General features: G+C 61.3%; 94 protein-coding genes and 3 pseudogenes (1 of these 97 cut by a window edge). 44 read left to right on the forward strand and 53 right to left on the reverse strand.

From position 1 onward, the window contains the following. Window positions 1-575, forward strand: partial view of a LuxR C-terminal-related transcriptional regulator gene (locus AC07UR_RS24655; RefSeq protein WP_173422115.1) — the 3' portion only. Its footprint begins 82 nt before the window's first position; the window shows 575 of its 657 coding nt (coding positions 83-657); its start codon lies beyond the left edge, outside the window; it ends in the stop codon at window positions 573-575. Here the strand turns inward: AC07UR_RS24655 and AC07UR_RS24660 are convergent. Beyond that, entirely contained in the window at window positions 565-1,041 is a 477-nt protein-coding gene (locus tag AC07UR_RS24660) for a hypothetical protein (RefSeq protein ID WP_173422116.1), read from the reverse strand. The two genes, AC07UR_RS24655 and AC07UR_RS24660, sit on opposite strands and share 11 nt — an antisense overlap. Before the next feature lie 139 nt (window positions 1,042-1,180). Next, a complete protein-coding gene (locus AC07UR_RS24665) occupies window positions 1,181-1,483 on the reverse strand; it encodes a hypothetical protein (RefSeq protein WP_173422117.1) in 303 nt (100 codons plus the stop codon). Window positions 1,484-1,722: 239 nt separating this feature from the next. Here AC07UR_RS24665 and AC07UR_RS24670 point away from each other — a divergent pair. Beyond that, window positions 1,723-2,504, forward strand: a pseudogene (locus tag AC07UR_RS24670) (IS5 family transposase). Window positions 2,505-2,837: 333 nt separating this feature from the next. Beyond that, window positions 2,838-3,041, forward strand: coding sequence for a cold-shock protein (locus AC07UR_RS24675; RefSeq protein WP_173422118.1), 204 nt, complete (start codon window positions 2,838-2,840; stop codon window positions 3,039-3,041). A gap of 356 nt (window positions 3,042-3,397) precedes the next feature. On the opposite strand, the gene AC07UR_RS24680 is transcribed toward AC07UR_RS24675, so the two are convergent. After that, a complete protein-coding gene (locus AC07UR_RS24680; RefSeq protein WP_210264543.1) occupies window positions 3,398-4,507 on the reverse strand; it encodes a sulfite oxidase in 1,110 nt (369 codons plus the stop codon). A 210-nt stretch (window positions 4,508-4,717) separates the two neighbouring features. Beyond that, the gene (locus AC07UR_RS24685; protein WP_173422119.1) at window positions 4,718-5,389 is read right to left on the reverse strand and encodes a DUF938 domain-containing protein; all 672 of its coding nucleotides are present in this window, start codon (window positions 5,387-5,389) and stop codon (window positions 4,718-4,720) included. A gap of 272 nt (window positions 5,390-5,661) precedes the next feature. Between AC07UR_RS24685 and AC07UR_RS24690 the strand changes: the two genes are divergently transcribed. The 7 genes from AC07UR_RS24690 to AC07UR_RS24720 all read left to right on the forward strand — a co-directional run bounded on the left by AC07UR_RS24690 (window position 5,662) and on the right by AC07UR_RS24720 (window position 19,344). Beyond that, entirely contained in the window at window positions 5,662-6,327 is a 666-nt protein-coding gene (locus AC07UR_RS24690) for a CBS domain-containing protein (RefSeq protein ID WP_173422120.1), read from the forward strand. Between the two features lie 65 nt (window positions 6,328-6,392). Continuing rightward, window positions 6,393-7,421, forward strand: a complete 1,029-nt coding sequence (gene adhP, locus AC07UR_RS24695) for an alcohol dehydrogenase AdhP (protein WP_173422121.1) — start codon at window positions 6,393-6,395, stop codon at window positions 7,419-7,421. A gap of 54 nt (window positions 7,422-7,475) precedes the next feature. Continuing rightward, window positions 7,476-9,932: a phosphoketolase family protein gene (locus AC07UR_RS24700; protein ID WP_209792532.1), complete on the forward strand. Its 2,457-nt coding sequence runs from the start codon at window positions 7,476-7,478 to the stop codon at window positions 9,930-9,932. Between the two features lie 22 nt (window positions 9,933-9,954). Beyond that, window positions 9,955-13,803 carry a GH36-type glycosyl hydrolase domain-containing protein gene (locus AC07UR_RS24705; protein WP_209792529.1) on the forward strand — a complete coding sequence of 1,283 codons (3,849 nt, stop codon included), beginning with the start codon at window positions 9,955-9,957 and terminating at the stop codon, window positions 13,801-13,803. 2 nt (window positions 13,804-13,805) lie between these two features. Continuing rightward, window positions 13,806-15,125 (forward strand): glucoamylase family protein, encoded by a 1,320-nt coding sequence (locus tag AC07UR_RS24710; protein ID WP_173422124.1) that lies wholly within the window; start codon window positions 13,806-13,808, stop codon window positions 15,123-15,125. A gap of 58 nt (window positions 15,126-15,183) precedes the next feature. Then, entirely contained in the window at window positions 15,184-17,535 is a 2,352-nt protein-coding gene (locus AC07UR_RS24715; protein WP_209792527.1) for an ethanolamine ammonia-lyase, read from the forward strand. Window positions 17,536-17,664: 129 nt separating this feature from the next. Next, a complete protein-coding gene (locus AC07UR_RS24720) occupies window positions 17,665-19,344 on the forward strand; it encodes an ABC transporter ATP-binding protein/permease (protein WP_173422126.1) in 1,680 nt (559 codons plus the stop codon). A gap of 128 nt (window positions 19,345-19,472) precedes the next feature. Here the strand turns inward: AC07UR_RS24720 and AC07UR_RS24725 are convergent, their stop codons facing one another. Beyond that, window positions 19,473-22,070, reverse strand: a complete 2,598-nt coding sequence (locus AC07UR_RS24725; protein ID WP_210264581.1) for an SH3 domain-containing protein — start codon at window positions 22,068-22,070, stop codon at window positions 19,473-19,475. A 384-nt stretch (window positions 22,071-22,454) separates the two neighbouring features. Here AC07UR_RS24725 and AC07UR_RS24730 point away from each other — a divergent pair. From AC07UR_RS24730 to AC07UR_RS24740, 3 genes and pseudogenes are all read left to right on the forward strand, one after another. After that, a pseudogene (locus tag AC07UR_RS24730) lies at window positions 22,455-22,619 on the forward strand (ornithine cyclodeaminase); the annotation flags it as partial. Window positions 22,620-23,389: 770 nt separating this feature from the next. Then, window positions 23,390-23,599, forward strand: coding sequence for a hypothetical protein (locus tag AC07UR_RS24735; RefSeq protein ID WP_173422127.1), 210 nt, complete (start codon window positions 23,390-23,392; stop codon window positions 23,597-23,599). A 161-nt stretch (window positions 23,600-23,760) separates the two neighbouring features. After that, window positions 23,761-24,078 (forward strand): FliM/FliN family flagellar motor switch protein, encoded by a 318-nt coding sequence (locus tag AC07UR_RS24740; RefSeq protein ID WP_173422128.1) that lies wholly within the window; start codon window positions 23,761-23,763, stop codon window positions 24,076-24,078. 284 nt (window positions 24,079-24,362) lie between these two features. Here the strand turns inward: AC07UR_RS24740 and AC07UR_RS24745 are convergent, their stop codons facing one another. Then, a complete protein-coding gene (locus AC07UR_RS24745; RefSeq protein WP_209792526.1) occupies window positions 24,363-25,349 on the reverse strand; it encodes a cyclase family protein in 987 nt (328 codons plus the stop codon). Window positions 25,350-25,464: 115 nt separating this feature from the next. Here AC07UR_RS24745 and AC07UR_RS24750 point away from each other — a divergent pair, with 115 nt between their 5' ends. Both AC07UR_RS24750 and AC07UR_RS24755 read left to right on the forward strand, forming a co-directional pair. After that, the gene (locus AC07UR_RS24750; protein WP_173422129.1) at window positions 25,465-26,361 is read left to right on the forward strand and encodes a LysR family transcriptional regulator; all 897 of its coding nucleotides are present in this window, start codon (window positions 25,465-25,467) and stop codon (window positions 26,359-26,361) included. Window positions 26,362-26,547: 186 nt separating this feature from the next. Further along, window positions 26,548-27,846, forward strand: a complete 1,299-nt coding sequence (locus AC07UR_RS24755) for a S41 family peptidase (RefSeq protein ID WP_173422130.1) — start codon at window positions 26,548-26,550, stop codon at window positions 27,844-27,846. Between the two features lie 34 nt (window positions 27,847-27,880). Here AC07UR_RS24755 and AC07UR_RS24760 read toward each other — a convergent pair whose 3' ends face one another. Next, window positions 27,881-29,368, reverse strand: a complete 1,488-nt coding sequence (locus AC07UR_RS24760) for a pyridoxal phosphate-dependent decarboxylase family protein (protein WP_173422131.1) — start codon at window positions 29,366-29,368, stop codon at window positions 27,881-27,883. A 50-nt stretch (window positions 29,369-29,418) separates the two neighbouring features. Further along, a complete protein-coding gene (locus AC07UR_RS24765) occupies window positions 29,419-30,267 on the reverse strand; it encodes a class I SAM-dependent methyltransferase (RefSeq protein WP_173422132.1) in 849 nt (282 codons plus the stop codon). A gap of 278 nt (window positions 30,268-30,545) precedes the next feature. Between AC07UR_RS24765 and AC07UR_RS24770 the strand changes: the two genes are divergently transcribed. Next, window positions 30,546-32,354 carry an ABC transporter ATP-binding protein/permease gene (locus tag AC07UR_RS24770; RefSeq protein ID WP_173422133.1) on the forward strand — a complete coding sequence of 603 codons (1,809 nt, stop codon included), beginning with the start codon at window positions 30,546-30,548 and terminating at the stop codon, window positions 32,352-32,354. Between the two features lie 109 nt (window positions 32,355-32,463). On the opposite strand, the gene AC07UR_RS24775 is transcribed toward AC07UR_RS24770, so the two are convergent. Continuing rightward, complete coding sequence (locus tag AC07UR_RS24775) at window positions 32,464-33,291, reverse strand: bifunctional allantoicase/(S)-ureidoglycine aminohydrolase (RefSeq protein WP_173422134.1); 828 nt, start codon at window positions 33,289-33,291, stop codon at window positions 32,464-32,466. A 75-nt stretch (window positions 33,292-33,366) separates the two neighbouring features. Then, entirely contained in the window at window positions 33,367-34,053 is a 687-nt protein-coding gene (locus AC07UR_RS24780; RefSeq protein ID WP_173422135.1) for a GntR family transcriptional regulator, read from the reverse strand. Window positions 34,054-34,246: 193 nt separating this feature from the next. Between AC07UR_RS24780 and AC07UR_RS24785 the strand changes: the two genes are divergently transcribed. Together AC07UR_RS24785 and AC07UR_RS24790 are read left to right on the forward strand one after the other, a co-directional pair. Beyond that, window positions 34,247-34,882: a flavin reductase family protein gene (locus AC07UR_RS24785; RefSeq protein WP_173422136.1), complete on the forward strand. Its 636-nt coding sequence runs from the start codon at window positions 34,247-34,249 to the stop codon at window positions 34,880-34,882. 3 nt (window positions 34,883-34,885) lie between these two features. Next, on the forward strand, window positions 34,886-35,620 hold the full coding sequence (locus AC07UR_RS24790) for an aspartate/glutamate racemase family protein (RefSeq protein WP_173422137.1): 735 nt from the start codon (window positions 34,886-34,888) through the stop codon (window positions 35,618-35,620). 84 nt (window positions 35,621-35,704) lie between these two features. On the opposite strand, the gene AC07UR_RS24795 is transcribed toward AC07UR_RS24790, so the two are convergent. The 10 genes from AC07UR_RS24795 to AC07UR_RS24840 form a co-directional block, all read right to left on the reverse strand. Next, entirely contained in the window at window positions 35,705-36,697 is a 993-nt protein-coding gene (locus AC07UR_RS24795) for an ABC transporter ATP-binding protein (protein ID WP_173422138.1), read from the reverse strand. After that, entirely contained in the window at window positions 36,694-37,680 is a 987-nt protein-coding gene (locus AC07UR_RS24800; protein ID WP_112811596.1) for an ABC transporter ATP-binding protein, read from the reverse strand. The genes AC07UR_RS24795 and AC07UR_RS24800 overlap by 4 nt, the downstream gene beginning before the upstream one ends. Beyond that, a complete protein-coding gene (locus tag AC07UR_RS24805; RefSeq protein WP_209792519.1) occupies window positions 37,673-39,163 on the reverse strand; it encodes an amidohydrolase family protein in 1,491 nt (496 codons plus the stop codon). The genes AC07UR_RS24800 and AC07UR_RS24805 overlap by 8 nt, the downstream gene beginning before the upstream one ends. Beyond that, entirely contained in the window at window positions 39,160-40,353 is a 1,194-nt protein-coding gene (locus tag AC07UR_RS24810; RefSeq protein ID WP_209792518.1) for an amidohydrolase family protein, read from the reverse strand. Before AC07UR_RS24810 ends, AC07UR_RS24805 begins: the two co-directional genes overlap by 4 nt. Before the next feature lie 3 nt (window positions 40,354-40,356). Continuing rightward, window positions 40,357-41,307, reverse strand: a complete 951-nt coding sequence (locus AC07UR_RS24815; protein ID WP_209792517.1) for an ABC transporter permease — start codon at window positions 41,305-41,307, stop codon at window positions 40,357-40,359. A gap of 9 nt (window positions 41,308-41,316) precedes the next feature. Beyond that, window positions 41,317-42,288, reverse strand: coding sequence for an ABC transporter permease (locus AC07UR_RS24820; RefSeq protein WP_209792515.1), 972 nt, complete (start codon window positions 42,286-42,288; stop codon window positions 41,317-41,319). A gap of 59 nt (window positions 42,289-42,347) precedes the next feature. Continuing rightward, complete coding sequence (locus tag AC07UR_RS24825) at window positions 42,348-43,910, reverse strand: ABC transporter substrate-binding protein (protein ID WP_209792513.1); 1,563 nt, start codon at window positions 43,908-43,910, stop codon at window positions 42,348-42,350. A gap of 451 nt (window positions 43,911-44,361) precedes the next feature. After that, the gene (locus tag AC07UR_RS24830) at window positions 44,362-45,666 is read right to left on the reverse strand and encodes an HlyD family type I secretion periplasmic adaptor subunit (RefSeq protein ID WP_209792569.1); all 1,305 of its coding nucleotides are present in this window, start codon (window positions 45,664-45,666) and stop codon (window positions 44,362-44,364) included. Between the two features lie 2 nt (window positions 45,667-45,668). Continuing rightward, window positions 45,669-47,420, reverse strand: coding sequence for a type I secretion system permease/ATPase (locus tag AC07UR_RS24835; protein WP_209792510.1), 1,752 nt, complete (start codon window positions 47,418-47,420; stop codon window positions 45,669-45,671). 126 nt (window positions 47,421-47,546) lie between these two features. After that, window positions 47,547-53,486, reverse strand: coding sequence for an Ig-like domain-containing protein (locus AC07UR_RS24840; RefSeq protein ID WP_209792501.1), 5,940 nt, complete (start codon window positions 53,484-53,486; stop codon window positions 47,547-47,549). Between the two features lie 122 nt (window positions 53,487-53,608). On the opposite strand from AC07UR_RS24840, the gene AC07UR_RS24845 reads away from it, so the two are divergent. Further along, the gene (locus AC07UR_RS24845; RefSeq protein WP_234942041.1) at window positions 53,609-54,697 is read left to right on the forward strand and encodes a LysR substrate-binding domain-containing protein; all 1,089 of its coding nucleotides are present in this window, start codon (window positions 53,609-53,611) and stop codon (window positions 54,695-54,697) included. Window positions 54,698-54,733: 36 nt separating this feature from the next. On the opposite strand, the gene AC07UR_RS24850 is transcribed toward AC07UR_RS24845, so the two are convergent. From AC07UR_RS24850 to AC07UR_RS24890, 9 genes are all read right to left on the reverse strand, one after another. Further along, the gene (locus AC07UR_RS24850; protein ID WP_209792499.1) at window positions 54,734-55,765 is read right to left on the reverse strand and encodes a histone deacetylase family protein; all 1,032 of its coding nucleotides are present in this window, start codon (window positions 55,763-55,765) and stop codon (window positions 54,734-54,736) included. 30 nt (window positions 55,766-55,795) lie between these two features. Further along, window positions 55,796-56,209, reverse strand: a complete 414-nt coding sequence (locus AC07UR_RS24855) for a GNAT family N-acetyltransferase (RefSeq protein WP_209792566.1) — start codon at window positions 56,207-56,209, stop codon at window positions 55,796-55,798. Window positions 56,210-56,359: 150 nt separating this feature from the next. Further along, entirely contained in the window at window positions 56,360-57,307 is a 948-nt protein-coding gene (kce, locus tag AC07UR_RS24860) for a 3,5-dioxohexanoate:acetyl-CoA acetone transferase (RefSeq protein ID WP_209792497.1), read from the reverse strand. A gap of 10 nt (window positions 57,308-57,317) precedes the next feature. Then, window positions 57,318-58,685, reverse strand: a complete 1,368-nt coding sequence (locus tag AC07UR_RS24865) for an aminotransferase family protein (protein ID WP_209792495.1) — start codon at window positions 58,683-58,685, stop codon at window positions 57,318-57,320. Window positions 58,686-58,697: 12 nt separating this feature from the next. Next, a complete protein-coding gene (locus AC07UR_RS24870; protein ID WP_209792493.1) occupies window positions 58,698-60,335 on the reverse strand; it encodes a N,N-dimethylformamidase beta subunit family domain-containing protein in 1,638 nt (545 codons plus the stop codon). A gap of 8 nt (window positions 60,336-60,343) precedes the next feature. After that, entirely contained in the window at window positions 60,344-61,108 is a 765-nt protein-coding gene (locus AC07UR_RS24875) for an amino acid ABC transporter ATP-binding protein (protein ID WP_327795892.1), read from the reverse strand. After that, the gene (locus AC07UR_RS24880) at window positions 61,105-61,764 is read right to left on the reverse strand and encodes an amino acid ABC transporter permease (RefSeq protein WP_209792491.1); all 660 of its coding nucleotides are present in this window, start codon (window positions 61,762-61,764) and stop codon (window positions 61,105-61,107) included. The genes AC07UR_RS24875 and AC07UR_RS24880 overlap by 4 nt, the downstream gene beginning before the upstream one ends. A gap of 12 nt (window positions 61,765-61,776) precedes the next feature. Further along, window positions 61,777-62,424, reverse strand: coding sequence for an amino acid ABC transporter permease (locus AC07UR_RS24885; protein ID WP_209792489.1), 648 nt, complete (start codon window positions 62,422-62,424; stop codon window positions 61,777-61,779). Window positions 62,425-62,503: 79 nt separating this feature from the next. Continuing rightward, complete coding sequence (locus AC07UR_RS24890) at window positions 62,504-63,286, reverse strand: ABC transporter substrate-binding protein (RefSeq protein WP_209792487.1); 783 nt, start codon at window positions 63,284-63,286, stop codon at window positions 62,504-62,506. Between the two features lie 141 nt (window positions 63,287-63,427). Here AC07UR_RS24890 and AC07UR_RS24895 point away from each other — a divergent pair, with 141 nt between their 5' ends. Beyond that, window positions 63,428-64,387 (forward strand): LysR family transcriptional regulator, encoded by a 960-nt coding sequence (locus AC07UR_RS24895; RefSeq protein WP_209792484.1) that lies wholly within the window; start codon window positions 63,428-63,430, stop codon window positions 64,385-64,387. A 22-nt stretch (window positions 64,388-64,409) separates the two neighbouring features. Here AC07UR_RS24895 and AC07UR_RS24900 read toward each other — a convergent pair whose 3' ends face one another. Continuing rightward, window positions 64,410-64,829, reverse strand: a complete 420-nt coding sequence (locus tag AC07UR_RS24900) for an acyl-CoA thioesterase (RefSeq protein WP_173422154.1) — start codon at window positions 64,827-64,829, stop codon at window positions 64,410-64,412. 208 nt (window positions 64,830-65,037) lie between these two features. On the opposite strand from AC07UR_RS24900, the gene AC07UR_RS24905 reads away from it, so the two are divergent. Continuing rightward, window positions 65,038-65,613, forward strand: a complete 576-nt coding sequence (locus AC07UR_RS24905) for a nucleoside 2-deoxyribosyltransferase (RefSeq protein WP_209792482.1) — start codon at window positions 65,038-65,040, stop codon at window positions 65,611-65,613. 13 nt (window positions 65,614-65,626) lie between these two features. On the opposite strand, the gene AC07UR_RS24910 is transcribed toward AC07UR_RS24905, so the two are convergent. Next, the gene (locus AC07UR_RS24910) at window positions 65,627-66,415 is read right to left on the reverse strand and encodes a pentapeptide repeat-containing protein (RefSeq protein ID WP_209792480.1); all 789 of its coding nucleotides are present in this window, start codon (window positions 66,413-66,415) and stop codon (window positions 65,627-65,629) included. A gap of 246 nt (window positions 66,416-66,661) precedes the next feature. Further along, on the reverse strand, window positions 66,662-67,048 hold the full coding sequence (locus AC07UR_RS24915; RefSeq protein ID WP_209792478.1) for a hypothetical protein: 387 nt from the start codon (window positions 67,046-67,048) through the stop codon (window positions 66,662-66,664). A 225-nt stretch (window positions 67,049-67,273) separates the two neighbouring features. On the opposite strand from AC07UR_RS24915, the gene AC07UR_RS24920 reads away from it, so the two are divergent. Both AC07UR_RS24920 and AC07UR_RS24925 read left to right on the forward strand, forming a co-directional pair. Then, on the forward strand, window positions 67,274-68,671 hold the full coding sequence (locus AC07UR_RS24920; protein ID WP_209792476.1) for an aminotransferase-like domain-containing protein: 1,398 nt from the start codon (window positions 67,274-67,276) through the stop codon (window positions 68,669-68,671). A 187-nt stretch (window positions 68,672-68,858) separates the two neighbouring features. Further along, window positions 68,859-69,269: a DUF983 domain-containing protein gene (locus AC07UR_RS24925; RefSeq protein ID WP_053252046.1), complete on the forward strand. Its 411-nt coding sequence runs from the start codon at window positions 68,859-68,861 to the stop codon at window positions 69,267-69,269. A gap of 233 nt (window positions 69,270-69,502) precedes the next feature. Here the strand turns inward: AC07UR_RS24925 and AC07UR_RS24930 are convergent, their stop codons facing one another. From AC07UR_RS24930 to AC07UR_RS24960, 7 genes are all read right to left on the reverse strand, one after another. Next, window positions 69,503-70,108: an alkylhydroperoxidase domain protein gene (locus tag AC07UR_RS24930; RefSeq protein WP_209792474.1), complete on the reverse strand. Its 606-nt coding sequence runs from the start codon at window positions 70,106-70,108 to the stop codon at window positions 69,503-69,505. A gap of 19 nt (window positions 70,109-70,127) precedes the next feature. Then, on the reverse strand, window positions 70,128-70,745 hold the full coding sequence (locus AC07UR_RS24935; RefSeq protein ID WP_173422160.1) for a CMD domain protein: 618 nt from the start codon (window positions 70,743-70,745) through the stop codon (window positions 70,128-70,130). Between the two features lie 48 nt (window positions 70,746-70,793). Further along, complete coding sequence (locus tag AC07UR_RS24940; protein ID WP_173422161.1) at window positions 70,794-71,840, reverse strand: putative FMN-dependent luciferase-like monooxygenase; 1,047 nt, start codon at window positions 71,838-71,840, stop codon at window positions 70,794-70,796. 29 nt (window positions 71,841-71,869) lie between these two features. Then, window positions 71,870-73,519: a dipeptide ABC transporter ATP-binding protein gene (locus AC07UR_RS24945; protein ID WP_173422162.1), complete on the reverse strand. Its 1,650-nt coding sequence runs from the start codon at window positions 73,517-73,519 to the stop codon at window positions 71,870-71,872. After that, window positions 73,516-74,400, reverse strand: a complete 885-nt coding sequence (locus tag AC07UR_RS24950) for an ABC transporter permease (protein ID WP_209792472.1) — start codon at window positions 74,398-74,400, stop codon at window positions 73,516-73,518. The genes AC07UR_RS24945 and AC07UR_RS24950 overlap by 4 nt, the downstream gene beginning before the upstream one ends. Beyond that, a complete protein-coding gene (locus tag AC07UR_RS24955; RefSeq protein ID WP_209792470.1) occupies window positions 74,397-75,341 on the reverse strand; it encodes an ABC transporter permease in 945 nt (314 codons plus the stop codon). The genes AC07UR_RS24950 and AC07UR_RS24955 overlap by 4 nt, the downstream gene beginning before the upstream one ends. Window positions 75,342-75,410: 69 nt before the next feature. Next, entirely contained in the window at window positions 75,411-77,042 is a 1,632-nt protein-coding gene (locus tag AC07UR_RS24960) for a TIGR04028 family ABC transporter substrate-binding protein (protein WP_209792469.1), read from the reverse strand. Between the two features lie 309 nt (window positions 77,043-77,351). On the opposite strand from AC07UR_RS24960, the gene galE reads away from it, so the two are divergent. Further along, entirely contained in the window at window positions 77,352-78,338 is a 987-nt protein-coding gene (gene galE, locus AC07UR_RS24965; RefSeq protein WP_209792467.1) for a UDP-glucose 4-epimerase GalE, read from the forward strand. 39 nt (window positions 78,339-78,377) lie between these two features. Here galE and AC07UR_RS24970 read toward each other — a convergent pair whose 3' ends face one another. From AC07UR_RS24970 to AC07UR_RS24985, 4 genes are all read right to left on the reverse strand, one after another. Continuing rightward, entirely contained in the window at window positions 78,378-79,379 is a 1,002-nt protein-coding gene (locus AC07UR_RS24970; protein ID WP_173422298.1) for an acyltransferase family protein, read from the reverse strand. A gap of 14 nt (window positions 79,380-79,393) precedes the next feature. After that, on the reverse strand, window positions 79,394-80,677 hold the full coding sequence (locus AC07UR_RS24975; RefSeq protein WP_173422167.1) for an O-antigen ligase family protein: 1,284 nt from the start codon (window positions 80,675-80,677) through the stop codon (window positions 79,394-79,396). A 108-nt stretch (window positions 80,678-80,785) separates the two neighbouring features. Then, window positions 80,786-81,988 carry a polysaccharide biosynthesis/export family protein gene (locus AC07UR_RS24980; RefSeq protein WP_282438150.1) on the reverse strand — a complete coding sequence of 401 codons (1,203 nt, stop codon included), beginning with the start codon at window positions 81,986-81,988 and terminating at the stop codon, window positions 80,786-80,788. A 145-nt stretch (window positions 81,989-82,133) separates the two neighbouring features. Continuing rightward, window positions 82,134-82,814: a sugar transferase gene (locus AC07UR_RS24985; RefSeq protein WP_173422169.1), complete on the reverse strand. Its 681-nt coding sequence runs from the start codon at window positions 82,812-82,814 to the stop codon at window positions 82,134-82,136. 781 nt (window positions 82,815-83,595) lie between these two features. Here AC07UR_RS24985 and AC07UR_RS24990 point away from each other — a divergent pair. Together AC07UR_RS24990 and AC07UR_RS24995 are read left to right on the forward strand one after the other, a co-directional pair. Then, window positions 83,596-83,880, forward strand: coding sequence for an exopolysaccharide production repressor protein (locus tag AC07UR_RS24990; RefSeq protein ID WP_173422170.1), 285 nt, complete (start codon window positions 83,596-83,598; stop codon window positions 83,878-83,880). A gap of 154 nt (window positions 83,881-84,034) precedes the next feature. Continuing rightward, window positions 84,035-85,048: a glycosyltransferase family 2 protein gene (locus tag AC07UR_RS24995; protein WP_173422171.1), complete on the forward strand. Its 1,014-nt coding sequence runs from the start codon at window positions 84,035-84,037 to the stop codon at window positions 85,046-85,048. 45 nt (window positions 85,049-85,093) lie between these two features. Here AC07UR_RS24995 and AC07UR_RS25000 read toward each other — a convergent pair whose 3' ends face one another. Both AC07UR_RS25000 and AC07UR_RS25005 read right to left on the reverse strand, forming a co-directional pair. Continuing rightward, complete coding sequence (locus tag AC07UR_RS25000; protein WP_209792465.1) at window positions 85,094-86,044, reverse strand: polysaccharide pyruvyl transferase family protein; 951 nt, start codon at window positions 86,042-86,044, stop codon at window positions 85,094-85,096. 83 nt (window positions 86,045-86,127) lie between these two features. After that, window positions 86,128-87,093: a glycosyltransferase family 2 protein gene (locus AC07UR_RS25005; RefSeq protein ID WP_209792464.1), complete on the reverse strand. Its 966-nt coding sequence runs from the start codon at window positions 87,091-87,093 to the stop codon at window positions 86,128-86,130. Window positions 87,094-87,217: 124 nt separating this feature from the next. Between AC07UR_RS25005 and AC07UR_RS25010 the strand changes: the two genes are divergently transcribed. From AC07UR_RS25010 to AC07UR_RS25050, 9 genes are all read left to right on the forward strand, one after another. Beyond that, window positions 87,218-88,702, forward strand: coding sequence for a lipopolysaccharide biosynthesis protein (locus AC07UR_RS25010; protein WP_209792462.1), 1,485 nt, complete (start codon window positions 87,218-87,220; stop codon window positions 88,700-88,702). Window positions 88,703-89,112: 410 nt separating this feature from the next. After that, on the forward strand, window positions 89,113-90,228 hold the full coding sequence (locus AC07UR_RS25015) for an acyltransferase family protein (RefSeq protein WP_209792460.1): 1,116 nt from the start codon (window positions 89,113-89,115) through the stop codon (window positions 90,226-90,228). A 2-nt stretch (window positions 90,229-90,230) separates the two neighbouring features. Beyond that, entirely contained in the window at window positions 90,231-91,013 is a 783-nt protein-coding gene (gene exoK, locus AC07UR_RS25020) for an endo-1,3-1,4-beta-glycanase ExoK (protein WP_412728411.1), read from the forward strand. Window positions 91,014-91,118: 105 nt separating this feature from the next. Next, the gene (locus tag AC07UR_RS25025) at window positions 91,119-92,321 is read left to right on the forward strand and encodes a glycosyltransferase family protein (RefSeq protein WP_209792458.1); all 1,203 of its coding nucleotides are present in this window, start codon (window positions 91,119-91,121) and stop codon (window positions 92,319-92,321) included. Continuing rightward, complete coding sequence (locus AC07UR_RS25030; RefSeq protein WP_209792456.1) at window positions 92,318-93,316, forward strand: glycosyltransferase family 2 protein; 999 nt, start codon at window positions 92,318-92,320, stop codon at window positions 93,314-93,316. Before AC07UR_RS25025 ends, AC07UR_RS25030 begins: the two co-directional genes overlap by 4 nt. After that, window positions 93,313-94,260, forward strand: coding sequence for a glycosyltransferase family 2 protein (locus AC07UR_RS25035; protein WP_234942040.1), 948 nt, complete (start codon window positions 93,313-93,315; stop codon window positions 94,258-94,260). Before AC07UR_RS25030 ends, AC07UR_RS25035 begins: the two co-directional genes overlap by 4 nt. Then, window positions 94,257-95,273 (forward strand): glycosyltransferase family 2 protein, encoded by a 1,017-nt coding sequence (locus AC07UR_RS25040; RefSeq protein ID WP_412728410.1) that lies wholly within the window; start codon window positions 94,257-94,259, stop codon window positions 95,271-95,273. Before AC07UR_RS25035 ends, AC07UR_RS25040 begins: the two co-directional genes overlap by 4 nt. Window positions 95,274-95,277: 4 nt before the next feature. Further along, window positions 95,278-96,183, forward strand: a complete 906-nt coding sequence (locus tag AC07UR_RS25045) for a UTP--glucose-1-phosphate uridylyltransferase (protein WP_209792454.1) — start codon at window positions 95,278-95,280, stop codon at window positions 96,181-96,183. Window positions 96,184-96,251: 68 nt separating this feature from the next. Further along, window positions 96,252-98,609 (forward strand): Wzz/FepE/Etk N-terminal domain-containing protein, encoded by a 2,358-nt coding sequence (locus AC07UR_RS25050; RefSeq protein ID WP_209792452.1) that lies wholly within the window; start codon window positions 96,252-96,254, stop codon window positions 98,607-98,609. Window positions 98,610-98,644: 35 nt separating this feature from the next. Here the strand turns inward: AC07UR_RS25050 and AC07UR_RS25055 are convergent, their stop codons facing one another. Next, window positions 98,645-100,099: a TrkH family potassium uptake protein gene (locus AC07UR_RS25055; RefSeq protein WP_173422180.1), complete on the reverse strand. Its 1,455-nt coding sequence runs from the start codon at window positions 100,097-100,099 to the stop codon at window positions 98,645-98,647. A gap of 270 nt (window positions 100,100-100,369) precedes the next feature. Between AC07UR_RS25055 and AC07UR_RS25060 the strand changes: the two genes are divergently transcribed. Further along, the gene (locus AC07UR_RS25060; RefSeq protein ID WP_173422181.1) at window positions 100,370-100,612 is read left to right on the forward strand and encodes a hypothetical protein; all 243 of its coding nucleotides are present in this window, start codon (window positions 100,370-100,372) and stop codon (window positions 100,610-100,612) included. Window positions 100,613-101,054: 442 nt separating this feature from the next. Here the strand turns inward: AC07UR_RS25060 and AC07UR_RS25065 are convergent, their stop codons facing one another. After that, a complete protein-coding gene (locus tag AC07UR_RS25065) occupies window positions 101,055-101,717 on the reverse strand; it encodes an adenylate/guanylate cyclase domain-containing protein (RefSeq protein ID WP_173422182.1) in 663 nt (220 codons plus the stop codon). Window positions 101,718-102,218: 501 nt separating this feature from the next. Between AC07UR_RS25065 and AC07UR_RS25070 the strand changes: the two genes are divergently transcribed. Beyond that, a complete protein-coding gene (locus AC07UR_RS25070) occupies window positions 102,219-102,446 on the forward strand; it encodes a BrnA antitoxin family protein (RefSeq protein WP_173422183.1) in 228 nt (75 codons plus the stop codon). A 126-nt stretch (window positions 102,447-102,572) separates the two neighbouring features. Here AC07UR_RS25070 and AC07UR_RS25075 read toward each other — a convergent pair whose 3' ends face one another. After that, complete coding sequence (locus AC07UR_RS25075; protein ID WP_173422184.1) at window positions 102,573-103,010, reverse strand: ArsR/SmtB family transcription factor; 438 nt, start codon at window positions 103,008-103,010, stop codon at window positions 102,573-102,575. After that, window positions 103,007-103,645 carry a peroxiredoxin gene (locus AC07UR_RS25080; protein WP_173422185.1) on the reverse strand — a complete coding sequence of 213 codons (639 nt, stop codon included), beginning with the start codon at window positions 103,643-103,645 and terminating at the stop codon, window positions 103,007-103,009. Before AC07UR_RS25080 ends, AC07UR_RS25075 begins: the two co-directional genes overlap by 4 nt. Before the next feature lie 129 nt (window positions 103,646-103,774). On the opposite strand from AC07UR_RS25080, the gene AC07UR_RS25085 reads away from it, so the two are divergent. From AC07UR_RS25085 to AC07UR_RS25115, 7 genes and pseudogenes are all read left to right on the forward strand, one after another. Further along, window positions 103,775-104,713, forward strand: a complete 939-nt coding sequence (locus AC07UR_RS25085; RefSeq protein ID WP_209792450.1) for an MBL fold metallo-hydrolase — start codon at window positions 103,775-103,777, stop codon at window positions 104,711-104,713. A 5-nt stretch (window positions 104,714-104,718) separates the two neighbouring features. Further along, entirely contained in the window at window positions 104,719-105,150 is a 432-nt protein-coding gene (locus AC07UR_RS25090; RefSeq protein ID WP_173422187.1) for a YeeE/YedE family protein, read from the forward strand. Next, the gene (locus AC07UR_RS25095) at window positions 105,150-105,584 is read left to right on the forward strand and encodes a YeeE/YedE family protein (protein ID WP_173422188.1); all 435 of its coding nucleotides are present in this window, start codon (window positions 105,150-105,152) and stop codon (window positions 105,582-105,584) included. The genes AC07UR_RS25090 and AC07UR_RS25095 overlap by 1 nt, the downstream gene beginning before the upstream one ends. A gap of 56 nt (window positions 105,585-105,640) precedes the next feature. Continuing rightward, window positions 105,641-106,426: a sulfite exporter TauE/SafE family protein gene (locus AC07UR_RS25100; RefSeq protein ID WP_209792448.1), complete on the forward strand. Its 786-nt coding sequence runs from the start codon at window positions 105,641-105,643 to the stop codon at window positions 106,424-106,426. 22 nt (window positions 106,427-106,448) lie between these two features. Further along, a pseudogene (locus AC07UR_RS25105) lies at window positions 106,449-106,721 on the forward strand (universal stress protein); the annotation flags it as partial. 381 nt (window positions 106,722-107,102) lie between these two features. Further along, window positions 107,103-107,798, forward strand: coding sequence for a BON domain-containing protein (locus tag AC07UR_RS25110; RefSeq protein WP_234902962.1), 696 nt, complete (start codon window positions 107,103-107,105; stop codon window positions 107,796-107,798). Beyond that, window positions 107,795-109,132: a GAF domain-containing protein gene (locus AC07UR_RS25115; RefSeq protein ID WP_173422190.1), complete on the forward strand. Its 1,338-nt coding sequence runs from the start codon at window positions 107,795-107,797 to the stop codon at window positions 109,130-109,132. The genes AC07UR_RS25110 and AC07UR_RS25115 overlap by 4 nt, the downstream gene beginning before the upstream one ends. Window positions 109,133-109,209: 77 nt before the next feature. On the opposite strand, the gene copM is transcribed toward AC07UR_RS25115, so the two are convergent. From copM to AC07UR_RS25135, 4 genes are all read right to left on the reverse strand, one after another. Continuing rightward, window positions 109,210-109,635: a CopM family metallochaperone gene (gene copM, locus AC07UR_RS25120; protein WP_173422191.1), complete on the reverse strand. Its 426-nt coding sequence runs from the start codon at window positions 109,633-109,635 to the stop codon at window positions 109,210-109,212. Window positions 109,636-110,182: 547 nt separating this feature from the next. Continuing rightward, the gene (locus AC07UR_RS25125) at window positions 110,183-110,605 is read right to left on the reverse strand and encodes a type II TA system antitoxin MqsA family protein (RefSeq protein WP_173422304.1); all 423 of its coding nucleotides are present in this window, start codon (window positions 110,603-110,605) and stop codon (window positions 110,183-110,185) included. Window positions 110,606-110,858: 253 nt separating this feature from the next. Beyond that, a complete protein-coding gene (locus tag AC07UR_RS25130) occupies window positions 110,859-112,184 on the reverse strand; it encodes an HlyD family type I secretion periplasmic adaptor subunit (RefSeq protein WP_209788587.1) in 1,326 nt (441 codons plus the stop codon). Between the two features lie 46 nt (window positions 112,185-112,230). Continuing rightward, window positions 112,231-114,397 (reverse strand): calcium-binding protein (locus AC07UR_RS25135; RefSeq protein ID WP_494700208.1); only part of this gene is annotated, 2,167 nt, incomplete at its 5' end.

Here is a 114,397-nt window from a genome sequence, read left to right on the forward strand (position 1 = left end):
GTGGCTTCGAGATCGTTGCTGAGGGGAGTTCCAGGGACGAAGCCCTGCTTATTGCCGAGAACCTACGTCCGGACGTCTTGCTACTGGACATCTCGATGCCCGGGGGCGGTTTGAACGCAATCCTCCCGATCCTCGAGTTGTCGCCATCACAGAAAATTATCATGCTGACCGTTTCCGAGACCAGCGACGATGTCACCGCGGCCCTTGACCGAGGCGCGCTCGGATATGTCCTTAAGGGGGTCGGCGGTCGAGCGCTTGCGGAAATCATTCGCGGCGTCGCGACGGGCGAAAGCTACGTCACTCCCGCACTCTCGGCCAAACTCCTTTCCAACCGGGCACGCGCGACAACAAACCTGACGGCCCTGGTCGCCAGCCTGACCCCGCGCGAACACGAAGTGCTGCAGTTTGTCGCCGCAGGCATGAGCAACAAGCACGTCGCCCGGAAGCTCGACCTTCAGGAAAAAACAGTAAAGCACCATATGACGCAGATCATGGCCAAACTCGGTGTCACCAACCGGACTGAGGCCGCCATGCTACTGCGCGACGCGGCCGATTGGCGTCCTCTCACGGAGTGAGGGACTTAATTCGTTTCATGTCGGCCAGCGTCGCCCTTCGGTTGATGATCATGCGCCCACGTGCATCCTTCATGATGTAGCGGCCGTCACTGATCTCCTCGCTCATGCCATCGGCATGACGCACGCCGATCCTGGCAGCACCGCCGCCGAGAGCGGCTCCCCCACCCCTGGCGCCCGTCGAACTGCCACGAGCATTGCCCCCGCTCGATTTTTCATTTCCGGATCTGCCCCCTCCGTTACCTCCGCCATTTCCTCCGCTATTGCCTCCACCGTTTCCACCACCGTTGCCCCCACCGTTACCGTTGCCACCGCCGTTGCCGTTGTTGTCCCCGCTCTTGGCGAAGGCCTCCTGGGGAACAAGCTGAAGAAGCGAACCAGCGGGCTGGAGCTTATAAGGAAACGCAAGGGTAGACAGACAAACAACCGTCGAACAGGCTGCGGCAAGTAACTTCCGACGCGTAGACATGGCATTTCCTCAGATCAGAATTTCACCCGGCCTTCGACAGGTTGTCGCGATTGTGCGATCTCCGCTATCTGACCAACCCCCGAATATGCCCGTCCCAAATACCCGCCTCGATAAACCAGGGCAATGAAGGCACGACGTTTCAAGGCTCCCCCGACCAATGCAATCCAGCAGGCAGTTGCCCCGATCCATCCGTGCTTCCGGCCCGATCCTTCATGTCGAGGGCTGACATCAACCGTTCTTCAATAAGGCGGCAAAGGATTTCAAACTCGCGGATCGTTTCTTGCCGCGGCGGTTTTTCGGCATGCAGTCTGTGCAGTTCCATCACTGCCACGCTATAGGCTTGCCATACGTCGAGAAAGGTCTCCAGATCATGGATTTTGCTTGCTGGCGCTTGTCGAACCGGCAGACAAAGAAATTGGCGCAGTGATTTCTTGATCGACATGTTCGCGACACCAGCCCGGCAGTGTACTCAGCGTGCGTAAGAAGCGGGTTGCTGTCAAAGCGGACTGAAGTCGGATGATAGATAGGACCAAAGTCCGCCAGCGCGGCACGCCCGACATTTTCGCAATATGGGTTGCGCGTCGACACCAGATTGTCTGGACGGCGTCATCGTCTGGGTTCCCTAGGGTCGATCGACATTCAGGATTCCCAAATCACTTGAATGCTGATTCATAGGACACCGTGTTGGAACACGGAGGTCTTTGGATAGCTGCCAGTCGGTATGAGTTGAGCGATGTTCAGTGGGCGAAGATTGCGCCTCTGTTGCCCGGCAAAGCTGGTGATCCAGGGCGCACCGGCTCCGACAACCGTCTGTTCATCAATGGCTGCCTATGGGTTTTGCGCTCTGGCGCACATTGGCGCGACCTGCCGGCACGCTATGGAAAATGGAAGACAGTGCATAAGCGCTTCAGCCGCTGGTGCCATGCCGGCATCTGGGAGCAGGTGTTCGAGACGCTGACGGCCGATCGGGACAATCAATATCTGATGATCGACAGCACAATCGTGCGTGCTCATCAGCAGGCAGCATCGGGAAAAGGGGGGCCAAAGATCAGGCGCTGGGGCGTTCCCGAGGCGGGCTGACCAGCAAAATCCACATGCTGGCCGATGCCTTGGGCAGGCCGCTGCGTCTTATCGTTACCGCTGGCCAGGTCGGCGACATCACCCAAGCACCGGCACTTCTGGTGGGACAGAGCGGTGATGCCGTGCTGGCCGACAAAGCCTATGACAGCAACGCTTTGCGGCAAATCATTGCCAGCATCGGAGCCGAAGCGGTCATCCCGTCAAACCGCTCGCGCAAGATCATCATCCCCCACGACGAAGCCGCCTATACACATCGCAACCGCATCGAGCGGTGCCTCAACCGAATGAAGCACTTCCGCCGCTTTGCCACCCGATACGACCGCAGAACAATCCACTTCGAAGGTTTCCTCTATCGCCTCGCCGCTATGTTTTGGCTGAGGTGAATGTCGATTCGTCCTAGCATTTCCGATTGTGCCCTGCCGCCCACACGAGATTGGGAGCTCAGGCCATCCGCCGCCTGCTTTACGAAGATGCTGAACGGCGCCGGCCGGCCTGTTATGAGCGCTCGCATTTTTTGCAACGAAACGCCCATTCGCGCGGATTCGCATCAACCACCAGACCGAGCCGAGCCCATGCCTACCCATCCCGAGCCGCTTCCGCTCGCCTCCCTCGAGTCCGAAATTGTCAGTGCTGGTGCATGCGTGATTGCCGCCAGGGCCGTCGCTGGATAAGGTTCTGCGGTAAAACGCAGAACACTCAAGCTGACAAGGATGACTATGGCAACCGGTACTGTTAAATTCTTCAACCAGGACAAGGGTTTTGGTTTCATCACGCCCGATAACGGTGGACAGGACGTTTTTGTCCATGTGTCGGCGCTTGATGGCGCAACCTCACTGCGCGACGGCCAAAAGGTCAGCTACGAGCTTGGCCAGGACCGCAAGACCGGAAAATCGAAGGCCGAGAACGTCCGGTCAGCCTGAACGTCGTATCCTACACCTCGGGAATTCGCTTCTTTACGTTCCCTACCTGCCCGGCCGCGCGAGCGGCCGGGCATTGGGACACCTCTTCGCAGGTTCTCAATCTCGTAAGTGAAGGTTGGGCGGGCCTGACACGTCCCAGCCAACCGCATCAGTCTAGTGGCTGCGATGAATCGAAGTCGGGGACTAGGAAGCGTCCGTGCCTGGTGCTCCGGCGCGGTCGGTCCCGTTGCCTCCAGGGCTGAAAGCGGACATTGTTTCCGCTTCGCGCCCTTATAATGGTCGTCGCGCCGCCGGCCGCCGTTGTGGCAACGCGGTTCGCAGGTGCGCCAAGCCGCCATTCCGCACCGTGCGGGTGATTAGATCACGAACTCCTCCTCATACGTCTGTGGCTCGGGAACGACCGTAACCTCCACCGGAACGATCCAATTGGCCGCGTAGCTCTCGCAGTCGGAACGCTGCAGGTCGGGCTGCACGCACCCCGCCCCATCGATCGCGCGGCATCGCAGTTTATATGGCCCCACTTCTTGAGGGGTCCACATGTACTCCCACAAGCGCCATGCAAAGGGATGTTCTGTTTCGAGGAGCCTTGCCTCGCGCCAACCCCTACCATCTCCGGTGCAGACCTCCACCTGCCGGATAGCAGCCTCGCCGCTCCAGGCGGCTCCGAAAATCCGATACGGTTGGCCGGCGATGAGACGCGCCCCCTGCACGGGTCGCGCGATCTGCGCTTTGACCTCCATCTCCGCGAGAGGGACCAGCCTGGGTTCCCCGAGGTTGCGCTCCCAACGGAAGTAGTCCCGCGCCTGCCAGTAGCCAAGGAACGGTTGTTCCAGAACCGTGATATGCGTGATCCACTTGACCCAAGCCATGCCGTACCAGCCACCCACGACCGCGCGTAGCGGGTAGCCGTGATCGCGCGTAAGCGGCTCCTCGTTCATCGAATAGGCAAGGATCGTGCTGTCCGCGATGGCCTTCTCAAGCGGTAAACTGCGGGCAAAAGCGATGGGGCCGGGAGAAGCCGTCTTCCTGTTCGTGTCGACGACGCCGCTGTCTGCGCCTACGAGCAGAACCTCACGTGCGGTTCGCTTAACGCCCGCCATTTCCAAAATCTCGCGCAGAAGAACACCTGTCCACGCAGCGTTGCCGACGGCTCCGTTCTGCCATTGGAGCCCCTCCTTCGGGGGCACATAGTAGACGCGGCCGTTCCCGGCGCACTCGACGACGGCGGTGAGCGTCGTGCTCCGCATCGCCTTGATGCTGTCGAGGTCAAGTTCGATCGGCCGCTCCACCGCCCCGCCAACGTGCAACCTCCAGTCTCGCGCATCGAGGTCCGGCGCGGGGAAATGGTTTCGCACGAAGAACAGCCCGGTTGGGATCAGCCAATCGGAGAGCGACGCAAACGGAAACTCGGTGTTCTGTGGGGATTTCTGTCGAACGATCAGACTGGGTTGCTCTTGTGTCGGCATAGTCCTGGTCTCCCCTTCCAAGAGCACACACAACGCGGCACTCGCTCGCGCGAATTCCGCTTCGATGACACCGCCCCTCGCAGTGCGTCTCGCGTTCCGCCTTCGGCCGCACTCTAGCACATACCGCGCGGTCCTCGGATCGACCTCGAACGGAACCAAAGGGCGCGAATGCTGCTATAGGCCCACGTCTCTTTTGCGCCCACTTGTCGTTCAAGCACTACCGCTGGCGAAGACCAGCAACCGATTGTTGGTAGGCATCTCGATCGTCTCGCGGAGAGTAAGTCCAACGGCCTCACCAACTTGTTCAAGATCAGCGATATCACGCACACCCCAGGATGGGTTGCGCTCCTTTAGAGCCGCATCGAAAGCAGCGTTCGAGGGGGCGTTGTGTGCCCCCTTGCACATGAATGGGCCGTAGAGAAGAAGAAGCCCACCAGCGTGAAGCAAACGGCCAGCTCCTGCGAACAGTCCTAAGCTTGCCGCCCATGGCGCGATATGGATCATATTGATCGACACGATGGCGTCAAAATGCCCCGCTTGTTCGACGCCCCATTGTCCTGAGCACACATCAATATCCCGCGGTGCCAGCACATTCTTCAGCCCTGCGTATCTGATCCAGCTAGACGTGCTGGTGCGGGCGTCGGCATCCGGATCGCTCGGCTGCCAGGTGAGGTTGGGCATTGCTTTCGCAAAACACACGGCGTGCTCGCCGGTCCCGCATCCAATCTCCAGCACGGCGCCACCTGCTGGAAAGACACGTTTCAGGACCGCTAGGATCGGCACCGAATTCCGCGCAGCGGAAGGTGAGAACATGCGCTTGTCGGCGCTTACGTCGCGCTGTTCCAGCGCAACAGGCGAACGGTCCTTCTGCTCTGGGGGCATTGGCCTTGAATCCCCTTTGGGCGATGTCCCCCATCTTATAGCTGAAATGATGGGACTGAAACCAAGGAGTTCGGGCTAAAGAATGGTGTCGTCAGTACGCGCGTACACCTCGGAGAATGTGACATTCTCGTGAAAGATGCATTCTGCATCGCCTGCTCCGGTCAACAAGGAATAACCGGTCCTAAGCGAACAGGTTGTCGAACGACTGGGATGGGTTTACGTTACCCGTCCTGATGACGGTGCCAACAAGTCCTATCGGGGGTTGGATCGACATGCTCGCCCAGGATGTGATGACGACAGTTGTCGTCAAGCTTTCACCAGACAACAGTGTCAGGCAAGCAGCGCAGATCATGCTCGACAATCACGTTAGCGGCCTCCCGGTCGTTGACGATGACGGGCATTTGGTGGGCCTGATCACGGAAGGCGACCTGATCCGCCGGATTGAGCTTGGCGGCGGTGTGCCTGTTATAGATGCCTCCCTAACGACCGAAGTCAGGGCTAACGCCTATCTGCGGCGGTCGTCGTGGAGGGTTGGCGACGCGATGACCGCTGATCCCGTAACGGTCAATGAAGACGCGTCCGTTTCGCGGGTGGCGGCGCTGATGCAGGAACGCGGCATCAAGCGCATTCCCGTCCTTCGAAACGACGTTCTTGTCGGCATCATCAGCCGCGCCGATCTGTTGCAGGCAATCCTGTCGGCAAGACATGACGAGACCGCATTGGGCGACGATGCGATCCGCCGCAGCATTCTGGTTCGACTTGGAGAGAACACGGGCCTTGAAGGGCTGGATGTCACAGTCGCGGTCAGCGATGGCGTCGTGCACCTGTGGGGCAACGTCGAAGCACCCGAATGCCGAAGGGCCGCACGCATACTCGCAGAAAACGTTCGCGGCGTCAGAGGCGTGGTCGAGCACTTCCCGGAACCGTATCCGCACTAGCACGGTACCTTCCCTTCCTATCCTCAATGCATCTTCTGGGTCTACCAAGCTGGAGGAACATGGAAATGGCAAAGACAATGAAGGCGGCTGTCGTACGGCAGTTTCGCGCTCCGCTCGTTATTGAGGAGATGACAGTTCCAACGCCCGCACCGGGGCAGATACTGGTCAAGTACGAAGCGACTGGCGTGTGCCATACGGATCTGCATGCGGCAAACGGCGACTGGCCGGTAAAGCCGTCGCCACCCTTCGTACCCGGACACGAAGGTGTCGGCTTCGTCGCGGCCGCAGGCACCGGCGTGAAGAGGGTGAAGGAGGGTGACAGGGTCGGCGTCCCCTGGCTGCACTCCGCGTGTGGCTATTGTCCCTATTGCAGAACCGGCTGGGAGACCCTTTGTGGCTCGCAGACCAACACCGGATACTCCGTCAACGGCACGTTTGCAGAGTTTGGATTGGCCGACCCTGATTTTGTCGGCAGCCTTCCCAGGAGCCTGGAATTCGGCGCTGCCGCGCCCGTCCTCTGCGCGGGGGTGACCGTCTACAAGGGGCTGAAAGAGACGGAAGTTCGCCCGGGCGAATGGGTGGCCGTCTCAGGCATCGGAGGACTTGGTCACATGGCGGTGCAGTATGCCAAGGCCATGGGCATGAACGTTGTCGCCGCCGATATTTTTGAAGAGAAACTGGCCCTGGCCAAGCAGCTTGGCGCTGACATCACCGTCAACGGCAAGGCAAAAGACGCCATCGAGCAGGTAACGCGCGCCACAAATGGCGGCGTTCATGGGGTCCTTGTGACCGCCGTGTCTCCCATCGCCATGGAACAGGCCTTCGGCTTCCTGCGGTCGAAGGGGACGATGGCACTTGTCGGCCTGCCTCCAGGAATGATGTCGCTGCCTGTGTTCGAGACGGTCCTCAAGCGCATCACCGTGCGCGGATCGATCGTCGGCACCCGCCAGGACCTGGAGGAATCCCTGCTGTTTGCGGCGGAAGGAAAGGTGAAACCTCACTTTTCGTGGGAGAGCCTCGAGAACATCAACGACATCTTCCATCGGATGGAAGCAGGCAAGATCGACGGTCGCATCGTTCTGCGACTGCACTAACGCGTCACAGTCAGCCGAAAGTCCAAGCAAAGTCTTGTCGACCGGGAGGGTCAGATGGTCACGCCAGACACAGCATCGATGAACGAGGCAGCATCCGCAAAACCGGCAAAGCCACTAACGGCAGACGAACTTCGCCTGATGGATGCCTATTGGCGGGCCTCGAACTATCTTTCGGTCGGCCAGATCTATCTGCTCGACAATCCGCTCCTGAGGAAGCCCCTGAAGCGAGAAGACATAAAACCACGCCTGCTCGGCCACTGGGGGACTTCGCCCGGCCTCAACATGCTCTACGTGCATCTCAACCGGATCATCAAGCGCGACGACCTCAACATGATCTACGTGATCGGTCCGGGACATGGCGGGCCATCGCTTGTGGCCCATGCCTATCTCGAGGGGACGTACAGCGAGTTCTATCCCAACGTCAGCCAGGATAGCGAAGGCCTGCAGCGGCTGTTCAAGCAGTTCAGCTTTCCCGGCGGCATTCCGAGCCATGTGGCGCCGGAAACGCCGGGCAGCCTCCATGAGGGCGGCGAGCTCGGCTACGCGCTCAGCCATGCCTATGGCGCAGCTTTCGACAATCCCGACCTCATCGTTGCCTGTGTCGTCGGTGACGGCGAGGCCGAGACCGGTCCACTGGCGACGGGATGGCAAAGCAACAAGTTCCTGAACCCCGCTCGCGACGGCTGCGTCCTGCCGATCCTGCATCTGAATGGCTACAAGATCGCCAACCCGTGCTTCCTCGCCCGCATCCCGCATGACGAGCTCCGCAAATTCTTCGAAGGCATGGGCTACAAGCCATATTTCGTCGAAGGCGATGACCCGGCAAGCGTTCACCAGCAGCTGGCAGGCGTGCTCGACACGGCCATGGCCGAGATCCGGCAGATCTGGGATGACGCCCGAAAAAGGGGGAATGTGAAACGACCGGCCTGGCCGATGATCGTCTTCCGCACACCGAAGGGGTGGACCTGCCCGGACGAAATCGACGGCAAGAAATGCGAGGGCTACTGGCGAGCGCATCAGGTACCGATGGGCGAGATGAGCAAGCCGGAGCACATTCGCATCCTGGAACAATGGATGAAAAGCTATCGCCCGGAGGAACTCTTCACCGACGAAGGGCGACTGAGACCGGAACTTGCCGCGCTTGCACCTACGGGCCACCGCCGGATGAGCGATAACCCGCATGCCAACGGTGGCTTGCTGCTGCGCGATCTGAAGATGCCGGCCTTCCGCGACTATGGCGTGGATGTCCCGCAACCCGGCGCGACCACGGTGGAGGCCGCCCGCGTCATGGGCACGTTCCTAAGAGACGTGATGAAGGCCAACATGAACAGCCGCAACTTCCGCCTGTTCAGCCCCGACGAAAACAACTCCAACCGCTGGCAGGACGTGCTCGAGGTCACCAACCGCTGCTACATGGCGGAGATCTACCCCGAGGATGATCATCTATCCCCGGATGGCCGCATCATGGAAGTGCTCAGCGAGCACCAGTGCCAGGGCTGGCTCGAAGGCTACCTGCTCACCGGCCGCCACGGGTTCTTTTCCTGCTACGAGGCCTTCATCCACATCATCGATTCGATGTTCAACCAGCATGCCAAGTGGCTGAAGGTCTGCAACGAGATCCCGTGGCGCCGGCCGGTGGCGTCGCTGAACTATTTCCTGAGCTCGCACGTGTGGCGCCAGGATCACAACGGCTTCAGCCATCAGGACCCCGGCTTCATCGATCACGTCGTCAACAAGAAGGCAGAAGTCGTGCGCGTCTATCTGCCGCCGGATGCCAATACGCTGCTTTCCGTCACGGATCATTGCCTGCGCAGCCGCAATTACATCAACGTCGTCGTGGCGGGCAAGCAACCAGGGCCGCAATGGCTGACGATGGAACAGGCCGTGCGCCATTGCGCCATGGGCGTCAGCATCTGGGATTGGGCAAGCAACGACGAAGGCAGCGAGCCGGATGTCGTCATGGCCTGCTGCGGCGACGTCCCGACGCTCGAGACCTTGGCGGCGGTGCAATTGCTGCGCGAGCACCTGCCGGAAGTGAAGGTGCGTGTCGTCAATGTCGTCAACCTGATGAAGCTGCAGCCTGCCGAAGAGCACCCCCATGGCCTTTCAGACCGGGATTTCGATGGCATCTTCACCCGGAACAAGCCGATCATCTTTGCCTTCCACGGTTACCCATGGCTGATCCATCGCCTCACCTATCGCAGGACCAACCACGGCAACCTGCATGTGCGCGGCTACAAGGAGGAAGGCACGACAACGACGCCGTTCGACATGGTCGTCCTCAACGAGCTCGATCGTTTCCACCTGGTCAGCGATGTCATCGACCGCCTGCCGCAGCTCGGCGCTCGCGCCGCCTATTTCAAGCAGGCCATTCAGGCCAAGCTGTTCGAGCACCGCGACTACATCGAGAAACATGGCGACGACATGCCGTCGATCACCGGCTGGAAATGGGGCGTCAAAGCTTCGGGACAAACAAAGGCATCGACGTCGACGGAAGGTGACAATGTCTAGTTTTGATTGAAGGGTCGGTTTGATGGTTCATCCGGTTGGCAAGAGTGGTGTCAGCGCAAGCCGCGAGGCAGGTGCGCTGCCGAATGTCTCCCTCCTGTCGAACGGTCGATACAGCGTCCTTCTTACGGAGGCCGGCTCTGGATATGGATCTTGGCGCGGCCTCGACATCACCCGTTGGCGAGAAGACGGTACGCGCGACTGTTGGGGCCAGTTTTGCTACATCCGAGACCTTGACAGCAACGAAGTCTGGACAATCGGGCGACAACCGATCCGTCATCCAGCGGCTGCCTACCAACATTCTTTTCACGTCGATCGCGCCGAATACCACTGTCATTACGGGGACATAGACATCCGGTGGGAGGTTTGCGTCGCGCCCGATTGCGATGCGGAGGTTCGCGTGCTCTTCCTGCGCAACACCGGAAGCAAAACGAAAAGGATCGAGCTGACAAGCTACTCCGAAATATGCCTCAACAGCCGACGCGCCGACAGCGCACACCCGGCATTTGCCAAGCTTTTCATTGAAACCCGCTTCGACGCCGAAACAGGAGCACTGTTCGCGCGGCGTCGACCGCGCAGCGCGGCGGAGAAGCCAATCTGGGCGGTACATGTGTCGGCCTCCAGCGACGAAACCCATCATTCGGTGGAGCATGACACCGATCGCCACAGATTTCTCGGCCGGCACAGGACACCAACAGACCCGCGCGCCCTGGGGCCGGGAAGAAGCCTCTCATGCACGACCGGCCCTGTCCTCGATCCCATTTTCAGCTTGCGCCGAGTGGTCGTTCTCGGCCCGGCCGAGACGCAACAGGTTGCGTTTGCAACTGGGGCTGCGGAGGATGAGGAAACGGCAGCAACGATAGCAAAGCGGTTCGCCGACATCGGTGCCGCTCGTCGCGCCTTGTCTGACGCCACTGCCAGCCGCGCCGATGACGGCTGCCTTCCATCCCCCTCCCCCGAAGAGGCAACCCTTTACAATCGGCTGGCGGGGCAATTGTTGTTTTCGCACTCGGGCCCTCATGACATGACCGCTCAGGTGCATACCGATGACAGCAGCTTCCAGTTATCGGGCATCTCGGGACACTTCCCTATTCTGCTCCTGCGCATGGACAAACAGGGTGAAGCCTCCCTGCTAGATACCGCCGTCAACGCCCACGCGTTCATCACCGGTCGCGGATTTCCCTTCGATCTTGCCATCCTCGACGAGACGGGGGCGAGTGCAATATTGCCACTGAGCACGAAGGCATCTGTCCATATGAAAGCGACGCTGGGCAAAGCCGGAGGTATCCATGTGCTGGACACGAACAACGTGGGGGATGCCATCGCGGCCAGGGCTCGTGCGGTACTATGTTGTGGTCGCGGGTCGCTTGCTGAGCAACTCGCTCCAGCGCCCGCTATCGCTTTGCCGATCTGGAAACCGACGAAAGCGCCCCTTGCCGGCGTGGGTGCAAAACGTCGAGCGGGGCGAGACGGCCTGCACTTTTGGAATGGTCGCGGAGGTTTCTCGAAAGACGGGCGCGAATATGTCATCGCGACTGAAGGTGATCGCGCGACACCGATGCCGTGGTGCAACGTCATTGCCAACCCCGTGTTCGGCTGCATGACGAGTGACAGTTGTCTTGGCTACACCTGGGCAGGCAACAGTCAGTTGAACAGACTGACGCCCTGGTCAAACGATCCGGTTTCAGATCAGCCCGGCGAAATTGTCTACTTGCGCGACGAGTCGACAGCGACGTTGTGGACGCCGACGACTTTGCCTCTCGGGCAGGCCTCAGCGACGACAGTGCGGCATGGGCAGGGTTACACGCGATACGAGAGCGATCTGGGGCTCCTTCATCATGAACTGACCGTCCATGTGCCCGTTGCAGCCACGGTCAAGATCGTCCGCCTCTCCTTGCGCAACGATGGAAGATATGCACGCAATCTCACCGCCACCTATTTCGTTGAATGGGTGCTCGGCATCTTGCGGGAAGACGGGCACGCTCTGATCGAATGTGAATTCGACATCGAAAGCAGTGCCATCGTCGCTGCGCGCCGCGGGACGGGAGAATTTTCCGGAGACCTGGCATTTGTGGCATCGAGTGCGCCGGTGCGATCCTTCACATGCGACCGGCTCGGGTTTCTTGGCAGAGAGGGGTCAATTTCTCAGCCGGCGGGATTGGTAGGCCTGGAGCTCGACGGGCGCCTCGGATCCCCGCTCGACCCGTGCGCCGCCCTCATGGTCGACGTTTCAATCTCACCGGCATCAACCGTCGAACTGGTCTTCGTGCTGGGACAGGCAAAGGATCACGAAGAGATCCGCAGGCTCGTCCGTGAACACGCCGAACCGGGGAGTGCAAAGCGTTCGCTGGCAGAGGCTTCCCGCCAATGGGACCAGTTGCTGAACTCCGTCACGGTTCGTACGCCCGACAAGGCCTTTGACCTCATGATGAACCGCTGGCTGCTCTATCAGGTGCTGTCTTGCCGCATCTGGGCTCGAACAGGGTTCTACCAGTCCGGCGGCGCCTACGGATTTCGCGACCAACTCCAGGATGTCGCCGCCCTCGTCCATAGCGCGCCTGAAGAAACGCGCGCTCACATCCTTCGCGCGGCCGCCCGCCAGTTCACCGAAGGAGACGTTCAGCATTGGTGGCATCCACCATCGGGCGCGGGCGTGCGCACCCGCATGACCGACGATCTGTATTTTCTGCCATACGTCGTCCATCGTTACGTGACGATCTCTGGCGATTACAAGCTCCTGAACGAGCTGGTTCCTTTCATCGTATCCCCAACCCTTAATAACCAAGAGGAGGAACGCTTCGAGGTCCCCGGGGTCAGCCAAGAGCGCGGCACCGTCTATGATCACTGCTGCCGGGCGCTCGATCAAGGTTTGAGACTGGGCCGCCACGGGCTTCCACTCATGGGAACGGGCGACTGGAACGACGGCATGAACCGGGTCGGCGCCGAGGGCAAAGGTGAGAGTGTGTGGAACGGGTGGTTCTTCCTGACCGTGCTCGGATCATTTGCCGCGATCGCGAAAGTCATGGGAGACAAAGATCGGGTCGCCTGGTGTACTGGCGCAGCCGAGGCATTGCGCGTGTCGTTGGAGCGCCATGCCTGGGACGGATCCTGGTACCGCCGTGCCTACTTCGACGACGGCACTCCCCTTGGTTCATCCCTCAACGACGAATGCCAGATTGACGCCATACCTCAGGCGTGGGCGGTCATCTCGGGCGCCGCCGATACTGAACGCGCCTCTACGGCAATGCGAGCGGTTTGGGAAAGGCTCGTTCGCACCGAGAGCAAGCTAATTCAGCTTTTCGATCCGCCGTTTGACAAGGGCGCGCTGCAGCCTGGATACATAAAAGGTTATGTGCCCGGCATTCGGGAGAATGGCGGCCAATATACCCACGCAGCCACTTGGGTGGCCCTTGCAACCGCGTTGCTTGGGGACGGCGATCGAGCATTTCAGCTCTGGAGCATGCTCAATCCCATCAACCATTCCCTTTCACCTGAAGACGCCGAGCGCTACATGGTCGAACCCTATGTTGTCAGCGCCGACGTGTACGGTGCACCGCCTCATACCGGCCGCGGCGGCTGGACCTGGTACACCGGATCGGCCGCCTGGATGTATCGTGTAGGGCTGGAAGCTATTCTCGGCATTCGCCGTCAGGGGAATCGGCTTTTCGTGAAACCGTGCATACCGACGGAATGGTCGACATACGAAGTCGACTTCCGACACGGGAGGTCGATTTACCGGATCAAGGTACGCAATGATGCCAAATCAGGAGAGGGCTCCTATGCGCTGACCCTCGACGGCAAGAGTGTCGGTGATCTGAGTGTTCCACTCGTGGACGACGGACGAGATCACAACATACATCTCGTGGTTGGCTGACCATGTCGCAAGCGCTGTCGACAGATGAAGAACTGAGCCGGATACCGACCGAGCAGGATCTCGCCCGGCTGCAATTCACGACACTGCTGTATTATCTGCACTGCACCAACCCCGACAACGGGCTCGTTCGCGACAAGACGGAAGAAGACGCACCCGCAAGCATTGCCGCTATCGGCATGGCGCTTGCCACAATCCCCGTGCTTGTCGAGCGGGGCATTGTCATCCGCAAATTCGCGGCAAAAATTGCCCGCAGGCGACTGCAATTTCTCCTGGAATGTCCGCAGGGGCCGGAGCCTGACGCCACCGGCTACAAGGGTTTCTTCTATCATTTCCTCGATATCGATACTGGCCGGCGCGTTTGGGAATGCGAACTGTCGACGATCGACTCAGCGTTTCTTTTCGCAGGGGCACTGACGGTGGCCGCCTACTTCGACGCCGATGCGCCGGAAGAGGCGGAAATTCGTCGGCTGGGAAACGAACTTTATGAACGCGCGGACTGGAATTGGGCCCGCGATCACGGACTCACGCTGACCCATGGCTGGCGACCGGAAAACGGCTTTATTCCCTATCGCTGGCGCGGGTATGACGAAGGCCTGTTGCTCTACATCCTAGGCCTTGGATCGCCCACTCATCCGCTGCCACCGGAATCCTACTCCGCCTATACCGAGAGCTACGACTGGCGGAACCTCTATGGGCGGGAACTACTCTATTCGGGACCGCTGTTCACCCACCAGCTTTCGCATATGTGGATCGACTTCCGCGGCATCCGTGACGAATTCATGCGCGAACGTGACAGCGACTATTTCCAAAACAGCCGGCACGCGACCTACGTCCAACAGCAATATGCCATCCACAACCCGCTGAACTTCGCCGGATACGGCGAATTCTGCTGGGGCTTCACGGCTAGCGACGGACCAGGATGGGTCAAGCGCACCGTCGACGGCGTCGAAAGGGAATTCTTCGACTACCTTGCCCGCGGTGCACCCTTCGGACCGGACGACGGAACTGTGTCTCCATGGGCCGTCGTCGCATCGTTACCGTTTGCTCCGGAGATCGTCATCCCAACGGTTTGGAACTTTGCCCGCATGAATCTCGGCATGACGCGCCTCTACGGATTCAAACCGTCGTTCAACCGGAGCTATGCCGTGGAAGGTGCCGAGGCGGGATGGTGGGTCAGCCCCCACCACTTCGGCATCGACCAGGGGCCCGTGGTGCTGATGATCGAAAACTACAGGACCGGGCTGTTGTGGAATATCATGCGCCGATCAGAGCCCCTGGTGAGGGGGCTGCGCCGCGCCGGCTTTTCCGGCGGTTGGCTGTAAGCGCTCCGCGTCGTTCAATCCAGGGCCGGGAGCGGCCTTCTGATGAAAGGAAATCGCCATGCGGAAGGGCTTGTTCTCCAATCAAAGTGCCGGATTGTACAGACGGGATCTCCTGATTATTGCCGGAACTGCCGCTGCTGCGCTGTCCAATTCCAGTCATGCAGCGCAAGCGGCGGCGAGCGAACATGCCGTCAGGATCGTGGAGATCAAGCCGGACGAGGACGTCTTTGCCTATGTCAGCAGGACCAAGGGCAGCTTCGATCAGAAGACCTATCAGCAGGTCATCGGCGCTGCGAACGATTTCAAGGAAGGCGACCAGACAATTGGAGTTGGCGCCGAAGACGACGCGACACGGCGCTATGCGCGCAGCCTTCTGACAAGGACGACAATCAGCAATCTCCATCAGCACCCATTGTTCGAGGACGATCTGCAGCGTTTGATTTGGGAGACGACCGACAAGGCCCAGTTCGAGCAGATCAAAGAGTGGACTTTGGGTGACCTGAAGGAATTTCTCCTCAAAGAGCCGGAGGAAAGCATCAAAGCCATCATGAACGGCCTCACCAGCGACGCGATCGGATGCGTGCCGAAACTGATGAGTAACGAAGAACTGATCACCGTCAGTCAGAAGATTTTCAACGTCATGCCGGGCACCAAGCTGGGGGCCAAGGGCTACATGGGTGCGCGTATCCAGCCGAATTCGCCAACCGACCACCCAGACGACATTATGTGGCAGGTCTTCGACGCATTTTCCTATGCTACGGGCGACATCGTCATCGGCACCAACCCGGTGGACAGCACTGTTGACAGCGTCGTCACGGTGGAGCGTGCGCTCAAGGACATCGTGGACACCTTCAAACTGGGCGATGTCATCCCGTGGTGCGTGCTTGCCCACATCGACGTCCAGAGCGAGGTGAGCGAAAGGTTCCCGGGAACGGTTTCCACGATGTTCCAGAGCCTCGCCGGCACGGATGACTGCAACAAGATCTTCGATATTACCAATGAGAAGATCCTCAAATACGCACAGGCGAAGGCCGGAGAGCGTTACGGTCTTTATTTTGAAACAGGGCAAGGTTCGGAATTCACCAACAGTGTCGCCAACGGTGTCGACATGGTGGTGCTTGAGTCTCGAAAGTATGGTTTCAGCCGAGCGGTCGGCATCGAACTCGCAAAGGTCCAACCCGAAGGTGCCTGGCTCCATGTCAATGATGTTGCCGGCTTTATTGGACCGGAGGTCTTCAAGAGCCGCGAACAACTCGTGCGGTGCTGTCTGGAGGACATGGTCATGGGCAAGCTCCATGGGCTGACCATCGGCCTCGATGTTTGCACCACGCTGCACATGACGGTGAGCCTGGACGATCTCGATTGGTGCCAGGACCAGATCATGCCCGCCAACCCCGCCTATCTGATTGCTTTGCCGACCAAGAACGACCCCATGCTGAGCTATCTCACGACTGCATTCCAGGATCATGTGCGCGTGAGGGACAAATTTGGCTTCAAGGTCAACGACGCGATGTGGGATTTCTACAAGCGCATCGGGGTCGTTGGCGAGGACGGGCGTTTCACCAGGTATTACGGAGATCCTCTGTGGGTCTATTACCAATATCGCCTCGCCAAGGGTGATGGCAGGCCCCAGGACGCGATCTACGATGAAGGTCGTGAGAAGGTCCGGGAAGTCGAAGCGAGGGGCGTCGACCTGGCCATGGGGCATGGGGAGAAGATCTGGGACCTCAATCCGGCCCTCGCCGCAAAAGTCAGGGGCCTTTATGACGACGCCAAAGTCTCTCTTTGGGCCGAACTTACACCGGGGTTTATCGCGGCCGTCCCCAACGTCGTTCCCGTTCGCACCCTGTCCAAGGATCGGAACGACTACATCGCGCACCCGACCACCGGTGAGACGCTGAGCCCGGAGTCGATTGGGGAGATTGAACGGATAAGGGCCTCCTGGGGAAACGATATGCCCAAGGGCCAGATCGTCATTTCCGACGGCCTTAACGCCAAGGCCATCATGGACGACGGGCATCTTGCACCTTACCTGGAGGAAGTGCGCAAGCTGCTTTCGGACGCCGGTGTCACCATGAGCGAAGACAACATCCTCGTCACCAGTGGAAGAGTGCGGGCCGGATATCGCATCGGCGAAACGCTCTTTGAGAAGTCGGACCCAGACAGTCTGAGGGGGATTCTCCATATTATCGGTGAGCGACCGGGCACAACGCACCACGCATACTCGGTCTACATCACGGTCGCCAAGGGCAAGCGATGGTCGCAGAAGGGTATCGACCACGATGCCACAAGACTTGTGAGCAATGTGGCTGACACCGCGCTGCACCCGCGAGACGCTGCCAGGGAAACCCTGACGATCATCAGGGAGATCGTTGGTAAACAGGTTAACAATAGCAGGAGATATGGGTAGGCAGCCGCCATCGCACGGCGCGCCGTGCGATCCGCAAAAGGTTGACGGGCAGTGGTCCTGATTGGAGGTTTGGTGCCCGCTTTCTAGGGCTCCATCTTCGCAGCCGGCGTTTTCGCGAAGGAAAACGGCATGGAGACCCAGCAAGCGTCACTCAAAGTGACGGCGGCTCGCTTCTTGCGATCCGTGCGAATTCTATTGCGCTCCGAGGTAGGTGGGAGGGCGAAGCTGACGTTCGCCGGGCTCGTGGCATTGTTGTTCGGCTTGAACGGTCTCAATGTCGTCAACAACTATGTCGGCCGAAACTTCATGACCGCCATCGCGGAGCGCCAGACCGATGAGTTCGTCCGACAGGCGGTCTATTACATCTGCGTTTTCGCTATCCTTACCATTGTCGGGGTCATCGCCCGCTTCACCGAAGAGCGACTGGCCTTGCTTTGGCGTGAATTCCTCACGCGCCGCGCCGTGAACCTCTATCTTGAAGAGGGGACGTATTATCGCCTCGACATATCCGGGCAACTCGCTCATCCGGACCAGCGCATTGCCGAGGATATCCGCGCCTTCACCGTCACGACGCTTTCCTACGTCATCATGCTGTTCAGCAGCGCTTTGACGGTGGTGAGCTTCTCCGGCGTGCTCTGGTCCATAAGTCCCTTGCTGTTTGGCGTGGCCGTCCTCTACGCGGCATCCGGTTCCTACATGACGATCGTCCTGGGTCGACCGCTCATTGATCTGAACTACGACCGGCTCGACAAGGAGGCCAACTTCCGCTCCAGCCTCATTCACGTTCGTGAAAACGCCGAATCCGTTCTTGTGACGCGCGGCGAGGATCGGCAGAGAACCCGCTTGCTGCACCGCATTGACGATCTGGTCGCCAACATTCGCAGTATCATCGCCGTCAACCGGAACCTGGGCTTCTTCACCAACGGCTACAACTGGATGATCCAGATTATTCCGGACCTCATCATAGCCCCGGCCTTCATGCGAGGCGAAATCGAGTTTGGCGTCATCACCCAGCCGGGCGCAGCCTTTGCGATGCTCGTCGGCGCATTTTCATTGATCATTCGCCAGTTCAACTCGATCTCGAACTTTGCCGCAGTCGTTTCTCGTCTGAGTTCATTGCTGGAAGCGATTGAACGAACCCATACAAGCGATGAATCGCGCATTGAACTCGAAGAACAGAAGGGACAATTCGCATTTGAGCGGGTGACACTGCGGTTGCCGGATGGATCGCCTCTTCTGAACGACCTTTCGATAAGCATACCTGCTGGTAGCCGGGTGCTGGTTACGGGAGCCAGCCCGGCCGTCGGGGTAGCCTTGTTCAGGGCGGCTGCGGGGATCCCGGTGGCGGGAGCCGGTCGGATCATTCGACCGGGCTCGGAAGACCTCATGTTTCTCCCGCAGCGACCCTACCTGACGCCTGGCTCGCTGCGACAAATTCTGCTTCCTCCGGGCGAAGTCAGCGCGACCTCCGATGCCCGGCTCCGGCAGGTCCTGCGAGAACTTGGCTTGGAGGAACTCGCCGGCGATGTCGAAGGGCTGGGCAAAGAACAAAATAGAGAAATCTCGCTGGGCGACCAACAGCTCCTGGCCATCGCCAAGGTCCTCCTGTCGAAACCACAGTTCGTCTTTATGGATCGCGTCGAGTCAATGCTGCGGCAAGACCAGTTCGACAGGGTGCTGCATCTCTTTTCCGCAAAGTCGATCACGTGCGTCAACAACGGTGAGCGATCCAATAAACGCGACCTCTACGACGCCGTGCTGGAATGCCACGAGGACGGTCAGTGGGCTTGGAAAGCCATCCGCTTGTGACCACCGGCAGTCCCAGCAAGGGGCAGCTACTGCGCATACGCCAACCGCGCCGACTATCGACGGAGCGGCCGACAGCAGTTACCGAGACAGATGGATCGGCCGGCTCTTACCTGACTTGACCCGGTTTCTTAGCGCCCCCGACCGCCTCCGCCACGCCCGCCGCCGCCACCCCGGAAGGCTGCCCCACCACCACGCCCACCACCGCCACCACTGAAGGCTGGTCCGCCTCCGCGACCGCCGCCCCCTTGGAAACCTCCGCGGTTGCCGCCCTGAAAACCGCCGCCGCGATAGCTGCCGCGGTCAAAGTTCTGGAAGTTGCCGCCAGGCTGCTGATAGAGACGGCCATAGTTGCGGCTCAGCTCGTTCTGGTTGCCAAATTGTCGTCCGGCCCGATCAAATGAAAGATGATCCGGTGCCCGTTGCCGAACCTGCTGATTGCGGCGTGGCGCGGGCCTCGTCTCAGCCCGGTTCTGGATGCGTTGCGCGGCTTGCGGCCGGTTGGATGCTGCGCGCTGAGCGGCGTTGCGAACGCTTTCTGCGTCAGGCCGCTGAACGGGCTGCCAACCGTCCGGTGAGTGCTTCTGCCACTGCCCGTCCTGGCGGCGATAGACGTTGCCGTCGCGGCCGGCATAGACGTCACCACCCTTGCTACCGACGATGAAGCCTTTTTCGCCTTCGGTGTTGCGCCAGCGCAGACCGCCAGCACTCCCGGTCGTTCCTCCGCTTATGCGCGCGAATTCGCCGCCGTGCTTGACGGACACACTGCCCCACGAACCGTAGACATTCTGTCCGCCACGCGCGACCATGGCGTTGCCGGTGCTTGGATTGTAGGCGGAGATAAAGCCTCGTTCGCCACCAGGTCCTGCCACCGCGCCGGCACGGAACCGGGTTCCAGTCACTGGATTATAAGCCGCACCAAACGCCAAACCTCTTTCGGGGCCGTAGGCGTAACCGTAGCGTCCAAAGGTTCCGTAAGCCGGATTGTAGGAAGCGCCGAAGCCGTAGCTTATCGGAGGCGGATAATAGGGCCAATCGTCGTCGTAGTAGTCCCAATAGGGCGGATAATACCATCCCGACCCCCAAACGACCGTGTCCCAGGCGAGATAAGTATAGAGATAGCCGAGAGTGTACCCGTACCAGATGGCGTCGGGCTCGGTGTCATAGACCCGGACATAGGTCGCGTTATAGAACGGAGACGATGATGGGATCGTATAGATCTCGTCCGCAACGGAGCGCGCAACGGCAAACGGACCGGTCGGTGTGTCACCGACGAACCAGATGCCATCCTTGAGGACGAAGTATTTATCCGCAACCTTGATGACCTGCTCATTCGCATTGACGGCATAAAACAAGGACGTGCCTTCAATCGCTTCGAATTTCGGCTCGCCATTATAGCGTACATCGACCTTCAATGACCCATCGGTGGAAACGCGCGCGAGCTTCGGAATGCTTGCCCTCAGGCGCGCCATCGCGCTCTCGGACGTGCCAGGTATCGAGGCGCGCACTGCCGAATAGGACGCGTCGTCCGGTATGTTCCGGAAATCGTCCGGCAGGTCTGGAGTAGCAAAGGTCCAGGGTCCTTTGAGCGAGGCGGATGAAAACCATCTGCCGGAGATAAGGGTGTACCAGTTCTTGCTGCTACGATGGAAGAAGACCGAACTGGTGGTATTGGAGACCCAGTCAAGTCCGGTACCCGCCACCGGTTCGAGCACAGGCTTTCCTTCAAATAGCAAAAGCTCCGCTGGTTTCTGGGAATAGAAAACCCTCGGGATCCCGTCCTCGTTGAAGCGTGTTGGCGGGAGCGCGGTCTTTACCTCTTTCCAGTTTTCGCTCTCGGGAAGTTTGGAAATCAGATCCGGAACCGTTTCCGTCGCAACCCAATCTGCCTCCAATGTCTTTGAGGTGAGCCAGTTCTTGTCGCTTCGCAAAAAGTAGTCGCCCGACTGATCCACCTTGAAGAGATCCCAGTTCGTATTGACCACGAACGATAGGCCGTTAACACCCTTGACGGGAGCCAGGACGACCGCACCGTCAGTCTGCAACAGGATCGCCGGTGTCTCACTGATAAAGATTGGCGGCGGGTCGGACTTGATATCCGGCACGTCTGCGAGCCGCTCGAAATCGCCAAGGCTCGCTGCCAGGCGCTGCTGCGACACCACGATTGGCTCGGTCGGAATAAGCTTTCCGACATCGAGTGCGAGATCTGCAAGTTGCTTGCGGTCCAGTGCGGAGAATTCGAGCCGTGTCGCTTTCACATCTGTCAGCGTGACGTTTTCATTCGCATCGTCAGCCACGGTCTTGGCTGAAAGCCCGATGACCCCGTAGACCGGCGTCGCGTCGGCGGAGGATTTCAGTTCGGTCGCGAGCAGCGCCTCGAGCTCCCGGAAACCTTTCCACGAGGTTATCTGCGGCTGAAACAGCGTGATCGTCGCACCCGTGTCGGTGGTAAAGACCCGCGGCCACGCCGGGGCCGTGGAGTCGGACTGATTGAGATACTTCCCCGCAACAAAACCGTTGGTGCCAGAATAGCCGACGGCGCACCAGGAGGCTTCCGCATCGCACTCCTTGATATCGACCTCATCGCCCTGAGGAAGAACGCGCATCGATTGAAATCCGGTGCCCGGACCAACCCTGAAATTCACGTTTGCCGTGAGGATCGCGGGATCCGCAAACGCAGAGGAAGAGAAGAACGAAGCGATTGTTAGATACGAGAGTATCTTACGCATGATCACACTCCTTAATCGGTGTGCGAGGGTCTCAAGCCCTCTCCGCGATTAGCCCCACGGAAAGCGGCCGGTAGGCCAGGCGCGCATCGAGCTGGCAACTGGCTCCACCCCTCCACTTTAGGATATTTGCACATTCGATGCCGAGTGCAACTGGGCCAAGCGGCATCATCCAACCAAGCCGCGCCAAGGCGGGTATCATTACAGTCGATACATTATGCGATCCCAGACGTACAAACCGGAAACAAACCCGGCACCTGATCGTCTTACCGTCCCTGACAGTGTCGGAATTCCGTGTTGCACAATCCTGTCGCAACTGGTTCAAACTATCCGGCGAACGTCGTTCCCCGGCGATGATCATCTGATGATACACCTGAGGCCTGCGTTTCGCTCAAGCTTGCGATCGAGGACTTCTCCGCCCTCCGCTACGTGCGGGACCAGATTGCCGGACACGGTATGTTCACAGAACTCGACCTCCTCGCTGATCCCGACGAACCGCGTGACCTCTATGGTATGCTCCTGCACTGTGAGAAAAAGCTCGAAGCGGCATAGACTGACGCGAAGCAATCACGTTCCCCGGTTTGTCGACGGTCAAACCGGGGAATGCCAGCAGGCTCTAAGCAGCCTGATAGAGGCCAATTGAGCGCCTTGATGGGATACGAACCAGTCGCTGCCCAATAGTTAATTAAGCGAGCACGTTAATTAACGAAAATGCTATTTCATTTATTAAGATGCATTCGGTCTGTGCTGTGGATGGTTCCGGCGGTACGGGTAAACCCGGCGAAGCAATCTCAACCTGCCTGGCATCGCGCCGAAGTCGGAACCGAGCCTGAGCTTGCCACAAGCGCCCTACGGGCATGCACTACGCCCGGCATTTCCACCCGATCGTTTTGCGCGTGTGATTGTCCGTCTAATGCGATGGCCAGCGCAAGCCATTGAGTGTGATCGCATCAAGCGAGCAATCGAAAGATGTGGAAAGCGCCGCCATCACATTGTTCTTCGAAAGTCGGAATGGAATGTTTCGCAGCAAGCGCCAAAAGCTCCGATTCGCGCGATGAAGCGAATTTCCGAGGTCAATCTGTTGCCGTGCCGTGAATTGAGAGGCGCCCACCTCGCAACAATATCACGTGCCCAGATCTGGCCGGTCACCACATCAGTTACAGGAGGAATTTATATTGGCCACCGCGACGCTTCAGCCGAATACTACAGGGTCCGTTGGATTCAATCCACAAATGGCAGCACTTTCCATTTGCGCGCTTTCAGCCATGGCAGCGATATTCTACCTGGGACCTCCCCTGAATTTGCCGTGGAGTGAACCCGCCGTGGAATTCACGTCTGAGGCCGACCCTTCAAAAGGCACGGTTGCCGCAAGCCCGCCGAAGTTCGAGATTGTATACAGCGACGGTGATCGCGGGCTGATGGTCTATGGCGGTTATGTCTATGTCGTGCGACTCGGTGACAAGCTGCCGGATGGCCGTCGCGCGATCGGGTTCGAAAAGCAGGAAGGAAGTTGGTCCGCAATGACACTGTAGGAGGCGTTTCAGGTGCGGGCTCTGTGGATGTTAACGGAACGTTAACGCTCGCATAAGACGCACGGGTCCTGCCCTCCCCGGTGCCATTGCCTGTCATGGCGAACTGGCGCAACCCTTTCGTTAAGGACTTGTAAACCAGTGTTTTTGGGTGGTGCATGATGATGAACGAAACGTTGTACAATGGCTTGCCGGAAATCGAGCATGCCCCGATCCTGCAAGAGAGCGCGCCAATCGGCGAGTATGCCGTCCAGGGCATACCCCTCGTCATCGAGGCCGTCCTCGGCCGTTCGAGATTGACCGTGGCGCAGCTTTCCAAACTGCATCGCGACGATCACATCGATCTCGACGCCAATTTCGGAGACCCGGTGGACCTCAAGGTCAACGGCACGGTCATTGGCCGGGGCGAGATCGTTTTCAACGAATCCAAGACCGCCATCGGCGTCAAGATCGTAGAGATTTCTCACGGCAGGCGCCGGTAACTGACACCAGCCGCTTTCGGCCCGAAAACCTGCCAAGCCCCGAATTGCTACTTCTGGTTGTCATGGCGGCATTTGCGGCTGCACTGGAAGGGTACGTCAAATGGGCAAGGGTAGCCTGCCGGCCTTCTATCGGCGTCGCTCAGGCGGGCACCTCAGTGAGGCACTGCCCGCCGGACGGCATAAGGATCAAGATCTTCGACGTGCGGCTTGAAAAGCGAAGAGAGCGCCGCACGCTGTCCGCACGGCTGCTCGATTGATTGCTCCCGGTGGCCGGCTATTCGGTCCTATCGCAGCGGCAAGGCCACCGGGCGGATCGGCGCCGCGTCGGCCCCGCGGAACTTCAACGAGGCGCCGACAAAGGCGAATTCGTAGACGCGATCTTTCGACAGCCCTTCCAGGTTGACGAGTTCGATGATCGGCGCGCCCTGTTGTGCGAGCAGATAGGTGTGCACAGGAACGTAGTTGTTCGACGTTTCGGCAGGAAACGCCTCGAAGCTGAGATTGTCGGCGCCCACCACCATCGCACCACCGACTTCAACCAGGAACCTGGCCGCGTCGATGCTCAGCCCCGGAGGATTGCTCATATAGGCGGAGGCGTTCTCGTAGAATTGCATGCGGCCGGTGCGGATCAAAACCACGTCACCCTGTTGCAGCTTCACACCTTGGCTGTCGAGCGCCTCCTGCAGGTCCTGGCGTGTCACCCGGTAATTATCCGGCAGCATCTGCATACCCTTGGCTGCCGCGACATCGATCATGACGCCACGCGCGATAATCGGCGGCAGCTTTTCAGCGCTTGTGACCGTCCAGCCCTGGTCGCCCAGATGATCGATTGCTGCATAGCCGTTCCAGATCTTGCCGTTCAGACCGAAGTGGTTCAGCGCATCGATATGGGTTCCCATATGGGCATACATCGACACGGCCGAGCCGGTGTAGCTGACGTAGTCATTCATTTCCTTCCCGACTTTCATCGGATCGGAAACCGCGGTGCCGTGCGGCGTGTGGGTCATCCACATCTGGTAAGGCGGGTCGCCCGCCGCCTCCCAACTTGGCATGCCGATGAAATACTCGACAGCGAGATCGTAGGACCTGCCGCCGCCGACGCGCGCCAGGATGGCGGCACGGGATTCCGGTGTGATCAGGTTGAGGCGCCCGATTTCATCCTTCGGGCCCCATGGGCTCTTGCCAACTTCCTGCGCGATGGCCGCGCTGCCGAGGAGACCGGCGATGAGGGAGGCGGCCAAAGCGCGGTTGATAATTCTGGTGTCGAACATGATGAACTCCTTCTTCTCGCTTGCCCAGGTATCGGGAAGCTGAGTTCACCCTATTGGTAGCGTCGAAGCGAATAATCTGCCATAATCTGAAAACATAATTTACAACGGAGAAAATATGGATCTGCTGGCAGCCATGCGCTCGTTCCGTCGCGTCGTCGAGTTGCAGAGCTTCAGCAAAGCTGCTGAAGAGCAGGGACAATCGAATGCGTCGATCAGCAAGCAGATCCGACAGCTGGAGACCCGTCTGGGCACGGTACTGATCGTTCGCACGACACGTCGCATGAGCCTCTCGGAAAACGGGCGCAGCTACTTCGCGGAATGTTGCCGGCTGCTCGATGAGCTCGACCACCTGGAGCGCACGACGTCCGGGGAGGCCGGCGAAATCAATGGCCGGCTTCGTATCAATGCACCATTGTCCTTCGGACTGACCGTTCTGGCGCCGATGCTCGCCCGCTTCATGATGCATCATCCGAAGCTGAAGGTTGACATGACGCTTGATGATCACCTCCTTGACGTCGTCTCAGAGGGGTTCGACGTCTCAATTCGCGTGCGCGCAGCGCTCACGGATTCATCGCTGATCGCCAAGCGGCTGGGAGACGTCGAACAATTCATCTGCGCAGCCCCCGCCTATCTCTCGGCGAGCGGCACACCGACAGTTGTCGGCGATCTCAAGAACCACCATTGCCTGGCGTACCGCCTCGCCGACCAACCCGGCAGCTGGGTGCTGGAAGGTCCCGATGGCGCCACGAGCATAGACGTGCCCGCACGCTTCGTGGCCGACAACAGCCTGATGCTGTGCGAGATGATCCAGTCCGGCATCGGCATTGGCGTCCTGCCATCCTTTATCGCCAACCCGTTTCTCGGGAACGGCAAGCTCCTGCGGATCTTGCCACAGCACAAGCTGGCCCGGCGTAGCATCTTCGCTGTCTACCCCACCAACCGCCTGCTTCTGCCCAAAGTGAAGCTCTTCACCGATTTTCTCGCAAGCGAGCTTCGGCAAGCAGGGTTCTAACCGTGTTTGCCCGCCTAACGACGCGCGCGTTCTCAGGCCACCGGCTAAGCACAACCCGTCGCGGGTGAACCTCGAGATTGCCTGTCGCGCGCCCGACATCTGTCGATCACGCAATTTTGCGCCCCAGCGCCTCGCCTGCGCCGTGCTTCGGTCGATAATGAGCAGAAACCAACCGAAAGATCGGCGATGCATGGCGCGATGTTGAGGCTATTGCAAACTGCGCTGCTGCTGGTGCTCATGCCTGCAGGCGTACCAGCGGCCGAGCTACCACGATCGGGCAACCTGGTGTTCGACCGCGTCATCGCGCTGGTGAACTCCGAGTTTCACGACGAAAGCGCGCTGGACCGCTTCAACGAAACGGCCAAGAAAGAGATCGAAGACGTGGGGCAGGCACTGCCTCCACACGCCTCGACCGCACGCGTGGATGCAGCCATCGACGGAGCACTTGCGAGCCTGCAGGCCTCACACAACGGCCGCTTCAAACCGGACACGATCGCCTATTTCGAGTTAAGCGACATCTTTCGCTTCGCGATCCGCAACGACCTGTCGCGGTTGTTTCCGCCCGAAGGAGAGGTCAGTTATCCCGGCATCGGCCTGGTAACGCGCATGATAGGCGACAAGCGGTTCGTCGGCGATGTCTATGACGGTTCACCGGCCGCAAAGGCTGGAGTGGTGATGGGCGATGAGATCCTTTCCGTCGATGGCTTGCCTTATCGTGAGATCGCCTCTTTTCAGGGAAAGGTCGGGCAGTCGGTCGATATTCGCCTACGCCGCAAGGCCGATGTGGCGCCGACAAATGTCAAAGTCGCTGTCGAGCGGCTGCGGCCGCTGCCGACGTTCGAAAAAGCGATTGAGAACAGTATCGCCGTGCGCGAACACGGCGGGAGAAAGATCGGCTATGTCCGTTTCTGGACCTTGTCGACGCGTGACGGGCTGGACATCGTCGCCAGCGAGCTTTCCGACGGCCGCCTGAGTGGTGTCGACGGCGTGGTCGTGGATCTTCGCGGGCGCTGGGGCGGCGGTGCTGCCGATGCGGCCGAACTCTTCGTCGGCGACACCCCATCGTTCCGGTTGATCCCGCGGCATGGACGGGCAACGCTCGCGAATGTTCGCTGGCGCGGTCCGGTGGTTGCGTTGATCGACGAGGGAACGCGCAGCGGCCTTGAGCTTTTTGCCTATGCATTGCGGATCAATGGCATTCCGCTTGTGGGCAAGCGGACCGCCGGCGCCCTGTTGGCGGGCCGCGCCTACATTCTGCCCGATGACAGCCTGCTGGAAATTGCCGTTTCGGATGCAGTGATCGACGACGATGTCCGGCTGGAAGGAAACGGGATAACCCCGGACATTCCTGTCGACCTTCCGCTTGCCTATGCCGCCGGCCGCGATCCGCAACGGGAAGCCGCGGTGTCGGAAATGCTTCGCCTTCTTGCTGACGGCAACTCGGACCGCATCGTCATGCCAGGTGGACCGCCGCTAACACCGTGATGACGGGCATCATACTCGCCTTTTGCGCAGCCGATCAGGCCGCCGTATCCGTCCGCACGATTTCCCGACCGAGCCTGACGACCTCTTCTACGAGCAGTTTCAAGTCACGACGTTTGGTGCGGTGATTGTTGATCGCGACCCGCAGACAATGCTCGCCGTGCACCGTGGTGTCGGAGAGAACTGCCGTCCCCTCGTCCTGCAGGCGCAACATGATCTCGGTATTGAGCGCCTTCAGTTCGTCGGCGTGTTTGCCCTCGCAACGGTAACGGAAGCAGACGATGTTGATGTTGGTCGGCGCGACCAGTTCCAGTGAAGGCTCCACCTCGATCAAGTCGCTAAGATACCGTCCCTGGGCTATGTTTTGGTCGACGAGCCGGCCGAACTTGCCAATGCCGTGCTCCTTCACCGCCATCCAGATTTTCAAAGCCCTGAAGCCGCGTGTCGTCTGCAGGCCATAGTCATAGAGCCAAGGCGCTGATGCCAGACCGCGCGCGGTTGCGACCAGATATTCCGGCGTCACCGCGAAGGTCCCGCGATGGGCTCCGGCATCCTGCACCAGCACGCAGCCAGCCTCGAATGGCGCGTGCAGCCACTTGTGTGGATCGAGCGCCACCGAATTGGCCTTCTCGATCCCGGCGACGCGATAACGGTTTTCAGGCGCAATGGCGATCAGAGCGCCGATGCAGCCATCGACGTGCAGCCAGAGGTCCTCCGCTGCCGCGACGGAGGCGAGTGCCTGCAAATCGTCGATGGCGCCAGTGTTGACCGTGCCGGCTGTCGCAATCACGCAGGCAGGCTTGAACCCGGCCGCGCGATCCTCTCTTATCGCACGCCTGAGCGCATCCACATCGATACGCAGTTCGGCATCGGTCGGAATGCGCCGGAGAGCCTGGTTTCCGAGGCCAAGCGTCTCCACCCCCTTGCGATGACAGCTGTGCATCTGGTCGGAACCGTAATAGCGCAATGGCTGCTCGATTGCCGCGACTCCCAACTCCCGGACATCGACGCCGGCTTTAGCATTGCGGGCGACAGCAAGGCCAATGATATTGGCGACCGATCCGCCGCTGACCAGCGTGCCGCTCGCCGAGGCTGGAAAACCCAGCATCTGCTTGCACCAATCGACGACCTGCTGGTCCACGAGCGCGGCCGCATGGTTGCCGCCACCGAGGTTGGAGCCTTGAATGGCTGCAAGGAAGTCGCCGAGCGCGCCGGTGAAATTGCTTGATCCCATGTACCAGGACCAGAAACGCGGATGGATATTGCCCATCGGATAGCCAAGGATGTTCGTGGCCACCTCGCGGTAGACGTCTTCGGTCGGCGTCGGCGCCAGTGGCAGCGCTGTGGCAAACGATGCGCGCACCTCCTCCGGCATTTCCTGCCAGACACGACGGTCGCGAACGCCGCTGACATAATCGATGGCGTCATCGACGATCCGATGTGACAATGCCCGCAGTTCACCCCAATCTTGTGGATCAAGCGTGTCTTCTTCGAAGAGTTCGTGTTCTGTCGGAGCTGCACCCATTCGGTCCTCCCACGCTGCGGATCTTCATTCCGGGAACGGCGGGGCGCGCCTTAGTTCCGTGTTCCTGTGACAATCGTTGCGGTAGAACGTAGCTCGACCTTGTTGGCGCGCATGGACTGCCGGGCCAGATCAAGAACCTCATTTTTGATCGTCTCACGCGTCGCGGCGTCGGCTTGAGCCAGCCCAGCGACCACGGGCGCTGCAATTTCGGTCATGAAGGTCCAGTAGCGTTCCGGCGTCTCATGCACCATCGTCGTCGATATTTCCTGTTCGTCGACATCCAGCAGACCGGCATCGGCAAAGGCCGCCGCCATCATACCTCCGGCGGCACAGCGAAAAAGACCGGGTGCTCCGGGCATCGGCGCCGGCAGTGTCACGTGCCGCGCAATCGTCGCCATGATTGTTGTCGCCCAGGGGTTCTTTTCAGGCGCGCTCCAAACGGCCGTACAAATGCGCGCGCCGGGCTTCGCCACCCGGGCGAACTGGCGTGCCGCCGCCCCGACATCCGGGAAGAACATGAACCCGAACCGGCACAATACGGCGTCGAAAGAGTTGTCAGCAAACGGCAGGGCGCTGGCGTCGCATATCTCGGTCGTGAAATTGCTAAGGCCGCGATGTCGGGCATTTCCGGCAGCCACGTCGAGCATGCGCTCGGAAAGGTCCGTTACCGTGACGCGTCCATTCGGGATCAGGGCGGCAGCGGTTAGCCCGGGTTCACCTGTTCCGGCCGCGACATCAAGGACATGGTCGCCATCCCGAAGCTTGACCTTGTGGATCATTGCGTCGCCGAACGGAGCGAGCCAGCTCAGAACCAACGCATCCCACTTCTTCCAACCGGTCGAGAACCGGTCCCAGATATCTTTCTGCTGCTCACGAATCTGGTCGAGATTGCTGGACATGCACGTTCCTCCCGTGGATGCGCTCCCTGTCTCGTCCATCGGAACTATGAACTCTCTGGATCAGGATACAATCAATTTCGCGCCTTTTGGTGCGCCCTCTGCGCCGACATCCAGCGCCCTGTCGAACCGGGATACGCAGTTCGAATGCTGTTATCTTGGCAACAGGGTGCCCGTAAATTACCTCCTGCTGATTTGCATAACGACAATCGGCGCTAGGGAGACCGGGCTCGGCAGGCTATATTTGCCCCGTGGAGATCGTGACGGAGAGATTCGCATCGATGCCGAAGCCTAAGAATGACAAGAACAATGGTCGGGTAGAGGCCAACGACGAACAACCCCTTAGCGCCCAGTTGCGGATGATGCATGCAGCCTTCATGGCTTCGCCACTCCGAAACAGGATCATCTGGCTCGCCCTTGGCATCCTGGCCGTCATCGTCACCACCGCCTTCGGCCAGATCATCCTCAATCGCTGGTACAAGCCCTTCTACGACACGCTGGAACGGCGTGACCTGCAGGCTTTCCTGCACCAGCTCGTGATTTTCGCCCAGATCGCCGGGGCACTGCTCGTCCTCAATGTTCTGCAGACCTGGCTTGGCCAGCTTGTCCGGCTAAAGCTGCGGGAAGGCCTTACACTCGACCTCATCAACGAATGGATGAAGCCGGCGCGTGCGTTCCGCTTGGCCAATGCCGGTGCCATCGGCATCAACCCCGACCAGCGCATCCACGAGGATGCCCGCCACCTCTCCGACCTCTCGGCAGGGCTGACGATCGGCCTGATCCAATCCGGCATCCTGCTCGCCGGCTTCATCGGCGTGCTCTGGTCGCTGTCGGACGGGTTCGTCTTTCATATCTCGGGCATGGCCATCAACATCCCCGGCTACATGGTCTGGGCAGCCATTCTCTACGCCGGTACGGCATCGTGGCTGAGCTGGCTTGTCGGGCGTCCATTGGTGAAGCTTAACGGCGAACACTACGCCCGCGAGGCGTCGCTGCGCTTCTCGTTGATGCGCATCAACGAACATATCGAGGCCGTCTCGCTTTCATCGGGCGAGGCAAACGAAAAACGCCGGTTGCAGGCGGATCTGGCTTCGGTTCTCGAGATCAGCCAAAGCCTGCTGCTTGCCGTCACGCGATTGACCTGGGTGACGGCCGGCTATGGCTGGATCACCGTTGTCGCACCAATCGTCATCGCCTCGCCCGTCTATTTTGCCGGCGACCTCAGCTTCGGCGGCCTGATGATGGCCGTGGGCGCCTTCAACCAGGTGCACGCGTCGCTGCGCTGGTTTGTCGACAACATCGGCGCCATTGCCGACTGGCGCGCTACGTTGATGCGCGTCGCCGCCTTCCGCTCAGCGCTGCTCGTCGTCGACGACCGGCATGAAGGCGACAAGCGCATCGAGTTCGTCACCTCAGACGGCCCGCAGATGACGTTCGACCACATCGAAATCGTCTCGGCTGCCGGCTGCATCAAGCTTTCCGAGCCGAACGTCACGATCAATCCCGGCGAGCGGGTTCTCGTCACCGGCGCGCCGGAAGTGGAAAAGGCGCCGTTCTTCCGCGCCATTGCCGGCCTATGGCCCTTTGGGCACGGACGCATCGCGCTGCCGATCGATGACGGCCTGGTCTTCGTTCCACGCTCGCCCTATTTTGCCCCAGGCACGCTTGAAGAGGTGCTCGCCTATCCCAAGACGCCCGACAGCTTCAGGAACGGCGAACTTAGCGGCGTGCTCTCCAAGGTCGGTCTTGGCCGCCTTGCCGACCGCCTCGATCAGGACATGCGCAAGAAGCTCAATCTGAGCGAAGTGGAAATGCGCCTGCTGGCGATCGCGCGCCTGGGACTGCACAAGCCACGATGGCTGATTATCGACGAGGCCCTGGATACGCTGGAGGACGACAGCTATCGCAAGGTCATGACCTTCCTCGACCAGGAAATCGGCAAGGCGGCAATCGTCAACATCGGCCGCAAGGAGCGTGCAAACGGCTTCTTCACCCGCGTGCTGGAACTGGAGAAGGACGCCGCCGGTGGTTCGCTGCGCCTGATCAGGCCAAAGAGCCTGCGCCCCACCAACCCGCAATTGGTTGATTGACTTCGCTGCTCTTAATGCCGCCTGTCAACATATGAGCGCATCCCATTGATTAAAAAGAAGCAGCGCCTGCTTGCGAGGCGCTGTTTCCGTATGCATTTCGTCGCGGATCTTAGCGCGCGCGCAGCTTCATGTGACGATTGACGTCCTTGTAGAGCAGGTAGCGGAACTTGCCGGGGCCGCCGGCGTAGCAGGCCTGCGGGCAAAAGGCGCGAAGCCACATGTAGTCACCAGCCTCGACTTCCACCCAGTCCTGATTGAGGCGATAGACCGCTTTGCCTTCAAGCACGTAGAGGCCATGCTCCATGACGTGGGTTTCGGCAAAGGGAATAATCGCGCCTGGCTCGAAGGTGACGATCGTCATGTGCATGTCATGGCGAAGATCCGTCGGATCGACGAAGCGCGTCGTCGCCCATTTCCCTTCGGTGCCGGGCATGGGATTGGGCGTGATATCGGCCTCGTTGGTGAAGAAGGCTTCAGGCGCGGGAAGCCCATCGACATATTCGTAGGCCTTGCGGACCCAATGGAAGCGAACGGGCGCTTCACTTCTGTTATGCGCCGCCCAGTTGCTGGCCGGCGGGATGAAGGCGAAGCCGCCCGGCAGCATGCGGTGTTCCTTGCCGTCGAGCGTAACGGTCAGTTCGCCCTCGACGACGAACAGCGCGCCCTCGGCGCCCTCGTCGAGTTCCGGCCGGTCGCTGCCGCCGCCAGGAGCGATTTCCATGATGTACTGCGAAAATGTTTCAGCAAAACCGGACAACGGACGCGACAATATCCACAGGCGGGTCTTGTCCCAGAACGGCAGATAGCTGGTGACGATGTCCATCATCGTCCCCTTTGGAATCACCGCATAGGCTTCGGTGAAGACCGCACGGTCGGTCAGGAGTTGCGTTTGTGCCGGAGCGCCGCCATGGGGCGCATAGTAGTTACGACCAGTCATTTCCGTCCTTCAGTTCTCAAGCGGGCACCGCCTCCTCACAAGAGCGGCGCGGTTGGGTTCATTGCCAGTGGTTTGTCAAAGCAGGGCTGCGCGCAGATCGCGCGGCTGATCCTTCTCCTCATCGAGATCCAGTTCCGCCTCGACGTGGTGCAGATGTTCGGCCATCTCGCGGATCGCGGCATCCACATCCCGCGCCGCGATGCGGTCGACGACCGCCATATGCTCGTCCGGCCCGCAATTGTGCAGGTGGTTCGAGCGGTACATCGCAGTGATCAGCGACGTGCGCGAAACCAGGTCACGCAGGATGCCGAACAGGAAGGCGGAGCCGGAAAGTTCTGCCAGAAGCAGGTGAAATCCCCCGGAAAGGCGAACGATTGCAGAGAGATCGCCTGCCCTGCCCGCAACCCGTTCTTCATCGATATGCGAGCGCATGCGCTCGATGTCCTCAACCGAGGCACGCTCGCAAAGACGCTCGACCACGCGCTGCTCGATCGCTCTTCTGGTAACAAAGACGTCGCGTGCCTCGTCCACCGATGGCTCCGACACGAAAGCGCCCCGGTTGGGCATGATCGTCACCAGGCCATCGCGTTCGAGCGCGGTCAGCGCCTGGCGGATACGGGCTCGACTGACAGAGAAAATCTCGGCAAGCTGCTCCTCCTTGAGCCGCGTGCCGGGGCGCAACCGCCGCTCGGCGATGGCGAGCCAGATCTTCTCACAAATGATAGCCGTCGGCGCTCCGGCGGTTTCGTCCGCATTGTACATGAAATCTCCCTTAGCCGTTCGCGTACTCTGGCCGGCCAGCGTTCAAAGTCAATTCCACTCACTGCAGTTTGATATTGACTACAAAATTGTAGACAATATTGTGTACCGTGACTTGATATGCTGTGGCAACCACTTAAACAACGGCCATCGACCGGTATGACAACCGACCGCGCCTGACCCCGAGAGCTCACTGATGGACTTCGACTTCACCCAACTGCCCGCCCAGGACCGCTACCGGCTGCTGACGAATTTCATCGGTCCGCGGCCGATCGCCCTCGTCTCGACGCTCTCGCCGAACGGTCAGGACAATGCCGCGCCGATGAGCTTCTTCAACGTCTTCTCGCACGATCCGCCGATCGTGATCCTCGGCATCCAGACACGCCCCGATGGCGTGGAGAAGGATACGGTCAGCAACATCCGCCGCACCAACGAGTTCGTCGTCAACATGGTGGACATGGCAATCTCCGACCAGATGCTCGTCTGCGGCCTCCCCTTCGAACCGGACGTCGACGAAGTGGAGATGGCAGGGCTGACCGCGGCCGACGGCGTCAAGGTTGGCGCCCGCCGCATCGTCGAATCGCCCTGCTCGATGGAATGCCGCGTCGAACAGCTGATCGAATACGACCGCCGGGTCATCGTGCTGGGCGAAGTCGTGCACATGCATGTGCGCAAGGACTGCCTTGACGACAAGGGCCACTATGTCGACCCGTCGAGCTACCAGCCGATCGCGCGGCTTCACGCCAACAACTACATCACCTCCGACCGACAGTTCGAGATGCGGGCACCCGACATCGCTTCCTTTACCGCCCTCAAAGCGAAAACGGCCTGATCCATGCGCATCCTTCTCGTCAATCCGAACTCCACCGCCTCGATGACCGAACAGGCGCACCGCAGTGCCGAGCGCGTGGTAGCCGCCACCACCCGGGTCGAGTCCGTCAATCCGACCACGAGCCCAGCCAGTATCGAAGGCCATGCGGACGAGGCCATGGCGGTGCCGGCGATGCTCGCCGAGATCCGCGCTGGCGAGGCCCGTGGCGTCGATGCCTATGTCATTGCCTGCTTCGACGATCCCGGCCTTGGTGCTGCCCGTGAAATCGCCCGCGGACCGGTCATCGGCATCTGCCAGGCCGCCATCCAGGTGGCAATGAACATCGCCACACGCTTTTCCATCATCACCACCCTGCCGCGCTCCGTGCCGATCATAGAGGACCTGGTCGACGCCTATGGCGCCGGTCATCGATGCCGCAAGGTGCGTTCGGTCGATATGCCGGTGCTGGCGCTGGAGGAAGATCTGGCCCACACGGAAGAGATGCTGGTGCGCGAAATCCTGCGCGCCAAGCAGGAGGATGGCGCCGAGGCGATCATTCTCGGCTGCGCCGGCATGTCCGAACTGTGCGACCGGCTGAAGGCGAGAACCGGCATGCCGGTGATCGATGGCGTCACCGCTGCCGTCAAGCTCGCCGAAGCCCTGGTTGGGGCCGGCTATTCCACCTCGAAGGTCGGCGCCTATGATTACCCACGGGTCAAGTCAGCCGTAGTCGCCCGCCCTGTGGATGCTGTCGCTTAACAAACGACAGCAAACCTCTGAAAACAAAAAGCTCCGGAGGAAAATCCCTCCGGAGCTTTTCTCGTTCTGTCTATGGCGGTCGGCTTAAGCGGCCTGCGTCGCCTTTGTCGTTGCAGCAGCAGCTTCCTCGACGCGGTGGCATGCTGCGCGCGAGCCGTCGGCAAAGCTTCGCATCGCCGGGCGCTCGCTCTTGCAGCGGGCGTCGGCGAGCGGACAACGCGGATGGAAGGTGCAGCCCGACGGCGGGTTGAGCGGGCTCGGCACTTCGCTTGCCGTAATGCTGCGCTGGCGCTTCGGCTCAGCGATGTCAGGGATCGTTTCCAGCAGCAGCCGCGTGTAGGGATGCCGCGGATTGGCAAACAGCGTCTCGGTGTCCGCTTCCTCGACGATACGGCCGAGATACATCACCGCGATCCGGTCCGACATATGACGGACCACGCTCATGTCGTGGCTGATGAAAAGGTAGGTGAGCCCCATCTCGTCCTGCAGCTTGCGCATCAGGTTGAGGATCTGCGCCTGCACCGAGACGTCGAGCGCCGAAGTCGGCTCGTCGCAGACGAGGAACTCCGGCTCTCCGGCAAGCGCGCGTGCAATCGAGATGCGCTGGCGCTGGCCGCCGGAAAACTCGTGCGGGAACTTCGATCCGTCCGACGGCGCAAGGCCGACGATCCGCAGCAGCTCGCCAACGCGTTCCATCACCTCGGCGTCCGAATTGCGCAGCTTCAGTTCGCGAAGCGGCTCGGCGATGATGTTCTTCACCCGCCAGCGCGGATTGAGGCTGGCGAAGGGATCCTGGAAGATCATCTGGGCCGAGAGTGGTTCACCCGAGCGGCCTGGCGCAAAACGAACCTCGCCCTCGGAAGCGCGGTAGAGGCCGGTGACAAGACGAGCCACCGTCGACTTGCCGCAGCCGGATTCTCCGACGAGACTCAGGCAACCGCCCATCGGCACGGTGAAGCTGATGTCGTCCACCGCCCGTACAAACTGGCGCGGCTTGCGCTCCAGTACCCGGTTCAGCCACGGGGCTGACACATCGAAATTGCACGTCAGATCATTGACGGTCAGGGCGTCACTCATAGAACTCCTCCTGCATTGAGCCAGCAAGCACTGACGCCGTGGCCGACCGGGGTCGGTTCCGGGCGATCTTCACGGCAACGCCGCCCCGCTTCGGGACAACGCGGATTGAAGGCGCATCCGCGCGGGATGGCGTTGAGACGTGGCATTGAGCCGTCGATCTGGTTCAGCCGCTCGACGCGCCGGCCGAGCGCCGGGATCGATCCCATCAGCCCGCGGGTATAGGGATGGCGCGCATTGCGCAGCACTTCCTCCACCGGGCCGATCTCGACCAGGCGGCCCGCATACATCACCGCAACACGGTCGGCGGTCTCGGCAATGACGCCCATGTCGTGGGTCACGAGCATGACCGACGTGCCGTGATCATCGCAGAGGCGACGGAGCAAGGAGGTGATCTGCGCCTGGATCGAGACGTCGAGCGCCGTGGTCGGCTCATCGGCGATGATCAGCTTCGGCTCTGCCGCGAGTGCAAGAGCAATGACCACGCGCTGGCGCATCCCGCCCGAGAACTGGTGCGGATAGTGATCGAAGCGGGCCTCCGGTGCCGGGATGCCGACCTCCTTCAGCAGGTGGATCGCGCGATCCTTCGCCCCCTGCTTCGACAGCTTCAGGTGAAGACGGATCGTCTCGACCAATTGTGCGCCGACGGTAAAGAGCGGGTTCAGCGACGTCAGCGGATCCTGGAAGATCGCGCCGATCTGACGGCCACGCACGCTCTGCATGTCCTTGTCCGACAGCTGGTCGATGCGGCGGCCGGAGAGCCAGACCTCGCCGCCGGAAATCCGTCCCGGCGGTTCGAGCAGGCCCTGGACGGCAAGACCGGTCATCGACTTGCCCGCGCCGGATTCGCCGACCACGCCGAGGATCTCGCCTGGGCGAATGCTGAGCGAGACGTCGGAAAGGGCTGCCACGGTTCCGTGCCGTCCGGGGAACTCGACGCAAAGTCCGCGCACGTCTAGGACCGGCGAAGTTTTGGGTTCACTCATGCGGCAGAACCTCCAGGGGATAGCTGGGTGGGAAGATTTCGCTGACGGGCGGATGCGCCCAGCTGCGCTCCGGGTATTTCGCAATCAGCCTGTCAAATTGCTGCTGTGCCTGGTGGCGGGCCGCATCCATGTCGAAACCGGCCACCTTGCCTTCATGCATCGAGAGGCGGCCGTCGACGAAGACCGTCTTGGTCACCCGCCCCGAACCGCCAACCACCAGTGTGGTGATCGGGTCGATCGCTGGCGCCATATGATGATCCATCAGATCGAAGACGGCGATATCGGCGCGGGCACCCGCTTCGAGGCGCCCGAGATCGCTGCGTCCCAGGGCCTTCGCGCCACCGAGCGTGGCGGCATCGAAGAGATCGGCGCAGCTGACTGCGGCCGTGTCGCCCTCGACGACGCGGCAGGTGATGAGACCGATGAGCAGGTTCATCAACATATCGGGCGGCGTCGTATCGGTGCCCATGGCAATGTTGATGCCGCGCTCCTTGACGGAGCGGAAGGAGTTGAGCGTGCTTCCGCCGCGGGCCGACACCATCGGGCAATGCACGATGCTGACGCCGTTGTCGGCATAAAGCGTGAGATCGGTGGCCGTTGCCTGCGTGGCATGCGGCGCGATCAGCCGCGAGCTCAGGAAGCCAAGGCTCGCCATCCACTCGGGCGCCGTCTTGCCGTGAAGACGACGAACGGTATCGACCTCCATCGTGCCTTGCGCGGAGTGAAGCCGGATCGAGCAGTCGAGATCGCGCGCGGCGTCCGCCGTTCGCCTCAAGAGCGTCTCCGTGCAGGTCTCGACCCTATCGGGCGCCAGAAGCGCGCGCACCAGGCCGCCATGGCGGCCGTCGTGATCGCGGATGAAGCCGATGGCGTCGTTGAGGCCCTGCAGCCCCCTCGCCTCGTCGAAGACGGCGTCGAGCTGCCCAGGGGCCTCCAGAACCATGCCGCCCGAGCGGTAGGCCGGGCTCAGATAGACGCGAAGGCCGAGATCGCCGGCGGCGTCCGAGGCGGCGGCGAACTCTTCCACCGTCTCGCCCCATTCGCGGTAGAACAGCGATGCGATCGGTGCGGCCGTCGTGATGCCGTTCAGCAGCAGCTGGGCGAAGGAGAAGCGCTTCTGGAACGCCAGCTCCTCCTGGCTGTACATCTCATAGGGACCACGCTCGACATAGGAGCGCGGCCACACGCGGCCCTTGGCCCAACCGGGCTGATGGTCGACCGCAAGGATGGTGGTGTCGAGGTCGGACAGGGCATCGAGATCGATCAGGCCGGGGCTGATCATCGCAGCCCCAAAATCGATCCGGCGGGCGACTTCGCCTTCGAACCGCGGGCCGACATAGGTGAGGCTTCCGCCTTCGATAACGACCTCGCCGTTCGGGATCAGGCGATGGCTGCCGTCACGATGACCGAGCACCCATTGCGCCGTCAGAAGCGTGCGGCCGTCGGCGCGCGCGCCGAGTTTCAAATCCTTGAGATCGATCATGGGATGGCGACCTCCGCGACGCCATTGCGGGCGATGACGCGGCCGCGCTTGACCACAAGCGGACGCGGCGCAACTTCGACAACGGCATGGGCGAGCGTTTCGCCGGCAAGCAGGGTGAAGTCGGCGTCGCAACCGACGTCGAGGCCGTAGCCGGCGATGTCCATGACATCGGCACCGCCGGTCGAGCAGACGTAAAGCGCATGCTCCAGATCGACGTCGCGCCGCAGGCCGTTCTTCATGCCGAGAATGCGTGCGCGGTCCATCATGTCGGGCTGGCCCCACGGGCCCCAGGTGTCGCGAATGCCATCGCAACCGGCCGCGACCTTCACGCCAGCGTCCTTGAGGCGCATGATCGACGGGACCGTCGAGGACGGCGAACCGGTCGTGACAATGCGCACGTCGAGCTCGGCGATCTGTTCGATCAGGCCAGCGACACGCAGATAGTCCGGAGCGCCGAGTGCAAAGGCGTGGCTGATCGCCACCTTGCCATGCATGCCGAGCGCGCGGATGCGCTCGAACATCATTTCCATGCTGAAGGCGCCGAGCTCGCCGGCTTCGTGCAGGTGGATATCGATCGGCTTGCCGTGTTTCTCGGCAAGGCCGAAGACCGCATCCAGATGCCCCTTCGGGTCACGGTCGATGCCACAAGGGTCAATACCACCAAGGACTTCCGCGCCATTGCTCAGAGCCTTGTCGAGAAGCTCCACAGTGCCGGGGCGCGTCACCAGACCGGATTGCGGGAAGGCGACGATCTCGATGTCGATGACGCCGTCGAGCGCCTCGCGCGTTTCGATGATGCCTTCCATCAGCGCCAGGCCGTGGGTGGTATCGATATCCACATGGCTGCGGATATGGCTGGCGCCGTTTGCCGCGAGCTGGATCGCCTGGCGCATGGACTGACGATGCGGATCGATGCCGATCTCAAGCCGCTTCTCGCGTTCGAAATCGATGCGTTCGCGCAGCGTCGCCACCTTGGCGTTTTCGTGCCAGGGCATGCCCCAGACGGACTTGTCGAGATGCGTGTGAGCCTCGACCAGGCCGGGAATGGCGATGTGGCCAAGGCCATCCTCGACCGCCACGCCCTCGGCCTGAAGGTTTTGGCCGATCGCTTCAATCTTGCCGTTGCGGATCAGGATATCCGTCGGTGTGCCGCCGTTGGGACGGACGTTACGGATCAGAAGATTGGACATCATTCACCTCAGTTTCGGATTGAGAGCGTCGCGCAGCCAGTCGCCCAGAAGGTTGACGGAGACGACGAGAAGGCAAAGCTGCAAGACCGGGAAGAGCACGACCCACCAGACGCCGGAGAACAGGAACTGGTTGCCCAGCCGGATCAGCGTTCCAAGGCTCGGCTGGCTCGGCGGCATGCCGATACCGAGGAAGGAGAGCGTCGCTTCCGTCAGGATCGCCATGCCGAAGTTCAGCGTGGCGGCAACCATGATCGGCGTCAGCGTGTTGGGCAGGATATGGTTGAGCATGATGCGGCGCGCCGGCGTCTTCAGCAGGCGGGCCGCCTGCACATATTCCTTGCCGCGCTCGACGATGGTCTGGGCGCGCACGGTGCGGGCATATTGCACCCAGGCGCTGAGCGTGATCGCCAGCACGAGCACAGCTGCCGAGCCGACATCGCGCAGTTCGGGCGGCAGCATCTGGCGGGCAACGGCGCTGACGAGAATGGCGATCAGGATCGTCGGGATCGACAGCAGCACGTCGCCGATACGCATCAGGATGTTGTCGACGATGCCGCCGAAATAACCGGCGACGAGACCGAGGCTGAGACCGACGGTCAGCGACAGGATCACCGAACAGACGCCGATCAGGATCGAGATGCGCGAACCGTAGAGGATGGCCGACAGCATGTCGCGGCCCTGGGTGTCGGTGCCGAGGATGAACGGCCACTGGCCATCAGCCTGCCAGATCGGCGGCAGTTCCGAGTTCCAAAGGTCGAGCTGCGCCGGATCGAACGGGTTCTGCGGCGAGATCAAAGGTGCTGCAAGCGCAGCAAGGATGAGGATCGTGAGGATCAGCGCGCCGGCGATTGCCGACGGGCTGCGGGTGAAGGACCACCAGAGATCGCTCTGGCGCCAGCGTGCGAGCCGGCCGAGCTTGGCTGTCGTGGGTGTTTCCTGAGCCTGGTCAGTCATGGGGCGGCCTCAGCGTGTGGTATCGCGAAGACGGGGATCGATGACCGCATAGGCGATATCGACCAGCGTGTTTAGCGTGACGAAGATGAAGGAGACGATGCACAGGTAACCTGCCATCACCGGAATATCGAGGAAGGTCACCGCCTGGATGAACAGCATGCCCATGCCCGGCCACTGAAACACGGTTTCGGTGATCAGTGCGAAGGCGATCAGCGAGCCGACATTCATTGCCGTCATGGTGACGACCGGCATCAGACAGTTTCGAAGCGCATGGCGGAAATAGATGCGCCACCGCGGCACGCCGCGGGCACGGGCGAACTTGACGAAATCGGAACGCAACACTTCCATCATCTCTGCGCGCACGAGCCGCATGACGAGGGTGATCTGGTAGAGGGCCAGTGCAAAGGACGGCAGCAGCAGGGAAGCGCGTCCCGATGCGGTCAGCAAACCCGTGCTCCACCAGCCGATCTGCACGACGTCGCCGCGGCCGAAGGCCGGCACCAGACCAAGCGAGACGGCAAAGACGAGGATCAGCAGGATGCCGACGACGAAACTTGGAAGCGAGACACCGATGATGCTGACGAACTGCAGGCCTTCCGAGTACCAGCGGCCGCGATGGATCGCCGTGAGAACGCCGAGTGGAATACCGATCAGAAGTGACAGGGCTGTCGCCACCAGCGCCAGCTCGATCGTTGCCGGGAAGCGCTCGGCGATCAACGTCATCACGTCCTGGCCATTGCGGTAGCTGATGCCGAAATCACCCTGTGCCGCATTGACGACGAAGCGCACATACTGGGTGACGAACGGATCGTTCAGGCCGAGCTTTTCACGCAGTTCGAGACGATCGGCCTGCGACATCTGTTCATTGGCCATCAGTTCGACCGGGTCGCCGGCGAAACGAAAGATCATGAAGGCCATCAGCGCGACGGCAAGCATGACCAGCACGGCATTGGCCAGCCGCTTGATCAGAAAGACAATCATTGGGTTTCCCGCTCAGTGAGAAACCCCGACAGAGCAAGCTCTGCCGGGGCAATGTGGGCTCAATCGCCGATACGGGTCAGCCAGTGGCGCGGCTTGTTGTCGGCGCGGATGGTGACGTCGGTCACTTCCTTGGACATCGCCCAGGCCATAGGCTGCTGATGCAACGGGATCATGATGACCTGATCCTTGGCAAATTTCAGCGCTTCGGTCTCGATGGCCAGTCGCTTGTCGCGATCCATTTCGACAGCAGCCTTCTTCACCATGGCGTCGAGTTCGGGATAGGACCAGCCGCCGTAGTTGGCGACGCCGGCCGCACCCTCGCGGGTCGAAAGCACCTGGATCAGCAGCGAGTAGGCATCGAGCGTCGGCTCGTTGGCCCAGCCGATCATGTAGGCGTCGGACTTTCCGCCGGCGCGCTTGGGAGCCTGAACGGCGCGCGGGCCGATATCAAGCGTCGGCTTCAGGCCGACACGCGACAGCATCGAGACGAGCGCGCTGCAGACGTCTTCCTCGTTGACGCTCTCGTCGTTCATGCAGACGAGCGTGAACTCGGTGCCGACGGCGCCGGCTTCTTCGAGAAGCTTCTTCGACAGCTCGGGATCATAGCTGGTCGGCACGTCGAGTTCGGCGCTGTAACCCGGGATCTCAGGCGCAACCATGGTGCCGGCGACGTGCGACTTGCCGCGCATGACGCGCTTGAAGATCAGCTGGCGGTCGATCGCATGATCGATTGCCTGGCGGACCTTGATGTCGTTGAAGAAGTTGTCGCGGCCGTCGTTGAGCTTGTCCTTGCGGTTGAAGACAAGGTGGATCGTGCGCAAGTCGGAGCGCTCGACAACCTTGATGTTCGGATCGCTCTTCAGCCGGTCCAGGTCCTGCACCGGTGCGCCGTCGGTGAGATCGATCTCGCCCGAGAGCAATGCTGCGACGCGGGTCGCAGCCGACGTGATCGGGGTAAATTCGATGCGGTCGAGATTGTGCTTCGGCGTATCCCACCAGCCGTTGTTCTTGACGAGCACGGTCTTGCTGTCCGGCACGCGTGATTCAACGATGAACGGGCCGGTGCCGTTGGTGTGATAGGTGGTGTAGCCTTCGACCTTGCCGCCGACATCGGTCGGCAGTTCGGACTTGTTCTCGATCAGCCAGTCCTTGTCGAACATGAAGATGTTGGTCATGTCGTTGAGGAACAGCGGGCTCGGCGAGTTCACTTCGATATCGACGGTGTAATCGTCCACCTTCGTGGTCGAGACATAAGCCGGGATGTTGCCGCGCAGCGGCGAGGTCGGGTGGCTGACGCGGGCCATCGAGGCGACGACGTCATCGGCGGTGAAATCAGCACCGTTCTGGAATTTTACGCCCTTGCGCAGATGGAAGCGCCAGACCTTTTCGGAAACCAGCTCCCACTTGGTGGCAAGTGCCGGCTCGACGACGAACTCGGGCGTGTAGCGGGTCAAGCCTTCATAGACGTGGTTGAGGAAGGCGAGGTTCGATGTGCTGCCGTAGGAATACGGATCAAGCGAGAAGATATCCCGCGGGCTGCCCCAGCGCAGCGTTTCGGCCTGTGCCGTCGAGGCGAGAAAGGCGAATGCCAACCCCGCAAGGAGATGCTTTCTCAGTTTCATGTGGTTCCCTCTGTTTTTCCCATTCGTCGCCGTCCCGATCCGGTCGGTCCACGATCCTTCGATCGCTGGAGGCTGACGACGCTAGATTTGAAGTTGTTGGCGCTAATGTCAACTATTTTGTCGACAATTATGTTGGCAAGAATTGGCAAACTTAATTTTCAGGGGGAAAACCACACGAAATCAGTGGCTTTGAACCGCCGCCAGCTTGCAATCCTGGCGTGAGCAGCCGGACGATTGCTCAGTTACTGAAGCAGATCCATGCCTTGGGAGACACGATCAACCGATTTCAGCGGGTTCAAGACGAACCGTATGCGGGCCGAAGTCCGTTGGGCTTCGGCTGCAACATTGCTCCTCGCACACCAAAACAGCCCGCCCCGCCACGGTCGAAAGACCGGATGGGACGGGCTGCATTTTCGCTGGCAGCAAGGGATCTATCGCGAAACGAGGCGGATCAGCTCTCGCGGAATGCCCGGCTGACCTGGTCCATCAGCGGCTTGATGAAGTACGACGCAACACTGCGCTCGCCGGTGGTAATGAACGTTTCGACCGGCATGCCCGGCATCAGCGCGACGTTGCCAAGCCTCTCTATCTCTTCAGGCGTGATCGCGATGCGCGCGACGTAGAAGCTCGCACCGGTTCGCTGGTCGACCGACACGTCAGCCGACACCCGTTCGATAGCACCGGAGATCTCCGGCGTCGTCTTCTGGCTGAAGGCGGAGAAACGCAGGATCGCCTTCTGCCCGGAATAGATCTGGTCGATGTCCTGCGGCGCAACCCTGGCCTCGACGACGAGCTTGTCGATATCCGGCACGATCATCATGATCGGCTCGCCGGGAGCGACCACACCGCCAACGGTATGAACGGCGAGCTGGTGAACGATGCCGTTCTGCGGCGCGACGATATCGACCCGCTTCAGCTGATCTTCCGCCGCCACCTTGCGCTCGACATACTCGCCGATCCGGGCGTCCATTTCCCGCAAATCCGTTCCGACCTCTTCGGCCCATTGCTCGTCGACCTGGATGATCTGCAGCGATGTCTCGGCGATCTTCTCGTGCACGCCAGCCACCCCCGCGAGCAGCCTGCCCATCTCGCCGTCGATATCGGTTGCCTGGCGCTCGAGTGTGCTGAGCCGGCTCTTTTCCATCAACCCCTTGTCGTGCAGAAACGTGTAGCGACCGAGTTCCTCGTTGATGAGAACCCGCTCGCGGCTGCTGGCAGTGCGCTCGGCCTCCATTCCGCGGATCTCCTCGTTCAACTGCTGGACGCGCCGCTCCAGTTGCCGCTTCTTGCTCTCGCGCACATCCCGGCGGCTTTCATAGAGCCGCTGTTCGGCATGCATCATCGCCGCCACTTCGGGATCTCCGGCGCGCGACAGCAATGTCTCTGGGAAGGCAACATTCTCCGAATGGTCGCGCTCGCTTTCAAGCCGCGCCTTTCGAGCTGCGAACTGGTCGAGGCTCTTGAGGATGATCGCCAGATTGGCCCTGGTCATCGTCGCGTCGATACGCATGACGACATCCCCCGCCTTGACCCGGTCGCCGTCGCGCACCATCAGCTCGCTGACGACGCCGCCAACCGGGTGCTGAACCTTCTTCAGGCTGCTCTCGACCACGACTGAGCCTTGAGCGATAACCGCTCCGACGATTTCCGTGCCGATCGCCCAACCGCCGAAGAGCCCAACCAATATGGCAAATCCGAGGGCGCCCACAATCAGATGGGTGCGGATCGAACGTCTGAGTGTCTGCCAATCGTCCATGTTCATGCCTTTGCTGCTTCTGCGGATTGCACCACCTTGAGCGCACCCGGATTGGCGGATGCCTGCCTCAGGACCTTCGAGAGAACTTCGTCCTTCGGTCCAAAGGCCTGCTGGCGGCCGGCGGCAAGCATCAACACCTTGTCGACCGCAAGCAGCGCACTCGGGCGGTGAGCGATGACGACGACGATGCCGCCGCGCTCGCGGATACCGAGGATCGCCGACGTCAGCGCCTCCTCACCTTCGGAATCGAGGTTCGAATTCGGCTCGTCGAGAATGACGACGAAGGGGTCGCGGTAGAGCGCACGCGCAAGCGCGATGCGTTGCTTTTGACCGGCGGAAAGCGGGCGGCCATTTTCACCGACTTCGGTGGAATAGCCCTCGGGCAGACTGACGATCAGATCGTGCACTCGGGCTGCGCGGGCGGCCGCGATGATGGCGTCGGGCTCAGCATCCGGATCGAACGAAGCGATATTCTCGGCGATGGTGCCGTCGAGCAATTCGATCGACTGCGGCATGTAACCGATATGGCGGGCAAGCGCCGCCGCCGGCCATTGGTCGGGCGTCGCGCCATCGAGGCGGATCGCACCGCGCGCCGGCCGCCAGATGCCGACGAGCAGTCGCGCAAGCGAGCTCTTGCCGGAGCCGCTGGCGCCGATGACGCCGAGCCCAGTGCCTGCCTCCAGCGTGAAGGTGACGTCCTGCAAGACAGCCTCGGTTGTTTCCGGTGGAAGGGCGCTGACGCGGTCGACGGAAAGAGCGTGACGGGGCGCAGGCAGATCCATGCGATCGGCTGCATCCGGCAAAAGCGCCAGCGTCTTCTGCAGCCGGCGTCGGCTTTGGCGCGCGCCAATGAAACCCTTCCAGTTGGCGATCGCCAGATCCACCGGCGCCAGCGCCCGGGCAGACAGGATCGAGCCGGCGATGATGATCCCGGGCGTCGCCTGCTCGTTGATGACGAGCCAGGCGCCGACCGCAAGAATGCCGGACTGCAGCATCATGCGCAGCACCTTGCTCAACACGCCGAAGCCCGAGGAGACATCGCTTGCCCGGCGCTGCTCGCGGGTGAAAGCACGGTTCTCCTCCTGCCAGCGGCTCCTCAGATGCGGCCCCATGCCCATGACCGAGATCACGTCGGCGTTACGGCGGCCGCTCTCGGCCATGCGATTGCGCTTGGAGGAATGGCGGGCAGCCTCTTCGACCGGCCGTTGTGAAACGAGTTCCGTCAGCAAGGTGATGGCGGCCAGGATGATGGCGCCGGCGAGCGCGGTGACACCCAGCCAGAAATGGAAGGCGAAGCAGATGGCAATATAGAAGGGCAGCCAAGGCAGATCGAAGAGCGCTGTCGGCCCGCTGCCGGACAGAAAGGCCCGGATGGTATCGAGATCGCGCAGCGGCTGAGCATAGCGAGCGCTGATCGGTGCCTGCATCTGCAGCCCGACGATCGCATCGTAGATCCTTGGCGAAAGGGCCTGGTCGAGCCGATCGGCGATGCGTACCAGCAGCCTGCCCCGTAGCGCGTCGAACAACCCTTGAAAAGCGTAGAGCACGACGACGATGGCGAGAAGGGCGACCAGCGTCGGCAGGCTCCGGCTCGGGAGCACACGATCGTACACTTCCATCATGAAGAGCGATCCGGTGAGGTAGAGCACATTGACGACGGCACTCATCAGGCCGATGCCGACGAAGGCGCTGGCGCAACCGGCGAATACGCCCTTGAACTGGCTGGAATTTCTATTGGATGAACTGTCGCGCATGGTCCCTGATCCGTTGAGATCGCGGCGGTAACAGGCAGGCATCACAAAGCGATGACATGCTTGAGATGGCTGAAGCCGATGCCGCGCAAAAAAGGGGCGCACCGGAAGGTGCGCCCCTCGCTTTGGTTAGGCGAAGCGGAAGTCGTCGATGACGAAGTTTTCCGTTTTCACACCATTGAAGGTGATGGAGGAGCCGTCATCGAACGCGATCTGGGCACCAGCGTCACCGTCGGTGAATGCGCCAGAAGACAGGAGCGCCTGGTAGTCGGCAAACACATCCTTCGACAGCACGACCACATCCTGCCCTTCAGCGCCGGCCTGGAAGTCCAGCACCACGTCGCGACCGTCGCCGGCCGCAAACAAGAAGGTGTCGGCACCCGCACCACCCGTCAGCACGTCATTGCCCGTACCGCCGTTCAGCGTGTCGTTGCCCGCACCCCCGTTCAGCTGATCGTTGCCGGAGCCACCGCTGAGCACGTCATTGCCGGCCCCGCCCATCAGGACATCGTTGCCGGCCCCGCCTTCGACCACGTCGTTGCCGTCGCCGGCGACCACCCGGTCATTACCTGCACCGGCATCGACCATGTCGTTGCCATCGCCTGCGAGCACCGTGTCGTTGCCGCTGCCGGCTTCGATCATGTCCTTGCCGTCGGTGGCGACCAGCGTGTCGTTGCCGTCGGTGCCTTCGACGACGTTGTACTCCGTGTAGCCGTCGATCTTGATCGTGGCCGTGCCGGTCGATTCCCCACCCTGGGCGTCACGCACCGTGTAGGTGACGGTAACCGTGGCAGCCTGCTCGTCTTCCAGCGCCTGGAAGGCGGAAGACGGATCGGCGACGAGCTTGCCATCGATGATCGAGAAGGCCGCGGCCGCCTGAGCATTCGTCAGCGCCAATCCAGTGACGGCCGTGACCGCGAAGCCGACGAGCGTCAGCCGGTCGCCCTCGACATCCGTATCGTTGCCAACGAGGTCGAATGTAGCGGTCTCGTTCTCGGCAACAGTTCCTGTGTCGGCGATCGTCACCGGTGCATCGTTGACCGCCTTGACCGTGAGGCTGACGGTGCTTTCGCTGCTTCCTCCCTTGCCGTCGGACACGACGACGGTGAAGCTGTCCGTTCCGTTGACATTGGCGTTCGGCGTATAGGTCCAGGCGCCGGTCCTGCCGTCGAGTGTAACGCTGCCATTGGCCGGCCCCGCCCCGGTCTTGACGGCGTAGGCAAGTGTGTCGCCATCGACATCCGTCGCCGTGACCGTGCCGCTGACCGACGTGTCTTCGTTCGTCTCGACGGCAACGGGCGACGCAACGGGTGCATCGTTGACCGGCTTGACGGTGAAGGTGGCGCCTGCCTCGCTGGACCCGCCGCGACCATCGGAAATCTGGTAGCGGAAGGAGGCTTCGCCGTTGAAGGTGGCGGAAGGCGTGAAGCGGATGCCGCCCTCCTCGACGGTGGCTGCACCACCGACGACCGAGGTGACGCTGGTCACCTTCAGCTGATCGAGATCGGCATCGCTGTCGTTGGCGAGCAGGCTCGCAAACGGGATGACGAAGGACGGCGCATCTTCATCGATCGCAACAAGCGTGTCGCCAACAGCAACCGGGCCGCGGTTGACCAGACCATTGGCAATCGCAGCGCGGTTCATCACCGTGCCGTCGGCAAAGGTGACGAGTTCGACACCGCCGCCTGCCAGCTGGCCCTTCAGGGTCAGCTTTTCGCCATTGGCGAACTCGACCTCAACGGCTTCACCGTATTTGTGCAGGACCGCCTCGCCGCGGGCGATGTCGTGCAGGACGAGAACGTCGCTGTCGCCCGACGCCGTAGCAGTTTCGACGATCTCGTCGGAGCCTTCGCCACGTCCATAGACGTAGGTATCGGAACCGTCGCCGCCAATCAGGACGTCGTTACCGGCGCCACCTTCGATCACGTCGTCGCCGAGACCGCCGGCAATGATGTCGGCGCCCTCGCCACCCATCAGCACGTCGTTGCCCTTGCCGCCGGCAAGCGCGTCACGTCCGGCGCCGCCCAACAGCGTATCGTCGCCGTCGCCGCCATCGAGGCGATCGTCGCCGCCGTTGCCGATGAGCGTGTCGTTGCCGCCAAGGCCATAGATCGTCTCGCCGACTTCACCACCGACCAGCATGTCACGGGCATTGGTGCCGTTGATCACCTGGCCGCCTTCGAGGCCCGACTTCAAATCGACGACCGTCAGATCGTCGAAGGACAGCCCGGCATTGCCCCAGGAATAGAGACCGAAGGTACCGGCATCGAGACCACGGTCGCCGACCGGATAGGCGAACAGCGCCTCATCGTTGAGGAAGGCGGTGATCTTGTCGCCGACGACTTCGACGCGCAGCTTCATCGCCTGGCCCGGCTCATACTTGCCCGGAACCTGCGCAAGGATTTCCTCGACCCCGTTCTTCATGCGCACGAGGTTGAAGATGCTGCCGGCGCCATTGCCGGGGCTGCGATCGAGGATGCCATCGGCATCGAGCTCGAGCTTGTAGTAGTTCTTGTTGTCCTTGTAGCGGAACAGGAAGCCGAGGCCGTCCTTATCCGGCGTCTGGATCGTCGCCTCGACGGCATAGTCGGTCCAGGCAAGGGCTGCCGGATCCTTGAACAGGGCGTAGGTGCCGAGACGAAGCACGTTGACACCGTCGCCAAGCGGGCTCCATCCGCGCTTCCACAGATCCGATGCCGTTGCGCCGCTCCATGTCAGCTCGCGGCTCGCAAGCCCGGTCGTCTGCACCAGCTTGCCGTCGGCAAGCAGCCATTCGGAGGCCTTTCCATCCGATCCGATCCCGCCAAGCTCGCCCTCATCGACGATGTTGAAGCGCGACAGGGACTGCGGCGACGAGAAGTCTTCTGCAACCAGAATCTTGCTGCGGTCGACGACGGTGATGTCGACACGGTCGGTCGAAACCGAGCCGTCCACCGCCGTCACCTTGAGCAGCAACTTGTTGACGCCGGTGTCGAGATTGACGTTGGCGGTCTTGCCATTGGCGATGACGTTGCCGGCAAGGTCGGTCCAGACATAGTCGACCAGCTGCTTCGGGCCGAACGAGCCGGAGGCATCGAGCTTGACCAAAACCTTACCGTCGCCGTCGATGTCGTAGGTTCGCTGGTCGATGCCGGCTTTTGCCGTCGTGTCCGCCCTGGTGACGACGATGTCGTCGAAGACCGAAGCGCGCTGACCGCTGGAATAGAGGCCGACGGTGCCGCCGGTCAGCGGTGCATTGGCATCGGTGACCGGTCCGGCAAAGACATTCTTGTCACCGAGGAAGATGTTGATGACGCCGCCGGTGACCGCAACCGTCAGCGGAATTTCCATGTTGTAGGGCGAACCTTCATTCACCGATGCAAGGATGGTCTCTACGCCATTGGCAACCTTGACCAATTGACGACGATTGGTCTCGCCATCGAGCGTGAAGCGGTAGTGGTTGTTGGCATCCTTGTAGTAGAAGAGAACGCCGATCGTGTCGTTGTCGAGCTGCGTCAGCGATGCCTCGAAGACGTAATCCGTCCAGGTGGACGAGCCTTCGCCGACGAAGACCAGCTTGTTGCGGGCGGCATCGCTCTGATCGAAGAGTGCTGCTTCAGGTGCCGCAAGGCCGGTTGCTCCGGTCGGGCGTGAGAAGACCGTTCCCTTGAGCAGGAAGTTGCCGGTGTTGCCGTTGGCAGCCCCGATATCGGTCGCCCAGCCATTGGCGTTGCCGTCATTGAAGGTCTCGACCAACAGCGTGCGGTCGCCGCGGACGATGACGTCTACCGTGTCGCTGGTCTTGACGCCGTTGAAGTCGGTCGTGGTCAGCGTCAGCTTGTGCTTGCCAAGCTCGAGCGCGGCGCTCGCGTCCTTGCCTTCAGCCACCACATCGCCGTTTTCGTTGGTCCAGACCCAGCTCTTGACGCTTGCCGGCAGTAGCGACTTGGCGCCTGAAAGCGCGACATTGGCGGACGAGGCGCCGGCCAAGGCATCGGCGATGATGTCGTCGCCGGCTTCGGCCATGGCACGGGCCTTGCCGCCGCTGACGTCGATGTTCTCAAAAACTTCCTGGTGGCCGCGGTAATAGCCCGTCAGGCCATCACGATCGAGTTCCGGCTTGGTACGGAAGCCGTCGAGGTAGTCGTCGAAGCCGGTGAAGTAAGTCTCGGTGGAAATGCGGTTGTTGTCGGGGTCGATGGTGATCAGGCGGATGGCGCCGTTGCCGCCATTGTTGCCCTTGGCCTCGTTGCCGTTGCCGGTGATCTCGCGCGACACGCCGTTCTGGTAGTTGACGAGGAACTGGAAGACCGGCTCGCCGTACTGGTTGTAGGTGATGTCGGTCTCGGCGCCATCGCCGAAGATGTGACCGGAGAAGGTCATGACGATGTTGGGGTAGCGGGCGAGCAGTTCGCGCGAAACATATTCGCCGTCATTGGCGCCGCGCTGGTCGGTGCGCATGCCGTAATCGTAACCTGCACCCTCGTCATAGAGCGGAAGAGCCAGATTGTCCTGCCGGCCGGCATAGCTCGTCAGCGAGTGGGTGGCGAGCATGACGCGATAATCGGGATGGGCCTCGATGACGTCGCCTGCCCAACGGATCACGTCGTCGCGGGGACCGAATTCGAGCGAGATCGACAGCCACTTGGTGCCATCGGGCGCGGTGAACGTGCTGTAGGTGTTGCGGGCGCTCATCAGTTCCTGATCATAGGCGCCGCCGAAGGTGCCCGGATTGGTCGCCGTCTGCTTGTCGGGCGAGAAGCGCTGATCGAGATGGATCGACGAGTGGTCTGCGGCATTGCCGCCGTTCGCCTGATCATGGTTGCCCGGCAGAAGCGCGTAGGGGATCTTGCCGTCGAGCTTGCGAAGGGCCGCTTCCGCGATGTCCCACTGGCCGGAAAGGTTGTTCTGGGTGATGTCGCCGACATGGGTCATGAAGACGATGTTGTGGCTCTGGCGATTGTCGACCAGCCACTGCGTCATGTCGCCGAAGAAATGCTTGATGCCATCGTTGGAGGTGTAGTCCTGCGTGTCCGGGAACACGGCGATCGTATAGGCGTTCGCACCGGCGACGCGGACGCGGAAATCGTCGGTGACGACGTGACCGGCAGTGTCGGTTGCCGTGACGCGGATGTCGGAATGGCCGAGGGCAGCAAAATCCAGCACCAACTTGTTGCCATTGGTCAGAACGGCATTGAGTACTTCGCCCTTGCTGTTCTGCACTGTGAAGGTCAGGTTTTCGCCCGAGAAATGCTGCGACAGGTCAATCGTCACATTGGCCGCATCCGGCGTGACCATCATATCCTTGATGGCCAAGGTCTTGACGACGGAGCCTGGATTGGGGTTCGTCGTGTCCTGGCCAACGGCCGGAATACCCGCCGATCCCGGCGTCGTCGTCGACACGGTCGTGCCTTGGCCGCTGAGGGAACCCTGACCGAATGCCGGCGTGGTCGAGCCCTCGCCGAAACGAAACTCAGTGCCGTTGGACGACAGCGCATCGCCCTTCAGTGCATCGGGAACGATGCCTTCCGGCTTGGCATTGCCGAGCGCCGAGAGCTCCGAACCGGTCAGAACCTTTTCGATGAAAAGGAAATTGCTGAGGTAGCCGGAGGAGGTTTCACCGTCTTCGTCCGCGAAGATCAGGAAGCCCTTGGCCTTGTCGATGGTGAAGCGGGCGGCAAGCGAACCCGTCATCTTCTGTTCGGCGACAAAGTCACCGTTGATGTATTTCTTCATCGAGACGCCGCCGCTGGCATCCTTGTCGATCGTGAGACCAATACGGTTCCACGCATCGAGTTTGGCGGCGCCGCGATAGTCGCTGTTGATGCCGAGGCCGAAACTTTCGCCGCCGACCTTGCCGAAGATATCGCCGTCAGACGTGTTGGTGACATCCGTCTGCAGGAACGGGATCCAGCCGCTGGAGCCGGCGGACGGGAAATAGACATCATAGACGAGGCTATAGGACGAAACATTACCGGTGCCACCGGGCGATACGAGAATGCCCTGCTGGGCCTGCACGCGGGGAATATTCAGGAGCCAATCGGAGGAAGATTGGATTGGCGTCGCAATCGAATTGGGGGAGGAAGTCATGTCGGCTTTCTCTCTAAAGATGAACGGGATCGGCTCTTGGCCGTGCGTCACCGTTAGCCGCCACGCTTACCGCGCAGATGACAGTTGCTTAACAAAACGTAAAACGGCCATAGCGTTTTCCGATGGCTGCCATCGGTTTCGTCCGTCGCCGGATGGCCTGGCAGACTGGCGAGGCGAAGTGTCATGTGCCTGTCAGCTTTTCCGACAATGATGCCGGCGCGGATCCAACAGGCTCCCGCGTGACAACAGAACCGGAAGCAATGTCGATCACCCAGTTGAAAGCGTTTCACATCGTCGCCCTGTCGGGCGGCTTCTCCCAGGCCGCCCGCGACATGGCGATCAGCCAGTCGACCCTGTCGCAGCACGTGCGGGAATTGGAAGCGGATTGCGGCCAGAACCTGCTCGATCGAAAGGCCCGCGGCGTCAGCCTCAGCGCGCATGGCGAGCGCCTCTTCGAGATCACCTCGCGGCTGTTCCAGGCGGAAAAGGAGGCGAATGCTTTTCTGCGGGGAGAAGCCGGCCTGAATGGCGGGCATCTGCGCGTTGCGGCCGACGGCCCCATCCTGGCGCTGCCGATCCTCTCGCGGTTGAAGAACGATCGGCCGAAACTGACCTTTTCGCTTGCCGTCGACAACTCCGCCCGCGTCATCGACCAGATCATCGACTATCGCGCCGATGTCGCGATCACGGCGCAGATCCCCAATGATCCGCGCCTGCACGGCGTGCACTTCCTGAGCATGCGGCTCGGCTTGTGCGTGCCGTCATCCCATCCGTTGGCAGCGCGCGACGGCGTCACGATGAAGGACCTCGAAGGCCTCTCCTTCGTCATGCGCGAGCGCGGCTCGCGCACCCGCGAAATCTTCGAGAAGAACCTTGGCGACCACGGCATCTCGATCCATCAGCTGGTCGAGATCTCCTCGCGCGAAGGCGTGCGCGAGGCCATCGCCAATGGTGTTGGCTTCGGGGTGGTCGCCGACCTCGAATTCGGCCACGATGCCAGGCTTTCCTTCGTACCGATCGACGACGCCAAAGAGGTCATCGACGAATACGCGATCTGCCTCGCTGAGCGTCGCCATCTGCCGCTGATCCGCGGTTTCATCGACGAGGCTAGCCGACTGTTGCCCGACGCCGGAGAGACGTTCCATCTGCCGGCGCATCGCGGGAAAACCGTTGGCAAAACAAATGCATCGGCATCATTGCTGACGCAATAGATTAGCCGACACCAAACCCCTAACGTAACGTCAGCCTCAGAGCTTCGCGGCTGTGCCGAAGCCTGTCAGGAAGGATGTCAGATTGTCGGACAGCTCATCGCAGAGGTAGCCGCCTTCCTGAATGATGGCCGTCGGCAGACCCAGGCCGGCGACCGCCTCACCAATCCTCGCAAAGCCTGGCGTCGATACGGACAGGCCGCCGAAGGGGTCGCCCTCGAAGGCATCGAGGCCGAGCGCGACGACGAGCGCGTCCGGCGCGTAGGCACGGATGCGGCGGAAGGCGACATCGAGAGCTGCAAGGAACTCGGCGTCGCCGGACTTGCGCTCGAGCGGGAGGTTGAGATTGTAACCGAGGCCCGGCCCCTCGCCGCGCTCATCGGCATGCCCCCAGAAGAACGGATAGAACCGCACGGGATCCGCATGAATCGAGACTGTCAGCACGTCGGAGCGTTGGTAGAAAATGCCCTGCGTGCCGTTGCCGTGGTGCAGATCGATGTCGAGGATAACGACGCGCGCCGCATTCGACAGAAAACGCTGGGCCGCGACGGCGGAATTGTTGAGGAAGCAGAAACCGCCGGCGACATCGGCAAAGGCGTGATGGCCGGGTGGCCGGCAGAGTGCATAGGCGGCGCGGTCGCCAGCCATGACGGCATCTGCCGCATCGACTGCGCTCCAGGCGCTCCAGCGCACGCTCTCCCAGGTTTCTCCCGAGATCGGGCACGCGGTGTCGGCCATGTGATATCCTGCCTGCCCCACAGCAGACGCCGGATATCGGCCGTCGCGAGCGAGCGGATGGATGTTCGGGATCACCTCGTCCGAGGCCTCCGCGATCCGTTGCCAGCGGGCATAGATATGCGCGAGGAAGTCGAGATATTCCGGCGTGTGCACCGCGGCGATCGGGCCGAGCCCGTGATCGCGCGGGCGAAGGATGGTGCAGCCGGCGTCGCGGGCGCCGGTAAGCAGCCTCTCGACCCGCTCGGGCTGCTCCGGGTTCGGCTGCGGTGCGCCGCTCGAAAGGAAAGCCTTCGGATCGTGTCGCTTCTGTTCCTGTGCGTAGAAGGCTTTCATGTTCTCTCCAATGCCTGCGTCTTCAGGCTTTCATTTTCCGGCGAGTGCTGCGAAGGCCTCGCCATAGGCAGCGTGCGCGCGATCTTTCGTCTGCCAGGTGATGCCGAGCCGCTCGTAAAGGCGCTGCGCGGCCATGTTCTCAACGTCGACTTCCAGCCGCAGATAGTCCCCGCCCCTCGCCTTCGACCAGGCCGCAACATCCCGCAGCAAGCGCTCGCCGATCCCGAGGCCGCGAAAACGATCGTCGACATAGAGATCCTGCACGAAGACCCCCGGCCTCCCGCGCCAGGTCGAGAAGATCGGAAAGAACAGGCAAAGGCCGGCAAAACCTCCATCCACCTCAGCAATCAGACTGCCAAAGGCGGCGTCTGGGCCGAAGCCGAAATGGCGATAGTCGTCAGCCGTGCAGGTCACCTTGCCCGCCATGTCGAGCCCGCGGCCCATGGCCAGGATCGCGCGATGTATCGTGTCCGCGTCGCCGATTTCACCGATGCGAATCCGGATATCCGCAGTCAAGCTCTGGGTTGTCGTCACAGTCTTCCCCTTAGATGCTGACGGCCAAAGGCCGTAGGCGAGCTTGCCCGCGCCTCGGCGTCAGAATGCCACCTGATCTCCACCCTTGAGGTCGAGAAGTTCACGTGCTTCCTTAGGGGTGGCAACCTCCAGCGACAAGGCGTCGAGCACGGTGCGGATACGGTGGACCTGTTCGGCATTGCTGGTCGCAAGCTGCCCGCGGCCATTATAGAGGCTGTCTTCCAGCCCCACCCGGACATTACCGCCCATCGCCGCTGCCATGGTGATCATCGGCATCTGGTGTCGGCCAGCGGCCAGCACCGAGAAGGAGTAGTCGTCGCCGAAGAGCTTGTCGGCGATGCGCTTCATATGCGTCAGGTTCTCCGGATCGGCGCCGATACCGCCCAGGATTCCGAAGACGAACTGGATGAACAGATGGCCGGAAACCAGCCCACGGTCACGGAAATGTGCCAGCGAGTAGAGGTGACCGACATCGTAGCATTCGAACTCGAAGCGCGTCCCGCATCCCTGCCCGAGCCGCGTCAGGATGAACTCCATGTCGGCAAAGGTGTTCTTGAAGATCGAGCTTCGCGTCGCCTCCAGCAGTTCCGGCTCCCAGGCGTGCTTCCAGCCGGTGGGCTTGTCCAGCGCCGGGAACAGGGCGAAGTTCATTGAGCCCATGTTCAGCGAACACATCTCCGGCTCGGCGCGCAAGGACGCCGCCAGGCGATCCTCCAGTGCCATCAGCGACGAGCCGCCGGTGGAGATGTTAATGACGGCGTCGGTCGATTGTTTGATGCGTGGCAGGAACTGCATGAACAGCGAAGGGTCTGCCGACGGACGACCGTCCACCGGGTTTCTTGCATGAAGATGCAGGATCGAGGCGCCGGCTTCGGCCGCCGCTATCGCCTCCGAGGCGATCTGGTCCGGGGTAACAGGTAGATGGGGCGACATGGTCGGCGTATGCACCGAGCCCGTCACCGCGCAGGTGATGATGACCTTCCTGCGCGACGTCTTGGTTTTCGTCATGGTGGCTATCTCAGCGGTTGACGGGAAGGTTAAGCTCGGCGGCGAGCTGTTCGAGCACGTCGCCGAGGATGGCGACGATCTCGCCGATCTGCTCCCGTGTAATGATCATGGGCGGGCAGACCAGGAAATGATCGCCCTCGACGCCGCCGCGGGTGCGGCGTGAATAGATGATCAGCCCGCGCTCATAGGCGAGATCGACGACCCGTTGATGCGCGTTCAATTCCCTAGGCAAAGGCTTCATCGTCTCACGGTCCGAGACGAACTCGGCGGCAAGCAGAAGCCCCTTGCCCCTGACGTCACCGATGAACGGGAAGCGCTCGGAAAGCGCAACGAGTTCGGCCTTGAGGGCGTCGCCCATGGCGGCCGCATTGTCGATGAGCCCGAGCCGGTCGATCTCGTCGAGCACAGCAAGACCGGCAGCGCAGGCAAGCGGATTGCCGGCATAGGTGAAGCCATGCTGGAATCCACCGGCGTCAAGCACCGGCTGGACCAGCCTCGAGGGTGCTGCCATGGCGCCGAGCGGGCAGTAGCCGGAGGCAAAGCCCTTCGACAGCGCGATCAGGTCCGGCTTGCAGTCCCAATGGTCGCCGCCGAGGAATTTACCGGTGCGGCCGGCCCCACTCATGACCTCGTCATGGATCAGGAGGATGCCGTACTTGTCGCAGATTTCGCGGATGCGCCGATAGTAGCTGTCGGGCGCCACCAACGCACCGGTCGAGGCGCCGCCGATCGGCTCCATGATGAAGGCAAGCACGCTGTCAGGGCCTTCGGACTGGATACCGTCTTCCAGCATGTCGGCATACTTGATGCCGCGCTGCTCCATCGACAGGTTGTCGCGGTCGAGATAGGCGGTTGGTGCCGGGACCTTAGGCATTTCGCGCATCATCGGCGAGAACGGATCGGAAAGCGCCGCATAACCGGTGACCGCCAATGCGCCGAGCGTGCCGCCGTGGTAGGACGGAAAGCGCGAGATCACCTTCCAGCGCTCATTCTGGCCGGTGGCGACCGCCCATTGGCGGGCGAGTTTCAAGCAGGATTCGACCGCCTCCGACCCACCAGAGACGAAGAAGATCTTGTCCATGCCTTCGGGTAGCTTTTCGGCGGCACGGCGTGCCAAATCTTCCGCCGGTTCGTTTTCGAAGTGAAGGCGATAGGCGAAGGTGACGCGATCCATCTGCCGCTTCATCGCCTCGAGTACGTTGCGATTGCCATGGCCGATATTGACCACCATCGCACCGCTGGAGCCGTCGATCACCCGGCGGCCATCTTGGTCCCAGAGATAGATGCCCTCTGCCCGGTCGACCAACGGCCGACGCAGACGCGACTGGTAGAACAGGTGTGAAGCGGGACGTTCGTTGGAAGCTGTCGTCTTGAGCATGTCCGGTCTCTGTCAGCGTTTGAGGTAACGGTTGAGAACATTGGCGGTGACGCGTTCGACCATCTCGTCGCCGCGTTTCAGGGCTGCCACCCATTCGCAGCTGCCGGCGTGGAACACCTCGCCCTTGCCGCGCGGGAAATTGACGATCATGCCGCAGCCGCGCTTGACCTTGTCGACGGCCGCCTCGCCGGCATCGCCGATCAGCGTTTCAGCGACGAACTTGGCGTCGGCGTCGGAGAGGAACTGATCGTCGGCGGGTATGTCGGCGCTTTCTTCCTTCAGCGACGACATGCCGAGCGCCAGGATTTCCAGCCCATCGGGGGCGCCGCTGTCTTCCGTCGGTTCCGGCAAGCCACCACGGATGATGTAATCGAGGCCGTCGACTTCGTAGCCGAAGGCATGGCCCTCGGCGCCGAGGATGTCGCCGTAGTAGATGCCGGTTCCGGCGAAAGCCCAATGCTCGGGGCGATAGACCGGAAAGCCGCGGGCGCCGCGCGGGGCACATCCACCCCAGCCGACATAGAGCCCGCGCGTTGCAATCAGCCCGAAAGTCGACGAACCGGGGCGGCCAATCTCCTTCGCCTCCCAGGAGCCGGACGTGCGTGTCGGATCGGCGGAACGATAGACCGGATCCTCGGCGCGCGCGCGATATTTGTAGCACACTTGCCGCTTGCCGCCGTCTTCCAGGCGCGTCTGCCACATGAAGTTGCCGGCAAAGCGGGCTGCGTGACCGCCGCGCTCGACATAACTGTCGACTGCGTCGCGCATCTCCCAGGTCCAGTATTCGTCGTGACCGACGAAGACGACGCAGTCGTAGCCGTCGAGGATTTCCGGATTGAAATGCAGCTCGTGCTGGCTGGCGAGATCGACGGCGTAGCCTTCGCGCTCCGCCCAGCGGAAGAAATGGCTGTCGTAGCTCGCCCAACCGGAGGAGGCATATTTCTTGGAATAGCCGTTGGCATAGGCCCACTCCATATGCGGGTAACGCGGGGCGACCGCCATCGGCGAATAGATCTCCAGCGGCACCCGCGGTGCATCGGCCGGCAGTTGCACAAAGCCGCGGCAGAACGGCCGCTCGATGCTGACGGTGGTCGCGTACTGGTCGCGGTTCGGACCGGTGATACCCTGGTAGTGGTTGGATCCGCCCCAGGTGTTGTAGGAGGTCCAGGATCCGGTCGCCGCCACCTGCAGCACGCGGCCCGGCTTGCGACCGGCCTCGGGGCGGACGATGAAGAGGTGCTGGCAGCGAATGGACGCCCCGTCACGACCTTCGGCCGTCAGGGTGATGCGGTAGGCGCCAGAGGGCCAGCTCTCGTCCACCTGGAATTCAAGTGTCGTCTCCCAGCCGCAGCCGACGACGGAACATTGATCCGGCGTATCCTGCCAGCGGGCGGCGATGCCCTGCCGTTTCATGACGGCCGTTTCGACGGCGCCGTCGCGCACGATCTCCAGCGCGAACTGGGGCGCGGTCGAGCTCACCTGAAGCCGGACGGTTGCACCCGGTGGGTAGGCGTAGGCGTCGGTGTAGCACCATATCTCGCCGCGCTCGCCGTCCATCCCGGGGTATTCGTAGTAGTGGCCGAGCACCGCTTCGCGGCGCTGCTCCGGCGTCAGCCCGAAATCGGGGAATTGGTTGCTGCTTGTCTTCATCGCATCCATCACGCCGCCAGATACTTTTTCAGGAAGGTTCGCGTACGCTCCTGTTTCGGCTCGCGGAAGATTTCGCTCGGGGGTCCCTGTTCAACGACGACACCGCCATCCATGAACAGCACACGGTCGGCGACCTCGCCGGCAAAGCGCATCTCATGCGTCACGATCAGCATCGTCATGTGCTCAGCGGCGAGTTGCTTCATCACCGCGTTGACCTCATCGACCAGCTCGGGATCAAGCGCCGAGGTCGCTTCGTCGAAGAGCATGACCTTCGGCTGCATCGCGAGCGCTCGGGCGATGGCGACACGTTGCTTCTGGCCGCCGGAAAGCCGCGACGGATAGGCATCGACCTTCTCCGCCAACCCGACCTTCGACAGAAGTTCCACCGCCAGTTCGCGGGCCGCCGCCTTCGTCATGCCCTTCAGGATGATGGGTCCCATCGTGACGTTCTCGATCACTGTCAGATGGGGGAACAGGTTGAAGTGCTGGAACACCATGCCCATCTGCTGGCGCACCGCGTTGATGTGCCGCTCGAAGGCTTGGCCGCGCAGGTCCTGGTTGACCTTTACGCCGTCAAGCCAGATCTCGCCGCCGTTCAAGGTTTCGAGGTGATTGATCGAACGCAGAAGCGTGCTCTTGCCGGAGCCGCTGGGGCCGATGATGGCAACGATCTGGCCGCGGGCGACCGACAGGTCGATGCCCTTCAGCACCTGGAGTTCGCCATAGGCCTTGCGGGCTCCCTTGACTTCGACCATGGGTCGCTGGGCGGTCATCGTGATACCTCCACGTTCTGTTCGACCCGGCGCAGACCCGCTTCGAGCACGAGGTTTAGGATGTAATAGAGGGCGGCGACCGTGATGTAGAATTCGAACGGTCGGAAGGTCTCGCTAATGGCGAGCTGCGCGGCATGCACCAGCTCGGCAATACCGATGATCGACACCAGCGAAGATTCCTTCAAGAGCACGATCAGGTTGTTGCCCATCGCCGGAACCGTGTTGCGCACGGCCTGCGGCACGATGAAATAGCGCAGCGTCTGAAAGCGGCCGAAGCCGAGGCTGCGCGCGCCTTCCGTCTGGCCGACATCGACCGCGACGATGCCGGCGCGCAGGATGTCAGCGTTATAGACCGCGAAGTGCAGGCCGAGGCCGATGATGCCGGCGACGAGCGCCGGGATCTTGAAACCGAGCTGCCCCAGCCCGTAATAGATCAGGAACAGCTGCAACAGCAGCGGCGTGCCCATGAAGAGCCACATGAATGCGCGCACCGGCAATGCGATCGTCTTGGGTGCATAGAGGACAACCAGGGCGAAAACCACCCCGAAGACGAAGCTGATCACGGCGGCCGTGACGGTGAGGACGACGGTCCACCAGACGCCCATCCAGAGGATTTCGGCATAGGGCGGAACGACGCTGAAATCGAGACCTTGCATGCGTTTCTCCCCTCAAGCTATGGCGTAGCGACGGTCGATGAGATCGACGATCCGCGCGACGACATAGACGATGAGCATGTAGAGCACGGCAGCGACGCCGAAGATCTCGAACGGCTTGTAGGTTGAGCCGATGTAACGTTGGGCAGTGTAAGTGAGCTCAACGACCGAGATCGTCGAGACCAGCGCCGAACCCTTGACCAGAGCGACCGCATTGACGCCGAGAGGCCGGATCATCAATCGCGCGGCCTGCGGCAACACGACCTTGCGCATCGTCTGGAACCGGCTGAAGCCGATCGAGCGGGCAGCCTCGGTCTGACCGCGGTCAACAGACAGGATCGCGCCGCGGATGGCTTCCGCCATATAGGCGCCGATGTTGAGCCCGAGACCGATCACGCCTGCGGCAAACGGCTCGAGATTGATGCCGATCTGCGGTCCGCCGAAATAGAGGACGAACAGCTGGATCAGGCACGGCGTGCCGCGAAACAGGCTGACATAGGCAGAACCAAAGATGCGCAAAGGCAAAGAGCGCGACATCTTTGCCGCCGCCACGAGAAAGGCGACGATGAGCCCGAGGGCCAGCGAAAGCGCCGATATCTCGATCGTGATCCACGCCGCTTCCACGAAGAACGGGAAGACGCGCTGCACCAGCGAAAAGTCCATGAGGAAACTCCGGGGGGAGGATGCGACGGTCTCCGGCCGCGACCGTCAGCGGGCGGCCGGAAACGAGGCTAGGCTAGGATCAGCGAATGTCGCTGCCGACCCATTCCATGGCGATCTTCTCGTAGGAGCCGTCCGCCAGCATACCTTCGAGCGCCTTCTGCATGGCAGCCTTCAGTTCCGGATTGTTCTTGCGGATGGCAATGCCGATGGCGACGCTGCCGCCTTCGATATCAGGGGTTTCAAGACGACGGACCTTTTCGCCGGTTTCCTTGACGGCGACCATGACGGGAATGTTGTCGACGACAATCGCATCGACCCGGCCGCTTTTGAGTTCCATCATCAGCTCGGGCAGGCCCTTGTAGGTGCGCACGTCCCAGCCGCCCTGTTCGCGGGCCCATTTTTCGTGGGTTTCGCCGAGGGTGACGCCGAGCGTCTTGCCCTTGAGGTCTTCAAGCTTATCAACAGCAGAGTCTTCCGAAACGAAGACGGCGCGGCCGGCGTGATAATATGGGCCGACGAAATCGACGACCTTCTCGCGCTCCGGCGTGATGGTCATCGAGCCGACGACCGTGTCGTATTTGTTGGCAAGAAGGCCGGCAATGATGCCGTCCCATGCCGTCGTGACCAGCGTACCCTTGACGCCGACACGTTCGGCAATCGCCTTGCCGATCGAGGCATCGAAGCCAACGACCTCGTTCTGTTCGTTGACGAAGTTGAAGGGCGGGTACTGTCCGCTCATCGCGATCTTGAGTTCGCCGGCCGACTTCACGGCTTCAAGATCATCGGCGCTCGCCGAAACGGCCGAGAAGGTTGCGGCAATGGTCAGCGTAGCGGCCAAAAGGCCGGAGAAAATGGTCTTCATGAAATGTTCCTTGCTCCTCTGGACGAATGCGCCTTCTCGTGCGCTTGGGACGGGCATCGAGGCGCCTTCCGAATTTCATGATTGCCTTTGCATCAGCATTGCGCAAATAGATAATGGGAATAGAAGGTATAGATTTCAGGAATGGTAACACCACGATCCGAACGGCTCGTCTGGGAGCTCGACTGGAACCTTTTGCGCACCTTCGTGGTGATCGCGGAGGTCAAAAGCATCACGCGTGCGGCGGAGCGTCTGAACCTGAAACAACCGAGCGTCAGCAATGCGTTGAAGCGGCTGGAGGACCGAGTTGGGCGCAGGCTCGTGGAGCGCGATGCGACCCGATTCGACCTCACGGAAGTCGGCCAACTTCTCTACGAGCAGGCGGTCGAGGTCTTCGGCACCATATCGCAGCTGCCGCAACTGGTGCGCGGCGTCAGCGACGACGTGACCGGGCACGTGACGATCGCCGTCGCCAGCCACGTGATCTCGCCGATCTTCGATCGGGCGCTGATGGAGTTTCACCGCGACTATCCGCGTGCGACGCTCAACATCTCGGTGGCCGCAAGCGGCGAAGTCACCCGCCAGGTGCGGGAGAAGCGCGCATCCTTCGGCCTCTGCCTCGTCAGCGTGCGCGACCCGGCGCTGGACTATCTGCTGGTCTTCCGTGAGTTCTTCGGCTTCTTCTGCGGTCCGCACCACCGCCTGTTCGGCAAACAGGGGCTGAAACTCGCCGACCTCAAGGGCGAGACCTCGGTGTCGTTCCACACCGATCACATCGCCGACGCCTTGCGCCCCGTTGCGCTGCTGCGCAGCGAGGCCAAGCTGAATGCCAACGTCGTCGGCGTCTCCTCCAGCCTCGAAGAGGTCCGCCGGATGATCATGGCCGGCCTTGGCGTTGGCCCCTTGCCGCTGCACGTGGCGCGTCGCGATGTCGCCGATGGTGCGCTCTGGCGGCTGCCTCCTTACGAGGCGCCCCCTGCCATCGACATCTTCCTGCTGACAAACCCCGACAAGGCGTTGAACCGCGCGGAAAAGGCGCTTCTTGCCGGCCTACAGACGCTCATCACCGAAACCCCGGTCGAAGAACGGATCTATGCGGACTAAGGGCGCGCGGGATCGCGACAGATCACGCTGGAAGCAGCGCCTCCGCGCGGGCGCGGGCCGCCGGCTCCAGCGTCATGGCGGTGCGCGCCGAAAGATCGAAGCGAACCGTCACGGTTCGGTTGACGGCATGAACGACATCGTCGAGCGTCCCTGACATGATCTGCTCGAAAGTTACCGAGGAGCGGCCGAGCTTGACGACCCGCGAGCGGATGGTGATCAGCGTGCCGGCTTTGGTTTCGTGCTTGTATTCCGTTTCCGACCGGACATCGGCCCACCCCCTGGCCTTCTCGCCTTCAACCTCCAGCCCAGCGATATGACCGAGCAACTGGAAGCTGGCATCATCGAACATCGCCGCATAATGGCGCACGTTCATGTGCCCCATCGTGTCACACATCCACGGATGGGCAACGCCGACATAGGTGGTCAAAGGCTGGCTCGACATGCTGGACCTCGCGGAAGGATATGCGTGAAGATTCGCCCGAGAGATAGCGGATGACGAAGCCGCCTGTCCATCGGCGCCGCGATCGACGCGCTTGCCGCGGGCACAGATGCGTTTCGAAATATCGGTGGGTAAGCGGGGAGCGGCGGAGCACGCCCACTAGGCGCTTGCCCGTGACGTCCCTAGGCTGCCGACCAAATTGTAAGGAGGCGTGATCGTGAAAGTCTATTTGGCGGGCCCTGAAGTGTTCCTGAGCAATGCCGTGGAAATCCAGGCCGAGAAAGCAGCGCTGGCACGCGCGGCCGGCTTTACGCCGCTGGTACCGGGCGACCTGGAAATCCCGCCGGCCGAGACCAAGCATGCCCGCGGCCGCGCGATCTACGGTGTCGACGAAGGCATGATGCTGGCCAGCGACATGATCATCGCCAACCTGACGCCATTTCGCGGCATCAGCGCCGATGTCGGCACGGTTTTCGAGCTTGGCTTCATGTGCGGCCGCGGCCGGCACGTCTATGCCTATACCAACACCGCGCGCAGCTATTACGACCGTATCCTGCACGGCCACTACGGCGGCAAGGCCGCCGCGCGGGCGGATGGCCGCATGGCCGGGCCGGACGGGGTCAGCATCGAGGATTTCGACATGGCCGACAATCTGATGCTCGATGGCGGCATCCTGGCGCGCGGCGGAACCTTCGTGAAGCGCGAAGTGGCGGAAGCCGACCGTCTGACAGACCTTGAGGCCTTCAAGGAATGCCTGGCGATTGCCGCCAAGCAACACCTCGCTTAGGCGATCGCTTCCGTCAATCGACCGGGCAAGGCCAATTGGTGGGCATTGTCAGCCCTTGCGGCAACTTGGTCGCGCTGTCGCCGCATGTCAGGTTGATCTGTTCCTGCTCAAGCCCGGTCGCGGCCGACAGATCCACGCCTTCGATCCGCGTCAGGAACATGAAGGCATCGGTGAAATCGAGCGGGCCTTCAAAGGTAGAACCGCTGAAAGTGGCACGCGACAGATTGGCCATCGGGAAGCGCGTGCCCGTGATCACTGCTTTGTCGAAATTGGCGCGCCCGAGCTCGGCCTTCTCGAAGTCGGCTCCGGTCAACTTGGCGCCGCTGAAATTGGTTCGCTGCAGTTCGGAACTGTTGAAGGAGGCGCCCTCCGCCGAGATGCCGGCAAAACTGCTGCGGTAGGCTTCGACCTTGGCAAAATTCGCCTTGTCGGCCCTGGCTCCGGCCAAGGACGAACGGACCAGCGTCGCCTTCTCCAGGTTTGCTGCCGTGAGATTAGCGCCCCTCAGATCCGTAAGCGTGAAGTCGGTGTTGGCCAGGTTGCCGCCTTCGAGATCGATGCCGCCGAGCATCAGCTGCTTCTTGTTGCAGTCGCTCCAGTCGGCCCCCGGCGCAGACGGTCCTTTGCAATTGGCCGCATAAGCGAGATCAGACAGACCGAGCGTGAAAAGCAATGCAGACAGTCCGAGGATCGATCGCTTGCCATAAGCGCGAACAGCGCGCTTGAGCCCGGCCGTGCCGCCCCCCTCACCCTCTGCGGTTGCGACGAATGAACGATTGGGCTCTGATTGGGGGATATGCATGGCGCTGCTCCGCGGCCCTTCGGCTGGACCGGTTCTGTTGCATTTCTCGTTTACGCACCTCGGCGGCGAAAACAACCGCTGCAGGAGGGCATCACAGCTTAAGCGTATGACATTGTTGCCCTTCGCGCAAATGACAGCCGCGCGATGCGACAAACAAGATCTGATACATTCGATGCCGTCGCAGCAACCTTTGCGTCGAAGTCACCACTTGGTTGGCCGCGGTTGCTCGATCGTGAAGGCAGCGCCTCAGGCAGCGTTTACGCCAAACCAGGCAAACGCTGCCACAGCCAAGAGTGCAATCCAACCGGGATGCCGTCCCTTGGTGCCGACGAGAACGAGCAAGCCACCACCGACGTTGGCAAAGACAATGGCCGTGACGACAAGCCCAGTTGTTGAAGCAGCCTGGGGCGCAAAGGCGAGCTGCAGCAATATTCCGGCAAAAGCCCAGCCAAACACTGTCACCAGATGCCACGTTGCCCAGAGTATCCCGATAGTCCGTTTCGCAAGCGGCGCCGATGATGTCGTCGAAATGAGGCTGCCGTTGCGCAGAGGGCGAAAGATCATCACTTCTCCGAGAATGGAGTGGACCAGGCCAGTAACAAGGGCGAGCAGGCCAGCCACAGCGAACATCATTTGCAGAATGCCTCCATGAAGGTGTCGCGTTCATCGATGAGATACGCCAGACGGTGGACAGTATGGACTTTGCGTCAAAAGCCAACAATGAACGATTGATCGTCAAGCACCGGCTGCCAGCGGATGTCGGCGGCCAGCGACGATATGCCATGCAGAACAGGATCAGAGCTTGCCTTACCGTTGATATGCATTCAATATCCATACAATCTGCTTTGAGGTGATGCCATGACTGAGGGTGCAACGGAGACGACATGGCTGCCGGCGATCCGGAAAGCCAACGGACCGCTCTATATCGCCATCGCCGACGCGATCGCCGCCGACATTGCCGAGGGGCGCCTGCCGGAGGGTACACGATTGCCGCCCCAGCGCGCACTCGCCGGCGCACTTGGCATCGACTTCACCACGGTTAGCCGCGCCTACAACGAGGCGCGCCACCGTGGATTGGTCGAGGGCCGCGTCGGCCAAGGCACGTATGTCAAAGCGCGACGGATGAAGGGCTTGCAGCCGGCAGCCGACGGCCTGGTCGACATGAGCATGAACCTGCCGCCGTTGTTCGACGATGCCGCACTGACGATGCGACTGTGGAGCGACATCGCCAGCCTGCAAGGCGAACACGGGCTCGATCTCTTGATGCGCTATCAGGCGGCAGGGGGCGCGCTGCACAACCGGGCCGTAGGCGCCACCTGGCTGCGGCCGCGCCTTGGAAACATCCCGGCCGAGCGAGTGCTGATCTGCGCGGGCGCGCAGAGCGCTCTGGTTGCCACCATCAGCAGCCTTGCCAAGCCCGGCGACACGATCGCGGCCGAGGCCATCGCCTATCCCGGTCTACGGGCGCTCGCCGCTCACCTTGGGATCAAAGTCGTCGGTATCCCAATCGACGAAAATGGCATGATACCGGAAGAGCTTGAGACAATCTGCGAATCCAGTAAATTAACAGCGCTCTACTGCAATCCAACTCTCCATAATCCGACCACGGCAACATTGCCGGCGGCGCAGCGCAAGGCTATCGTCGCCATTGCACGCAACCATGGCGTCGCGATCATCGAGGATGACGCCTATGGAGCTATACCGATCGCCGGTCCACCACCATTGGCATCGCTTGCGCCTGATATCGTCTATCACATCGCGGGCCTTGCCAAGTGCCTGTCGCCCGCGCTCAGGATTGCCTATCTCGTCGTGCCGGATCGCCAGAGCGGCATCCGCCTCGAAGGTGCGATCCGCGCAACGAGCGGCATGGCGCCGCCCTTCAATGGCGCCGTTGCGACGCGCTGGATCGAGGATGGCACGGCCGCCGAGGTCCTTGCCGCCATTCGCCGCGAGGTGACGATCCGGCAGGAGATGGTGTCGCGCCTGCTGCCGCGGGATATCGTGCAGACGGACCCCGAGGGCTTCCATTTGTGGCTGCACCTGCCGCCTCCTTGGACACGCGGCGACTTTGCCAACCGCCTCAGGGCATCGGGCATCAGCGTCGTTACCAGCGATGCGTTTGCAATCGGCTTGGCGCCGGAGGCTGTGCGCCTCGGCCTCGGCGCGGCACGAACGCACGAGGAGCTGCACCGCAGTCTGCTGGCGATCGCCGATCTGCTGCAGCAATCACCGGCCGCATCAAGCCTCGTCGTTTGAAGGAATCGCAAGCAATCGGCGAAATTGTCGCAGCAATGTATGCATACAATAAATTGACAAATGCGGGTTTCAGGCGCCTTAATGCACGCAGGCCTGAGGCGGCACGGACCATTTGGCAGCCGCACCCGGGCAAATCGGCCGGCGCACCGGCAAAGCGCTGCGCCGCGGACGCCTGAAAGGAACGCACATGTCTTCGGATCACGACTGGCCTCCCATTCCTCCCATGCAGACAGGCTTGCGTGGCCGTTGTCCGCGTTGCGGCCAGGGACATCTGTTCGAAGGCTTCCTGAAGATGCGCAAGAAGTGCGAGGTCTGCGATCTCGATTACAGCTTCGCGGACCCTGCCGACGGCCCCGCCTTCTTCGTCATCTGCTTCGGTTGCGTGCCGAGCGTGCTGCTCGGCGTCTGGCTGGAGGTGCAATACAGCGCACCTCTCTGGATGCACCTGCTGGTGACCGGACCGTTCATGTTGCTGACCTGCATTCCGCCGCTTCGACCCTTGAAAGGCTGGCTGGTCTCAAGCCAGTTCTTCTACAAGGCGGAGGAAGGAAAGCTCGTGCGCAGACAGGTCGAGCCGCCGCTGGCGCCAACGCAGTAGGCGTACTGCCGGGCATTCGGTTCCAATTCGTCAGCCTCCTGGCCGGGCTGAATACCGACATGGCGCGGGCAATGCTCACGCCATGTTTCACTTGCCCCCAATCAGGCTGTGCAATGCCGCTTGGCCCTTTCAGGCTATGACCCGATTTCGCGGCACTGGCTCTTCACCACGAAACGGCTTTGGCGGCATCCGAAGGTGCCGCGCACCCTTCCGCCCCGCCCCTCAATCGCAAATCACTGCACAGCCGGTGTCGGTTCGCCGAGCGAAAGCATCAGGCGGTTCGCCCAGTTGAAGAATGCGGCGCCGTGGATGACGTCGGCGATCTCAAGTTCGTCAAGGCCGGCGGCAGATAGGCGCTCGATATGATCGTCGCCAAAGGTGGGTGGCGTCGCCGTCAGCGCCACCGAGGCAGCAACGATCGCGTTCCAACGTTCGCCGAGATCGGTTTCGACACCTTCGTCCAGCAATTTCTGCACGTCGTCACCCCGCTTGGAATGATGCGAAGCGAAGCGAGAGTGCACGGACGCACAGAAGATGCAGCCATTCGACCGTGATGCGGCCGTTGCCGCAAGTTCGCGCTCGGCGCGTGGCAGGCCAGTGCGGGTGTTGTAAAAGATATCCTTGTCCGTCTTCGTGCGGGCTTCGAGAACCGCAGGATCCCGAACGAGCAGGCGGAAATAGGGTGACTTGGCGCGCGACGCCTCCACGAGGCCGGCAAGATGCGCCTCCGTCAGATCGTCTTCCGCAAGCGGTTCAAGCCAAGGTGTCCAGCCGATCTCGGCCTGTGTGAATGCCACTGGGCGACTTTCGATCGCGGGCGTGATGATGTGGTCGGTCATGACAAACTCCTTATGAGGCTCAGGCGGCTGCGCGCCGGGCAGATGCGGCAAGCAGACCGAGGCCGGCGATCACGCGGATCTGGAACGCGACGAATGAAACGAGCTGCGACAGCGTCACGATGCCGTCAGTCGTCCAGCCCGCATCGAGGAGCGCCTGCAGAGCCTTGGGGCTTGCGTCGCGCAGGTGGAAGACGAGCAGATGGGTATGTTCGAGCGCTGCGGCGAGCTTTTCGCCAAGCGCGTCTCGGCCGGCGTCTGAGACGCGGTAGATGGGACCGGATGCGTCCTCAATGCTCAACGGACCGGCCGGGTATCGCCCGTATGGCCCGACGGCCTGGGCTGCGCCGATCTCGGCCTTCAACACCTCTACCAACCAGCGGTTCTTTTCGCTCTCCTCCAACGGACTGACATAAAATTCGAAGATGTCCGGTTGCCGGTGTAGTCCAGCAACGAAGCTGGCGATGGCCTGGCGCTCGACCAGCGAAACATCGCTTAGAGTGGCGGGCTCGAAAAGAGCGAGGTAGCTCTTCTGCGCCTGCTCGCGCGTCTCCGGCCGCTGGGTGCGAATACGATCGAGCGATGAGCCCGGCTTGATGCCGGCGAGCAGGTCAATGATATCGGGTGTCGATGTGGTCACGTGAAGTCTCCTTCCTTGAATTGAGCGACGCCGCTGGCGTCCAAACTGTCAGCCGACGGCTCCGAGCCGTCGGGGGGCAAATTTCTCTTCCTGTGCCCACCCGAGCGCCGGCGCGACCTTGCTCGCGATCAGCTCTATGGAGCGCAGGATCAGCGGGTGTGGCGGATCGATGGAGTGAACCTGGAAGACGAGGTCTGTGACCCGATCGAGTGTCGTATCCGCACGCAGGCTTTCGATCACGTCATCGGGTGTGCCCACATGGACGTCGAAGGCCGCGATCAGATCGGCGAGCGAGCTGCCCGTCGGCTTGTGACCTGATGCAATCAAGCGCTCCGCGCCACGGCGCAAACCGATCTCGGCCAAGCGCAACGCCTCGTCGCGGCTGTCAGCCACGAAGAGGCTGCGGGATCCCAGAATTTTTGGGGCGCGACCTGCCGGCAACGCCGCGAGATAGGCATCTATGATCGGGTTCTGCAGTTCGCCGAGCGAGGCAGTCGGGCGGTCGGCGGACCGAGGCTGGGTGCGCGACAGCATCAAGCCGTCGCCGGCGCGCCCTGCCCGCTCGCCGCCCGCGACAGAGAACGTCGCCTGCCAGATCCGGTCGAGCAGTTGCGGTGCAGTCGGATAAAGCTGGTCGCCGCCCGCAAGGCTGCGCCCGGCCCACGCGTCGAGAACGACGCGCAGGTGCCGGCTGAAAATATCGCCGCGCTCTGCACTCTCAAGGCCGAACGCCGTGAAGGACGACGGTGTGCCGCCGGTGCCGAAGCCGATCTCGACACGCCCGCAGGAGAGAAGGTCGAGGACCGCCGCGTCCTCGGCAACCCGGATCGGGTTTTCGAGCGGCAGGGTGATGACGCCGGTGCCGAGCCGGATCCGCGAGGTCTGCGCGGCGACATGCGCCAGGAAGACAAGCGGCGCCGGCAGGCCACCCTCGTCGGCATGGAAGTGATGCTGGGCCACCCAGGCGGTATCGAAGCCGAAACGCTCGGCGGTGGCGATCTGCTCTGCCGCATAGTGATAGCGCGCGCCGGCGGGGACGTCGTCGAGGAGACGTGTAAAGAACCCGAGGCGCTTGCGTGGCGTCGTCTTTGTCATTTTTTGTCCTGTCATTCATTCCCGCGTCGTCAGACGAGGGCTGCTCTTTTTTGTCCGGGGATAGCGTTGATGAGTTCGCGGGTGTAGTCGCTGCCCGGGCGCTCGAAGACGTCCTCGACCGTTCCGCCATCGACCAGCCGGCCGTCCTTCAGCACGGACACCGTGTCCGAGATCTGCCGCACGACTGCGAGGTCGTGGGACACGAACAGGTAGGTCAGCCCGAGATCGCGCTGGAGTTCATCGAGAAGATCGAGGATGCGGGCCTGCACCGTCACATCGAGGGCGGAGACCGCTTCGTCGAGAACCACGACGTCAGGATCGAGCACCAGCGCGCGGGCGATCGCCACGCGTTGTCGCTGGCCGCCCGAAAGCGCATGCGGGCGCCGGTCAAGCGCGGTTTCAGGCAGACCGACGCGTCTGAGGATCGCCCTTACCTTTTCCTCGCGCGCTGGCCGGGCCAGCTTGGCAAAATTCAGGAGCGGTTCGGCAACGATGTCGAACACCGTCTGACGCGGATCGAGCGAGCCATACGGATTTTGATAGACCAGCTGGATCTTGCGTCGGAACTGGCGCAGCGTCTCCCCGCGAAGCGTCGAGAGATCGGTGCCATCGATCTCGATGCGACCCGCGGTCGGCTTCTGAAACCCGACAATCGCCCGGATGGTGGTGGTCTTGCCGGAGCCGGATTCGCCGACGATGGCATGGGTTGTGCCTCGACGGACCCGGAAGCTTAAGTCATCGACGGCACGAAACGATTTGCCGTTACCATCCGTCCGCACGAAGTCCTGCACAAGGCCATCGACAATGATGACGTCATCGCCGGATGCCTGAGGCTTTTCGCGCGCGGTCGCCGGCGCTTTGCGCGCAACGGCCGAGAACGACGGCGCATCGGCCAACAGCTGTCGGGTGTAGGCAGACCGCGGTGCGGCAAGCACCACCTTGGTCGCCCCCGCTTCCTGAACACGCCCGTCTTGCAGGACGACGAGCCGGTCGGCGCGATCAGCGGCCACGCCGAGATCATGGGTTACGAGCAGGACCGACGTGCCGAATTCGGTACGCAATTCGTCGATCAGGTCGAGGATGCGCTTCTGAACCGTGACGTCGAGCGCGCTTGTCGGTTCATCGGCGATGATGAGCTGCGGCTTCAACGCAACGGCGATCGCAATCAGCACGCGCTGGCGCATACCACCCGAAAGCTCGTGCGGATATTGTCGCGCCCGGAGTGCGGGCTCGCTCAACCCGACGCGCCCCAGAAGCGAAATCACCTGAGCCTCCAGGTCCCGACCGCTTGCGACACCATGGATTCGGAGGATTTCACCGACCTGCGCGCCGATCGTCTTGACGGGATTGAGCGAGCTTGCCGGATCCTGCGGCACCAGACTGATCTTTGCCCCACGCACCGCATCGAGTTGGCGATCCGACCAGCGCGCGATGTCCGTGCCGTTGAGCCTGATGCTGCCGCCATCGATGCGGCCATTGGCATGCAGCAGGCCGATGATCGACTGCGCCGTCGTTGTCTTGCCGGAGCCGGACTCGCCGACCAGCGCTACGACCTCACCGGGATCGATCCGGAACGAGACGTCGTGCACGACGCGGCGATGCGCAACGCCGTCATGATAGCCGATCGACAGGTTCTCGACCTCGAGCACCGGCGGGTGGGGAACGTTGGAGCCGCTCATGCTGCCACCTTGCCGAAGGATTGGCTGACGCGGTTTGCAGCCAGAACCACCAGAACGACGATGACCCCGGGTGCCGTGGTCAGCCACCAGGCCGTCGAGATGTAGTTGCGGCCTTCGGCAATCAGCAAGCCCCACTCCGGCGTCGGTGGCGGAGCGCCATAGCCCAGGAACCCGAGCGTCGAGATCTGCAGGACGGCCGACCCGAACTGCAATGCCGCAATAGCCAGAACCGAGGTCAGGGAGTTCGGCAGCACGTGCCGCCAGAGGACCGCAGCGAATGTGCCGCCGCTACCAAAAGCTGCCTCGACATAGTCGCTGCGCCGGACGCGAACGACCTCCGAACGCGACAGACGGGCAAAGCGCGCAACCGAGGTCACGCCAACGGCAACGGCCGCATTGACCGTACCGAAGCCGAGCAGGATGATGATGCTGAGCGAAAGCATGAGCGGCGGTATCGACAGCAAGACATCGACGAGACGCATGATCGCATCGTCAACCCGGCGCCGGACCGATCCTGCTATGACCCCAATGCTGGTGCCGACGATAAGACCGAGCGCCACAGCGACAAAAGCACCGGTCAGCGAATGCACCGCGCCATAGACGATGCGGGCGTAAAGATCGCGCCCGAGCGCATCGGTACCAAGCAGATGGCTGGCATCGGGCCGGCGCAACTGTTCGCCACCGACCCCTTCGAGCGGATTGTAGCTGGTGAAAAGCCACGGAGCGACGGCCCAAAGGAAGGCGATGGCAAGAACCAGCCAGGACAATGCGAGGCCCACTGGCAACCGTCGGACGAAATGGGGGAGCGAGAAGCGCCTGCCCGCCCGCTGTCCATGCCTAGACGCGATGGCGTCGTCCTGGATCGTATCGAACGTGGTCATGCCGTGGCTCCTGCTTTTGTACGAAGGCGGGGATCGAGCACAGGAAAGAGCAGATCCACGATGAGATTGATGGTGACGAAGGCGAGTGCTGAGAACACAACAATCGCCTGAAGCACGGCGGCATCCTGACTGCCAACGGCCCTTCCCGTGAGGCCGCCGATGCCATTGAGGCCGAAGACCGTTTCGGTAACGACCGCACCGGCGATGAGTTCGCCAAAGAGCACGCCGGCGATCGTCAGCGTCGGCAGCAGCGCGTTCTTCGCCACGTGCCGCCACAGCACCCACTGGCGGGTCGCCCCCTTGGCGCGGGCAACAGCGACGAAGGGCCGTGTCAGCACGTCATCGATGTTGCGCACCAGGACCTGGGCAAGCGGGGCGGAGATCGGCACGGCAAGCGTGAAGACCGGCAGGATCAGTTCCTGCCACGGACCAGGATTGATGACCGGCACGAGCTTCAGCCGGAACGAGAAGATCTGGATCAGCATGATGCCTAACCAGAAGGTCGGGATCGAGATGAAGAGCGACGGCACGGACTGGATCGCGCCGCGCAGCCAGGCGAAAGGCGTGAGGCTCGACACGAAGGCGATGACGACGGCAAAGACCGCGGCCAGCAGGAAGCCGAGCGATGCAAGTTTGAGTGTCGCCTGCAGATGAGCGGCAAGCATCGTGCTGACGGGCACGCCCACCTGAACGGAATAGCCGAAATTGCCGGTCAGAAACCGCCCGATCGTCTGGATATACTGCACCCAGATGGCGCTATCGGCTGCATAGGACGCACGGATGTCGGCGATCTGCTGCGGGTTTAGCCCAAGTTCCGGGTTTTGGAACTTGATGAGGATGGCATCCCCCGGCATCGCCTGCAGCAGCACGAAGGAAATGGTGAAGGCCGCCCATAGGACGAACAACGCCTGTCCCAGGCGATTGAGCAAATATCCGGACATTTGCCGTTCCTCTGCTTTGTGTCATTGCGAAGACCGGCCACGGCAATGCGCGTGGCCGGTTGAACAGCATCAATGTTCGGCGAGCCAGGTGCTGTAGAAGCTCGGGCGGCCGACCGACTCGAAAGCGATGCCCTGGACGTAAGGCGCGCCGGCGAAGGCCTGCGGCTCCTCGAAGATCGGGATCGCATAGGCCTGGTCAATGACGTAGTCCTGGACCTCGCCGGCGATTGCAAACCGCTTCTCACGATCGGGCTCTGCGGTGAGCGCCTCAAGCAGGCCGTTCAGCTTGTCGTCGGCAAAACTCTGGGCCTTATCGCTCTGCCCGCCCTTCTGGCGCAGCACGTCTCGGTTCTTCGGGTAGTACTGGCTCTTGATCACGTCAGGATCGGCGCGACCGACCATCGCCGGAGAAACCGGTGTCTTGAGCGGATCGAGATCGTCGACGACCCGGCTGCCGCTGTCGCCCGCAAGTACTGTCAGCTTGACGCCGAGCTTGCCCCATTGCTGGGCAACGAGCTGCAAGGTTTCCTTGTTCTGCGGCTGTGGCAGAGATTCGTACGCCGTCAGCACCAATTCCTTGCCGTCTTTCTGCCGCAGGCCATTGGCGCCGACCGTCCAGCCGGCCTCTTCGAGAAGTGCCTTTGCCTTTTCCGGATCGAAGGCGAGTTTGGCAGAAATGTCGCGGTAACCGAGCGCCGTCGAGGCGATGATCGATGTCGCCTGCGGGTAATTGGCGGAAAACAGCGTCGTGACGATTTCCTTGGCGTCGGTCGCGTGCAACAGCGCCTTGCGGACCCTGACGTCTGCGACTAGTGGATTGTCGGGACGGAAGACCACGCTGTTGTTCACGCCGCGCGTCGAGGGCGCGTAGATCTGGTAATCCTGGGCCTCGACCTGCTTTTCGTCATAGGCCTGTACCTGGCGGATGAAATCGGCCTGACCGGCAAGCAGCGCGCCGATGCGCACGCTGTCTTCGCCGGTGATGATGTACTTGATACCATCGAGATAGGCCCTGCCCTGATGCTCCAGCTTTGCCGGACCCCAGGCGTATTCTTCACGCGCCTTCAGGTTCAGCTCCTTGCCGATCGTTTCGCTATCGACGACAAACGGACCGGAACCGATGATCTTGGTGGCGTCGCCCAGCTGTTCGAAAGGAAGCGCCAGCGTGCTTGCCGCGACAAGGCCGGAACCGATGACCGAGGTGCCCTGCAGGAAGCCGGGTGACGGCTTCTTGAAGAAGAATTTGACCGTCTGGGGATCGACGACCTCGCTGCGCTCGTAATTGTTGATCACCTCCGACACCGGCTGTTTCAGCGCCTTGTTGCCGAGCCCGAAGACGTCGTAATTCTTGGCGACGGCTGCCGCATCGAGTGGCGTGCCGTCGGAGAAGGTGACGCCCGGGCGGATCTTGAACGTGTACTCGGTCGCGTCAGCGTTGACCGTCCAGGATTCGGCGATCCAGGGCTCGATTTCGAGCGTCTTCGGATTCTGATAGGTCAGCTTGTCGGTGATCTGATTGAGGATGCCACCGTTCGGATAGAAGCCGCCGGCCGGCGGATAGAGATTGGTATGGGCCTGCTGCTCGAGATAGATCAGCGTTCCGCCCTTGACCGGCTCGCTAGCAAAAGCGCCAGGCAGGAAAAGGCCGGAGGCGGAGATTGTCGCCAGCGTCAGCGCAAGCCGTTTCAGTTTCGTCGTCATGGGAGCCTTCCTTCAAATGTCTGAAGGCTATCGTACGAGGAAGTGTCGGATCATCAACTAAATCTAGTAAATTAATATGCTATATGTTCCGAGCGAATGGAAAGAAGCATCTCCGTCTCCGAGCCGATGGAGATATTTCTCCCGAGGCCGTCTCACTGCCTTCTTTTGCTGGTCTCAAGCGACATGCGGATCAGGGCGTTGAAAGACCGTCTGTTATCGTGGGCGAAACGCTTCACGTGCCATTGACAATTCGGCCCCTATTCATTGAAAACTTTGCCAATTCCTTCCAAGCCCGAGATTGAGATATTCATGACAAATAACAAGGTTCTTGTCGTCGGCGGCGCCGGCTATATCGGCTCGCACACCTGCCTTCAGCTGGCCTCCAAGGGTTTTGAACCCGTGGTCTACGACAACCTGTCGAACGGCCATGAGGAGTTCGTCAAATGGGGCGTTCTGGAAAAGGGCGACATCCGCGACCGGCAGCGGCTCGACGACGTGCTGGCACGACACAAGCCGCGGGCGATCCTTCACTTCGCCGCGATGATCGAAGTCGGCGAATCCGTCAAGGATCCGGTCTCCTTCTACGACAACAACGTCATCGGAACCTTGACCCTGCTGTCGGCAGCACTTTCGGCCGGCATCGAGGCTTTCGTGTTTTCGTCCACCTGCGCCACCTATGGATTGCCGGAAAGCGTGCCGATCGACGAGCAGCACCGCCAGGCCCCGATCAACCCCTATGGCCGCACGAAGTGGGTCTGCGAGCAGGCATTGAAGGACTACGGGCAGTACAAGGGACTGCGCTCGGTCATCCTGCGTTACTTCAATGCCGCGGGTGCCGACCCCGAGGGGCGGATCGGCGAGTGGCACGAGCCTGAGACCCACGCGATCCCGCTCGCGATCGATGCCGCCCTCGGTCGCCGCGATGGCTTCAAGGTCTTCGGCACCGACTACGACACCCGCGACGGCACCTGCGTGCGCGACTACATCCACGTGCTCGACCTTGCCGACGCGCATGTGCGCGCCGTCGAATACTTGCTTGAGGGCGGCGACAGCGTCGAGCTCAATCTTGGCACGGGCACCGGCACGACGGTCAAGGAACTGCTGAACGCGATTACAGAGGTCTCCGGCCGCACCTTCGGCATCGACTATGTCGATCGTCGGGAAGGCGATTCGACCACGCTCGTCGCCAACAACGACAAGGCCCGCGCAGTGCTCGGCTGGGAGCCGCAGTATGACCTCGCGGCGATCACGCGCACGGCCTGGAACTGGCATTCCCGCCGCAACCAGGGTGCCTGAGATCAGGAACCTCGACGAACCGCATCCTGGCTTAGACGGCTAGGATGCCGGACGTACCCGGTTCAGGGGCAATCTGGAGCGGGTACGTCGCGTAATCGGGCGCTCGATGATGAAATACGCGGCAATGCCGGCCAGCGTGCCGGCCACGAGCGCGACAAGCAGTGTCGGCGCTGAATTCAAGCCGACCACCGCCGCGACCTTGACGACGACCGATATCGCGAAGGTGTGCCACAGGTAGATCGAATAGGAGGCATCGCCGAGCAAGGTCGGCAATGTCCATTTTCGGAACCAACCGTCGGATTCAAGCGCAAGGGTGCCGGTGACCAGCATGACGGCCAGCGGGCCCAATATCCTTTCGTCGAACGGCAGGCGCAGGACGGCAAGGCCCGCGAGCCCCAGGAATGAACCGGCGACAAGCACGATGCCGACACCTGGTCCGGCAATCCGGCCCCGCAGCCAGAACTCGGCAACAATCATGCCGGCCACGAACTCGAGGATGACGGCGCGCGTATAGGTCAAAAACAGCGCGTTCTCCGTATCGATGGCAAGCCCGAGCAGCACTAGCGAAACGAACACCGCCGCCATCGCCGGCAGTCGACGATGCCGGGGCAGCATCAACGATGCGGCGAAGACGACATAGAAGAACATCTCGAAATTCAGCGTCCAGCCCTGCACGAGCACCGGCCAGATTTCGCCGCTGCTCGGCGAGCGCGCCGGGATGAACAGCAGTGAAGCGACGATGTGTTCGAGCGACAGGACGAGATTCGGGAAAAGGCCGGCAATACCTCCCCCGATCATCACCATCGTCGCGAGCCAATAGACCGGCGCAATCCGGCGCAGCCGCTCCTTAAGGAAAGCAAGTGGTCTTGTCGGACGACGATCGCTGATCACCCACATGATGAAGCCACTGATGACGAAGAAGACATCGACGCCGGCAGCCCCGATCGCGAAGTGGTGGCCCGTCCGCTCGGCCGCGTGAAAGAGCACGACACCGAGCGCGGCAAGCGCGCGCAGATATTGTATGCCGTGGATTGTTTTCATCGGCGTGGCGGTCATCAGAACCTCAGCTGCGGGTGGTGGCTTGCCAGCACCCTGCCCTCAGCAAGCCGACGCTCGCTGACGACCTGCCGGCCCTGCCTGATCGTCAGCTTTCCGGCTGCAAAGTAGAGCAGGAAAGAGCCGACGTGGTAGGGATTCATGATGTCGATTTCGACGAAGGCCCGCACGAGCAGCAGCAGCACCACGCCGAACAGAACGGAAGATTCCACGTGATGGTCATAGGTGAGCAGCCGCTTGATATGGCCGAAGACGGTCACCAGGAGCACGGTGCAAAGCAGCACGAGCCCGATCGCGCCGGTCTCCACCATCGCCTCGATGAAGGTGTTGTGGAAATGGAAGCCCGAGCGGGTCGCGATGAAGAATTCTTCCCACAACCGCTCCGGTTCGGAAAAACCCTGGACCCAATAGGCCTGGTAACCCACACCGACGACAGGTGAAGAGAGTGCAGCCTCAATGCCCTGCCGCCAGAGATAGGTTCGCCCGGTCAGCGTGGAATCCTTGCCGAAGAGCCCGAGAATGAGGTCGACGCCGCCACCGTAGACCGCGGCAATGGCAGTGACCCCGCCCACGACGATGGCGGCGAGAAACAACCCCTTGCGATGGCTGGGCGACAACATGCCCACGGCGCGCATGCCGAGCCAGCAACAGACGATAGCGACGGCCGTCAGAACCGATGTCGCCGATTGCGAGGCAAACAGCGAATAGGCCGATATCAGTCCGACGGCTCCTGCGGCTCCGAGCCAAAACCTGCGCTCCCCAAGCGCAACAGGCGCGATGAAGGCAAAGTAGATCCCAAGAGACGCATAGAACCCGAGCTGGTTCTTCGAAGCAAAGGCACCGACGAAACTATAGGTGCCGTCAAGCGGATCCAAGTGGTAGACGCCAAACAGCAACGAATAGACGAGCACGATACCGACCCCCGCCAGCGCGCCGCGCACGAGCGTGCGGATGTCGATCGTGCGCATGACGATCAGGGCGCAGACGACATGGGAGAGGTACTGCACCCCCGTCCTTGCCGTCATCCCCGGCGCTGCCGACCAGAACACCGACAGGCAGGCAAAGACCGCAAAGGCAAGGATCCAGATATATCTGCCGTAATTGCCGAGCACCCTTCGATAATCGACGAGGACCAGTGGCAGCCACAGCGCGTAATAGACCAGGATCGACGCCTGCCCGAACCGCGAGGAATAGGCGAAGACGAAGAACGATATTGCCAGCGCAAACGTACCGTAGGCCTGGTTTTCACCGGGAGAAACGAGGCTTGCCTTGGAAATTTTCATCGTGATCCTTCAAAGCGTTTCTCGATTAACGGGCATCCGAGAAACGCTCTATTTTGTTCTCAAGCGCTTCCTGATGGTCCCGCGCTTCGCACTTCTCCCCGAAACGCGCTAACGCATCGCAACGTTGGCTTCGATCTTGATCACGTCGCCCGGCTGAACCGGCGTGTTCTCATCGGCCGCAATCTCGACAGCCTTGCCTTCCTTCTCGCGGACGATCGAATAGCTGATCACAGCCTCCGACCCGTTGTCCTTGGTCTGCGCCGCCTCGGCCGATTGCAGCAGCGCCTCGGTCATGAGGTCGCGACTGGTGCCAAGCTTGATCGCCAAGGTGTCGAGTTCGGCCTCGGTGTTCTGCAGGTCCTGGGCAAGCTGGGCATCCCAATCGTTGCGCAGGTTTGTGTCGTCCTGGGTCGCCTTGCTGACATCCTGCTTTGCCTTCAAGGATGCGGTATCGATATCGAGGACGGCCCCCTGCAACTCGGCCACGCGCTGTTCTAGCGCGAGCTTGCGCGCAGCCAGCGCCAGTCCCTTTTCGGCAAGGCCTTCGATCTTGTCCCTGTCCTCGATCACCAGGTCCAATTGGCGGTTCTGGGTCTCGGACTTTTTCGCCAGCGCCTCGATCTCGTTTTCGAGCAGGGATTTGAGATCGGCCAGCGATGCCAGCTGACGCTTCTGCCTCTTGTCGCGCGATACCATCAGTGCCGTCTCGCTTTCGAGCAGGCCGGCGACGTCGGCGGCGTCCCTTAATTCCTTCGGCAGTTCGATCTTGTCCTTGCCGGCGATCTCCGCCTGCAGGCGCGCGCGCCGGATCAGGAGCCGGTTGCGCTCGGAGACCTGCACGCTCGAATCTCCGCGGGCATTGATGTAGTCGCGGGCGAAACGCTGGCCGCTTTCCGAACGTCTCAAGCCGCCACCGAGACTGACGGCCTTCAACACCGTCAGGCTCGGCGCGTAGGGGTACTCACCGGGCTTCTGAACCTCGCCTGAGAGATAGACCGGGCGATACTGGGCGAGTTCGACCGAGGCCGATGGCCGGTCGCGCAGACCGAACAGCGTCTGCATCTTGACGCCGATCGCCTCGCTCATCTCGGCAGTCGTCTTGCCTGCTGCCGGCAAGTCGCCAATGAAGGGGATGGAGACCATGCCGGATGCACCGACGGTATAGTCACCGCTGACCACGGACCAGTCGCGCACCGCGCCTTCGGCTGTCTGCCATTCGGCAACGCGGATCTTCAGCTTGTCCATGACGCCGAGATGGTATTCGTCGGCATGTGCCGGCAGCGTGCCGAACACGGTTATGGCCGCAAGCATGGCGGCCTTGAGAGAATATGGCTTTCGCAGGGAGATCAGGGATCTCCCGTTGGCAATTTGATGTGTCATTGCGGTTTCCCGGTTGCTGGTCGCGCGCTCCGGCGTCCAACGACCGAGGTCGTCAGGCTCCGTGGCGCAGCGTTGGTCAGTAGCTGCCGCGAGAAAAGCAGACTGCGGGGATCGTCTTGAAGACGATGGAGACGTCGCGGATCAGCGACCAGTTCTGCACATAGTGCGTGTCGAAGGCGACGCGTGTTGCATAGGAAACGTCATTCCTGCCGCTGATCTGCCAGAGGCCGGTCAGGCCCGGCCGAGACTGAAGATAGAAGACGGCTGCGGCGTCGTAGAGTTCGAGTTCGTCTTCCACGACAGGTCGCGGGCCGACGATGCTCATTTCACCGCGGATGATGTTGATCAACTGCGGCAGTTCATCGAGGCTGAGCTTGCGCAGCACGCTGCCGACGACGGTCACCCGTGGATCGTCCTGTAGTTTGCGTGTCGCTCGCCATTCCTCGTAGGCTGCCGGATTGTTGCGAAGATGATCCTGCAAAAGCCGATCGCCGTCTGCCCGCATCGTGCGGAACTTCAGGCAGCGGAATGAGCGGCCGTTGTGGCCGATACGGCGGTGGCCGTAGAAAACGGATCCGCCATCCGAAAACTTGACGAGCGTCATCAAGAGCAGGAAGAGCGGACTGAGAAAGACAAGAGCGAGTGAAGCGGTGAAGACGTCGAAGCCGCGCTTCGAAATTCCTCCCACCGGACGATATGCTCCTGACTCTGCGGTACTGAAAAACGGCGAATTGGCCGATCGAGTCGCAGACTTCATAGAGAAGACTCCATTTACGTTGGCGATTGGTCGGTCCCCTTGGGGCGCACTCGTATCCAAGAATGAGTGTATGGTTAGGATTTGCTTTTTAAAGGCGAAAAGATGACCGGCGGCGTGCGCACCTCCCGCAGACGTATATCATCAATCGCGAATATGTAATATTTCCTCGTGAACGAAGATCATCTATTCATGGATGAGCAAGTGTATTCCTGAAGATGCCGATGTAATTTCCGGATGTATCGACATTACTCATGAAATAATCGACCGTACCTTGGTATCAGGATGTTTGCTTTCATCTTGTATCGGAAATTTTGCCCTCTCGGTAAATTGAAATCCGTCAATTTGGGCGACGCATCTTGCGATGCAGCAATATTTTGCACTGCACGCACATAGCCGTCACCAACGCGAAGCTTGTAACAAAAGTTGATAGTGAAAGCGGATCGAAGGCCAACCTCGAGACGAACGAAACAAGGCGAAACCCACAGTGGGTGGAAACGGGAGGTTCGGCCCGGTCGTTGCCAACCTCAATTCGGCCGGTGAAAATCGATTCCCTCTGCCTCTCCCGAAAGCCATATCAAAAGCCAAATCAACGGAATTTGATTGGCACCGGCCTGTTCTAAAGGCGACATAAACATTTTCGGGGCTATAGCGGCTTATATTGCATCTGCGGCTATTGTCGGTTGAACCGGGGCGTAACCGCCAATATATTGAAACTCTGTGGTGGGAAGGGCTTTGGCTCCGATGGAGACACCAACAACAGATCCGAAAGCTAGGTAGCGCGATGTTCGCACCCCGCGTCTTTGCCAGCATGATTGGCGCCTTGACGGTCTTTGCCATCGTCACCTACCTGCTGAACGGCTCACTGACCTCGACCCTGATCCAGACCCTGATCTGCGCCGTGCTGATGCAGGTCGGCTATTTCCTGGCTGTCGTCTTCCTCGTTTGGAAGAAGGCGCGCGAACGCGACCGGCAGGCAGCCGAGAACGCACGCACAGCGACGGAAGAAAAACAGACCGGCAAGGTTTCGACTGGGCGGTTGAACAGGCCCGGCCACTTCAATCCCTGACGCGCAAAAGGCGGCCTTCCTTTGCCGCCAATGATGCCATCGACAAAAAAGTCAACGTTTTGACGCGGTTACGACATGATCGCGTTGCATCTTGCGGCGCGCCGGCAAAGCAACACCGATGCCGGCCATGCCCGACGTAACGCTGGAGGCCAGAATGACCGCAGCTGCAACGATGGACGTCTGTGTCATCATCGCCGCAAAAAACGCCGCCGAAACGATTGCAAGGGCCGTCGCTTCGGCGCTTGCCGAGCCCGAAACCGCCGAGGTAATCGTGATCGACGATGGTTCGACGGACACGACCGCATCGTCTGCCTTGTCGGCTGCCGATGACACAGGACGTCTGAACGTCGTTCGCTTCGAGAACAATCGCGGCCCGGCTGCTGCACGAAACCACGCGGTCGCAATCAGCCGCTCGCCGATCCTTGCCATCCTCGATGCCGACGATTTCTTTCTGCCCGGCAGGCTCACCCGACTTCTCGCTGTGTCTGATTGGGATTTCGTTGCCGACAACATCGCCTTCATGGACGAGACGGCCGCCGCCAGCGCCGCGGCCGACGTCGGCCGGTTCCAGCCGGAACCACGCCTTCTCGACCTCAACGGCTTCGTCGAGGGCAACATCTCGCACCGCGGCGTGAGGCGTGGCGAGATCGGCTTTCTGAAACCGCTGATGCGGCGTGATTTTCTATCGACGCATCAGCTCGCCTACAACGAGGCTCTTCGTCTCGGCGAAGACTACGACCTCTACCTGCGAGCGCTTGCCAAAGGCGCGCGTTACAAGATCATCCACAGCTGTGGCTACGCGGCGATCGTGCGTGGCAATTCGCTCAGCGGCAGCCATCGCACCGAGGATCTGAAGAGGCTTTACGAGGCCGACCGGGGCATTCTCGCCGACAACCGATTGAGCGCCGAGGCGGCCGCCGTCATTCGCCGGCACGAACGCCATATTCGCGGGCGCTACGAGCACCGGCGTTTCCTCGATCTGAAACGCGAAGGCGGCCCGATCGCCGCCATCACCTATCTGCTCGGCAAGCCGGGGGCAATTCCTGCGGTTGCCGGTGGCATCTTTGCCGACAAGGCCGAACGCATACGACCGACCGAGGCGCTTGCCGAACGCGGCAACTCGAACCGGTTGCGCTATCTGTTGCCGGCCTCGGCCGAATTGAGTTGATCGCCTTCAACGGCGCCCGTCGCGGGCGCCGTTGAATTTCTCCTTCTAGAGATAATCGCGACGAACGGTTTCGAGAACGTCGCGGAAGCGCGCCTTGCGCTCGGCAAGGACGCGGTCTTCGCTCAGTTGCGGCTCGGCCCTGCTCGCCTGCCACAGGGCCAACGTCGAGGGAGCAGCCAGAAACTGCTTGGCGGCTCCACGCAGGAAGGTCTGCCTCGGCGGCGTCGTGCCGACGACGAGGTCGCCGTCGATCTGGCGCCGGTTCGGGTCTTCACCGTCGGTTTCAGCGATATCGAATCCCATGCCCCAAAACCTCGTGCCCTTGATCATCGCTTCAGCGCGGCTTGAAACCGGGACATGGCGCGGGCGATAGGTGACGCCGACCGTCTGCGCCCAGTCGTTCCACTTGAAGCTGTTGATGCTGTCGGATGTCGAAACCGCCACCCACGGAACCCGAAAGGCATCCGCAAGGATTGCACCGTGCATCGATTCCGCCACGATCAGCTCGGATTGGGCGATCTCCCGGATGACGGCTCCTGCCTCGCCGCGCGGGTCGATATAGTGCAGGCCAACCGTACCGCAGGTCGTCGGCCACATGCCGGCGATCGCGCTTTCCCAATGGGGAACGAAACTGCGCTTGTGGATCTTCGGCAGGTTCCGGAATTCCGGCATCTCGGCAACCATCACGGCCGGATCGATGATGCCAAGTTCGGGCGAAACTCCGACCTTCTCGGCGGTTAGCGGCCCGCGTACACAGCGGACGTCCCACTCCGCCTTGTCGCGCATATCCGGAAGCGTGCCATAGCCGAAGCCACTGCCGAGCACGAGTTTTCGCATACCGTCGGGCAGTAACGCTCGGTTGAGCACCGTACCGACGCCGACGAGCAGGATGTCGTCATGGCTGTCGCGGAAACCAGGCAAGAGGAAATCCCAGAGCCAAAGATTGAGGTCGTCTCCGAAATTGCCGTGATGTGATTCCCAGTAATAGGGCTTCATGAGCGGTCCTTCTCTCAAATGAAAATGTGTCCGGCGCCGCAAGCGGCGTCTCTGTTCCCTCCTGAGGGATGCTGTCTTCGTGATCAGCGTTGCGGTGATAGTTTGCCGACGGCCAATTGGAGGGCGCTTTGCAGCAATTTCGGATCGCGCCACACCCAGCGCGCCAGGAGCCTGAACTGCGGCGATTGCTTGCGGCGCAGCCGCCGCGCCTGGCTCCACAGCGCCTGTCGGCGGGCCGTGTGCTGGTAGGAGCGGATCGAAGCGATTTCCTGTGGGCGGCGCGAAAACCGGCCCTCGAGCGTTTCAAGCGCCACGAAGGTGTTGAACTGCTGCTGCAAGAATTCCGGCGAATCGTTGTCGATCGAATGGAAGATGTTGATGCCTTCGCCGCGCTCGGCACCGGCCGCATCGCAAAGCACAACGCGCCTGGCCGCAAGCACGCAGTCGCAGAAGAACAGCACATCTTCGGCGGCCAGCCGCAAGGCTGCATCGAAGCGGATATTTTCGAACAGCGCGCGCCCGATCACCATGCAGGACAGATGCAGGAAGCTCCAGTTTCTCAACATCACCTGTGAAAGATCGGGAATTTCCACCACCAGCGGGCTCTGCTGCAGGCGAATGCAGGTGTCGCTCTTCAGGAGATCGGCAACGCCGAAATGGTAGTAGAATGCATCGCCGCCCGAGATCGATGCCCAGTAGCAATCGGCATCGTAGCGCGTCAGGCTTTGATAGGCATTCTTCAGGTGATCCGGCGTCCAGATGTCGTCGGAATCGAGGAACGCCACGTATTCCGCATCATGAGGAACATGGTCGAGCCCGGTGTTGCGTGCACCGCCCGGCCCCTGGTTGGCCTGGCGTATAATGGTGATGCGTGCGCGCAGGTCTTCACCAAGCGGAGCCAGTTCCTCATCGACCGAATAGGGCGACTGATCGTCGACAACCAAGACGTGAAAGTCCTGGAATGTCTGGGCGAACACGGACTTGAGCGCCCGCCGAAGAATGCCCGGCTCCTTCTGGTAGTAAGGGATAATAATCGTAAGCTTTGCCATCTTTTCGCCCCTGCGGTTTCTCTACAAAGAGTCTTGCGTGGTCACCTCCCACCGGGTCGCGGCCGTATGTCTATCGCCTGTCCTTTGCCTCTTATTCTTTCAAAGGACTCACGGGATGTTCGCCATGCCCTCCACCGTCAATGCCAAATCCGTCACCCGTAACGTCGGCTGGAGCGTGCTCTCAAAGACAGGCACATTCGGGCTGAAATTTGTCACCGTGCCTATTCTGGCGCGCATCCTGACGCCTGAAGAGTTCGGAACGGTCGCGGTCGCGCTCACTGTCGTGCAGTTTCTGGCGATGATCGGCGGTGCAGGTCTCGCCTCCGCGCTGATCATTCAGCGCGAGGAGGAAATGGAGCTTGTCCACTCGGCCTTCTGGGCGAATCTGGCGATTTCCGTGGCCATGGCGCTTGGCCTTTTCGTCTTTGCCGCCCCACTCGCAACGCTGCTCGGCGCGCCTGACGCCACCTATCTTCTGCAGATCATGAGCCTGCTTATCCCACTTCAGCTTGGCGGCGATGTCGCCTATGCGCTTCTCGCCCGGCGCATGAATTTCAGCAAGGATGCGGCCTGGAGCATGATTTCGGAAACGGTTGGCGCACTCGTCGCCGTTATCATGGCGCTTGCGGGCTTCGGTATCTGGTCGCTCTTGGGACAGCTCTTCGTATCGGCATTGATCCGTCTTGCGGGGCTCTATGCCGTTTCCGGCTACATTCCGAAGCTGGTCTTTTCGTTCCGGCGCGTATGGACGCTAAGCCGATTCAGCCTCGGCATGATGGGCTCGGAAATCGCCAACTTCATTACCTTCCAGTCGCCGATGGTAGTGATTTCCCGCTATCTCGGTCTTTCCGATGCGGGCGCCTATTCCGCCGCCAACCGCTTTTCCAGCATTCCCAACCAGATCGTGCTTTCGGCCGTCATGGGCGTGCTTTTCCCCGCCTTCAGCCACATGGGCGAGGATCGCCAGCGCCGCTCCCAGGCGCTCATGCTGAGCACGCAGGTGACCACGGTGCTGCTTGCACCGATGATGTTCGGGCTGTGGGCGCTCGCCGAGCCGGCGATGCTCGTGCTCTTCGGCAGCCAATGGGCGGCCGCCTGGCCGGTTCTCGGCCTTCTGGCCCTGTCCAAGGGCGTCCTCACGCCGTGCAGCACCTACGTGCCATACCTCAAGGGCATCGGCCAGGGGGCGGTTCTGTTCTGGTGGGCCGTGATCCGGGCGGTCGTCACCACCGGCGCAGTCGCCTATGGCGCCATAAACGGCTCGCTGATCGAGGCGATGATCGCCCTTTGCATCGTCAACGTCCTGACGCTCGTCGGATATTCCTGGGTGGTCTTCCGGGCTGACGGCATGCCGTTCTTCAGAGGTTTCTTCGTCTCGACCAGACCAATGTTTGCAGCCTTTGCCATGGCGCTTACGGTGCGCCTCCTCCTTGAGCGCTTCGGTTCGCACGTTCCCAATGCCATCATGCAGGTGCTCGTCGGCGCCGCCATCGGCGGTGGCATCTACGTCATTCTGATGGTTCTGATGGAGCGCAAACTGCTGGTGAAGCTTCAGCAAATGATCCGTCAGCGCGGCGCAGCGGCACCGGCTCCAGAACCTGCGGAATGATATGGGTTGGCGAACTGCGATGTGCCTCACACTCGCCGCAATTCTCACCGCGGGGGGCAAAAAACCTTGAATTGACAATGATCAACGAAAAAAAGTCTGCCATTTTTGCTGGCAATTATCCGACGTAAATTCAACCCAAGGATACGCTTCATTAGAATATGAGCATGTTGTGCAACATGCGACAAGCGGTGCGCTTTTGACGATTGCAGCGGTCAATTCGCCTTCAATTTGCGGTGAATTCGAAATGTGGCGAATGCTGCACCGCAACAAATCATGACCGATTCTTTTGCTGCAGCGCCATATTTTCAGCCGCGCCCCTGCCCTAGCTTAAGTGATGCGGGCTCTAGTCTGCTCTGTTGAAACGGCGCCGAAAATGGCGCTGGCAGATAGGAGTGACGGATATCGTGGCTATGGACGCGAACATTTCCTCGCGGATCAATCTGATGCGCATCGTGCTGATTTCCGGCATCGTCTTCGTACATGTGCCGCATGATCCGCAGACGAGCCCCTTCCTCGGTACCTATGGGTTCTGGGACTGGCTGCGCGTGTTTCTGGGCGATAGCCTCTTTCGTGTCGGCGTTCCCTGCCTCAGCGCGATCTCCGGCTATCTCCTGTTCCGCCGCGGCCTGGAGACGTTCGACTACGGCAAGACGCTTCGGACCAAATCGCGCACGGTATTGCTTCCCTTCCTTCTGTGGAACCTTGCCTTTCTGGCACTGGTCTATACCGCGCAGCTCACGAACATCGGTTTCGGCTACCTTCCGGATGTGGTGAATGCCGGCCCGCGCGAGTGGCTGAGCCTGGCGTTTGCGCTCGAGGGCCTGCCGATCAACGTGCCGCTCTACTTCCTGCGCGATCTACTGCTTTGCATCCTGCTCTCGCCAGTGCTCGCCTGGCTGATCAAGCGCTATCCGCTGCAGGCGCTTGGCCTGCTACTTGCCTACGCGGTGCTTCCGCTGCCGAACGGTATCTTCCTGAAGAAATCGATCCTGTTCGGCTTCTCAACCGGTATCTATCTGAGCCTGCACCGCATCGACGTTAAGCGGCTCGATCCCTATGCGCGATCGATCACCGCCCTCTTCCTCGCCGCTGCCGTCGCGCTGTCGATCGTTCTCTACCAGACAGGCCCCGAGTTCCCCGCCTGGGTCGATATGCTGCGCAGCCTGACGGCCCTTTCCGGCATCGTCGGTTCCTGGGCCGTATCCGCGCTTCTCATGCGCACCAGGCTCGGCGAACGGCTGGCGCGCTCCGGCGGCCTCAGCTTCTGGATCTTCTGCGCCCACTACCCCCTGCTCATCCTTTTCTGGATGGTGTGGAACCGCACCGGGTTCACCGACTACCGTCTGTTCTACTTCGTGATCCCCTTCATCACGATTGCCCTTCTCGTTGCCGCGCATGCTTACGCCAAGCGCCTCGCACCGGGTTTCACCGCCGTCCTGACCGGCAGCCGCACCGACGCCTCCCGAGCCAATGCGCGCCCGGACACCGGACGTCGCACCGACTACTCCCCTCAGCAAAGGACCTGACCATGAGATCGATCAGACCTCACCGCCTCGCCCTGCTCACGATTCTCCTTGCCGGGATTGCCGGCTCTGCATCAGCTCAGCAAGGCGCCACAGGCACCTCGTTCCTCGACAATTTCGACGCGCTCGACACCGGCCACTGGTATGTCTCCGATGGCTGGAACAACGGCCCACACCAGAACTGCACCTGGTCGAAGGATCAGGCGATGGTCGTCGACGGCGTCCTTGAGCTCAAGTTCGAGGAAGGCAAAAAGGGCGAGCGCAACTATGCCTGCGGTGAAGTCCAGACCCGCAAGCGCTTCGGCTACGGCACCTACGAAGCCCGCATCAAGGCCGCCGACGGATCAGGGCTGAACTCGGCTTTCTTCACTTACATCGGTCCCGCCGACAAGAAGCCACATGACGAGATCGACTTCGAGGTGCTCGGCAAGAACCCGGCAAAGGTGCAGCTCAACCAATATGTCTCGGCCAAGGGCGGCAACGAGAAGCTCGCAGACGTACCGGGCGGCGCCAATCAGGGCTTCAACGACTACGCCTTCGTCTGGGAGAAGGAGCGGATCCGCTACTACGTCAATGGCGAACTGGTCCACGAGGTGAGCGATCCCGCCAAGATCCCGACCAACGCGCAGAAGATCTTCTTCAGCCTGTGGGGCACTGACACGCTCAGCGATTGGATGGGCACCTTCAATTACAAGGGGCCGACGGCGCTGCAGGTCGACCGGATCGCCTTCACTGCGCCCGGTGACAAGTGCCAGTTCGCCGAATCCGTCGCCTGCAAACTGGACTGAGGACACCACCGCACCGCCGCATCCGTGCATCGCGCCACAAATGGCGCGTTGCACGATTTCTTGAATGACGCTTGGCTCGGGCTGAGCAGGAAGACGGACGTTTTCATGCTGAAGGTATTCTATCTGGCACAGGATCTGGCTGACCCCGCGGTGCGCCGTCGTGTCCTGATGCTGAAAGCGGGGGGTGCACGCGTAACACTCGCAGGCTTTCGCCGGGGCGCAAACGCGCTGGCGGCCATCGAGGGCATCGACCCGATCGAGCTCGGCACGACCCGCGATGGCCGCTTCGGCCAGCGGATCGCAGCGGTCGCCAAGGCATGCCTGTCCCTGCCGGCGAAGTTGCGTGCAGTCGACCGGCCCGACGTGATCATCGCACGCAACCTCGACATGCTCGCCGTCGCCAACAAGGCAGTCGGCATGTTCGGCGGCTTTGTTCCTGTCGTCTATGAATGCCTCGACATTCACCGCCTGCTTCTGCGCGACGATGTGGCCGGGCGTGCGGTGCGTGCCAGCGAAGCCTACCTCGGGCGCAATGCGCGGCTTTTGATCACCAGCTCGCCCGCCTTCGTCGAGCATTATTTCCGCCCGCTCTCCGGGCTGGAAACGCCGGTCATGCTGCTTGAGAACAAGGTGCTTGAACTCGGCGAGCGCGGCGATCCGCCACTTGCAACAGTCACCACATCGCGACCGGACGAACCCTGGCGGATCGGCTGGTTTGGCGCGCTGCGCTGCCGCAAATCACTCGCACTGCTTTCCGCATTTTCCCGGCGTATGGACGGCCGCTTCAAGATCGTCCTTCGCGGCCGGCCGGCCTATTCCGAATTCGACGATTTCGACGGCTTTGTGCGCGATGAACCGCACATGACCTTCCACGGCCCTTATCGCAGCCCGGAGGACCTCGGCGCCATCTACGACGAGGTCGACTTCACCTGGGCGATCGATTTTTTCGAGGAAGGCCAGAATTCCAGATGGCTGCTTCCGAACCGGCTGTACGAGGGATGCCGATTTGGTCGGGTGCCGATCGCCATGCGCGGGACGGAGACCGCACGCTTTCTCGCAGTCCGCGGCCTCGGCTTTCTGCTCGATGAAGCCGAGCCGGACAATCTGGTTTCACTTGTCGGCGACGTCGACGCGGGCCGCTACGCCGATGCGTCTGATCGCGTGCGCGCCTGCAATTCCGACACATGGGTCTTTGGTCGCAACGATTGCGAGAACCTCGTCAGGCGCCTTTCGGCAATCACGTCGACGGCTCCCGAGCCTGCAGCACCCCTTTCCCCCGTCCGTCAAAACGAAGGTGGTTTGTCATGAACACAACAGATCTGACGTCGACGCGCAGTCTGATCGTCATCCCCTGCCTCAACGAGGCAGACCATATCGAGACTCTGGTGGACAAGCTTCGCCCATCGCTCCGCCCGCTCAACGCGGTCATCCTGATTGCCGATGGCGGCAGCACCGATGGCACACGCGAAATCGCAGCGCGGCTCGCTGAAGGCGATCCGGCCGTCCTGATGCTCGACAATCCCAGGCGCATCCAGAGTGCCGCAATCAATCTGGCGGTCACTGAATTTGGCGGCTCGTTCGATTTTCTGATCCGAATCGATGCGCACGGCACCTATCCTGACGATTACTGCCAGAGACTGGTCGAAGAGGTGATCTCCACCGGCGCCGACTCCGTCGTCGTTGCCATGGAGACTGTCGGCTTCACGCCCTTCCAGAAGGCGACCGCCTACGCCCAGAATTCCAAGCTCGGAAATGGCGGTGCCAAGCATCGGCTCGGAGCCACAAGCCATTGGGCCGACCACGGCCATCACGCCCTGATGCGCATTCAAGCCTTCAAGGCAATCGGCGGTTACGACGAAAGCTTCAGCCACAACGAAGACGCCGAGTTCGACTATCGCTTCCGCCAGGCCGGCTACCGCATCTGGATGACCGACCGGACGAGCATGGTCTATTACCCCCGTGCCAAGGTCGGCCCGCTGTTCCGGCAGTACTTCAGCTACGGCCGAGGGCGCGCCCGCAATGTGTTGAAGCACCGTGTGGTGCCTAGCCTCAGGCAATTGCTGCCGCTTGCGGTCGCACCGGTGGCAATCGGCGCTTTGCTGGCCGTGATCAACTGGGTTGCCGTCGTCCCGGTCGTGCTCTGGGCCGCAGCCTGCATCGGCTACGGTGCCTGGATGGCACTCGGCCAGAAAAACCCCTACGGGCCGCTTGCTGCTATCTCGGCCATGGTGATGCACTTCGCCTGGTCGGCCGGGTTCTGGCGCGAATTACTCGACCTTCGCAACAGGCGGGTCGCACCATGATTGAGGCCGCTACCCAAATCCCCGTGGATATCAGGGTCGATATCGCGGTCTGCACCTTTCGCCGGCCCGAGCTTGCCGAAACCCTGCGCTCTCTGGCGGCCATCAGCGTGCCCGAGGGAACGGCGATCCGGATCATCGTCGCCGACAACGACGTCGAGCCAAGCGCTGCCGGGCTTGTCGACGCCTTGCGCTCGGAGGTTCCCTTCGAGATCGACTATGTGCACTGCCCGGCAGGCAACATCTCCATCGCGCGCAACGCCTGCCTCGACAACGCCACAGCCGACTACCTTGCCTTCGTCGACGATGACGAAACCGTCTCGCGCGACTGGCTCATGCGCCTGCTGGAAACGGCCGCTGTCACAGGGGCCGAGGCCGTTCTCGGTCCGGTTCGAGCAGGGTACGACCTTGATGCTCCCCCCTGGATGCGGCGCGGCGATTTTCATTCGACACGACCGGTCTGGGTCGGCGGCGAGATCGTGACGGGCTACACCTGCAATGTCCTGCTCGATCGCAAACGACCGGCACTCGCCGGCCGGCGTTTCAACCTGGCGCTTGGCAAGACCGGCGGTGAGGACACTGAGTTCTTCACCCATATGCATGGGGATGGTGGCCGCCTCGCCTATGCGCCGGATGCTCTGGTCTACGAGATCGTGCCGGAAAAACGCGCCAGTTTCGAATGGCTGGCAAGACGACGTTTTCGCTCCGGCCAGACCCATGGGCGCCTGTTGAAGCAGGCCGCGGCCGGTGGCGGCAAAGCAGCGGAGGTCGTTCGCGCCACTGCCAAGTCCGGGTATTGCGCGACCGCAAGCCTGCTTTTCGTCGCCTCGCCTGTCGTCCGCTCGCGTTATGCGCTACGCGCCATCATGCATGCCGGCGTCGTCAGCGGCCTCTTCGGCGTTCGCGAGCTTGAGCAATACGGCGCGTCGGAAGTGGCAGCGCGATGATGAAGAGCAATCCCGATGTCAGCTTTATCATTGCCGCATTCAGGGCGGCGGATACGATCGCGCGGGCCATCGACAGTGCGCTTGCCCAGGAAGATGTCGAGATCGAGGTGATCGTCGTCGACGACGCTTCGCCGGATGAAACTGCGGCCGTAGTCGAAGCGATGACCGATCCGCGCATCCGGCTAATCCGGCTCCCGGCCAATCGGGGCCCCGGTGGCGCGCGCAATGCCGGCCTCGACGCGGCGCGCGGCGACTGGGTCGCCATTCTCGATGCCGACGATACCGTTCGGCCGGGACGATTGGCCCGAATGATCGCGCGGGCACGCAGCGAAAACGCCGATATCGCCGTCGACAATCTGGAGGTCCTGAACCTCGATGGCCGGCGCGAGCGGATGTTTGCCGACACCATGCTTGAAAAGACACCGATCCTTACCCTTGCGGCCTTCATCGGCTCCAACGTCCTTTTCCGTTCGACCTACAATTTCGGCTACATGAAGCCAATCTTCGAGCGACGGTTTCTCGAGCAGAAGCGACTGCGCTTCAGGCAAGATATCCGCATCGGCGAAGATTATATCCTGCTGGCCTCCGCATTGGCGCAAGGCGGGCGCTGCGTCGTCGATCCGTCGGCCGGCTACCGCTACCACATCCGTGAAGGCTCGATTTCGCGCGTGCTGGAGCTGCGTCACGTCGATGCGATGATCGCCGCCGATGCCGCATTCCTCAGTACCCACGCCGTCAACGCAGGTGCAATGGCAATGCAGCGCAAGCGCAGCCGCAGCCTTCAAGAGGCGCGCGCCTTTTTGTCACTCGTTGAACACCTGAAATCCAGATCGCTGGGCAGCGCCATCAAGACGGCACTCTCCAGCCCCTGCGCGCTCCGGCATCTCCGGATGCCGATCGCCGTGCGACTGCGCCGCCTGGTTGCGCCGCTGTCGCGCTTGAAGCCCGTCACGATGACTGTGGCGGCTGAACGATCCACCTCGGGCAAATGCCCTCACACGAAAAAAGGATAATGCCATGGACCGTATCAGAACTGTCAGAAAAGCAGTTATTCCGGTTGCCGGCAACGGCACGCGTTTCCTTCCCGCCACCAAGGCTGTGCCGAAAGAGATGCTGACGATCGTCGATCGCCCGGTCGTGCAGTATGCTGTCGATGAAGCCCGCGAGGCCGGCATCGAACATATCGTCTTCGTCACCAGCCGAAACAAGCAGGCGATCGAAGACCACTTCGACGATACACCCGAGCTGATTTCGTCACTGACACGTTCGGGCAAGAACGCCCAGATTTCCGAACTCGAGAGCATGCTGCCGAAAGCTGGCTCCGTCAGCTTCACCCGGCAACAGGCCCCTCTTGGTCTCGGCCACGCCGTCTGGTGTGCGCGCGACCTGATCGGCGACGAGCCTTTCGCATTGCTCCTGCCTGACATGCTTTCCTATGGCGCACGTGGCTGCATGGCCGGTCTGATGGATCTCTATAGTCAGACCGGCGGCAACGTCGTCGGCGTCGAACAGTGCGCGCCCGAAGATGCCTCGAAATATGGCATCGTTGGCAAGGGATCGGCCGTTCCGCATGGTTTCACCGTCACCGAAATGGTCGAAAAGCCGCGCGCTGGCGAAGCACCGTCGAACTTCTACCTCAACGGCCGCTACGTGCTTCAGCCCGAAATCTTCGGCATTCTCGCCCGCCAGCAGCGCGGCGCCGGCAACGAGATCCAGCTGACGGACGGCATGCTGAAACTCTCCAAGGATCAGTCGTTCCACGCCCATCCCTACGATGGCCGGACGTTCGATTGCGGCTCCAAGCATGGGTTCATCGAGGCGAATGTCGCATTCGCCCTTGCCCGTCAGGATATCGGCGAGCAGGTCTACTTGTCCGTCAAGGACATGGTTTTGTCTCACGAAGGCCGCATCCGCGCGGCATAAACCTGGCTCCGGCGCCCCGAACAAGGGCGCCGGCCGATCGACTGTATGGAAACGGACAGAGCGACCCAATGAAACAAAGAAGTCTACCGTTCAGTAGCGTCTTGCCCCGACAAGCCGAGGAATCCGATGGTTTCATCGACCTCGACCGGCTCTTCTCGGTGGCGGTTCGCCGCGGCAAGACAGTCGGGCTTTTCGTTGCCCTGTTCGTCGTCCTTGGTGGCGTCTACCTGCTGTTTGCCACGCCGAACTACACGTCGATGACGCAGATCCTGCTCGACGAGAACCTCTCCAAATACGCCGAGGAAGAGGCGTCGCCGCAAAACAGCCAATTGCTCGATACCCAGATTGCCAGTGCCGTGGAGATCCTGAAGTCGGGCGAACTGGCTCTGCGTGTCGTCGACAAGATCAACCTTGCCGACAACGACACGATCCTCAATCCGCCGCGGTCCCCCTTTGGCGTCGTGAAGGATTGGACGAAGTCGATCACCAGCGTCTTTGGCGGCGGGCCCGCGGTATCGGAAGAAGCCGCGCGCAGCGGACGGCGGCAGAAGGCGGCGGCCCTCATCCAGCAGGGCCTTGCGGTCGAGCGCGTGTCGCGCAGCTCTGTCGTTGCCCTTTCCTACCGTTCGAGCGATCCGCAGCTGGCAGCCCAAGTGGTGCGCGGCTATGCAGACGCATATCTGACCGACCAGTTGAACGCCAATTTCGAGGCGACCGAACGGGCATCCGTATGGCTGCAGGAGCGCCTTGCCGATCTCCGCCAGCGCTCGCAGGTCGCTTCGCTTGAGGTCGAACAATACCGCACCGACAACGGCCTGACCTCGGCGCGCGGCGAACTGATGTCCGAGCAGCAGCTCTCCGACCTCAACAGCCAGCTCATCATTGCCCAGGCTGACACCGCCACCGCTTCTGCCCGCTACAAGCAGTTTCAGGCGATCGTCGAACAGGGCCCGGAGAAGGCAGTCGACAACGCGACGATCTCTTCGAAGGACGGCGACAACTCGGTGATCCGTGACCTCAGGACCCGCTATCTCTCCGTCGGCAAGCGCGAGCAGGAGGTCACCCAGAGTTTTGGCGCCGACCATCCGCAGGCGGTTTCTCTGCGGGCAGAGAAGAACGACATCGGCCACCAGATTTACCAGGAACTGCAGCAGCTGACGTCGAGCTATCGCAATGAATACGAAGTCGCCCGCTCGCGCGAAGCCTCGCTGCGCGAAAACATCGAGGGCACCACTGGTCGAAACTCTGATGCCAACCGGTCGCTCGTGCATCTGCGCGAACTTGAACAGAAGTCTGCCGCACTGAAGACACTCTACGAGTCCTATCTCGGTCGCTACGAGCAGGCCGCACAACAGCGCTCCTTCCCGATCGCCAAGGCTCGGGTGATTTCCGAAGCCGGTGTGCCCGCGTCGCCCTCAAGCCCGAAGAAGACGATGACCCTGGCGCTCTCGGCCGTGCTGGGCCTGATGGCTGGCGGCGCCTTTGCAGCATTTCAGGAATTCCGCGAGCGGACTTTCCGTCTCGAAGGCGATGTCCGTTCGATCCTCGGGCACCGGTCGCTTGGTTATGTGCCCCTGATCGGCCCGCGGCCGCCAACGGCAGCGGACCAGATGCGTGCTCGACTGATGAAGGATAAGGGACCAACCCAACCGACACCGGAACCGGTTCCCTTCGAACGCGTCAGTCGCATCGTACTCGACGCGCCGCGCTCGTCCTTTACCGAGACCTTCCGCAACGCAAAGCTCGCCTGCGACCAGATGCTGCATGGCAACGCCTGCCGGGTCGTCGGCATCGTCTCGGCAGTTCCCGACGAAGGAAAATCGATCGTGGCAGCCAATTATGCGGCCCTTCTCGCCGCCAGCGGCAAGCGGACGCTGCTGATCGACGCGGATATCCGCAAGCCGGGCCTGAGCAAGATGATCACGCCTGCGCCGAAGACCGGGCTTGTCGAAGCGCTGACGGGAGAGACGTCCTGGCCGGCCGGCATCAAGATCGACCATCAGACGAAGCTTGCGATCTTCCCGGTCGGAGGCGAGGCCACCAACCAATATCCGCATGACAGCCACGAGCTGCTCGCCTCGCCGGCCATGGCGGAGCTGATCGCGAATGCGCGCAAATCCTTCGACTATGTGATCGTCGACCTTGCGGCACTCGCACCCGTCGTCGACGCCAAGGCGTTTTCGCCGCTTGCCGACGGCTTCCTCTTCGTCGCCGAATGGGGTCGCACGCCGTCACGCCTCGTGCGCGACCTGCTCCATGCCGAACCTGAGATCAACGCGAAAATTCTCGGCGTGATCCTCAACAAGACGGACATGCGCGAACTGGCGAAATACAGCGATTTCGGCGCCGCCGAACAGTATCGCCACCGCTTCGAAAAATACTACGTCGACAATGCCGCAACCCGGCGCGAAGCAGAACCGGTCTGAACCACGGGAGCCCAATTGACTTGGGCTCTCCGACATTACTCCTTCCAGAACAGTGGTGTCAGAACGACCAGAACGGTCAGGATCTCAAGACGTCCGAGCAGCATCATGATCGACAGGAGATAGAGTGCCGGATCGTGCAAGGTCGAGAAATTTCCGGCCGGCCCGATGATCGGGCCGAGCCCTGCACCGACGTTTGAAAGAGCCGTGGCGATCGCCGACGCCGATGTCAGAAGATCGTAACCGAAGGCACCCATGGCGAGGCTGCCGAAGGCCCAGATCATCATGTAGGCGGTGAAGAACAGGAAGACGGTGCGCTGGACATCGATATCGACCAGCGCCTTGCCATAGCGAACCGTATGGATCCCGTTCGGATAGATGAGCTTGTAGAGCCCGGCCCGGATGGAATTGAAGATGATGATGAAGCGATAGGCTTTCATGCCCCCGGCCGTCGAACCGGAACATCCGCCCATGAAGGTCGCCGCAAACGCAAGCGCAACGATGAAATCGCCCCACAGCATGTAGTCGTCGCTGGCAAAACCCGTCGTCGACAGGATTGATGACACCGTGAAGAACGAATGCGCCAGCGCTTCATGAAAGGCGACGCCGTTTTCCAGACGCTGAAACAGGCTGGCAGCGATCGCAAGCACGGTCAGATAGGACAGGAAGACGATGATCTGCGGATCCTTCAGCGTATCCAGTCGACCGCGGACGATGAAAAGGATCAAGACCGAAAACGGCAGGCTGCTCAGCGTCATGAAGAAGGTCGCCACCCACAGGATCGGCAGGCTGTTGAAGTAGCCAAGCGAGGCGTCATGGGTGGAAAAGCCGCCGGTCGCGATCGTCGACATCGCGTGATTGATCGCATCGAAACGATTCATCCCGAGATAGCCGTAAATGACCGCGCAAGTCACGGTCATGACGATATAGATCAGCACGAAGGCCCGGGTATAGGTGACGATGCGTGCAAACGGCTTCTCGGTGGTATCCGACGATTCCATCTTGAAGAAGGACAGGCCCCCCACGCGTAGATACGGCATGACGAAAAGGCCGAGTGCCACGATCCCGATGCCGCCGAGCCAGTGAAGCAGCGAACGCCAGACGAGGATGCCCGGTGGCGCGTTGTCCAGGCCGGCAATCACAGTTGAACCCGTGGTGGTAATCCCGGACACCGATTCGAACAGCGCCTCGGCAAAATCGAGATTGACCGAGGACAGCCAGAAGGGAACGGCACCGACAATGGAGACGACGAGCCACAGCAGGTTGACGAGCAGAAAGCCCATCTTTCGGTTGAAGGGCGGCGGTCCGCCTTGCGTTGCCGCAACGGTGACCAGCGAAAGGCTACCCATCAGGCACGCCGAGAGAGCGAAGACCTTCCAGTCGGGATGGCCGAAATACAGATCAACCAGCGCGGGGATGAGCATGGTGAGCGAAAGATAGAGCCCGACCTTTGCGGCAATGTTGATGGCGGACTGGTAAATGGTCGCGTTCAACGGTCAATCGCCCCGGTCTTGGCTATCCTTTGCCCGCTCGCGCTGCGCGAGTCGCTGTTACCTGCCATCATCATCGGCATTACCGGGCAGCGTCGACAAACGCAAGTTCGACATCACGCGGCGCCAATGCTGGCAAGTGTTGCACCGTCCCGACAATCGCTGTGGATCGGACGCGTGATCACGTGATCGTGGTGCGACACGTCATCACCTTGACTCATTTCCGCGTGTAAAGCCTCATTGAACAGACGCACTCGCAATCCTGAGCAAAAAATGACCCCCGCACGATTTACCCAATGCCTGCTTGCCCTTCGCTGGACACCGATCAATCTCGCGAGCGCGCTCCATTGCAATCTGGCGTGGATAGAGGCGATGGAAACGGGCGACGAAAAGGTGCCGGCAGAACTGGCGACCTGGCTCGAAGCGCTGGCAACCGCGCATGAAACTCTCGGTATCCCGGTCGCCTATCGCGGCAAGGGGCTGGAGCCGGCGACGAGCCGCGTTGCGCGTCGCTAGCTAGCAATCGTTGGCATTGTGTTTGGCTGCAGCGGACAACATCGGCGCGAAGCTTGCCTCCTGTGTTTGGGAGGCGCTAGTCACCCGCTGAAGGCTGTATAGACGATGGTGCATCGCCTCGAATGCCGCCCTTTGCGATTTCGGGACCAAGCTACTCGCACCTCTTTCGCTGTGGGCGAGTGCTCCTCGTACGAAACGTGCATTAAGTGCGTTGCAGACGGCTGTGATGAGGGCAAAATCACTGCATCGAGAACTGCCAAGGATCTCGCCTTAGGCGCCGGCATAGAATTTGAGGCATGCGGTGACGCAAACTTGCTTGCCACTCGCGGAATTTGAAACATCCGCGCGGCTATCGCTGGAGAACGCTCACCAACGCGTCCGCCGGTCACCTTTGCGGCCGCCCGACGGGCCGAGGTGGTCGGACCTATTCGTTAGCGCATCGTCAGCGGGGCAAGCTGTAGGTCTGCGGCGATTTGCGAAATGCCTCTTCGCATCGCGGCGAGCAGAACCACGGCCCTTGTGGCGCGGCGCGACGATAGGCCGAGTACGGTGCATGCATCTTGCAGACCGGATCGATCCAGGCCGGATCCGCGGATGGCGCAAACTCGATCTCGTAAAGAGCGATATCCCCGGTTACCGAGCGAAGCGCCACCGTCCCGAGATCAGTTACAAGAATACCGTTAGCGGCAGCCGCCTCGGCAATGGCTCGGGTAGCAAGCAATTGACCGGGAGATGCGAGCGCGGCGATGCGAGCTGCGATATTGACGGTCGAGCCAAAGAGATCACCTGCTCTAAGGATGACCGGCCCGTGGTTCAGCCCTGCCCGAGTAAGCGGTAGGCGGGGTTCGTTCCGGCATGCCTGCAACAGCGTTCCCAGCGCCTGGATCGCCATTTGCGGCTCAGGAAACGAGAGCATTGCCTCATCTCCGATCCATTTGATCGGAGGCTCGTAGCCGCTAAGAGCTTCGCAGACCATGCTCTCGAAAAGTTCAAGAATGCCAATCGCGGTGGAATCTCCATAAACGTCGGCAATTGCGCTGAATCCAGCCAGATCAATAAACGCAACGGTAGCCGAAGCGTGCACAAAACTCCGTGTCGGCCTCATGTCCCTCTCCACTGCGACGCGTTAATTTCTTACATCATAACGCAAATTCCGGTCAGTGAGGCGATGAGGCGAATGGGGGCTGGCTCAGCGCCCCTCCCTGCCCATTGCTGCCCGAGCCTTCTTTATGCACCGCCCTACCGACTAAATCGCCGACCCCATCAAGGCATCAACTGCTGAGAGAGTGGAGTCGACATGAGCAAGACAACGAATGAATCGCCGGCAGTTGAACGGTGCGTTTGGTTTTGGATCGCGAAGGCGAATATCAGTCGCGATAGACCGCAGTTTTCTCAATCGCAGCCAAGTTCGGCTGCGCGGACCAGGCGCGCAATGGGCAATGCGTGAAGAATGTCAAAGTTGCGCTTGTTCCGGCGCAGACCAGGGTTCATTGACCGAAGTTCCCCGCAAAGCGATTGCGTGCCCGCACGAGCGCCAATAAATGATAAGGCGGCCAGATGGAAGCGTGACATACTGCCTGGCATCAAAACGACGTAAGGCTGGCATATGGCTAAAGCAATTTCCACACGCGCTGCCGGCGACCTGGTGCAGCAGGTTCTCGAACGTCCGCGAGCACTCAAGAAGCAAGCGCCACCCTCCGACGGGTCTACGACCAAACTCACCCTCAACGTCGATATCGACGTAATCGCCTGGTTCAAGGCATCTGGTGGGGATTGGCGCGCAAGAATGCAGAAAGCTCTACGAGATACGACCGATCTCGACAAGGATGCTTGATCCGAAGTCAGTTGATCCAACCAATGACTGCCGGGTCTGCCCGGCCTGAGCGGCGAACGTACGTCATCGGCACGCCGGGTGATGGGCGCCAGGCACAGGATCAGCACCCTCACGCATACTGCGAAACTATTCGGCGGGCTCGATACGAGCAAAATGGGCTGCATCGCCCTGCGATGTTGGGTGAACCTGCAGACCCGGTTCGTCTGCAACTGCGGTCGGTGTCTCGATCGATGCGACCACCGACGCCAAGCCGGCCCCGCAGAACAGCTGGAACAGCAGGTTCATCACTGCTTCGGCACGGCCGTCCGCGATCGAGTAATAGATCTGGCGCGACGCCCGCCGCGTCTTGACGAGACCCGACTGGCGCAGTTCTGCGAGTTGCTGGGAAAGCGCCGGTTGCTTCATGCCGAGTGCCTCCTGGATGTCGCTGACCGATGATTCCTGCTGTGCGATCTGGCAAAGCAGCATCAACCGGTTGGCATTGCTGAACTGCCGCATGAATTCGGCCGCCTCCGGTGCCTTTTCCGTCAACGTTGCCAGCGAAACGCGTGTCCTCTCGGTCATGCGCGTTTCTCCCGGAAATACCAGCTCTCGCCTTCGCGAAGCTCGGCATCATCGGTATCGGCCACCGGTGCGTGCTCAACGAGAGGATCGCCTGGCCGCCAGTTTTCAGGCGTTGACGCATCGTCCCGTTCGCAGGCCTGAAGTGCCGCGACAAGGCGCAGCAGTTCGTCCACTGAACGGCCGACATTCATCGGGTACCAGACAATGGCACGAATGACACCCGAAGGATCGATAACATAGGTCGCCCTAACGGTCCCGCTGCTTTCAGACGCACTGTCGATCATGCCGTAGGCCTGGGCGATTGCCATGGAAGGGTCTTCGACCAGCGGAAACGCAACCTTCACGCCGAAGCGCTCATGGATGTCACGCAGCCAGGCAATATGAGAATAGAGGCTGTCCACCGACAGACCAAGCAGCGCGCATCCGATTGCATCGAACCGATCCTGCGCCCGGGCAAATGCAATGAACTCGCTGGTGCAGACCGGAGTGAAGTCGGCCGGATGGGAAAAGAAGACGAGCCAGCGCCCGCGATAGCCAGAGAGAGCTATCGGGCCCGCTGTGGAACGAGCAGCAAACGCCGGCGCCGGCTCGTTCAGACGGGGCGGCATTGTCGGCGGAGTAATGACTTCGGTCATGATTTTCTTCCTGGCTGCGACTCGAATGCCTTCATAGCGTCAGCTCGTTTCTGATTCCAGAAAATACATAGTTTCGCAATTAATGTAAATATGTATTCTTTAGAAAACCTCCCATGGAGAACGCTCGCTATGCAAAGCGCCATCACAGACCCATCGCTTGATCACGCCCGCGCCATTATCGAAACGGCACTGGCGGACAGGACGAAACGCCCTATCGTCCGCTCGTTTTTCGATGATCAAACCTACACGGTTAGCCATGTCGCGCGCGATCCGCAGTCAAACGCCTGCGCCATCATCGACAGCGTGCTCGATTACGACGCCGCTTCGGGCCGTACGACCAACACGTCGGCCCAAGAGCTCATCGATTACATAAAGTCCGAAAGTCTCGAAGTGCAGTGGCTGCTCGAAACGCATGCCCACGCCGACCACCTATCTGCAGCGCCCCTGCTGCAGGCTGAACTCGGCGGGCAACTTGCCATCGGCCATGAGATCGTTCGCGTCCAGCAGGTCTTCGGCAAGATTTTTAATGCCGGCACGGATTACCAGCGGGACGGAAGTCAGTTCGACCAGCTCTTCAACGACGGCGACCGCTTCAGAATCGGCAACCTGGATGCGGCGGTTCTGCATGTACCCGGCCATACGCCCGCCTGCCTCGCATATGTGGTCGGTGATGCCGTCTTTCCGGGCGACACGCTATTCATGCCCGACTACGGCACGGCGCGCTGCGACTTCCCCGGCGGCGATGCCCGTCAGCTTTACCGTTCGATCAAGCGCCTCGTGAAGCTGCCGGATGCAGCCCGCTTGTTCCTCTGCCATGATTACAAGGCACCGGGCCGAGACCACTATGCGTGGGAAACCACCATCGGCGCAGAACGCACCGGCAATATTCACGTGAGCGAGGGTGTCACTGAAGACGACTTCTACAAGATGCGCACAGAACGGGACGCAACGCTCGCCTTGCCCAAGCTGATACTGCCATCGGTCCAGGTGAACATGCGCGCCGGTCAGTTGCCGCCCGCCGAGGACAACGGCGTCCGATACATCAAGATACCCGTCAACACATTGTGAGCGACATGAACGACGTCAATTTTCTCTGGCCGCTCGCAGGTGGCCTCCTCATCGGCCTTTCTGCGGGGTTGTATCTCCTGTCGACCGGGCGCATCGCCGGCATCTCCGGCCTTGCCGCATCGGCGGCCGGCTTGACGGACGGCGGGTTCAGCAAGCTCGGCTTCGGGTTTCTCGCAGGCATTCTTGGCGGCGCGGCCGTCGCCTCGGCTCTCATCCGCCAACCGGACATAACAGTCACCTCGTCTATTCCGCTTCTGGTCATCGCCGGTCTGCTCGTCGGCTTCGGCACGCGCCTCGGTTCGGGCTGCACCAGCGGCCACGGGATCTGCGGAATGGCCCGCTTGTCGCTTAGATCGGTCTTCGCAACCTTGACCTTCATGACAGTTGCCGCCCTCACGGTCTTTATCATGCGCCTGGTATCGGGAGGTGCTGTCTGATGCTTGCCAGAACCCTTGCAGCAATCGCCTGCGGAATCCTGTTCGGTGCCGGCCTCGTTATTTCCGACATGATCAACCCCGCGCGCGTGCTCGCCTTTCTCGACGTCGCGGGTAACTGGGATCCGTCGCTTGCCTTCGTTATGGGCGGCGCGCTGATACCGTCATCGCTCGCCTACCTCATTCGCAACCGCCGGCGAGCGCCGCTGCTCGACGATCGGTTCCATGTTCCGGCCCCGGGCCGCCCCGACGGTCGCCTCGTCGTCGGCGCCGCCTTGTTCGGGATCGGATGGGGACTGGTCGGCCTATGTCCCGGTCCGGCGATTGCAGCGTTGACGACTGGCCGTTGGGAGGCCGGCCTGTTCGTGGCAGCCATGCTCGCAGGCATGATCGTCTACCGCTTGACCCTCGGCCGCCCCGCATGGGCGACGCGATGATGGTCGGCTGCCCCCCACCATTTCGTTGAACGACGAGAACCCGGCAAGATATCGATATGTATCTGGAACCCATACAATACGCCCTTGGCGCGCTTTCCGGCGGCCTCGTGGGCTTTACCCTCGGCCTGTTCGGCGGTGGCGGCTCCATTCTGGCCGTCCCGCTGATGGTCTACATCGTGGGGGTTCCCAACCCACATCTCGCGATCGGAACCAGCGCCTTTGCTGTCGCCGCCAATGCCTTGGCGAATGTCGTCGGGCACGCCCGCTTCGGCAACATCAAGTGGCGTTGTGCCGGAATCTACAGCTCGGCAGGCATTGTCGGAGCGCTTATCGGCTCGACCATCGGCAAGATGGTCGACGGCCAGCATCTTCTTGCTTTGTTTGCCCTGCTCATGATTGTCGTCGGGGTCTTAATGTTCAAGGGCCGTGGCGCCGAAGGCAATCCCGGAGCGCAGTGCTCGCGCGAGAACGCGCCGAAGGTGGTCATATTCGGTGGCCTCACGGGCATCTTTTCCGGCTTCTTTGGCATAGGCGGCGGCTTTCTGATTGTTCCGGGGCTCATCGCCTCGACCGGCATGCCAATCCTGGTGGCCATCGGATCCTCTCTTGTCGCCGTCACCGCATTCGGGCTGACGACGGCATTGAACTATGCATTTTCAGGTTTGGTCGACTGGGCTTTGGCGACCGTCTTCATCGCAGGTGGTGCGATCGGCGGGCTCGTTGGCGGAGTTGTCGCTCGCAAGCTCGCCGCAAGAAAGGGAGCGCTGAACATCGCCTTCGCAACGCTGATCATCGTGGTCGCCGGATACATGCTCTACAAAAGCTATCTTCAGCTCCGGTGACATCGGTAACGGACGCCCCAGGATCGATCCAAAGGCAACTACAGCAGAGAATGGCGAAGAACCTGGAGCTAATGTAGCCGTTTATCTTGCGCGCCGCGGCATAACGGTGCCGTTGACAGGCTCCCCAACTGCGGCCGTAGTTGCTGCAGTGCTCAACCAGCATGCGCCGGACACCTCTGCCGAGTTGATTGTGATGGGTGCTTATGGGCACTCGCGCATACGCGAAAGGATATTTGGAGGCGTAACCAAAGTGATGATCGAAAACACGGTTGTTCCGGTGTTGTTGGTGCGCTGAACCGGATGAACGTAGGTATCTGCCAAGCGAAACGTTCCAACTACCGGCACTGACCATCGGCCGGGTCAAGCCGGCTACTCGATACCGACACCGCTATTGTCTCCGGCAATGGAGCTCGCCCCTCTCTCCCCGCTTCATCTGTCTTGCACACTCTTAAGGGGAAGCCGTGCGGCGCAGAGCGATAATCGGCATTGCATCGATGATGTGTCGCAATCGCGCGCCGCTTTGAGCAGCCCTGACCATACGCACTACCGTCTCGCCATTCTTGGCCAAGAGCCACGCTTGGCTGCGTTGCCTTGATGCGCCTCAAAGACTGCTTCTCGAAAAGCCGCGATAGTAGGGACATCAGCCCTTGGGCTCTGATCTCCAGAGGAGGCAACGATGAGTGACAGTCGCTTGCGCCAGGACATCCTGGATGAACTCGAATACGAACCCAGTATCGACGCGGCAAATATCGGAGTAGCGGTCGAGAAAGGGGTCGTCACATTGACGGGCCATGTCCACAGCTACGCGGAGAAACATGCCGCAGAGAGCATCACCCAACGGGTCAAGGGTGTGCACGCAATCGCGGAGGAAGTTGAAGTTCGGCTACCGGAGCACAAGAAGACGGTGCAGCTGACCGACGAGATAAAGCACTTCATCGCAAGCCCCGTCATGATCATCGTCGGAACGCGGGACGCGGCAAACCGCCCCTCGATCGGCAGGGGGCTGGGCGCGCGCGCGTTGCGCGAGGATTGCGCGGAGGTCGTCTTGTCGGCCTGGCAATGGCCGGAGACGGCCGCCAACCTCATCGCCAACGGACAAGCCGCGATCACCTTTGCCCGCCCCTCGGACTATGTGTCCTACCAGATCAAAGGCAGCGTCACGCTGCGCGCGGCAGGGCCGCAGGATCTAGAGCGTTCGGCGCTCTATCGCGCGGCCGTGCTGGACATGTTCTCCGAGCTCGGGCTCGCAGCCGAGCTGGTGCGGCCGTGGCTGGTGGACCGCGAACCGATAGTGGCAAGTCTGAACGTGCGCGAACTCTATGTCCAAACCCCCGGCCCCAAGGCGGGAACCGCGGTCCGCACAGCGACATGATGATACGGCTCCGTGACCTCGACGACTGCTTCGAAGGCGTCATTCCATCCATCATCGCAACGGCAGCGGCGGACGGCACACCCAATATATCCTACCTCTCGCACGTCGCGCTGGTTGACGACGATCATATCGCCATCTCCAATCAGTTCTTCGCGAAGACTGCCGCAAATATCCGCGCCAATCCGCATGTGTCGCTGCAACTGGTTAACGGGCGCAACGGTAAACAATACCGTCTCGACGCCACCTGGGTAGCATCCGAAGACAACGGCCCGTTCTTCGCCCATGTCGAGAACCAGTTACTTGCCAGCAGCGCGCAGGTGGGCATGGCCGGGGTCATGCGCCTCAGGGCCATCGACATCTTCCGGGTCGATTCGATTGCGGCCGTCCCCTCGCCTTTTTCCACCGAGGAAGCACCGGTCGGTGCGAAGGTGCCGGATCTCGAGGCGGCGGGACGCATGGCGAGAGCCATCGCCGAACAGGGTGATACGGAAGGCGCCATCAGTGCCTTGCTTGTGGGCTGCGGGGAACTTGGGTTCGACCACGCCATCCTGCTCCTCGGCGACCCGGCTCGCGGCCCGCTTGCCACTGTCGCCAGCCGGGGCTACGACCGGTCCGGCGTTGGCTCTGAGATCGCGTTTGGCGATGGGCTGATCGGTACGGCAGCTCTCACTGGTCGCCCCGTCAAGGTGAGCGACATGAGCCGGATCCGTCGAATGGGCGCCGCTATCGGGGCAGCGGCAGCCGGCGACGAGAACCGCACCCGGACGATCGCATTGCCCGCCTTGGCGGATGCAATGAGCCAGATGGCCGTACCGCTTCGCGCTCAAGGGACGTTGCTGGGCGTGCTTTTTGTGGAAAGCCGAGAACGGCTCGCCTTCGGCAAGAACCATGAGCTGGCGCTTGAAATCATTGCTGCACAGGGCGCGCTCGCGCTTGCCCTGTGCGAGGCGCTTGCCTCGCAGGCGCGGCCAGCTAAACTCCGCCCGGTGAACGGAGCGGTTGGCGGCCGCGTGATACAGGTCGCGCATCACGCATTCGACGACAGCGTCTTTGTCGACAACCTCTATGTCCTAAAGGGCGTCGCCGGGCGGCTTCTCGCCTACATGTTGGACCTTTACGTGAGCGAGGGCCGCAGCGAGTTCACCAACCGTGAAATTCGCGCCGCAGCAAACCTTCGCCTTCCCGAGATCAAGGACAATCTCGAAACGAGGCTATTGCTCCTGCGTCGACGCATGGACGAAAGAAACCTTCCGATCAGGCTTATTCACGCAGGCCGGGGCCAGGTCAGGCTGTTGGTCAATGGTACGCCAGACCTTCAGTTCAATATCAAGTAAACGCGGTAGGATGCAGGCTCATCTCCGGCGACGGATGCTGATGCGCGCCTATTGTCCTTTCGTCTGAAGTCGGAGCATCACTTGGCGTGATCGTTCACCCAGGTGGTCATTTCCTCGATCTCCTTCTTCTGCGCTTCGATAATCTTCTGCGCCATAGACTTGGCTTGTTGGTCGTCACCATACTTCAACTCAACCTCCGACATGCTGATCGCGCCCATGTGGTGGGCAATCATGCCGCAGACAAAAGCGACGTCAGGATCCGTTGCCATCATTGCCTGCATCATTGCCGGGTGCATTTGCTGCATGCTTTCCATTGTCGCTTTCTGGTGATCTGCCATTTGGCCCATTTGCATCCCACCCGACATACCCATGCCTTTCATGGCGGAAGCTTCCGCCTTGCACGCGTCCGGCATCGGCATCTGAGCTGCCACGTTAGTGCCGGTTGAAAGGGCAAAGAAAGGTACGACCGCTGCGGCAAGCGCGAACTTTAGGACGGTTTTCATTGGATTCTCCTATTGGTTTGGACGTCAATCGTGCTTCATCTCAGGAGGCTGACGACTTCGGAGGCGGGTCGACCCCGCCTACGATTAAGAAGGGACGCGGATGGTCGAGATAAACCGTTGGCTGCTGAACGATAGAGGTGAGCGGGGCGGCACACGGCATCGCCTGTAGAACGGGACAACACCATGTACCGCTACAGCAAGCATCGTGATCAGATGCCGATCCAAAACCGTGGGCTGCTTGCGTGACCGCTGGACAACGGGAGATTTATTGCCGCCGCCAGTGACGTCGCCAACATGGAGGGTTACCACCATGATGCACAGGGCCGGGACTTTAACCAAGCGGTAGATAATGCTCCAAGCTGGCATGGAGGCAGATTCCCATTTGCCTCAAAACGAATTTGACACGAAAATGTTCCCAGAGAGCGCGGCCGTGCCGAAGGCAGCGGACATTTTTCATCGCCACGGACAACTATGCCGTAATATCCACCACGCTCATCTCCGGCGCGTCAAACGCCGCACATTGAACGGTGCCGAGTTTTGTCGGTCTTTATTCCTCGGGTAATGTGGGGCACCCACTGCGAACCTCGATAAGCAGTTCCGGGTGACGGTGGAGGATGCAGAACAGTTTAACGAGAGACAGCGGCGGCTTTGACTCCCCGGTTTCGTACCGCGAGAATGAATTGATCCCGCCGCCGAACAACTCTTCCGCCTCCTTCTGGCCGAGATGTAGTTTCTCTCGAACAGTCGTAATGAATCGCGGATCGACTTTCTCTGTATCCACCTTCTTCTTGAGGTCGAGCATCGCCTTGATGATCCGCCTCCCGTCCGTGTCATCTGGAACCACTTCATTGCATTCATCGCAAAATCGGCCCGCCACCTTTTCGATAAGAATGCCCTCCCCTCTGTAGACATAGGGAACATCGCGCGTATCTCTGACGAGCGTGCCTCTTCCGCAGTATGGGCATGTCATCCTAAAGCCTCCGAGCGATGTATGTCTGCGGCGACGAGCGCCAGTGTTGGCGATCTCGTCAATTTGGCCCAACTGCATTAACGGCTCCCCCCTGTGTGGACCGGATGGAGATGCGCCCCTTCGCATGGCCCAAAGAGCGACTAGCCAAGCGACACGACCGCCGAAGCGAAAAAGCGTATCTGCTCATCCGGTGCCGGTTCACCAAACGATAGCTCCTGCCGCTATCATTTAGCCCTTACCGACCGTCTCCCCCTCATTCCTCGCGGAAGGCTCTGAGCATCTGGTCGGAGAATGGTTTTGTGAGGTACGAGATCGCGGTTCTTTCGTCGGTCTGGACGAACACTTCGACGGGCATTCCGGGCATGAGCTTGCGGCCGCCGAGCTTGTCGAGCGGTTCGGTGATCTCGACGGTTGCGAGATAGAAGGGTTGTCCGGTGTTGCGGTCGAGCGTGGTGGCGGCGGCAATGACGTCGATGCGGCCGTCAAGCTCGGGTGTCGTTCGCTGGTTGAAGACGGTAAAGCGCATGCGGCTCTTCTGGCCGGGCGCGATGCGGTCGATGTCGACGGGCGGGATGCGGATCTCAACCGTCAGGTCCTCGCCTTCGGGCACGATCGACATGGCGGTGGCGCCGGGCGCGATGATGCCGCCGATGGTGTGGATCTGCAGGTCGTAGACGAGACCGTCGACGGGGGCACGCACTTCCATGCGCGACAGCCGGTCCTTGGCCGCCACCGCCCGTTCGGTCAGTTCGGCGATCTTGGCCTCGAGCCCGACGATCTGGCCTTGCGTTTCCTTGCGGTTGTTCTGGTCGATCGACATCAGCTTGATGCGCAGCTCACTGATCTGGCCGAGCGCCTCGGCGATGCGGGCGAGCAGTTCGCCCTTGGAACCGTCGATGCGGGCCATCTGGCGCAGGAGGTCGCGATGCTCGGAGACCGGCACCAGGCCGCTCTTCAGAAGCGTCTCGAGCTTGGAGATCTCCTTCTCGACGATCTCTTTCTCCTTGTCGCTGGAGCCGGTCTGGGCCTTCAGCCCGCGGATCTGCTCCTCGAACTGGCCGATCTGCAGCCGCATCTGCTCTTCCTGGCTGGTGATCATCCGGCGATTGGCCTCGAACAGCTTCACTTCACTGGTTTTCAGCACGTCCGGAATATCGAGCTCGCCGAAGGAGACGGTGGCGTCACCGTCGCGTTCGGCCGTCAGCCGGGCGCGCATGGCGTAGAACTGCTGCAACTGGCCGCGCACGATCGACAGCTCGACCCGGGTCTGGGTCTCGTCGAGCTGCAGCAGCACGTCGCCCTTCCTGACGTGGGTGCCGTTCTTGACGGGGATGGCCGAGACGATGCCGCCGTCGCGGTGCTGGATCAGCTTGACCTGCTGGGAAACGGCGACCTGACCCTGGGTGATGACGGCGCCCGACAGCTTCGCCTGGGCGGCCCAGCCGCCGATGCCGAACACCAGCGTTGCGGCAAAGATCGCCGACACAGCGATGCGCGAGGTGATGCCGAACTGCGGCTTCTCGGCCGGCTTGCCGGCAGCTGTGGCGCTGGTGGTTGCGGGGTTGTCCGTGGTGTTCATGGTCTTCTTCTCCCGATAATGCGTGACAATTGAGATTTGTGGTCGTTCAGACGGTGTCTCTCGGCTGGTCGGCCGGGCTTTCGGTTGCCGCCAGGATAAAATCCTGTTCGGTGAGCTCGTGGCGGCCGGCGATCAGGAATTGCAGATCCTCGTCGCGCTCGAGGTCGACGACGGCGCGAACGACGGTGCGCTCGCCGTCGGCAAAGGCCTCGTGATAGAAGGTGATCTGGTGCACCGGCGGTGCTTGCCCATCCTCCAGCAGTCCGCCGAAGACGAGCCCGCCGATGGCTTCGGCGATCTTCGACAGATCGACGCGGTCGCCGACCTGGAAGTCGCGGATCTCGTCGCGGCCGCTGCCGTCATTGGCGAGCGACGCGGTCGTGCGGAAGACGAAGATGTCGGCGCCGTCGCCACCGGCGAGGAAGTTGACGGCATTGCCGGCAACGAGCACATCGTCGCCCTTGCCGCCGACAGCGCCTTCGATCGAGGTCAACAGGTCCGAGCCGATCTCAACCCCTTCGGCCGTGCCGCGGTCGAGGTCGATCACGACGGCCTGCATCGCTGCCGAAGCGTCGTAGGTGTCGATCGCCTCGTTGCCGTCAATCAGGTCGTTGCCGTCGTCGCCGTTCGCATCCGGCGCGATCACCACCAGGAACGTGTCATTGCCGGTGTTACCCTCCAGCGTATCTCTGCCGCCGCCCCCGACGAGAACATCGTCGCCGCCGCGGCCACGCAGTATGTCGTTGCCGTCGCCGCCCGACAGGATATTGTTGCCGGCGCCGCCGGACAGGCGGTCGCCACCTTCGCCACCGACTATGATGTCGAAGCCTTCGATCAGGTCCGAACCGATCTCCTCGCCTTCGGCAATGCCGGCCTCGATATCGGCAAGCACGGCCTGCACCAGCGCCGACATGTCGAGCGTATCGATGCCGTCCCCACCCGAATAACTGTCATTGCCATCAGTGCCGGCACCTTCGGCCACGACAACAACGACTGTGTCATTGCCCAGGCCGCCCAGGACGGTATCGTTCCCCAGGCCACCGGACAGCGTATCGTTGCCGGCACGGCCGTCGATGACATCGTTGCCGTCATTGCCGATGAGGGTGTTGCTCTCGGCGTCGCCCGAGAGCTGGTCGTCGCCGGCGCCCCCGATAGCGGCTTCGATCCGTTGAAGTGTGTCCGAGCCGATCTCCTCGCCCGTGGCCGTTCCCTGTTCAAGATCGACGACGATGCTGTCGGTGGTGGCGCTGGCATCGAGCGTGTCGTAGCCGGTTCCGCCATTATAGCTATCGTTGCCGTCAGTCGTTTCCCCCGGCACGCAGACCGGAGCCTCGACGACGATGGTGTCATCGCCGGCGCCACCAGAGACGACATCGTCGCCCTGGCCGCCGGCAAGGGTGTCGTCGCCGGCGCGGCCATCGATGACATCGTTGCCGTCATTGCCGATCAGCGTGTTGTCTTCGGCGTCGCCCGAAAGCTGGTCGTCACCCGAGCCGGCGATCACGGTCTCGATGCTGTCGACGGTGTCGGAACCGATCTCGTCGCCCGTGGCCGTTCCCTCTTCAAGGTCGACGACGATGCTCTCGGTGACTGCACTGGCATCGAGCGTGTCGTAGCCTGAGCCGCCGACGTATGTGTCGTTGCCGTCAGTCGCCTCACCCGGCGCGCAGGCCGGAGCCTCGACGACAATGGTGTCATCGCCGGCTCCACCGGAGACGACATCGTCGCCCTGGCCGCCGGCCAGCGTGTCGTCGCCGGCGCGGCCATCGATGACATCGTTGCCGTCATTGCCGACCAACGTGTTGCAGGCGGCATCGCCCGAGAGCTGATCATCACCGGAACCAGCGATCACCGTCTCGATGCTGTCGACGGTGTCCGAACCGATCTCCTCGCCTGTCGCCGTTCCCTGTTCGAGATCGACGACGATGGTCTCGGTGGTGGCGCTGGCATCGAGTGTATCGGTTCCTGCGCCGCCTTCGTATGTGTCGTCGCCATCATCGTAGACGCTGTCGTCATCATCGCTGTGGTCATCGGCGCGGGCCTGGACGAGGACGGTGTCGTTTCCGTTTCCGCCTTTGACGGTGTCGTCGCCGTTTCCGCCGGCCAGCATGTCGTTGCCGTCGCGGCCGTCGATGGTGTCGTCGCCGTCATTGCCGATGAGGGTGTTGTTCTGGCTGTCGCCGGAGATCTGGTCGTCGCCCGAGCCGGCGATG

This window comes from Ensifer sp. GW821-FHT05G01, from assembly GCF_059419585.1.

Excerpts from the sequence above, each read along its gene's own strand:
- AC07UR_RS25030 (WP_209792456.1), top strand. The coding sequence starts at position 92,318 with ATGAACACAACAGATCTGACGTCGACGCGCAGTCTGATCGTCATCCCC.
- AC07UR_RS24690 (WP_173422120.1), top strand. The coding sequence starts at position 5,662 with ATGCTCGCCCAGGATGTGATGACGACAGTTGTCGTCAAGCTTTCACCA.
- AC07UR_RS24725 (WP_210264581.1), bottom strand. The coding sequence starts at position 22,070 with ATGCGTAAGATACTCTCGTATCTAACAATCGCTTCGTTCTTCTCTTCC.
- AC07UR_RS24845 (WP_234942041.1), top strand. The coding sequence starts at position 53,609 with ATGGCTGCCATCGGTTTCGTCCGTCGCCGGATGGCCTGGCAGACTGGC.
- AC07UR_RS24770 (WP_173422133.1), top strand. The coding sequence starts at position 30,546 with ATGCCGAAGCCTAAGAATGACAAGAACAATGGTCGGGTAGAGGCCAAC.
- AC07UR_RS25015 (WP_209792460.1), top strand. The coding sequence starts at position 89,113 with ATGGACGCGAACATTTCCTCGCGGATCAATCTGATGCGCATCGTGCTG.
- AC07UR_RS25000 (WP_209792465.1), bottom strand. The coding sequence starts at position 86,044 with ATGAAGCCCTATTACTGGGAATCACATCACGGCAATTTCGGAGACGAC.
- AC07UR_RS24865 (WP_209792495.1), bottom strand. The coding sequence starts at position 58,685 with ATGCTCAAGACGACAGCTTCCAACGAACGTCCCGCTTCACACCTGTTC.
- AC07UR_RS24930 (WP_209792474.1), bottom strand. The coding sequence starts at position 70,108 with ATGACCGACCACATCATCACGCCCGCGATCGAAAGTCGCCCAGTGGCA.
- AC07UR_RS25005 (WP_209792464.1), bottom strand. The coding sequence starts at position 87,093 with ATGGCAAAGCTTACGATTATTATCCCTTACTACCAGAAGGAGCCGGGC.
- AC07UR_RS24975 (WP_173422167.1), bottom strand. The coding sequence starts at position 80,677 with ATGAAAATTTCCAAGGCAAGCCTCGTTTCTCCCGGTGAAAACCAGGCC.
- AC07UR_RS24705 (WP_209792529.1), top strand. The coding sequence starts at position 9,955 with ATGGTTCATCCGGTTGGCAAGAGTGGTGTCAGCGCAAGCCGCGAGGCA.
- AC07UR_RS25080 (WP_173422185.1), bottom strand. The coding sequence starts at position 103,645 with ATGACCGAAGTCATTACTCCGCCGACAATGCCGCCCCGTCTGAACGAG.
- AC07UR_RS24755 (WP_173422130.1), top strand. The coding sequence starts at position 26,548 with ATGCATGGCGCGATGTTGAGGCTATTGCAAACTGCGCTGCTGCTGGTG.
- AC07UR_RS25050 (WP_209792452.1), top strand. The coding sequence starts at position 96,252 with ATGAAACAAAGAAGTCTACCGTTCAGTAGCGTCTTGCCCCGACAAGCC.
- copM (WP_173422191.1), bottom strand. The coding sequence starts at position 109,635 with ATGAAAACCGTCCTAAAGTTCGCGCTTGCCGCAGCGGTCGTACCTTTC.
- AC07UR_RS24795 (WP_173422138.1), bottom strand. The coding sequence starts at position 36,697 with ATGAGTGACGCCCTGACCGTCAATGATCTGACGTGCAATTTCGATGTG.
- galE (WP_209792467.1), top strand. The coding sequence starts at position 77,352 with ATGACAAATAACAAGGTTCTTGTCGTCGGCGGCGCCGGCTATATCGGC.
- AC07UR_RS25090 (WP_173422187.1), top strand. The coding sequence starts at position 104,719 with ATGAACGACGTCAATTTTCTCTGGCCGCTCGCAGGTGGCCTCCTCATC.
- AC07UR_RS24720 (WP_173422126.1), top strand. The coding sequence starts at position 17,665 with ATGGAGACCCAGCAAGCGTCACTCAAAGTGACGGCGGCTCGCTTCTTG.
- AC07UR_RS24960 (WP_209792469.1), bottom strand. The coding sequence starts at position 77,042 with ATGACGACGAAACTGAAACGGCTTGCGCTGACGCTGGCGACAATCTCC.
- AC07UR_RS24920 (WP_209792476.1), top strand. The coding sequence starts at position 67,274 with ATGACTGAGGGTGCAACGGAGACGACATGGCTGCCGGCGATCCGGAAA.
- AC07UR_RS25065 (WP_173422182.1), bottom strand. The coding sequence starts at position 101,717 with ATGAGGCCGACACGGAGTTTTGTGCACGCTTCGGCTACCGTTGCGTTT.
- AC07UR_RS25130 (WP_209788587.1), bottom strand. The coding sequence starts at position 112,184 with ATGAACACCACGGACAACCCCGCAACCACCAGCGCCACAGCTGCCGGC.
- AC07UR_RS25115 (WP_173422190.1), top strand. The coding sequence starts at position 107,795 with ATGATGATACGGCTCCGTGACCTCGACGACTGCTTCGAAGGCGTCATT.
- AC07UR_RS24830 (WP_209792569.1), bottom strand. The coding sequence starts at position 45,666 with ATGGACGATTGGCAGACACTCAGACGTTCGATCCGCACCCATCTGATT.
- AC07UR_RS25085 (WP_209792450.1), top strand. The coding sequence starts at position 103,775 with ATGCAAAGCGCCATCACAGACCCATCGCTTGATCACGCCCGCGCCATT.
- AC07UR_RS25125 (WP_173422304.1), bottom strand. The coding sequence starts at position 110,605 with ATGACATGCCCATACTGCGGAAGAGGCACGCTCGTCAGAGATACGCGC.
- AC07UR_RS24790 (WP_173422137.1), top strand. The coding sequence starts at position 34,886 with ATGCGCATCCTTCTCGTCAATCCGAACTCCACCGCCTCGATGACCGAA.
- AC07UR_RS24825 (WP_209792513.1), bottom strand. The coding sequence starts at position 43,910 with ATGAAACTGAGAAAGCATCTCCTTGCGGGGTTGGCATTCGCCTTTCTC.
- AC07UR_RS24715 (WP_209792527.1), top strand. The coding sequence starts at position 15,184 with ATGCGGAAGGGCTTGTTCTCCAATCAAAGTGCCGGATTGTACAGACGG.
- AC07UR_RS24985 (WP_173422169.1), bottom strand. The coding sequence starts at position 82,814 with ATGAAGTCTGCGACTCGATCGGCCAATTCGCCGTTTTTCAGTACCGCA.
- AC07UR_RS25070 (WP_173422183.1), top strand. The coding sequence starts at position 102,219 with ATGGCTAAAGCAATTTCCACACGCGCTGCCGGCGACCTGGTGCAGCAG.
- AC07UR_RS24945 (WP_173422162.1), bottom strand. The coding sequence starts at position 73,519 with ATGAGCGGCTCCAACGTTCCCCACCCGCCGGTGCTCGAGGTCGAGAAC.
- AC07UR_RS24805 (WP_209792519.1), bottom strand. The coding sequence starts at position 39,163 with ATGATCGATCTCAAGGATTTGAAACTCGGCGCGCGCGCCGACGGCCGC.
- AC07UR_RS24900 (WP_173422154.1), bottom strand. The coding sequence starts at position 64,829 with ATGTCGAGCCAGCCTTTGACCACCTATGTCGGCGTTGCCCATCCGTGG.
- AC07UR_RS24785 (WP_173422136.1), top strand. The coding sequence starts at position 34,247 with ATGGACTTCGACTTCACCCAACTGCCCGCCCAGGACCGCTACCGGCTG.
- AC07UR_RS25095 (WP_173422188.1), top strand. The coding sequence starts at position 105,150 with ATGCTTGCCAGAACCCTTGCAGCAATCGCCTGCGGAATCCTGTTCGGT.
- AC07UR_RS24710 (WP_173422124.1), top strand. The coding sequence starts at position 13,806 with ATGTCGCAAGCGCTGTCGACAGATGAAGAACTGAGCCGGATACCGACC.
- AC07UR_RS24875 (WP_327795892.1), bottom strand. The coding sequence starts at position 61,108 with ATGACCGCCCAGCGACCCATGGTCGAAGTCAAGGGAGCCCGCAAGGCC.
- AC07UR_RS24800 (WP_112811596.1), bottom strand. The coding sequence starts at position 37,680 with ATGAGTGAACCCAAAACTTCGCCGGTCCTAGACGTGCGCGGACTTTGC.
- kce (WP_209792497.1), bottom strand. The coding sequence starts at position 57,307 with ATGACGAAAACCAAGACGTCGCGCAGGAAGGTCATCATCACCTGCGCG.
- exoK (WP_412728411.1), top strand. The coding sequence starts at position 90,231 with ATGAGATCGATCAGACCTCACCGCCTCGCCCTGCTCACGATTCTCCTT.
- AC07UR_RS24675 (WP_173422118.1), top strand. The coding sequence starts at position 2,838 with ATGGCAACCGGTACTGTTAAATTCTTCAACCAGGACAAGGGTTTTGGT.
- AC07UR_RS24820 (WP_209792515.1), bottom strand. The coding sequence starts at position 42,288 with ATGATTGTCTTTCTGATCAAGCGGCTGGCCAATGCCGTGCTGGTCATG.
- AC07UR_RS25060 (WP_173422181.1), top strand. The coding sequence starts at position 100,370 with ATGACCCCCGCACGATTTACCCAATGCCTGCTTGCCCTTCGCTGGACA.
- AC07UR_RS24750 (WP_173422129.1), top strand. The coding sequence starts at position 25,465 with ATGGATCTGCTGGCAGCCATGCGCTCGTTCCGTCGCGTCGTCGAGTTG.
- AC07UR_RS25025 (WP_209792458.1), top strand. The coding sequence starts at position 91,119 with ATGCTGAAGGTATTCTATCTGGCACAGGATCTGGCTGACCCCGCGGTG.
- AC07UR_RS24740 (WP_173422128.1), top strand. The coding sequence starts at position 23,761 with ATGAACGAAACGTTGTACAATGGCTTGCCGGAAATCGAGCATGCCCCG.
- AC07UR_RS25075 (WP_173422184.1), bottom strand. The coding sequence starts at position 103,010 with ATGACCGAGAGGACACGCGTTTCGCTGGCAACGTTGACGGAAAAGGCA.
- AC07UR_RS24835 (WP_209792510.1), bottom strand. The coding sequence starts at position 47,420 with ATGCGCGACAGTTCATCCAATAGAAATTCCAGCCAGTTCAAGGGCGTA.
- AC07UR_RS24775 (WP_173422134.1), bottom strand. The coding sequence starts at position 33,291 with ATGACTGGTCGTAACTACTATGCGCCCCATGGCGGCGCTCCGGCACAA.
- adhP (WP_173422121.1), top strand. The coding sequence starts at position 6,393 with ATGGCAAAGACAATGAAGGCGGCTGTCGTACGGCAGTTTCGCGCTCCG.
- AC07UR_RS24915 (WP_209792478.1), bottom strand. The coding sequence starts at position 67,048 with ATGATGTTCGCTGTGGCTGGCCTGCTCGCCCTTGTTACTGGCCTGGTC.
- AC07UR_RS24700 (WP_209792532.1), top strand. The coding sequence starts at position 7,476 with ATGGTCACGCCAGACACAGCATCGATGAACGAGGCAGCATCCGCAAAA.
- AC07UR_RS24940 (WP_173422161.1), bottom strand. The coding sequence starts at position 71,840 with ATGACAAAGACGACGCCACGCAAGCGCCTCGGGTTCTTTACACGTCTC.
- AC07UR_RS25010 (WP_209792462.1), top strand. The coding sequence starts at position 87,218 with ATGCCCTCCACCGTCAATGCCAAATCCGTCACCCGTAACGTCGGCTGG.
- AC07UR_RS25040 (WP_412728410.1), top strand. The coding sequence starts at position 94,257 with ATGATGAAGAGCAATCCCGATGTCAGCTTTATCATTGCCGCATTCAGG.
- AC07UR_RS24880 (WP_209792491.1), bottom strand. The coding sequence starts at position 61,764 with ATGCAAGGTCTCGATTTCAGCGTCGTTCCGCCCTATGCCGAAATCCTC.
- AC07UR_RS24765 (WP_173422132.1), bottom strand. The coding sequence starts at position 30,267 with ATGTCCAGCAATCTCGACCAGATTCGTGAGCAGCAGAAAGATATCTGG.
- AC07UR_RS24990 (WP_173422170.1), top strand. The coding sequence starts at position 83,596 with ATGTTCGCACCCCGCGTCTTTGCCAGCATGATTGGCGCCTTGACGGTC.
- AC07UR_RS24660 (WP_173422116.1), bottom strand. The coding sequence starts at position 1,041 with ATGTCTACGCGTCGGAAGTTACTTGCCGCAGCCTGTTCGACGGTTGTT.
- AC07UR_RS24955 (WP_209792470.1), bottom strand. The coding sequence starts at position 75,341 with ATGTCCGGATATTTGCTCAATCGCCTGGGACAGGCGTTGTTCGTCCTA.
- AC07UR_RS24850 (WP_209792499.1), bottom strand. The coding sequence starts at position 55,765 with ATGAAAGCCTTCTACGCACAGGAACAGAAGCGACACGATCCGAAGGCT.
- AC07UR_RS24910 (WP_209792480.1), bottom strand. The coding sequence starts at position 66,415 with ATGCATATCCCCCAATCAGAGCCCAATCGTTCATTCGTCGCAACCGCA.
- AC07UR_RS24855 (WP_209792566.1), bottom strand. The coding sequence starts at position 56,209 with ATGGGCCGCGGGCTCGACATGGCGGGCAAGGTGACCTGCACGGCTGAC.
- AC07UR_RS24890 (WP_209792487.1), bottom strand. The coding sequence starts at position 63,286 with ATGAAGACCATTTTCTCCGGCCTTTTGGCCGCTACGCTGACCATTGCC.
- AC07UR_RS24870 (WP_209792493.1), bottom strand. The coding sequence starts at position 60,335 with ATGAAGACAAGCAGCAACCAATTCCCCGATTTCGGGCTGACGCCGGAG.
- AC07UR_RS24995 (WP_173422171.1), top strand. The coding sequence starts at position 84,035 with ATGACCGCAGCTGCAACGATGGACGTCTGTGTCATCATCGCCGCAAAA.
- AC07UR_RS24925 (WP_053252046.1), top strand. The coding sequence starts at position 68,859 with ATGTCTTCGGATCACGACTGGCCTCCCATTCCTCCCATGCAGACAGGC.
- AC07UR_RS25100 (WP_209792448.1), top strand. The coding sequence starts at position 105,641 with ATGTATCTGGAACCCATACAATACGCCCTTGGCGCGCTTTCCGGCGGC.
- AC07UR_RS24895 (WP_209792484.1), top strand. The coding sequence starts at position 63,428 with ATGGTAACACCACGATCCGAACGGCTCGTCTGGGAGCTCGACTGGAAC.
- AC07UR_RS25110 (WP_234902962.1), top strand. The coding sequence starts at position 107,103 with ATGAGTGACAGTCGCTTGCGCCAGGACATCCTGGATGAACTCGAATAC.
- AC07UR_RS24665 (WP_173422117.1), bottom strand. The coding sequence starts at position 1,483 with ATGTCGATCAAGAAATCACTGCGCCAATTTCTTTGTCTGCCGGTTCGA.
- AC07UR_RS24810 (WP_209792518.1), bottom strand. The coding sequence starts at position 40,353 with ATGTCCAATCTTCTGATCCGTAACGTCCGTCCCAACGGCGGCACACCG.
- AC07UR_RS24680 (WP_210264543.1), bottom strand. The coding sequence starts at position 4,507 with ATGCCGACACAAGAGCAACCCAGTCTGATCGTTCGACAGAAATCCCCA.
- AC07UR_RS24815 (WP_209792517.1), bottom strand. The coding sequence starts at position 41,307 with ATGACTGACCAGGCTCAGGAAACACCCACGACAGCCAAGCTCGGCCGG.
- AC07UR_RS24760 (WP_173422131.1), bottom strand. The coding sequence starts at position 29,368 with ATGGGTGCAGCTCCGACAGAACACGAACTCTTCGAAGAAGACACGCTT.
- AC07UR_RS24885 (WP_209792489.1), bottom strand. The coding sequence starts at position 62,424 with ATGGACTTTTCGCTGGTGCAGCGCGTCTTCCCGTTCTTCGTGGAAGCG.
- AC07UR_RS25045 (WP_209792454.1), top strand. The coding sequence starts at position 95,278 with ATGGACCGTATCAGAACTGTCAGAAAAGCAGTTATTCCGGTTGCCGGC.
- AC07UR_RS24950 (WP_209792472.1), bottom strand. The coding sequence starts at position 74,400 with ATGACCACGTTCGATACGATCCAGGACGACGCCATCGCGTCTAGGCAT.
- AC07UR_RS24780 (WP_173422135.1), bottom strand. The coding sequence starts at position 34,053 with ATGTACAATGCGGACGAAACCGCCGGAGCGCCGACGGCTATCATTTGT.
- AC07UR_RS24980 (WP_282438150.1), bottom strand. The coding sequence starts at position 81,988 with ATGCTTGCGGCCATAACCGTGTTCGGCACGCTGCCGGCACATGCCGAC.
- AC07UR_RS24745 (WP_209792526.1), bottom strand. The coding sequence starts at position 25,349 with ATGTTCGACACCAGAATTATCAACCGCGCTTTGGCCGCCTCCCTCATC.
- AC07UR_RS24685 (WP_173422119.1), bottom strand. The coding sequence starts at position 5,389 with ATGCCCCCAGAGCAGAAGGACCGTTCGCCTGTTGCGCTGGAACAGCGC.
- AC07UR_RS24970 (WP_173422298.1), bottom strand. The coding sequence starts at position 79,379 with ATGAAAACAATCCACGGCATACAATATCTGCGCGCGCTTGCCGCGCTC.
- AC07UR_RS25035 (WP_234942040.1), top strand. The coding sequence starts at position 93,313 with ATGATTGAGGCCGCTACCCAAATCCCCGTGGATATCAGGGTCGATATC.
- AC07UR_RS24840 (WP_209792501.1), bottom strand. The coding sequence starts at position 53,486 with ATGACTTCCTCCCCCAATTCGATTGCGACGCCAATCCAATCTTCCTCC.